Origin of the sequence: Marinomonas sp. S3726 (assembly GCF_000967665.1) — a bacterium.
In the GTDB taxonomy this organism is placed as follows: Bacteria; Pseudomonadota; Gammaproteobacteria; order Pseudomonadales; family Marinomonadaceae; genus Marinomonas.
This window is the reverse complement of sequence record NZ_JXYC01000004.1, coordinates 1-115,343: the sequence shown is the minus strand read 5'-3', so window position 1 is coordinate 115,343 and position 115,343 is coordinate 1. Positions and strand designations below refer to the sequence as shown.

Here is a 115,343-nt window from a genome sequence, read left to right as displayed (position 1 = left end):
GATTCAGCGCTTTTTGCTTTCTTCCAGATATCAACACCTTCAAGGTTACCCGCTTTAACAAAGTCTGTGGCAACAGCGCCAGGGCAAAGGGCAGTAACGCTAATGTTATGCTCTGCTACTTCTTCTGCGATGGCTTGAGAGAAGGAGGTAACATAAGATTTAGTCGCGTAATAAACAGCTTGTAAAGGGCCTGGCATAAATGACGCGGTAGAAGAGACATTAAGAATACGGCCAGATTGTCGTGCCACCATATCTCGTAAGAAATAGTGAGTTAAGCGAGTTAAACTGATCATATTTACCTGCATCATGGCTTGTTCGTCTTCTAGCTTGCGCTCATTAAAGAAGCCATGGCCACCAAAGCCTGCATTGTTAATCAAGGTACTGATTTGAATACCATGCTCTTGGGTATAAAGATAAATGCGCTCAGCACTTTCTGGTTGAGATAAGTCCTCGCTCAGTACATTGATTCGAACTTTATATTTTTCTTCTAATTCGGCTTTTACTTTTTCAAGCTTGCCTAGAGAGCGTGCGACTAATACCAGATCGCCGCCTTTTTGCGCATGGATACGAGCCAGTTCTAAACCGATACCGCCAGAAGCGCCTGTGATAAGTGCTGTGTTTTTGTTCATCTTGTGTGTCTCTTAAGTCATGAGTTGATGAAATAAGTTTAAATATTCTGATGGCGACACACACTCGCCGATAATGACAGCTTACTAGCTAATGGTGACAATCTATTAAAAAGTATGACAAGTTGTGACAAAGAGCGACAACTTTTGTAGATGTGTGACACGAGAGCGAGCTTTTACTTACATGCTCCCGTGAGTTGAAGGTGGATAATAGTAAAAGAACCTGCGATTAAGTTACCTCTTCTCAGTCTTATCAGAAAAAGTGCCAAACAAGGCGTCACGTTGAAGTAATGTAGGTACCTTTCGAGAAGGGACAACACAAGATGACACTTTTTCTGAAAGACCCGAAGGGCGTGGTCTAAAAACTCTATATTTAAGTTAAGGGACTTATCAATAGAGTCTCTATTAAGTTGCGCCCTTCGCCATAAATCTAGATGCTTTTATTCACCCGCTGAGGCGGGAAGACTTATTCGTAGGTTCCTTAACTAGGCTCTAATCTAGGTGCTTTAGCGGTACTGATAACAGCACACCAAATTCAGCGGGGAAATCGGCACTGACTCTTGCATGTACTGCCCCTTGTTTGTCATAGAAGTTGGCCTTGGTAGTCAGAGGGACTATGGCTTCGTGCCAAATACCTGGGTGAATGCAGATACCAAAGCTGCCATCACAATAAAATGCGACCCAATCCTCTGGTTGCATGTCATCTCCAGTATTAGCAAGCGCCGCAATAAAGGGTTGCTTATCTAGTGGGTAGAAAAGCTGTCCCCCATCTGGATGATGATTCGCGTGCCAAACCAGCAAGCGAGATCGATCTGGTGTTGGATTATCTAGCTTGGCTTTCTCAGGATTAGTGCTCCAACCTAGAATGTACTTGTCTTGAACTGCTTTGTTTTCACCGATCAACACATCGCCTTGCCAGCTAAATTCAAAGATACCTTCCTTGTACCCACCTTCATTACCTGTGCCTGCATCAACAGGGCGCCAGCCTGAATGTGGCCAAGTAACGATTGGCACAGGGTGTTTTTCATAGTCGGTAACAATGGTGCCATAGGCAGCGAAACTCTCTGGCGTGGCCTTGATTAACGGGATCTCAAAATGGGGTAGATCTTCAGGTACTTGTGGATTCATATAATCAAAACGGACATCATTATTCTGCGACATTAAGGGCTCCTATTTACCTTGGTTTGTATTTTGCCCGAGCGATCGGGAGTAAATGGCCAGTAGTTAATAGGGTATGTCTTGATCTTGTCATAAATCCAATTAATACTTTTACTAATTATTGATAATTGAATTGTTAAGCTGAGCATGGAAACAAACATATGACCTATTCACAACTTAAGGCGTTTCATGCCTTGGCGTTGGAGAAGCACTTTCATCGTGCTGCTGAAAAGCTGCACCTTACTCAGCCTGCGGTATCGATTCAGATTCGTAATCTAGAGCAAGATTCAGGGCGATCTTTATTCCGACGAATGGGGCATAAGGTGGAGCTGACCCAAGATGGTTTAGCCTTGTTTGAGCAAACTCGCCTTATGTTTGAAGCAGAAGACAAAGCGGCAAAGCTCTTTTCTGGTTCACAAAACAGTGTCACGCAAACAATTCACCTAGGAGCAGATGGCCCACATGTGGCACTGGATCTTATTCTTGCGGTGAAAGCCCGTTATCCTGATATCCATTTTCGCGTTTCACTCGCCAATGCTGATACCACCAAAGAGAGTTTGTTATCTCTTAAGATAGATGCGGCAGTGATGGCCAATGTGAAAGCAGATAGTCGTATCATCAGCCAAATAATTTCACAGCAAAACTTGATGGCTTTGATACCTAGCGCACACCCTTTAAGTAAGAGTAAAAGCCTGAGTTTAGAGGCACTCGCCAGCCAGAGTTTGGTGTTTCGGGAACAGGGCTCAAATACCCAAAGAATCGTTGACCGCGCCTTTGCTCAAACTCACTTACCAATACAGCCAAGTTTAGTTATGGGGAGTAGAGAAGGGGTAAGAGAAGCCGTTGCCCGTGGTCTTGGCATAGGTTTCGTATTTGATCGAGAAGTAGCGGAAGACCCACGTTATAAAGGCGTGCAAATAACAGGTTTTGAAGCCAGTAATGCTGACATGCTGTTATGTTTGAAAGACCAGCAGCAAAACCCCTTAGTCAGGGCTTTATTTAAATGTGCTGATGGCCTTTAACTTACGTCTAATATTGATGTACTAAGCGAGATTGAGTTGGGCTTTAAGACCATCAATAAAGGACTTATCATCCAAGGCTTTTCGCTGATCTAATAGTTCGACAGCATCATCACCCGCTCTGTATCTAAGTGTCTTAGTGCCATCTGTTACCGCGTTATGAATCACATCAGCAACAACCTCAGGGGCTGAACCTGGGAAAGTTGACGCTGCCCAGCCACCAAAGAGTTTTTGTACAACATCTTGGTACTCTGCCATAGACTCATCATTGGTAAAGTCAAAGGAGCGACCACCGAAGTCAGTGTTTATCATGCCGGGTTCAACGATTTTCATCTTCACACCTATGGCATCTAGCTCAAAGTGTAAGGCTTCAGAAATACCTTCTACCGCAAACTTAGTGCCGTGATAAAGTGCACCAAGCGGGAAGGTCATCTGACCGCCAATAGAGGAAATATTGACTATGGTACCGCTTTTATTTGCTCGAAAGTGCGGTAAAACACCTTTAGTGGTTTCTAACAAACCTAGCACATTGGTATCAAACTGACGACGAATCTTCTCCATTGAAAAAGCTTCTAGCGGGCCGTAGGCACCATAACCTGCGTTATTGACTAGTACATCAATTTGGCCGAATTTCTCTATGCCAGCTTCAATCGCGTGTTTAATCGAGCTTGCGTCAGTGACATCTAAACGAGTCACCAGCACATTGTCTAAAGCGGAGAGTTCAGTTTCGTTTTCGGGAGAGCGCATAGTAGCCACCACATTCCAGCCCTTTGCTTGAAAGAGCTGCGCTGTTGCTTTACCTATGCCAGTAGAAGAGCCTGTAATCAAAATTGTTTGTGCCATCGTTTTAACCCTTTATCTTAATCTGTTGATCGAGTCTGTTGTAAATAACCATGTCAAAAATGGTATACCCTCGATGGCAACTAGGCTTAATCAGATGACGCCATTCAATTGGCAAATGATGCCAAATTGTTAGTGGCTTTTCGCACTTACCTCATAACCTTTTGTTAACCCCTAGAAGGATATTCTGCCTCCCAAGCTGTATTTAAAGACTGGAGATAGGATGAAATTATTTGCATCAATACTAACGGCAAGTGCTATTACAGGCTCTATTTGGGGATTAGTTCTCTTTCAACCTGCTATGGCAGAAAGCGCAAAACAAGATGAATTAAAGCCAGATGTGAGTATTGCTCAAGCTCATACTCAGGGAGAGAAAAAACTGCCTGAAATAGAGCGACAGTACTTGAATGGGGTAACGAAAAACATCGCGCTAGAGTCCATGTCTGCACTTTGGGGGGAGTTTGAAGGTGAATGGGTTAAGCAAAACAAATTGCCTGAAAAACTCGATCGTATAGTTGTTTTATATCAGGATTTGAATAGCGACTTTACTCAGGCAAAAGTGACAATTGGTTATATCGCACCGGAACAGGCGTCATCTAAAGATTTTATTGCACTTCCCTTAATGGGCAAGGGGAATGAGGATGTTCTTGCCAGTAGAGGTCAATATAGTGTGTCAGAATTTATTGATGCTTGGGGACGAATAGATTTTAAAAAGTCAGTTGATGCATTAGTGGAAGTTCATTACTTAAGTCCACAAGGACAACCTGAATCCAGCCAGTTGTCTGTCTATTATAAATAATGAATCTACAGGAAAGATCTTATGGAATTTATGTCTCAAGCCTTCTCTGAAGCGAGTATTATTTTCACCGAATCTTGGGTGAATAATAACTTCTTAGTGATTGCGACGGCTTTGTTTGCTGTCGAACTTATACGTTACGCTTTCAAAAAGAAACTTAGTTGGAACATGGTTGGCGATAGTGCAACCAATCTAATTACCTTGTCATTTTTGTTAGTCACAATCTTCTTTATTGGGTTGGCTTATGTGGCTGCTTTTACGTATGTGTACGACAATTTCAGTCTGACGCAATTACCTATCACAGGCTGGAGTATTCTTGGCTGTTTGATATTGGCAGATCTTGCCTACTATTGGGAACATCGTTTTTTTCATAGTAATGGTCTAGCGTGGGGAACCCACTCAGTTCACCATAGCTCACCTTATTTCAATATTTCTGTGGCGTATCGATTTGGCCCGTTAGATTGGTTTTTTCCCTTCTTCTTTCATTTGCCACTGATTTTGATGGGTTTTAATCCCTTCGTTGTTTTATTGTGCGAAACCTTAGTACAGGTCTTCCAAACGCTGCTGCATACAGAAACGGTTCGAAAGTTACCAAGGCCTATAGAAGCCATATTCAATACGCCTTCACATCACAGGGTGCATCATGCAAGAAACACACAATACTTGGATAAGAACTATGCTGGCATATTGATTATTTGGGATCGAATGTTTGGTACTTTTGCCAGAGAAGAAGAGCCTGTGAAATATGGGGTCTATCCTCGAATTAATTCCATCAATCCGTTTAAAGTCTATTTTCATGGGTATACTAAGTTGATTAAGCAGCTCTGGCAGGCACCAAATTGGCATTACCGTTTCAAACTCTTGGTTAAGCCGCCAGTTTGGGCTTGGAAACAGGAACAAAGAAGGAAGTAACCACACCATGGCAATTAATGTCTTGCTTATCGAAGATGATAAAGATCTGTCTGAAGCTATCAGTGATTATATGGAACTGGATGGCATTGAGTTTGATTTTGCCTATAACGGAGCAGCCGGGCTGAATCTGGCACTAAATCAAACTTACGACATTATTCTCACAGACCTTAATATGCCAAAAATGGACGGTATCCATGTGTGCCAAACACTCAGACAAAAGGGAATCACCACCCCCATTTTGATGTTAACGGCACGCGATACGCTAGATGATAAATTGACAGGTTTTGCTGCTGGATCGGATGATTACCTAGTGAAGCCGTTTGCGATGGAAGAGCTGAAAGTGAGGCTGTTTGCTTTGGTTCGCCGAGCACAGGGTGTCGTGACTAACTTAACGGTTGGTGACTTGAGTATCGACCTAGATAAGCACCTTGTAACCCGTGCTGGGCAAGTATTAAAAATGCCGCCATTGTGTTGGAAAATCTTAGTTTGTTTAATGCAAAATAGCCCAAATGTGGTCAGCAAAAGTAAACTAGAAGACCAAGTTTGGGGGGATGATTTACCAAATGCAGACAGCTTAAAAGTACACTTGTTTAAACTTCGTCAGGCTATTGATGCCCCGTTTGAAAATAAAATGATTCAGACTATTCATGGGGTCGGAGTGGCTATTCGAGAGGTCTCAAAATGAAGCGGGTGAGTATTAAGCGAGACATCTACCTTTACTTGTTTGGCCTAGTACTGAGTTTGACCACAGTCTATGTCTTGATGATAAGCCAGAGCTATCAAGTCGGCCTGAATGAATCTGTAAAATACGGCTTTTTATATGAGTTAAAGTTAGCTGAGCAAGAGTATCTGACCAATGGTTCTCCTCCTCAAGTACAGAGTAAAACGCTGCAGGTTTACAGCGAATTTGAGCAGCTGCCTGTAGCCTTTAAGACACATTTTGATTGGCAAAATTTCAACCCTGATGTCATTTATGAAGAGTATGTAGCAGGTGAGCAAGAAGGCTCAGGTAACTATTATTACGCCGCACTTCACTATGTCACGAGTTTAGATACTTACCTTTATGTGGCGTCGCAATATGACGAAGCCATTTATTTAGAGCTGTTCAGCCAAAACCCTCCCGAGTCTATCAACCAATTGAACTCTGCATTTTTAATGGTGGGAGCACTTTTATTATTTGTGTTTGTACTGGTGCGTTTGTTAATTCATCGCCTTACTCAGCCTATTATTCTAATGTCTCAATGGGCGCAAACCTTAAACTTAGAGGACACAGAAAAGCTGGCTCATTTTCGCTATATCGAGGTACATCATCTTGCTGAGCAGCTGGTTGATAGTGTGAAATCTCAACAAGAAGCGATAGAAAGAGAAGAGTTTTTCCTCCGTGCAGCAAGCCATGAGCTGAGGACGCCAGTCTCCATCATTTCAGCAAGTGGTGACATGCTAACTAGGCTCTCTGATGTGATGCCAAGAGGAGGGCAACGTGCCGTTGCTCGGATTAATCGCTCTGTTATGACTATGCATAATCTCATTACCAGCTTGTTATGGATGAGTCGTAACAAGTTGCTAGATGTAGAGCAGAGCCATATAAATATGGAAAGTTTGGTGCAAGAAACCTTGGCTAACCATTATTACCTTGCTGACGAAACGAAGGTGACGGCAGAGATTGAGGTGCAAGGCGAACTAAATGTGGGCCCTTTACCACAGGTACTAGTTGAAATTGTAATTACTAACCTTATTCGGAATGCGCTTCAACATACAGTGCAAGGCAAGATAGATATTGTCCTATCTTGTGATGGTTTGACCATCTCCAATTCGTTAAATGATCAAGTGCAAGGAGACTCTGATGCGTCTTTTGGCATAGGCCTGATATTAATTGAACGCTTATGTCAGAGCCAAGGTTGGCATTTTATCCAACAGACGCAAAAGCATTGCTATTTTGCATCTGTGTCTTTCTTAACAAATACTCATCAAGATAACTGATAACCAAATCTTAACCCCTTACTTATTAAACTTAGGTCTAGTTAATCCATTGGAGTATTGATATGGGAACCTGGATCTTAGAGACCTTGTTGTGGGTGGTCGTGACGCTGGCAGTATGTATCGCCCTATGGGGATTCTCATTGTCCAACATTTTGCTAGCCTTGGGGATTTCCGTAGGCATGTCTCTTTTAATCGGGAATAGCTGGCGTAGCTAAAGCCCTTTGTTTGTACATTAGTTTTTCCAAGTTATTTATCAAATATGCCTTCAGGTCTGATTCTTGAAAGCATATTTGATTTTTTTTGAGCTTTTATCAGGCTCTAATTAACGCCTTTAGTGATCCCTTACCCAGTTTAGCTGGAAAGTTTTTTAGATTAGGAAACAATAAGTCGAGTTGGTTTTTCTCTACGCCAAACCAGAGTGCTAATTCAGCATAGAGCTCATCGGTTGCTAAGGTTGGAATTAACACACCGTCGCCAATATCAAGTGGGTTATCTTTACCCAGACTGAGTTTTGGATATTGGCCAAATACTTGGCCACCTCTCACTTGATTGCCCATTACTAAGGTATTGCCGCCCCAACCATGGTCCGTACCGTTTCCGTTGGATGTGAGCGTTCTGCCAAAGTCTGAACCCGTAAAAGTAACGACCTGATCCGCAATACCGAGCTCGTCTAGACTTTGTTGAAACTCCCCAAGGGCCTTACTTAGCACTTTTAGCATTTTACCTTGGTTATTCAACAGCTCGTCATGATGGTCCCAGCCAATATATCTGAGGAAAAATGTTTGCTGTTTGTGGTCTAAGGCTTTTGCACTTTTAATCGATTGCGCAACCTTGCGAAGTTGCTGTGACAGTTCAGTATTTGAGAACTGAGTTTTCAACTTGGTACCTTCTAATGCCTCTTTAAACAATTGATGCTGAGCTTGAGATTGTCGCGTCATGGAAAGATAGGACTGTCTAAATGGATCATTAGGGTAGTTTTGATTCAGGCTGGCTTCAAAGTTTTTTAATAGCAGTTTGTTAAGTTGATTTGGTACTTCATTAATGACTAAACCCACACTGCCTTCGTCTGTTATCGAGTAAGCACCAGAGTGAAAACCATTTTGCATAATATTATTTCCCGCCAAGGAAATATTCATAGGAATACGGGGAGAAGCTTGGTTTGCCTGTAAGGAATCACTGAGTAAGCCAAACCAGCCACGATTAATTCTGAGTTCAGGTCTTGCTGTTTGCCAATGTTTAAATTGGTCTGAATGAGACATGAGACCAAGAGGTAAATTAGCGCTTTGATTATAAAAAAGGGACTTATCTACTGGGGTGATCATGGGGCCGATATTGGCAACAAAGGCTAACTTATTTTGCTCAAATAAGTGCTTAACTTCAGGCATGCTGGGGTGTAATCCAAAGTGTCTTCCGTCTTGATCTTTGAATCCATTTAATGACAAAAGCTCACTTTGGTCTAAGGCTAAGTTGCTTCTTGTTTTCTTATATTCTTGATAATGGCTATTAGAACTAGGTACCAGCATATTAAAGGCATCATTACCGCCGTCTAACATGATAAACACCAATGCTTTTGACTCTGGCTTAATACTCACTAAGGGGTTTTTATTAGCCGAAGATGAAGGCGCTGAATATACAGGTGCAGCGCCCGCAATAGCGAGGTTTGCAGCAACTGTGACCTGAGCACTTGAACGGATGAATTGTCTTCTTGATAAACTCATAACTATACCTCTAGAACAGTAAACTCGGGGGAAATGGCAATAAAGAAAACAATGGTTTGGACAACCCATTCAGGATGTTCTTTATAAGCAGAGAAAGATGACAATATGTGCTGTTTAGAGGTTAACGGTACTTTCGCGGTTAACAATAAACTGAGTTCATCAACCAAGGCACTGTGTTGCGATGGGTCTTTCGCTGTTTGAATGTATTTATCAAAGTTCAGCTTTAATCGATCTTCATGGTGCTGCTGTAGGGTGTCTATATCTAGCTCTGCCACATTATTAATGCCGCGCTGGCGACTAATGTCTGTGCTGACTGCGGGTAAATAGTTAGCAAAAAGCATGTAATACAAATAATTCACATAAGCGATCGAGCTTGCCGAGTTGTGAAGCTCAAACTCTGGGGCTAATAAGTGTTGCTCTTCCAGCGGCCCAAGAGGAGTAAAATCAGGCTTATAAAAATTGAATACGGTAGGTGAAGAAAGAGGGTGCTGTTGTAATTGCTCTTCAATGTCATCACCTATTAGCCATAGCTTTTTAGATGTATTGGAGACTGAAAATGCCCTTAGAATTTGGGTTGTCCGTAAAATTGGTGACTTGAGTTTTTGCGATTGAACTAATTTCTGTTTGGTTTTAGTTGCTGATAAAAAGCGTTTTTTAGAAGCAGTATGTGTAAGTGGATAAGTTAGAATCACTGTTATTGCTTTTTTTAAATCACCATCTGTACCAAAAGCCGTTGCGACAGCCTTAACGTAGTCAGGACTTGGGTTGGACGTGACCAGCTGGTTGATGAGTTTAGTCGCAATAAAAGGGGCGGTATTAGGGTGTGCGACTAACCGCTCGCAGACAAGGCTAATTTCTCTCTCGCCTGGCTGGTTTGCATCTAGCTTAATATATTTCTTCAACAGAGATTTACTTTGTCTGTCATGATACTTTTCGTCGACCTGCATGGCTTTCGTCATATTGACGAAAGGTACTGTTTTATAACGTTTATCTATGTCATCTTCGAAGCTAACTTGATAACCATTAAAACTTTTATCCCAGAAACTGTTCTCCCATTCAAATTGATAGCTTGAGGCTTTAAGGCCAGTAAAGACACGGGCAAGCTCTTTGATATCTCTGTTGTCGTAAGTGGGAATATCCTGGCCTTTATCGTTTTGTTTACGACTACCGTCTTGATTAAGTTCGTACAAACCAAGAGTAAATAGCTGCATGATTTCTCTAGCATAATTTTCATCAGGATGAGTGTTTTGAGACTCGTCAGCTTTTCGGTTATTCATATGGCTTAGGTAAACGCCCATGCAAGGGTGACGAGAAACATGTGTCAAAAGGTCGGCATAACTGCCAAAGGCGTGTTTATAAAGTAGGTCGTAATAGCTTGCTAATCCGATAGCATCGAGTTCAAGCACAGAGTTATCTGAGATGACTAGTATCTCGCTCAGAGCTTGAGCGACCCTATGGCGTAAAAGGTCCGTTTTAGTGGTGAGATTAAGGTGCCACCATGCCATATGAAAGTACCACTTGTAGGGCAAAGCTGGGTTATTTCCATCCCCATCTATGGCTGTTTGCCCATGTTTTTTAAGTAAACGGGAGCGAAAGTGCTGCCATATCTCTGTGGTTTTCGACTGGTATGGGCCTAATTGGCTAGGTGGGGTATTTAACTCTTTATGAAGCCAGCTATCTATTCCCTGTGTCGTAACTTGCTTAATCAGATCCACATCTGCTCCAAGGCTTGCTTGCATCAAAAACCTGCTCACGTCTAAATGAGTGTCTTGCATCGAACCATCCTATTTTTGGTTATTTGATGCTTAAGTATAGGGGTGACTTAGTTATTTTTTGGTAATCAAATTTGCCCATATCAAGTGTTAGGGTAGGGTATTAGCGAGCTGAATAATCCACTCAACCCCTAATAGTAGAGTTAGGAGCTGAGAGGAACATTTTGGGGATAAAATGAATTAAATAGATTTTTCATATTTGCTTCTATAAGTGATTAACCTCCTTACATAGTTATGATGGGCTAGGGAGCCTGACACCAGGCACTTTCTCATCGGTGAAGACAATAATTCGCATTTTGCTATTGGAGCAAAAAGGGATTAAAACCCGAAATTCATTGTTCTCAATTGCCTCTGCTTTAATCACGCCAAATACTTGATCATCTGAACTGACAAAAACATGATTTGGGGTGCTTGTCTGATCATTTAAAGCGAGTTTAAAACGCGTCTCTTCAAGGGCTAAAAATTGCCCTGAAATAAGGGTTATTTTATGACTTAATGAGTCACAGTCTGGCCCGTTAAACGTGCAATCTTGTGTCTGTTTAGGCAATTGAATATCAGCAAACTCCATTTTACTGGGTAAGGAGGGTAGGCTGTAGCCCAGTGCAAATGTGGCACTTAGAACAATCGCTAGAATCAGATTTCTCACGTCATCACCAACTCGCCGCTTACCTTTTGCAAAGAGAGCACCTCTAGGTGTAATTGATTGTCAGATCGATACTTAGAGGTTGTTTTTTTGCTCGCATTATTAAGCATTTTTTAGCCCTAACATCTTCTTTCTGATTTGCATAAATACTGTGTTTTTTTGCGCTATAGTTGATAACACTTGGCATATCTCATCTTTCACTTTAGTGATCTTGGATGAAAACCTTTGATAATCGGTAATGACTTCGCATCGTCAGCTTGTAAAATTTGCCGCGAAATCTTGAATGGCCAAAGCATGAAACCTTGAAATATTGACGCTTTTTGAAAGCTGGTTTTGAGCACAATGGCGTTAATACTCGAAATTTATTGTGTTCAATTGCTTTTACTTTAATCACTCCAAATATTTGGCCATTTGAACTGATAAAGACACGACTTGCAGCCTTTGATTGATCATTTACAGCTGGTTTAAAGCTTGCTTCTTCGCTGGGTAAGGAAGGCCAGCTATAGCCCAGTGCAAATGTGGCACTGAGAACTATAGCTAGATTTAGTTTCCTCACTCCATCACCAGTTTGTCGCTGACTTTTTGTAGAGACAGCATTTCTACTTGTAATTGATTGACCGATTGATGCTGTGAGGCCACTCTTTGGGTCACACTTTGTGAGCTGTTATTTAGTCCAGACATATTCTTACTGATTTGAGTAAGTGCTGTATTCTGTTGTGTCACAGCGGATGATACTTGGTACATCTCATCATTTACTTTGGTGATGTTGGATGAGATTTTTTGATAGTCCAGGATGATTTCATCCAGTGAGCTTGTCACATTTTCCGCTGAATCTAGCATGGTCAAAACATGAGAGTTTGAAATATCAACACTCTTTGATAGTTGGTTTAACGAGCTTTGAATATGCTCAAGGCTATTATCTGTTCGATTAGCTAATAACCTTACTTCATCTGCAACCACGGCAAACCCTCGACCTTGCTCACCCGCTCTTGCTGCTTCAATAGAGGCATTTAAAGCAAGTAAGTTTGTTTGCTCAGATAAGAGAGATATGGTTTCTAACACACTAGAAATCTGCTCCGTATCTGTAGTGACGGTTTTAATGATTGTCTGAGTATCGTTGGCGACTCCGACTAAAGTTTCTAACCCAGAGCGGCATACCTCAACTTCAGCAAGGCTCTTGAGGCTAATTTCTTGGGCTTGGCCTGTGCTAAGGCTGCATTCAGTCGTGGATGATGTAATTGAATTGAAAGACGCTCCCAGCTCTTCAACCGCAGCAGCCACCATTTCAGTATTAAGCACATGTGATGACAGTTCTTTATTAATACTGTCTACGTCCTCTTTTATTGCGCCGGAAACAATATCTAAAGAGGAAATGGTCGTAGCCTGTATTTGGGATAATTCTCTTAAGTTAATCACTATCTGATTAAATCTTTGTTCGAACTCTCCTTGGTTATTTAGCTCAATATCGAGAATGAGATTTTCACCTTGAACCATGTAATCAATGGATGATTCGACATATTTTAATTTCTTTAGACTTTCACTAAGAGATAGGCTGCCATAAATTGAAATTGATGCCTGTAGTGCGGCATATAAACAGTGCTCTATCGTCATTAAAAAAGGGCTACCAGGAGGAAAGATAAACACATCCATAGGTGTTTCGAACTGTAGGTAGTAAAACAATAAATGATGAACTGCCGCTGCAATGAGACAATGAAAAACCATTTTCCAATCATGGTATATGGTTGTGCAGGCAAGCAGGATAAAGACTTCGAAGTGGAGCATAATATCGCCGTAAGCTTGGTGAATATGCAAGACGACGAAAGCGTATAAAAGATATGGGATAACAATCTTTATTGACTCACGATTGAGCAAGACAACTAAAACGATGAGTACGGTATTAATGATGAGGTCTGTGTAAGAAAAACCATAGCGCATCATATATAAAAAAGATAACGCGCTTAGGAAGCTTAAAATAATATAGGTTTTTTTGTTAAACGTGAGTTGTTTCATCAGTTTGGCTTCTCATTCCTGCTGATTTTTCTTTAAACGAATCATCTAAAAATCCCTGCATAATGATGGTTTGCAGTGTTAAACCTAATTTTGAAATGATTCTGATAATGCCATGTAGCTCTGATTGGTCTCGGCACTGCACTGTGATACAGGTGCCTGAGGCAACTTCCCTGATGACAACTTCTGGAAAAATTTGCCTCCAATTAAGAGAGAGGTATTCCGCAATATAAATATCGTAGGTACGTATGACTTCCTGATTTATGTTACTCATAGTCTCTCTCTACAATTTGTTAGAAGCGATAGCCTAGAGTGGCACCGAAACCACTGCCGCCAGCGTCAAGCTCTTGACCGTTTAGCTTCACATCAGCACTGGTGTATCTGGCGTCAATACCAAGAGTCCAGCGTTGGGCGAAGATGTAGTCAATGCCACCGCCAACCCAGTAACCGACACCTGTGTCGTCGTAGGTCGTTTTCTTTCCGGCATTGTTTACTTCACGTTCAGCAGCAACAAAGCTAACTCCGGCACCTATGTAAGGCGAGAAAGACTTGTTCAGTACTGGAGATTGAAGCCTTAAACCTAGGTTAAATTCACCTGCGGCGGTTTCTGTTTTGACTGAATTGCCCGTTTCATTTCCGTTGCCGTATATATCGGTCGCGATACCAATTGGTAAAGAAGAAGGGAAGTAAGTGAATAGGAGTCCAAGGGTATCCATGGAGTCATCTTTACCCCACTTATCTTCTAATGATTTTGAGCCGATGACGACTTTGAAGGTTGAGGCGGTGTCTGCAGCGTGAACTGTCCCTGCTGAAAGAGCAAAGAAGGAGCATGCAGCTACAAGTGTTCTGATTTTCATGAAAGTTTCCTAGTAAGATGTTGAATGAGTCAAACATCTCACTAGGTTACTTATGTGTTTTTCTGCTCACATCACCACATGATGTGATTTCATCAAAATTACTCGATAGAGTTCAGCGTATTCTCATTAAGATAACCAAGTGATTTTGCTTTATTAATCGCCGCACGACGATTATTTACGTCTAGCTTTGAATATATGTTTTTTGTATGGGTTCTTAATGTATTGAGACTAACAAATAAGCGTGAGGCGATTTGTGGTCCTGTTAACTCTGAATCAAGCCAATTTAAAACTTCTTTTTCCTTAGTGCTCAGCGGTTCCACTAAATCTTGTTTAACAATTGAAGGGATTCGAGTTTTAGGTATCAAGTGATGCCTTTCAAAGAAGTGCTTTAATACATTAACTTCATTGATCCAGACCTTGTCTTGATGCTCACTTAGCTCGGTAAGAATTGTTTTTAAAGACGCTTTGGCCTGTTCTGTATTACCTTTTAAATCGTGACTAATCGCCTCTATTAGCAATTTAATGTAGAAGCTTCTAGGCGTGCTATCTAGCGTTTCTTCGCTCGAAAAAATTGCTTCTACTTGTTCAACTGACTCTAGAGATGCAAGCAAGTAAGGTAAGTAAGCGTGGCTGTTCATGTGTAGCGCTAGGCTTGCAGATGGCTCTTTTTTTACCTTAATGTTATTGCCTTGATTTAAATAAAGAACATCTTTCCAAAATACTGGCGGTCTATGGCAAGGGGCTGGGCTTTGATGAAATAAGTTCTCTGCCTCATTAAAGAGCTGGAGCGCGTTATCAAACTTTCCATTCAAGTTTGCGACTCGTCCAGAAAGCAAAGGATATCTGTATCTTGTTTCTGGCATTGAGCCTCTTTCACCAAACTGATTTGCAATATCTAAATTAATATTCGCTTTATCAATGCTCCCTTGTTCGAACTCAATTTCAGCTAATAATAGATAGGCATCTGCACTACCTTCGATCGTGTAACCATGGCAAGTATCCGCAATAGCGATTGCTGATTCGATTGTATGCTTAGCCTGATTGAGCCAACCGAATTGGTAATAGAAATCGGCAAGTAAAAAGCGACTTGTAATGTGAGCGCTAGTATCCTTCGAACGATCCATATTGGTAACGGCGGAGTTTAAGCTTTTTCGAGCATCTTGAATTTGGCCCGCTTGCCATAAGGCGATCCCTTCAAGCGCTTTAGCCGATCCTCGCCAAACAGCTTCGTCTGGATTTAGGTTCTCAAAAGCGGTGCGGGCTCTTTCTAGCACTTCATCAATATTGTTTTGTGCTGCATGTATATAAGCTTCTCCAATATTTACTATGCCATAAGTGGTGCTCTCTGCTTCGTTTAGGTTCACTTTAGATTCAGCTAATGCTCGTCTAGTGCTATCAAGCAGGTACATACCTTTTTCGGGGTCATGAGAAAGTAAGGCTAAACCGTAATAACCGGATAACACTGGATGATCTTGTAAAAGGGAAATGCTGACATCTTTAAGCCAAGCAATGAGCTGAGAGTCATGATGGTAGACCCTTTGCGAAGGCCAATGTTTTTCAACTAGAGATACTACTTGGCGTGTGTTATCTGCTAAAAAGCCATGTTTTACCGCTTCAATGAGTCTGCCTTGCTCTGCAAACCATAGTGCTGCTCGCCAATGTACGGCTTGATTGTGCTGCTCAGATTGTTTCGCATGTACTTTGAGTACATCAGCAAATAAGTGATGGTATCGAAACCAAACTCTCTCATCATCGAGAGAGATGATAAAAATATTGTGCTGTTCAAGGTAGGCAATATGTTGAGCACTATCTTGTATGTCTAATACATAATCGCAGAGTTCAGCATTAAATTCAGATAATAAATAGGTATCAAAGAGAAATCTGCGAACCTCTTCAGGGAGCTTAGTAAGGACTTCTTCCGTTAGATAATCCAGTATGTAAGTGTGAGTTCCACGAAAGCGCGAAATAGTGGCATCAGGGTTTGACTGACCACGCAGGGCAAGTGCAGATAACTGTAAGCCTACAATCCAACCTTCAGTGTTTTTATTTGCCAGTCGTGTACATCTATCACTTAGGCTTATATTTGTCGGAAGGTTAAAAAATGCGTTTGCTTCATCATCACAGAATCGTAAATCGGCAGCACGTAGTTCTTGTAATTCACCTTGGGCGCGATATTTTGCTAAGGGTAAATTAGGGTCTATACGAGTGACGAGAAGTAAATGAAAATTATTAGGTGAGAGTTCAAGTAATTGAGAGATGATCTTATCAATTTGTTCTGATTGGATTAAGTGATAATCATCTAGAATGAGATGTAAATCTTCTGGGTAATAGGCCAGTTCATTGACAAGAGAAGTGAGTATGATACCTGCATCTTTCTCTTCTTTCCCTTGTGTCATATGCCAAGCATCTTCCGCTAAATTAGCATCTACTGATCGAATTGCTGCCACTAAATAAGCTAAAAAAATGTCAGGATTATTGTCATTGAGATCGAGAGAAAGCCAAGCATATTTTGGCTTAACTTCTTTACACCAAGAGGCAACTAAGTGTGACTTCCCAAACCCCGCTGGGGCTGAAACTATGGTTAATTTATTGTTCTTCGCTTGGTTAAGCTGCTCAATTAATGCAATGCGTTTAACAAAGTCTGCTTTAGGCGATGGACTATACAATTTGGTTTTAATAATCATGCTTAATCCCTTATTTGTTTTATGCTCTTAGCTTACTTATGAGATGTTACTGATTGGTTGTTTTTTAGTTTAGAGTGATAGCAAGTTAAATAAAAATATAGTGATGTTTCTCTCTTAACTAAATCGACTTAACAATAAGGTTAAGAATTTGATTTCCAATATTTATATGCATATGGAAATGAAAAATACATACATAAGAACCAAAGAATCAATAGTGAATCAAATAAACTCGAAAAGAGTTCACTTCGTTCAAAATAAGCACAAGCTGAGATAACAACAATGAGGCTAGTGATAAGTTTAGTTACTTTTAAACTAACATGGTTTGAAGGCAATAGGAGAGCAACCAGTAGAACCCATATAGCACCGATAATCTCATTTCCTTTCGCCGCAATATTTAGCATGACTTCAAAGGTGTGCCAGACTTGATTGTTATTGAGGGTGTTGAATGAAGGTATCTCAGTGGCTTGTTGTGTTAACCCAATCGCTATGCCGCCATTAAGTAGCAAGAAACTTGTCCAAATACTGCCTGTAGCCAGTGTGGCGATTGCAAGCGTGATCGATTTACTTTTTGAAAGAAAAAATAATGTGCCGCTCAAGATAAAAATGCTGCCGCTATAAACCAAGTAGATTAAAAAATTAAAATCAATATTTAATGCTGAACTTAATATTAAGGTGTTGATTATATTAAAGTTAAATAGGTTCTCACTTTGAAAACTGTGCAGGCTGCTTAGCATGATGATTAGACCATATGCGAAGCAAGTCGCATGAACTAGCAGAGTTAAACGAGTCAGAGTTAATGTCTTCATTGAAGTCTTTGGTTAGGGAATTATTTGAGGCGCAAAGTTATCAAGGAGGAGGCTAAATTGAATCACCATATATGGTGAATAGGTATTGAATTTTTTAGCTGTTGTAAAAGATAAATACTAGGTATGTAGGAAAAGCGCCTAGTGAATAGGCGCTTAGACGTTTATTTGTAAGAGGCTGTACCACGAATGGGGTAATTGTTTTCTGGATTACGGATAAAGCCTAAACCACCGACTAATACGCTTAATTCAGGTCGCAAAAATGGGGCGTTGGAGATATCTAGCGTTTGTATCTTACCTTCTTCATTAATTACAAAAAGGCCAGGCTCTGCGAATTTGTAGTCACACTCCAAACCTTCTCTTGGGTTGGAAATATAAAGTCCTAAGGTCTGCATTTGTTCTTCTGTCAGACCATAAGCAACTGGAAAACTCACATCAAATTCCTGCATATGTTCTTTTAAGCGTGCTTCTGTATCTGCGGAAACGGCCACAACACTGACGCCAAGATTTCCCAAAGCCGTTTTATGCTCTTCTAGCTGGTTAAGGTAGCTAGTGCACATAGGGCAATGTCTACCGCGATAAACGACTAACATCTGCCAATCAGCCCCACTATGAGGTTTGCCTAATTCAATACTTGAGCCATCTAATAATTTTGCCGTGACAGTCGGAAACGTATCTCCTGCTGCTAATTTTGGTGTGTAAGCCATATAAAACCTCAACTTTTAATCATGTTTAATCTTTTGTTAAATACGCCTTTAGGGGCGGAAGATTTTAATCTTGGTAGGATAATAAGGCGGATAAAAGCTTAGGATAACCTAGCTAAAGTGCATATTATCTATTCTAAAATGGAATAGTTTTTGTTTTTATTGGTGAAACCTATGGTGATTTGGGTATAGAAATTCACTAACATGCACTTTATCTAAAGCGAGAGGGTAAGACTTGTATGGACCAACTAAATGCGATGCGCACCTTTGTTCGTGTGATTCAGACAGGTAGTTTTTCGGCGGCAGGTAGAGAGCAAAGTGTTTCTCAAGCCAGCATAAGTAAGAAGGTCGCAGCATTAGAAAAGCAGCTAGGCGTTAAGTTACTCTCTCGTACTAGTAGAGAGCAGGCGTTAACCCAAGCAGGTGCTGAGTACTATGAGCACTGTCTTGTTATGCTGGCCGAGCTTGATGAGGTGGAAGCCAAGGTAAGGTCCAAAGTCAGCTCTCCCTCAGGTGTACTGCGTATCGCTTCGTCTGTGTCTTTAGGAAAGTTAATTCTAGCGCCTTTAATCGTAGAATTTCTTCAGGAGTATCCAGATATTGAAATCGATATGCTGCTGGAAGAGCGCCATATCGACCTTATTGTTGAGGGTGTTGATATTGCTATCCGTGCACGTAAGTTAGAAGACTCTAGTCTTATTGCATTGCCGCTTTTTGATAACCCTTTAATCCTTGTTGCTGCGCCTGAATATCTTGCTTTACAGGGTGAACCACAAGTACCAGAAGATTTAAAACAACATAACTGCATTACCTTCACTCTTAGAAAAACGTTGAATAATTGGCATTTCCACTATGCAGGAAAAGATATTGCCATACCGGTTTCTGGTTCTTTTCGAAGTAACAGTGGTGATACTAATTTAACCTTAGCGCTTGCTGGGGCTGGGATTACGCAAGTGCCAATCTGGATGGTGGAAAAACATCTCAAAACAGGGAGATTAATAAAGGTCCTGCCTAAGTATACGAGTGATAGTATTCCCCTTAATATGATTTATCCTCAAAGTCGTTATGTGCCTTTAAAAGTCAGGTGTTTTATTGATTTTGTTAAGGCGAGATTAGGTGCAAGTGTCATCGGCTAGCTTTAATCTTTAGGCTTTCCGCAAAGCCCATAATGCATAGGCAATAAGCATTACACCGACCCATTGCATGAAACTTAATGCATGATCATAAACAGCCCAATCAATCAGTATAGCGGTACCAGGATAAACGAATTGTAATACGGCAATTCGGCTGGTGGATAAGCGGCTGATACCTTGGTAAATCAAGGTGAAGGCAAGGCCACTGTGAATTACTCCGATACCGATTAACCAAGCCCAAGCAGAAACTTCAAGCGGCCAGCCTTTTAAAAACGGTACCCAAGCCGTGACTAAAGCCCCAACAGCACATTGCCACCATGTTAGGGATAAAGAAGAAATACCGGTATTGAGCTTGGCAATTAAGGTTGTCACAGCGTAGAAAAATGAACCTAAAATACATATGCCTATGCCTTTTAAAAAGGCATTTGAAAGGCCAAACCCTGCGCTACTGCCATTTAATAAACCTGTGCTTAAGGCAAGCCCTAAGAGAGCTAACGTGAGGATAAAGCAGGATCTTAGGGTGATCTTCTCCTTAAAGAAAACGGCGCCTAAAATCAGTACCCAAAACGCCTGAATATGGAATACCAAGGTCGAAATTCCTATGGGGATTAGGCGTAAGGAATAGAAATAAAGGCTCCAAATAATCACCATAAAGACACCGATGATACTGACGTATTTAATCTGCTTCTTAGAGAGTTTTAATTCATTTATCTTGCCTGAGAAATAAGCCCAAGCAAGTAGGGCGAGGCAACCAAAAAGGCAGCGGTAGAAGACAATGGCTAATGGAGATTGTCCTGTATTGGCAACAAAAATGCCTATGGTACCTAATAACAAACCGCCTGATGCCATTAGCAAGGTAGCTTGATTTGAATGGTATGCTTGATGTTCTGACATAAGGGGGCTTCTATCTACTTCTCATTCGGTATGAACTGGGTTGATAAACTATAAGTAGGTCTTTAGGATTATAAAAACGAATAATTTATCTAGTAAAAATTCGATTTTCGAATAGATGAAATGATTAGAGTGAATGATTATGGCAATGCAGGATTTACAGATTGATTGGCTAAAAGCTTTTGTGGCTGCCGTTGATGCTGGTACGTTATCCGGGGCTGCACGGCAAGTTCATAGATCCCAGTCAGCCGTTAGCATGCAGATTAAAAAGCTAGAAAATGTGATTGGTAAACCCGTATTAGAGCGTAATGCGAGAAGTTTAACGCTGACACCAACAGGAAAAGACTTAATTGGCTATGCCCGTAAAATGCTGGAAATACAATCACAGGCACTAGAGCTTACCCGAGGAGAAGGGGTAAGAGGTCGTATCCATTTGGGTGTTCCAGATGACTATGCTAATGCGTATCTTGCGCCTGTATTAAGGGCTTTTGCCATTCGCCACCCTAGCGCTGAGATTACCTTAACCTGTGAGCACACAGGTGCCTTAATACCTAAGGTTGAAGCGGGTGAGATAGACATCGCCCTTGTCACAAGAGATAAGGTGACTCGTGGAGAATTACTCTTTTTAGAAGAGGTATATTGGGTCGCTGCAGAAGAATATAAAGTATGGGAGAAAGACCCTTTGCCGTTAGCAACTCACGAAGAAAGTAGCCATATCAGAGAAACCGTACTAGCGCGTTTAGAGAGCCAAAATACGCCATATCGAATTGTGTATCAAAGCCCGAGTACCTCAGGACAAGTGGCTGTTGCCTTAAGTGGAATAGCGGTTGCTGTGCTCACCAAATGCAGTCTAACGTCTAAATTAAAAGTCTTGGGTAGCCAAAATGGATTGCCTCAATTACCGACAATGGAAGTTGAGTTAGTACGCAGTAAAAAGTCTAAATCCTCAACGGCTGTGGATGCCATGTACGAAGAGATTATCTATGCGTTAAAACGTGAGCTCTAATACGAGTGAAAGGCCCGAGAGCTGTTTGAAAACACTCTCAGACCTTTCTATTCTGCGTTTAGATTAACGGGGATCTAAATTACAGACTGTATGCTGCTGTTAACTTGAAATTACGACCTGATTCATAGTCGATCCCAAATTGAGGATCTGAGTAAGAAGCATGAGAGAAGTAACGTTCATCAAACATGTTTTCTATACCAGCAGTGACTGTTAGACCTTCAGCATTAGCGGGAATCCATTGCAAAGAAATATTGTGGACTGAGTAACCGTCTTTATCTAAGTCTTCAGCATTATCCGCATCTAAATCTAGCGTTACCATGCTAGTCCAGTTTGCTGTTAAATCCATGTGAGGTATTGCATAGCCAATGTTCAAAGAAATGCTATCACCCGCACTGTCTTCAAGGGATTCACCTAATACCGCAGCACTGGTTCGGTTACGGGCCACAAAGTCTTCATTTACATCTGTGTATTCAGAATCTGTGTGCGTATAGGTTAGACGGCTTGAAACATTACCAAGGCGGCCATTCATAGAAACCTCGACACCTTGAATCTCAATGTCTCCTTTATTTTGAATACCTGATTTTCCGGTTTCGGTATCATCGATATAATCATTGATTTGGGTTTGAAACAGGGTGACAGAGAAGCCGAAAGAATCTAACCCAGCAAATTGCTGATCTTCAAAAGAGGCGCCAACTTCATAGTTGATACCTGTTTCTGCTTTTAAGTTTTCTGTCTTAACATCTGGCGTTTGGATAAAAGAACCTGGCACTTGAGGGCCTTTAAATAATTCAGTAGCACTGGCACGCACAGTCCATTGATCTGTCATCAAATACTTAGATGCTAGGGCAAAACTGGTTTCTGTGAAGGTGTCATCCGATGAGTTGGTATCCATTTCATGGTGATCATAGCGCACACCAGGGGTCAGGAAGAAACCTTCTACTAATTCCATTTCATCTTCTAGATAAAGGGAATAAGTGGTCGTTTTCTCGTTATAGCCTGAACGGCGCTGATCGTTTTGATACGCATCGGACTCTTGATCAATGCCTTCAATACCATAACGTGCAACATGGAAGATATCGCCCGTTTCAAAGTCTGTTTCCGCGAGTACCTTAAGACCTAGATTATCTGTAATTGCCTCGTTATCGACGCCATCCATGATAGGGTTGTAGTTCATCTCATTACTATAAAAGGTAGAGTGAACCTCTGTATTGGTGAGAGATAGCTCATGGGTAAGAGAGAGGGTTTCGCGGCTATAGCTAATGGGATAAACAACGTGAGCATCGTAATCAACACCAAGGTTAGATTTTAGCCTGTAGTCACCTTCATCTTCGTAATAGTCGTAGCTTAGTACTAGGCGATTGGAGTCATTAATATCCCAACCTGTTTTAAACAAATAATTCTGTAATTTACCTTCTTGTCCTATTTGCTTAACACCACCACCGTCTTCAAAATTGTCACGGTCTATTACACTGTAGTAAGCCATGAAATCGAGTTCATCAACCTGAGAGTAAACTGTCCCTGAGTAGTTGTGATAGTCATTACTGGCGATACCACCAAATAGGCGAGCGCCGAAGTTACTGCCTTCTTTTAGTAGATCTTTTGCATCCTTAGTTTCAAATGCAATGCCACCGCCAAGGCCACCATTGATAACAGAGTTATTACCCACCTGAAGGTCGACAGCTTTAATAATATCTGGGTTTAAAAGTAGATTCCCCACATGGTGGAAAACATTGTTACTTTGGTTGACGCCATCTATAGAAATGTTGAGGTCTAGTTCACTCACACCGCGAATGGAAACAGACTGGTTGAGAGGGTGGGAGCCACCAATATCGACACCGGGTTGATCTCTAAGTAGGTCGCTCATGTGGTCGGCTTGTTTTGTTTCAATATCTTCAGTTAGCAATGAGGTAGCGCTGCTAATTTTAGTCCCCCAAACCTGAATCGTATCAAGGTTATTAACATCATCGGCGAAGGTTGAAAGAGAGAAGCTAGATAAAAGTGTGCTGATAATTATTGCTAAGGGTTTACGTTCGAAGGGTAGTGCGTGTGACATAGTTTAACCATTCAATCTCGTTGTTAAGAATGGTTATCATTAGATGTTTGTACGGTGCAAAGTTCAATTTATTCGCCATGACAGATGCGAATTATTATTATTTACATATGTAATGATGTCTCTGTTGAACCAACCCAAGTGGATGCAATATCCTTAATTAAAGATCGTACCCAGCGACACATAGGGTCATTATTATGGCGTTTATGCCAGTATAAATAAGTGTCTAGATAAGTTTGATTTTTGAGCGCATCTGGTACTTCACGAGCAATAAGGTCATGCTTTTCACACATGGCTTTTGCATAATTAGTAGGCAAGTGAAAGATAGTGTCGGTCACTTCTGCAATGGCAGCAGCAGATGAGAAACTGTTTAAGCGAATAGGAGCTGAAAGCTTCTTTTGTCCATCAAGAATACCTAGGTTTTTAAAACGTGGTTCAATGGTGAGTTGCTTGTCCCCTTGAAGGGAAATTTGACCAAAATGGCATTCCACCAAATTCTCTGGTGTTAGCTCTTGATTAGCTAGCGGGTGTTTTTTGCTCATGATGAGCCTGAACTCTTGGCTATAAAGGCGTGACATATAGATGTCTTGTTCTGAAGATGGAGGCTTAAGCGGGGATATTACAAAATGAACATCACCTGAAATCAGAGTCGAAAAGTGAGGCTTGGGAATACAATCTAAATCAATCTCCATATTAGGGGCTTCTTGACGAATACGTTCGACAACCTTGGTGCCAAAGGTTTCCATTTGAGGAGGTAAAGCGAAAAGCTTGATCGTTTTCTTGCTACTTTCGGCCTCAAAATCTTGCCCATTAATGAGGTTATCTAAATGGCCAAGCAGCTTATTCAGTTCTTGCTTAATAAACTCTGCTTTGGGTGTCAGCTCATACCCCGTTGTTGTTCTAACCAGTAATGGATCATCAAACAGCTTGCGTAGCTTATAAAGAGATCGGCTGACAGTAGGCTGACTAATATTTAGAGTAAGGGCGGTATTAGTCACATGTTTCTCTTCCAATAGCTGTTTCAGTACCAGAAGTGAATTGAGGTCAAGTTGGTTCAGGTTCATTGAATAGACAACTGCTTTAGGCTTTCTCTTTGATTATATGCATAATAACGTATATGCGTATAATAATCATTTGTATTAATGAACTATAATTCACTTAATTATAGAAAGTTTACCCATTTCGAAAAAACGACGCTTTTTAAAAAGCCTTTGTCTGTTGTGTTCAATCAAGACTCAGGTGGCTACCTAGGCTAAACCAAGTTTATCCTAGGTAAAGTGCGAGTGAGTTTATGAGACGAATGTTGAGAAGTAATCATCCCAACTTTGGTGCTTGCGACCTGCTGCTTGTTCAAACTGGCTAGGGTTATCTGATTTACCCTCTTTGATACCTTGATAAATGCCAGCAATAACATTGCCAATAAAATCACCCAATTCCGCCATTCTTTCTTGGCGAAAGTCATCAAATGAAACTGCATGATAAGCAAGCTTAGTATCAAATGCTTTATTCATGTATTCAGCAAGTTGTTGTTGAGTGAGGGACTGACCATGCAAATTGTATGTTTGCCCATTGTGCTTATCCTCCGTCAACATACGCGCATAGGCATAGCCTAACTCCGCACGGTTGGTATAGCCGCATTTGCCTTCACCAGCACAGTTATAAATACCTCCCGCCTGCTTATAGCTCTCTATGTATTCAACATCTGGTTCGATATAGATACCGTTACGACCAATGACCCATTCAAGCCCACTCTCACGTATATCTTGTTCTGTTTGTCGATTGCTCTGAATAACAGGAGAGAAAGCAGTACCTTCTTCAGCACCTTGCACACTGGTATAGACAATCTTCTTTACCCCAGCTTTCTTAGCCGCCTCAATAATATTCTTGTGCTGTTGAATGCGCTCATCCGGTGCATCCATACCAGATACCAATAGCAGCACATCGATAGATACAAGTGACTGGGCGAGCTCATCGGGTTTACTGTAATCCCCAGGGCGAACTTCTACGCCAAGATGCTTAGCTTTTTCAACTGTTCGTGCAAGGCCAACAACATGCTTACTTGAAAGCAACTCAACACAGGCTTTTACGATAGCTGCCCCTAATTGTCCGCTGGCTGCAGTAACGGCTATTTTCATGGTTTCTATTCCTGTTTAGTGATTAGAGTTCAGTGACCCTAGTGCTTAAATAATACTTAACTTGCCATTTACCGATAGGTAAATCTGAGCGAATGAGTGGTAATTATCTAACCCCTAAACGATTAGTTTGAACGGTAGTAAAGTGCAGTTAAATTCCCATCTATTTTCTGAACATTAAAGGGGATACCGTAAATGCCTTCTAATATGTCTGGTTTGATAACCTCTTCAACACGGCCGCTTTTAATGATTTCTCCCTGCTTCATAGCAAGAATATTGTCTGAATAGGCTGAGGCGAAATTGATATCATGAATGACAATGACGACAGTTTTATTATGTTTCTCAGCAAGCTTTCTAAGAATCGACATAATGTCCACTGAATGTTTTATATCCAGATTGTTTAATGGCTCATCTAAGAAGATATAGTCAGTATCTTGGGCAACTACCATAGCGATAAACGCCATTTGCCTTTGGCCTCCTGATAACTGATCAATATATCTATCTTGCAAATGAGTGATTTCAAGATGATGTAATGCCCTGTCTATCAATTCATTATCTTTAGGGGTTAAGCGTCCTTTAGAGTGAGGGAAACGGCCAAATGAAACTAGCTCTCTCACGGTAAAGCGCATATTGATATTATTAGACTGACGCAGCACCGCCAGTTTTTTGGCAAGTGCTTCACTGCTCCATTGCTCTAGTGCTTTATCGGCAATCACGACATTACCGGCATCAGATTCGGTTAATCGACTGGCCATAGAAAGGAGTGTGCTTTTCCCTGCGCCATTAGGACCAATAACACTGGTCACTTTACTTAGGGGAAAAAGGGCGGATGCATTTTTTACCACGTACTTTTCATTATATTTTTTACTTAAACCACTAATACGTATCATGAGAGGCTTACCTTAATTTAACTTCTGTTTCATCAGTAACAATAAAAAGTAACTGCCACCGAAGAAGTTGATGATGACACTGATGGTCGTTTCAAAGTTTAAGAGGTGCTCGACTATCCATTGCCCGCCAACGAGAACAATGATTGAGATAACAGATCCGGCTAGCATGAGAAAACTGTGTTGATAGCGAGTAAAAACTTGTCGAGTTAGGGCAACGACGACCAAGCCAAAAAAGAGAATAGGGCCAATAAGTGCGGTAGCAATCGATACCATTAGGGTGACAAGAAAAATCACCTGCATAGTTAGTTTGTGAGTGTTTACTCCCAAACTCGTTGCATTGTCTGCGCCTAACCAAAGGACATCGAGTTTATGGGCAAGGCGAAATAAGCAGGCGCCACAGATGAGCAATGGCATGATGCACCAGTAGACCAAGTCTTTATTTACATTATTAAAACTTGCGAACATGGAATCCTGTATGTAAGCGAACTCATTTGGATCAATGATCATGGTGAAAAAGCTTGTAACACTTTGGAAGAGACTTCCAAGCACTATGCCGATTAAGAGTAGGGTGAAAATGTTTCTTTTGTGCTTTTTAAAATAAAAGCCAAAGAGGGTCATCGCACTAACGAGCATAATGCTTGTTGCTAACAGAAAATTCATTTCACTATTGATAACAAAGACACTGCTGCCGCCAAATATCACGATTAAAAGCACTTGAATCATCACATAGAGAGAGTCAAAACCTAAAATTGAAGGTGTCAAAATACGGTTATTAGTGATGGTCTGAAACACTATGGAGGATGACGCAATCGCCATAGCGGCTAACAGAATCGCGATCAGCTTGGGGATCCGACGTGATAGAAAAAACTGATAGTTTTCTGGTGTTAGTCCTTTTCCAATAAACAGCGTGCTTAGAAGCAAGGCTACAACAGCAAGAGCCAGTAATTTTGCCGAATCACGCATTGGATTTATCCTTTAAAATCAGATGAATAAAGACTGCGCCGCCAAATATACTAATGATAATTGAGATTGGAATTTCATAAGGGAAGACGATGATTCTCCCTAATATGTCGCAGATCAGTACCAGAATGACACCGGTAAAAGCAACCCAAGGCAGGTTACGGCGCATATTGTCACCGATAAAAAGAGACACCAGATTAGGGACAATAAGGCCAAGGAAGGGCAGCATGCCCACTATCATGACGACAGATGAAGAGAGTATGGCTACTAACACTACGCCGATCAGCACTACTTTTTGATAGTTGATACCTATGTTCTTAGCAAAGCTTTCCCCTACACTGGCCGCACTAAATTTATGAGCATATAAATAGGCAAGGATAGACACAGGTAAAGCTAGGTATAGAAACTCATAATTGCCTTTTAACACAGAAGCGAAGTTTGCGACTGTCCAGGATCCTAGTGTTTGTACCAAGTCATACTTGTAGGCAATAAAGGTTGTCATTGAAGACACAAGGTTGCCGTACATAATGCCAATTAAGGGAACTAAGACGGTATTTTTGAATTTTAGATGCTGTAGGAAGCGTACAAAAATAACGGTTCCCACTAGGGAAAAGGTAAAAATGCTGGCGAGGTGAACCCAGTTAGCACTGCCTGCAAAGAGAATTAGCGCCACAATATAACCAAACATGGCCCAGTCAATCGTGCCTGTGGTGGAAGGGGCCGCAAAACGGTTTTGTACAACCTGCTGCATGATTAAGCCTGCAATGCTGAGCCCAGCGCCTGCAAGGATAATGGCTAACAATCTAGGTATACGACTGGTAAAAAGGATATCTAAGCTGTGTGGGTCACTAAGGTTAGCAAAAGAGAGCTCTGCTACACCGATAAATAATGAAGCACAAGCAAGGCTTAATAACAGGCCAATGGCGAGAATATGAGGGACTTTCATAGCATAAGAGTTGGCATAGCAATCTGGCTATGCCAACTAAGGTAACCTACTTGTTTATTGCTTTAGTAAGATCATTAATCATGGTCAATGTTGATTCATAACCACCTGGTGCTAAATACCAAGCCGCTGGATCTAAGTAGATGATTTGACCATTTTTAGCAGCAGGGGTTGCGTTAACCAAATCATTGTTAAATAAGGTTTTTGCTTTACCTGAGCTCATACCTATTGCTTGTTCGCGATCCATAATCAGCAAGACTTCTGGTTTAGCGTCAGCAATATATTCAAATGAAATTAAATCACCGTGTCGACGTGGTTTAGATGACACCTTTTGTGATTTGCTGGCTTTAAAACCTGCTTCTTGATAGATAAAAGAAAAGCGGCTGACAGGTCCAAACATGGATACATTATTGCCACTATTCATCACAGTCAGAGCCTTAACACTCTGTTGAGATACTTGAGCATTTAAATGCTCAATACGCTTTTCCACATTGTTAATTAGCTGGCTCGCTTCTTGTTCTTTATCCAGAATATCACCCAAGGTTTGCCAGTGCTGTTTGGTGCTAGCCCAGTAATCTTGCGTGTCGATATCTAACATATAAGTAGGTGCGATTTCAGTAAGGTCTTTATAGCTTTTACCTAGGCGAGCCTCAGCAATAATCAATTCAGGTTTTAATTCAAACAAGGTCTCGTAATTTACTTCCTTTAGGCCACCTGTGTTGGCGTATTTATCAGAAGCATATTGACTTAAGTAAGGCGGAATATTTTGCTTAGGAAGGCCAACAGGTGCGACACCAAGCGTATTGAGGTAATCCAGACTTGAAAATCCCAGTACAACGATTCGTTCAGGAGTATTATCTAGCGTTACTTTACCCATGTCGTGTTGGTAGGTTTTAGCAAGGACACTGGAGGAGCCAATTGCAAGCAGGAGAGAGGTTGCAGCGGTTAGCAGCTTGGTTGTTAATGTCATAGTGTTTTCCGTTGGCTCAATGGAGGCAAAAAGATTACGAATAAGAATTATTCTCGATTCGGGGGAGGTTAACACAGGCATAACCTTGCGCAATTTAATCTGGAGATAATGGTTATTTAGAATTTAAATAATGTTTTTGACAGGCTAAATAGTTTTTTGTCAGACAGGCGTTTGTTTCCTCTTAGACAATCAGATAGGTACATTTTAGCCCGGCCGGATTCGCTCTTTTTATTGGGGGCAAAAGTTAAAGTTTGGTTTTAGATTTATACAGGCCGGCTAAGCGATTATGGTCTGATTTAATCTCTTCTTCCATAAAGTCAAAGAAGGCTTTAACCCTAGCTGAGTGCTCAAGGTCGCTATGTGTCATCATCCATAAATCAGTGCCCTTGTGTTCCATTTCTATATCTACCTTTTGTAGTTTTTGAGATGAATCCCCGATGAAACAAGGCATATAGGCCAGCCCTATACCTTGCTCCGCAGCAATCATAAGTGGCTCGTAAGAGTCCGCTTTGAGAATAATTTGTTCTTTAGGAATGGCCTCAGAAATGATGCGATTTGCGCTTCTTTGGATTATGGCGGGTGTTCTGCCTAACCATTGAGCGGATTTCAATGGCTGTTTGCCTTGGAGGCTATTGAGATAGTTAGGGTCGCCATAAACACCAAAAGCAATCTTGCATAACTTGGTGGCTTTAACCGACTCGGGCAAGGTATTGGCAGGTCTAATTGCAACATCGGCATCTAGATGTGACAGATCTAATAAGCGTGAGGTGACATTAAGCTCTAACTGTATTTTAGGATATAACCTATGAAAACTCGCTAGGTGTTTGGCTAAAACCAACCTTAGCAGCGCATCTGTGGTGGTTAACCTGATGACGCCTTCCAACTTCATTTCTTGACCGAAGATTTTACGCTCTAAGGCCTTCACTGTTGTTTCTATTGAGAGGGCAGAATCAAGTAACTCTTGCCCTTCTGCTGTCAGCTTATAGCCATTTGGCAACTTATGAAAAAGCTGTAATTTGTGCCTGTGTTCGAATGCATTGATTCGGCGAAGTACTGTGCTGTGGTTAACGCCCAATGACCTTGCCGCCGCAGCGACAGAACCTTCATTGGCAACGGTCAGAACATATTGTAAATCGCCCCATCTAATGCTGTGCATTTATGCATATCCAATGTGTTTAATTGATGAATTTATATAAAAATTAGCACAGGTATAGTAATTACAACAACCACGAAAGCTCATTTGGAGACACACCATGTTTAACAAACAGACGTTTATTGCGCTATTCAGCCTGCTTGCCTTTTTTCAGATTTCATCAGCCTCAGCGGGCTCTGATACTTATAAAAAAGCAGATTCTGCTAAGACACTGGAAACGGCTCAGGCATTTTTATGGGCCGCAGGGTCAGGTGATATGAAAAAGCTAGATGCTCTCATGACAGATGATTTTGTTTGGCATAACGAAGGCGATTCAAGTATTCCTTGGATTGGTAATTGGGAAGGTAAAAACATTGTATTTGATTCCTTCCTTCCTCACTTTGGCGCAGGCTTAAAAGTAACAAGTTGGTCGACGGATTATAGTTTTGCTAATGGTGATCAAGCTGTCTTTATGGGCACCATGAGCGCGATTGCGAACGAGTCTGGTAAAGATACTGGTAAGTTTAGCTGGGCAGTACGAGTACAGGTCGAAGATGGCAAGGTGAAGAATTGGAACTGGTTCGAAGATAGTTATGCCGTGTCTAAAGCCTTCCACGGTGAAAACTAAAACCAAGTGATTCAGATATATCATTAAAAGATATATACCTGATAAAAGCCGTAAAACAAGCACGCAGAATGGGGTCATCCTTCATTCTGCGTCTTTGTTTGGTAAGTCGTTACTTTGATTATAGGAAGATAGGATGCTATTCGCGCGTTTAGCCACAATTACTTATGTTATTTGGGGGCTGTTGCACCTTTTTGCTGCTTACGAAGTTTATTCGCTAGGTAAAACCCTTGAAGAGGGTGTGATACAAGGCCGTATTCTACAAGATGCTTGGAACATACTTTTCTTTGCATGCTTCGGAACGTTTGTTGGCGTTAAGTACATTTGGAACAACCAAAGAATAGGGCACTGGCTCAATTGGGTGGTAGTTAGTGCTGGTGATATTGGCTTTATCCTCAACATGTTAGTACCTGGCTATATTTCACTTGTTCCTGGTGGGTTAGGCCCCTTGTTTTGGCTCTTGGCTGCAGGTCTATCTATGTTAGCCATGATAGATAAAAGACAAGAAAAGCAGGTTTAGGAGCAGCTCTTTTAGGCGCTTCTTATTTAGGAAAAGTGGTGTGGGAATGACAAGGTCGTAATGACAAAAGTGAAATGTTTGAAGTCCACTTATGCTAACAAGTTAGATAGGGGAGGCTTAAAACGTCTCCCTTATCTAAAAACACTAACAATCACTCAATATTCTGAATCTGCTCGCGCATTTGTTCGATCAGAACCTTAAGTTCCACCGCGCTTTGGGTGGTTTCGATGACAATAGATTTAGAAGAAAGAGTATTGGCTTCGCGGTTAAGTTCTTGCATCAAGAAGTCGAGACGACGGCCTATCGGGCCTTTTTGCTTAAGTTGACGTCGTACTTCTTTGGTGTGAGCAGCAAGGCGATCTAGTTCTTCGGCCACATCGGCTTTTTGTGCCACAATGACAATCTCTTGTTCAACGCGTGTTGGCTCAAGCTCTAGTTTAGCTTCGGCCATTTTATCTAATAGGTTTTGCTTTTGCGCGGCGATGATTTCAGGCAATTTCGCCTGAACTTCTACAACGATGGCATCGATAGCATCTAAGCGCTGGTGGATCATTTCTTCTAAGGCTTTACCTTCACGCAGACGGACTTGGATCAGATCTTTTACTCCGGCAGAGAAAAGCGCTAATACTTCTTTTTTCATGGTATCAAAGTCGTTACCTGAGTCTGCCAATATGCCTGGGTACTGTAATACGTCCAGTGCCGTTGGTTGGGCGAGATTAGGCATGTGTTGCGCCAGAGCTTGTAATGCTTGGGCTAGGCTCTGGGCATTATCCGCGTTGATGTTTAAGCCAGAAGAGGCTTTATCTATCGCTTGGAATCTCAGTTGGCACTCAACTTTACCGCGAGTAAGCTGCTTTCTTAGTTGATCCCTTAGATTGAATTCCAGCTCACGAAAGCCTTCTGGCATGCGAAAGTGCGGCTCAAGATAACGTTGATTTACCGAGCGAATTTCCCAGCTTATTGTGCCCCAGTCGAAAACGGCTTCCTGACGGGAGAAGGCGGTCATGCTTGCTGTCATAATCTCATCCATTGCAATTGTTTTAAGTCGATTCAATATTGTGCCTAAGTGTAACTCAGGCCTGATTCTAGGAACAGCTAAGAGAGGGGTTAGAATCGTGCATAAAAAGGTGTTTTATTCTGCTTATTTGATACTTTATTTGTTGGCTTAGATGAGTACATTCCATGTGAGCTTAGTTATAATTAGCCTTTTCCAAATTGAAGTGAGAGATGAGTATGCGTCCAAGTGGCCGAGCTGTAGATCAGTTACGTGATCTAAAAATTACCCGCAATTTTACTAAGCACGCGGAAGGCTCCGTATTAATTGAATGTGGCGATACTAAGGTGATTTGTACAGCGACCTTGGTGCCTGGCGTACCTCGTTTCTTAAAAGGTAAGGGTCAAGGCTGGATAACAGCAGAATACGGCATGCTACCACGTTCTACCCATAGTCGTGTTGATCGTGAAGCGGCACGTGGTAAACAGACTGGCCGTACAGTAGAAATTCAACGTCTTATTGGCCGTTCTTTGCGTGCTGCGGTTGACCTTAAAAAGCTAGGCGAACATACCATCACAATCGACTGCGATGTGATTCAAGCAGATGGTGGTACACGTACTGCCTCTATCACAGGTGGTTTTGTTGCTTTAGCTGACGCGGTTAAAAAATTAGTTGAGAAAAAGAAAATCAAGGAAAATCCGATTGTCTCTCAAATTGCAGCGATCTCTGTGGGTGTCTATAAAGGTGAACCTGTGCTTGACCTAGATTATCCAGAAGATTCAAATGCTGAAACTGATATGAATGTGATCATGAATGATAAAGGTGGTTTTATCGAAATTCAGGGCACAGCAGAAGGGGAAGCCTTCTCTGATGAGCACATGATGGGCATGCTAAAAGTTGCACGTAAAGGGATCAATGAAATCCTACAAGCGCAGCGTGACGCCTTGTTTGAAAAATAGCCTTAATTAGGCTTTATAAGACGCTCGCTTCCTTATGGTCAGCGGGCGTTTTTTGTTTTCTTTTGCTAAACAAACTGAACCCGACTTTACTTTTTTCACTCCCCTCTAATTAAGAAAAATCGCGCAATTGACGATTTTAGCGGCTTTTTTGTTACCTTTTCTGCTTTTTATCACCATTATTATTCGCTTCCTAGTGTGCTAAAACATGACCCATGACGTTTCTCTCGGCTTTTTAAGAGGCAAATTCAAAGTTTCATAAATTTGCCTTGATTACTGTGTTACAAAGAAATGGCTTAGCAAGATGAGTGTTTTTTGATCACTCAGTTATTTCTTGGTTTAGGCATAGAAGTAATCAGGAAGTCGTACTTTTGAATTAATGAAGGAGCAAAATATGAAGCTTGTTATAGTTGCAGCAGGACGTACACCCGTAGGCGCATTTGGTGGTGGATTAGCGAGCCTTTCAGCCGTTGATCTAGGCAGCCAATTACTGACAGGCTTATTAGACAAAGTACCTGCCGCTAAAGATCAGATTGATGAAGTGATACTTGGACAAGTGTTAACGGCAGGTTGTGGTCAAAATACGGCACGTCAAACCGCGCTTAAATCTGGCCTATCTGAATCTGTCTCTGCCATGACAATTAATAAGGTCTGTGGTTCTGGCTTGAAAGCAGTACAACTTGCAGCGCAGGCGATTTTGGCGGGTGATGCAGAGCTTGTAGTTGCCGGTGGCCAAGAAAGCATGAGCAACGCACCTCATGTGTTACCTAATAGTCGTAATGGTAGCAAAATGGGTAACTGGGCCATGGAAGACAGCATGGTGAAAGATGGCCTTTGGGATGCCTTTAACGATTACCACATGGGAGTGACAGCGGAGAATATTGCTAAAAAGTATGACATTTCTCGTGCTGATCAAGACGCTTTCGCAGTGGCATCACAGCAAAAAGCAGGTGCGGCAATGGAAGTGAATCGATTTGCGGAGGAAATACTGCCTATTTCTGTTCCTCAGCGTAAAAAAGATCCAATTATCGTTTCTCTTGATGAACAGCCTAAACCGAATACTAAACTGGAAAAGCTAGCCAGCTTAAGAGCGGCCTTTGATAAAGAAGGTACAGTAACGGCGGGTAATGCCTCTAGTCTTAATGATGGTGCAGCTATGGTGATTGTTGCCAGTGAAGAAAAAGCTAAAGCACTGGGTTTACCTATCCTAGCGGAAATTTCTGGTTACGCGAATACGGGTATTTCACCAGAAATCATGGGCACAGGGCCAATCACTGCGACCCGTAAATGCCTTGAGAAAGCCCAATGGCAAATTGAAGATCTGGACTTAATCGAAGCAAACGAAGCTTTTGCAGTGCAAGCCATTAGCGTTAACCGTGAGCTAGGTTGGGATACAGATAAGGTCAATGTAAATGGTGGCGCGATTGCCCTTGGTCACCCAATTGGTGCCTCAGGTTGTCGTATTTTAGTGACCTTGATTCATGAAATGCATAAGCGTGAAGTGGATAAAGGCCTAGCGACATTGTGTATTGGTGGTGGAATGGGAACAGCACTTGCTGTGACTCGTCGCTAATGCCTTACTGTTATTAAGCTAAAAAATAGTCTTTTAAGCCCTCTATATAGAGGGCTTTTTTATATCCGCTTGTTACTGCCTTTGGTTACTTTATGTGTAAATAGGGTTAGATATTCATGATATTTGTTTTCGTTATGTAAAATCAAAGTGATATTGCTTTAGTGTAATAACATGGTGTTTACTTAAAGGCATGAATTGAATGTGCTTAGGGGCATGGAAATTCATATAAACCCAAATAACTTAAACAAAAATAAAAAAAGGGAATATCGTGAAAAAGCCTATTTTACCTGCTGTCATGCTAGCGTCTGTTATTTCTATGCCAACTATGGCAGAAGTGCCATTGTCTGGGGTGTGGACCTTGCAGGACAGCAACAATACTCAGGAAACCTTGGATTCAGCCATCGAGGGCGTGGTACAAGAAATGAACTTTTTGTTCCGTGCTATTGGTCGAACGGTACTTAAACGTGAAACCCATGTTTGCCACTCTTGGATGCTAGCCACCACAGATGAAAGCTTCCTTTGGCAATGTGATGAAATTCCAGCTAATGAACTCGCTTTAACGGCTAATCAAACTGAAACCATGAGTGATGATGGTCGTTTAATTACTGGATCATATAAAGAAGGGGATAGATATGTTGCCACTATCTTGGAGTCGGAGCGTGGTAAGCGAACTAACTTGTGGCGTATGGTGAGTGAAAATGAGCTTGAATATACCACCACGCTTGAGTCCGATAAGATTCCGAAGCCGTTAACATGGAAGCTCACATACACACGTAATTAAGCTTTCTATTTAGCTTTGCCAAGGTGATTTTATTCATCGAGTATTTGCTAAAATTCATCAAAAATCAGACATAATTAATCAATATGTCGATAAAAAGCGCGAATTGTGAAGAGTTTGCGCTTTTTTTGTATCTTCCTTTTTTCCTTTGATCTGTTGTGAGAGAGTCGAATTAGGGATAAAAATATATAAACATATCTCATATTAGTTATATCACTTAGGTTTTTGTTGCTTTTGGGTTATATCATGTTGTTTACTAGGGTAGAACTTAGCGTATTAGCTTCTAGCATGACGTTAGCAATAACCTTAAAACCAACAAAAACAATAAAAGGGGAAAGATGTGAAAAAAACGATTTTACCAGCCTTGATTATCGGCTCTAGTTTATCCATGTCTGCGTCTGCAGAAATGATCGAAGGTGTTTGGCAAGTACAAGGTGCTGAAAACACACAAGCTACTTTAGATACGGCAGTAGAAGAAGTGGTACAAGAAATGAACTTCTTTATTCGTAAAATTGCCCGTTCCAAACTCAAGGAACAAGCGCAAGTCTGTAATACATGGAACTTTGCGGCTTTAAACAATAATTTTTCTTGGCAGTGTAACCAAGATGAAGTTTTTGAACTTGCAGCAAGCGCAAAAGACCAGCCTGTGACTAAACAAGATGGTTCTACTTTTACTGGCACTATTAACCGTGGCGATGACTTTATTGCAACTGTCTTGACCAGTGACAAGGGTGTTCGCACTAATATGTGGAAGATGGTGAGTGAAAATGAAATGCTGTACACAGCAACAATAGAGTCTGAAAAACTACCTCAGCCTCTGACTTGGACCTTGAGCTATAAACTAGCTCAATAAGTTCATTGTGGTAACAAGGTCCCCAGCCTAGATGCTGTGACGTTAGGCTTTTCTGAACAGCATCAAAAAAACCGTTATCGATCACTCGATAACGGTTTTTTTATGTCCTCATACTTAACCTTAAGTGGGATGACCTAAGGTTAAGCGAGTTCTCTGTTAACTTGATCTACTAACGAGACACTGCACCGTTTGGTGCTAGCGTGTTAGTGAGTACAGGTGAGTTCTCTTTGAAGTATTCAACCAATACGTCTGCATCTACATAACCTGAGTTATTGTAGTTAGCATGATCAGTCATTTTAGGGTAACCGTCACCACCTGTAGCCACATAGCTGTTGATAGCAATACGGTAAGTTTGATCATCTTTGATTGGCTCACCGGCAACCTTGATGTTAGTTGCAGTACCGTTTCTCAAAGCAAAAGATACACCGTCGAATTGAGCGAATGCACCAGAACCCGCTTGCTTGCTACCGACAGCTGTTAGGTAGTCAGTTAGTTCAGCAGCAGATAGGTCGACAGAAGACACCATGTTACCGAAAGGTTGTACTTTTAGTACGCTCTTATAAGTAACTACGCCAGCTTCCATGTTGTCACGAATACCGCCAGAGTTCATGATACCAACATCAGCACCTACTTTTTCGCGCATTGCTTTAGCTATCAAGTTACCTAAGTTAGTTTCTTGCTTACGAACAACAGAACGATCACCAACAAGTAAGTCATCAACAAAACCCACTTCTACTAGTAACTCTTCTTGACCTTTTTCTTGGTAAGGACGAAGCATAGCTAGCATTGCTGGATCTTGTGCAATCTCTTGTTCGATGAATACGCGTTTCTTAGTTCCGTCAGCTTGAACAACTTTTTTCTTCAAGTTAACTGGAATTAGACGGTAATCAGAAGAGACGATATCGCCATTTTTGATGACTAGATCTAGACGACCAACATATTTACCCCATTCTTGTGCTTGCACAATAAGAGTACCGTTTTGCTCATCTGGTTTTTCTAGTTTGTTTTGAGAGTGACCACCCACAATGACGTCGATACCAGGTACACTACGAGCCAGTGTTACATCACCAGGAGCGTTACCGCCGTAATTACCATTGCTGTAGTGACCCATGTGAGTCGTTGCCACAACTAGGTCTGCTTTTTTGTTTAGTTCAGGGATCAAATCTGTTGCAACTTCAACAGGTGTTTTAATCTCTAGACCTTCTAGGTACTCAGGGTTACCCAGTTTTACGGTATCGTCAGTGGTAAAACCAACAACAGCAACACGTAGGTCATTTACTTCAAAAATTTTATAAGCGTCAAACAGCGGATCGCCAGTTTCTACGTCAATCACGTTAGCAGATAGGAATGGGAAACCAGCCCATTTTTGCTGTTGGATCAAGACTTCACGAGAGTTATCAAACTCGTGGTTACCTAATGCCATAGCATCATATTGCAGCATGTTCATGCCTTTGAAATCAGGCTCGGCATCTTGTAGGTCAGATTCTGGAATCCCTGTGTTAATGTCACCACCAGATAATAGTAGAGAAGCACCGCCTTCCAGCGCAATCTCTTCACGTAGGTTATCGATAAGGGTTTTACGAGCAGCCATGCCGTATTCACCGTTACGGTTTTCCCAGAAACGACCATGGTGATCGTTAGTGTGAAGGATAGTAAGTTTATATTCTTGATCTGCTTCCCATGTAGGAGCCTGTTGGCCTACAGACGCACAACCTGCAATAGCAAGTGCAACACCTGAAATGGCGAAATGCGAGATATAACGCTTCATTGAGCTCATTGATTGTTCCCTTTTAGTTTTATACTTTTCTGTTATAGGGTTGTGCTTATGAAATTATCTTTAATTATTATATTTTTTAAACACAGCGCAAGACGATAAAACATTCGGATAAATATATCGATACTTAGTGAGTGAAAATTGACCATTTGTGCAGGAAAAAGAGAAAAAAGAGGAAAAAATCTATATTGAGGACAGTATATTAGTAAGTATTAATTAAAAAAACGCACTGGACGAGGCTGCCCAGCGCGTAAAAAAATGACCCATAAAAAGTGCAAAATTAGGCGTCTATACGCTCCCCAGAATCCTTATCAAATGCCACCGCTTTTGAGGTATCAAACATCAATTCGATGTCACTACCAGGCGCCGCTGGATATGCCGGATGACAACGGCAATTGATCTCACTGTCATTAATACGGGTAATGACCATGGTATCAGCACCCATAGGCTCAGTTACTTCAACATTTACTTGCGATTTAACCACAAACTCCAAGCCTTCTTTGTGGTGCTGAGGTTCAGTGATCATTTCTGGTCTTAGCCCCAACAATATTTCCTTACCTAGGTACGCATTAAGCGCTTCTTTTTTCGGGAAAGGTAAGAGTGTTGGTGTTTTAGTCGCTAGCTCAAGCATGATGCCATTATCTGTTGATACAACGGTCGCAGGGATAAAGTTCATGGCTGGAGAGCCCATGAAACCTGCCACAAACAAGTTGGCTGGATTGTCATAAATCTCTTGTGGTGAACCTAGCTGCTGTACTTCACCATCTTTCATCACGGCAATACGATCCGCGAGTGTCATGGCTTCGATTTGGTCATGGGTTACATAAACAATAGTTGTGCCCAATTTTTGGTGTAGCTTTTTAATTTCTGTACGCATTTCAACACGTAGCTTAGCGTCTAGGTTAGATAGCGGCTCATCAAACAGATATAGCTGAGGGCGACGCGCTAGGGCACGACCCATGGCAACACGTTGACGCTGACCACCCGAAAGGTGAGCTGGTTTTCGGCTTAAAAGGTGGTCGATTTGTAGCATCTCAGACACACGTTTAACTTCCACATCACGCTCTTCTTTTGGCACTTTACGCATCTCAAGACCAAAGGAAATGTTCTCTTCCACTGTCATGTTGGGATAAAGCGCATAAGACTGGAACACCATGGCAATATCACGATCTTTAGGATCGGCATAAGTGACATCTCTATCGGCTATCATGATGCGACCTTCACTTACATCATCAAGGCCTGCAATGGCATTCATTAGGGTTGATTTACCACACCCAGATGGGCCAACGAGAATTAAGAATTCACCTGCCTTAATAGAGATATCAATGCCTTTTAAGACTTCTGTTGATCCGTAGCGTTTCTTTACTTGTTCAATTATTAAATTTGCCATCTTGCTGCTCCGCAATATTATCAAGGGGACTGGAAGACACTGGGCGTATAGCGTTTATACGCCCATTCCAATCAATCACTCAGTTGTTTGTTTAGCCTTTTACTGCACCAGCAGTTAGGCCACGTACAAAGTATTTACCGGCTAAAACATAAACCAGCAGGGTCGGTAGGGCAGCTAGAATGGCTGCAGCCATATCGACGTTATATTCCTTACCACCAAAGCTGGTATTCACTAGGTTGTTCAAAGCCACAGTGACAGGCTGAGTATCAAAGCCTGAGAAAGCCACACCAAATAGGAAGTCATTCCAAATTTGGGTGAACTGCCAAATGATGGTTACCACAATAATTGGGGTTGAGATTGGCAAAATAATGCGACGGAATATGGTGAAGAAACCGGCGCCATCTAGTCTTGCCGCTTTAATCAGGTCACTTGGGATACCTTGATAAAAGTTACGGAAGAAGAGAGTGGTAAAAGCCACACCATACACAACGTGTACAAAGACTAAACCGGTTGTTGTGTTTGCTATTCCTAACCAACCTAATGTACGTGCCATAGGCAACAAGATAACTTGGAATGGAATAAAGCAACCGATCAAAAGTGCACCGAAGAAGATGTCGCTGCCTTTGAATTTCCACATGGAAATTACATAGCCGTTAAGTGCACCTATGATGGTTGAGATCAATACCGCAGGGATAACGATCTGAAACGAGTTCATGAAGTAAGGTGCGATGCCATTACAGCTACTACCGGTACAGGCGCCGCCCCAAGCTTTACCCCAAGCATCAAAATTAAGGCTACCTGGTAGTGATAACAAAGTACCTGAACGTATTTCTTCAACATCTTTTAGTGAGGTTAAGAACATCACTAAAAAAGGCATTAAGTAAACAGCCGCCATGCCTAAAAGGCAGATATAGAGTGCGACTCTTAATATGTGTTCTAAAGGCGTCTTTTGACGACGACTGGAGCTTGAGTTCATAGTGTTTGCGCTAGTCATGACGCTCTCCTCTTAGTTCTGAATAAAGATAAGGAATCAAAATAGCCAAGACACATCCCAGCATAACCATGGCAGAGGCAGAACCTAGACCAATTTGGCTACGAGTAAAGGTATGGGCATACATAAAGTTCGCTGGTAAATCAGATGAGTAACCTGGGCCACCATTGGTTAAGGCTGCGACTAAGTCGAAACTCTTAATGGCAATGTGAGACAGGATCACAACGGCACTAAAGAAAACCGGTTTTAGTGAGGGTAAAATGATGCGGCGATAAGTCGTGAAGATATTGGCGCCATCTAGGTTTGCCGCTTTAATTAAGTCACCATCAACACCACGAAGGCCCGCGAGGAAAAGAGCCATCACAAAGCCAGAGGCCTGCCAAACAGCGGCAATAACTAAGCAATAAACCACCTTGTCTGGGTTAACTAGCCAGTCGAAGGTAAAGCTTTCAAAGCCCCAATCAACCATCATTTTTTCAAGGCCGTTAGTTGGGTTTAGTAGCCATTTCCAAGCCGTACCTGTCACTATGAAAGAAATCGCCATAGGGTAGAGGTAAATCGTACGGATAGCGCCTTCGTTACGAATCTTCTGATCAAGGAAAATGGCTAACATCACCCCAAGAAACAAGCAGATCAAAATAAATAAGGCACCGAAAATCCCTAGGTTTGTTAGGGCGACTATCCATCTGTCATTTTCAAATAAACGCTCATATTGGCGTAAACCAACAAAGTCATAAGAAGGAAGCATGCGCGAGTTGGTCATAGAAAGGACAGCTGTCCATATCATATAACCATACATGCAGATAATAGTGACCACTATGGTCGGTGCCATCACTAGCTTAGGGATGAAATCCGCTAGTGAGAAGGACTTTGCTTGGGCCGCAGGTGTGGCTTTCGACTCAAGAGAGGAGGCTTTGATAGTCATAATAATGAGCTTCCGTAGAGCATCTAGTTAAAACCTTTGCAGTCGACAGTGCTTATTGGTGTTATCCATGGATGACATGAACTAGACCCACAGCAGGCTGCAAAGGTTTCGTAATTATAAACGTGAACTAAATCAGGTATTTGCGCGTCTCGTACTGGTTAAAAAGTGCGAGATAACAGCTGGGATATTATCTGTCCCAGCTGTTCAAACAGAGTCTTATAGGCTTGCTTTTACTGCACGCGCTAGTTTGTCGACTGCTTGTTCTGCTGTCATAGAATCATCATTGAAGAAGTTGGTTACTACGTCATAGATAGCGCCTTGCACCATAGATGAAGTAGACATACCGTGAGCCATACTTGGCGTTAGGTTACCTGTGGTTGAACTTGCTAGGAATGAATCCATAGAAGCGTGAGCACAAGTATCAAACTTCTCACGAGGCATGTTCAAACGTGCTGGGATAGAACCCTTGTTTAGGTTGAATGTTTCTTGGAACTCAGGCTCAAGGATTAAGCGCGCTAGGTCTTGCTGTGCTGCTTGGTTGTCTTTACCGTCAACCTTGAACATAGCTAGGCTATCAATGTTAAAGGTGAAAGAATCACTTGTACCTGGTGCTGGTAGGCAAACATAGTCGATACCGGCTTTTTTGTTTGCTGCAGTGAACTCACCTTTCGCCCAGTCACCCATGATTTGCATTGCAGCTTCACCATTGATAACCATAGAAGTAGCAACGTTCCAGTCACGACCAGAGAAACCTACATCAACATACTTTCTGACTTGCTTGAAAGTATTGAAAACATCGATCATGTCTTGGCTACGTAGCGCTTTGTCAGAGTGAGCGATGAAAGCTTTGTTGTAGAAGTTAACACCTTTCTCAAGCGCAATGGCTTCGAACAAGGTTGCGTCTTGCCAAGCTTGACCACCATGAGCAAGTGGTGTGTAACCAGCTGCTTTGATTTTTTCTGCTTCGACTAGGAATTGACCCCAAGACGTTGGCAGTTCAGCGCCAGACTTACGGAATACTTCTGGGTTAGCCCACATCCAGTTTACACGGTGAACGTTGACAGGCGCTGCTACATAGTGACCTTCGTATTTCATTACATCACTAACAACTTGAGGTAGAACCACATCCCATTCACCTTGTGCTGCAACTTCATCAAGGTTAGTTAGGAAACCTAGGCTACCCCATTCTTGGATAGTTGGTCCTTTGATTTGAGCACTGGCTGGTGGGTTGCCTGAAATGGCACGTGATTTAAGAACAGTCATTGCGGATTCGCCTGCACCACCTGCAACTGCGAAATCTTTCCAAGTGTGGCCTTCTTCAACCATCAAGCCTTTTAATACATTGATAGAAGCGGCTTCACCACCTGATGTCCACCAATGAAGTACTTCAACTTCTCCGGCATAAGAATTGGCTGCACCGACAGTTAGAGCGGCAGCAGTTAGAGCGAATGCAAACTTTTTCATGATAGTAACCCTTGTTATTTTTATTTCGGTATCTAGTACCAACTTAAGGTCTCTCATTGAGAGGGTCAAAATTGTGTATGAGTTGTATTTGAATTAGACCGAAAAGCAAATGGCTAATTTATGATTGATAACTCATAGTCATTCAATTTAGCAAAGTCTTTTAGAACAAGGGGTAAAGTAGAGCAACCTATTGTAACTTAGTCTTGCAAGATGCAACTTAGTCTTAATATCGTCTTAACGAAAAAGCTAACACACTGATTTATTTGGTTAAAAATAAAAGCAGTATGCCAGCAAAAATGAAGAAAAAATTTAATCTAGGCCGTGCTTGCCTTGATAACCACTGGTTAAAAAGGGCTTTTTCTCAACCTTATTTGTCTTTGTTGGTTTATAAATTTCTACCAATAAAGGGTAACAAGCTGTGTCATCATTTGAGTGACTGCTACCACAATCACCTCCTGGACAGGCTGATAAAGCACCTAATAAATCAATTTCAGCATAGAATTCGATAAAATCCCCCGGCCTTACTGGGCTGGCTTTCATGAAATATTGATGGGTATCTCGAGTAAAGCCAGTACACATAAAGACGTTCATAACATCATGAACATGGGGTTCGGCTTGCTCGGCACTCAGTTGCTGAGATTCAGCGAGCGCGCGAGTCAGGTTCGAATGGCAGCAATAATTGTAATCCACTTCTTTAAGCATATGGTTGGTGTAAGGATCACAACGTGTCCCTATAACATCATGCACACCAGCGCCATCATCATCCCAGCCATACCAATCTAGCGTATCCTGAGTAATAGTTGCCATAGGTCTAAGGTAAGGCATATTGCTCCAGAGTCTATCACCTGTGTTGAGGTGGCTGGCATGGAGTTGGCGAGTCTTACCGCTAAAAAAACGTTCATTTATATTGTTGGCATTCCATAAATTGAGGTCGCCTACTTGTGGCCCTTCAACACTGACAATACGAAAGAAATGTCCAGCAGGAACTTTGAAGCTCTTGCCATTTCTGGGTGGAATTAAGACTTGCGATACCTTTTCCATACCCTCTTTTGCTTGTTGGTAAAAAGCCTCATCAAAAGGAGGAAGACTCTCAACTTCGTAACACACTATGGGGTTTTTAGAGCGTCTAGCTTCTTTATCAGATGGGTGTTTCATATCCTTATCACTGATCATGTCTTTCTCCATTTGTATGAATCTTAAATGTATCCCTATTTCAGTGCTTTCTTATCTTAATTTAAACTTTTATTTCACTTGGCAAATAGTTCGCTTTCGATATCTCTAAAAGCTTTAAATTCCAAGGCATTACCCGAAGGGTCGCAGAAGAACATGGTGCCTTGTTCACCTACTTGGCCTTCGAATCTAACATAGGGCTCAATGAGAAACTCATCGATAAAGCCTCTGACTTTGTCAGCCAGTTTCTGCCATTCGTCAAACTCCAGTACAACACCAAAGTGAGGGACGGGAACACCATGTCCATCAACATGATTATGAATACTTTGTACTTTGCCATCTTTCCCTATGTTGGGGTTAAGGTGGGTAACGACTTGATGACCAAACATATTAAAGTCGATCCATTCGTTGGTACTACGGCCCTCGGAAAAGCCCATTTTAGTGCCATAAAAGTCTCTGGCTTCGTCTATGTCTCGAACAGGAATTGCTAGATGGAATGGGGTTAATTTCATAAATTTCTCCTATGCTGAATCTTGCCGGCGACCTTGCTGACCTCTCGTGTACTCGCAATACAGTGTGCTTGTAAACCAGCATGGGAGTAAACCCAGTAAAAGTGAATTTCACTCTAGAGAATTGAAAATAGGTTGTAAAAACTTTGTATTAAAGTCGTCTAATATTAATAGTACTGAATTAACTGTGATTATCAGAATAAAAAACTATCAAATTTATTTTTTAAAGTTTTATTAACTGAATAACTATTATGTTTTTCGGGTGTAATGCAGGCAAAACGTTGGCGAATTGTAATTGTTTATGTCTTAATCAATTTCATGAGAGGTGAAAAACTCGCCTGATCATAAATTATAATAACGGAGAAACAAGATGCTTAAAAAAACCTTGCTGACGACATCCATTGTATTTGGTGGCTTACTATCTACTGTGAATGCTGCGCAATGGCACATGCCAACCCCTTACGGCGATGCTAATCTTCCGACAAAACTTGCTTATCAATTCGCTGAAGAAGTTAAACAAAAAACAGAGGGTGATTTAAACATCACAGTTCACTCTGGTGCGTCCTTGGTCAAGCACACCGAAATTCCTCGTGCGGTTAAAACCGGTCAGGTACAAATGGGTGAAATCTTCATTGGAATCATGGGTAATACTCACCCTGTATTCAAACATGACAACATTCCTTTCTTAGCAACAAACTTTGATGATGCTGAAAAACTTTGGCAAGCAGCAAAACCAGAAATGGAAAAGCAGCTGAAGAAAGAAGGTATGAAGTTGCTTTATACCGTTGCTTGGCCTGCGCAGGGTTTATATACCAAGAAAGCGATTAATAGCTTAGCGGATATTGAAGGTTCAAGAATGCGTGCTTATAGCCCATCTACTTCACGTCTTGCTGATTTGATGGATACCACGCCTACGACGATTCAGGTTCCTGAAATTCCACAAGCTTTCAGCACAGGCATTATCGATGCCATGATCACCTCACCAACAACAGGTGTAAATGGCCAAGCATGGGACTACCTAAGCCATTACAACGATATCCAAGCTTGGATTCCAAAAAACATGGTGGTTGTGAACATGCGTTCTTTCAAACGTCTTGATAAAGACGTGCAGAAAATCATCATGGCAGCCGCTGCTAATGTTGAAAAGCAAGGTTGGGAACAAGTACGTATCAATGCTAAGCAAGACACAGATAGCCTAGCCGCTAACGGTATTGCCGTATCGACTCCAACAGCTAAGTTAGCAGGCGAGTTTAATAAAATTGGTGAAACTATGACGCAAGAGTGGCTTGATGAGTCTGGCCCAGAAATCAAAGCTTTGTTAGAAAACTATCAGCAGTAATTTTAGTTTTTATAGACCTCTTTACCTTACCCTCCCTGAGGTTTAGAGGTCGTTTTTGAAGGTTTTGGTTATGCGTAAATTATTAAATAATATCTATCTAGCATCGGGCTATTTATCTGGACTTAGCATCCTGATGATTACCCTTTTGATAGTGGCGCAAGTGGTAGGCCGATTATTCGGTTTTATCGTGCCGTCGGCCGAAGACTTTGCTGTCTATAGCTTAGCAGCAGCAACATTTTTTGGTTTAGCTTACACCTTTCATGAAGGTGGTCATATTCGAGTAACACTCGCCATTAAAGTTCTACCTCCTAAGATACGTCGTTTGCAAGAAGGCTTTATTTTGATTCTTGCTACCTTGCTTGCTTTCTACATGGCGTATTACATGGTGCATCTAGCTTGGGAATCTTATGACTTTGAAGAGGTTTCTTACGGATACATTCCTATTCCTCTTTGGATGCCTCAAGTACCTGTTGCTCTAGGGTCGATTATGTTTGCCCTTGCGATTGCAGATGATTTGGTGTGCATGTTGATGGGTAAAACCCCTAAGTATATGCGACATGAAGAGGAAGAACTGAGTTTGGATAATGATTTAGGAGGTGAGGTCTAATGGATACGATTACTTTATCTATCACCCTTGCCGCCGCTATGTTGTTGATGCTGGCTTGCGGTATTTGGGTGGCACTGTCTCTCATTGGTGTGGGGGTTTTGGGCTTATTGCTTTCGGGTAATGACCAAATAGGTTTGCTTTATGCAACTTCAAGCTGGGGTGCAACAACGTCTTGGTCGTTAACGGCTCTGCCTCTGTTTATTTGGATGGGTGAAATTCTGTTTCGGACCCGTCTATCGGAGGATTTATTTAAAGGATTATCCCCATTATTAAATGGGTTGCCGGGCAAGCTATTACACGTCAATGTTTTGAGTTGCGGTATTTTTGCTGCGGTTTCAGGGTCTTCTGCGGCAACAGCGGCGACCATAGGTCGTATGACATTACCTGAACTTAAAGAGCGTGGTTACAGTGAACGTATGGCGATTGGTACCTTAGCGGGTTCCGGTACCTTAGGTTTGTTGATTCCACCTTCTATCATTTTGATTGTTTATGGTGTGGCAGCGGAAGTTTCCATTGGTCGCTTATTCATTGCAGGCGCGTTACCTGGCCTTCTATTAGTAAGCATGTTCATGGGTTATACCGTGATCTGGGCCAAGCTGAACCGTAACGAACTACCTGCTCACGATGGGGCTAAGATTCCTTGGGCAGAAAAAATTATTGCTCTGCGTAAACTTTTGCCAATCGTTGCTCTCATAGTATTTGTATTAGGGTCGATTTACGGCGGTGTAACCACACCTTCTGAGGCCGCAGCCTTAGGTGTCGTGGGAGCCTTGTTCTTAGCTGTGCTATCAAAAGCGCTAAATCGTAAAAGCTTTGTCGATAGTCTGTTAGGCGCGGTAAAAAGCTCTTGTATGATAGGTTTGATCTTAGCTGGCGCGCACTTTCTTACCTTGGCGATGGGCTTTTTAGGTATTCCTAAGTCCTTGGCTTTGTGGATTTCTGCGATGACATTATCACCAACTGAGCTGTTAATTTACTTAACTGTTTTGTTTGTGATTTTAGGTTGCTTCTTAGATGGTATCTCTGTGGTTGTTTTAACAACGGCTGTGGTATTACCTATGGTACAACAAGCGGGTATTGATCTACTTTGGTTTGGTATCTATATCGTCTTGGTGGTCGAGATGTCTCAGATAACCCCGCCGGTGGGCTTTAACCTCTTTGTCATACAAGCATTAACAGGGAAAAACATATTATATGTGGCGCGTGCGTCATTACCTTTCTTCTTGTTAATTTTATTGGCTGTAGTTTTGATAACATGGTTCCCTGAAATCGTTACCTTCTTACCTACTAACATGAGCGGAAAATAAAACATGTCTGATAAACGTATTGTCTCTTCTTCACATTTAGCTTCTGAGAAAGGAGCGTCATTAAGTGAATATGAATTCGGACTGATTATTGCCAATAGTGCTTTTAATCGTTGGATGCAGCATTGTGCTAAGAGTGCGGGGGCCGTTGACCTGACACCGCTTGATATCTTAGTGGTGCATCATGTGAATCATAGGGAAAGAGCCAAGCGTTTAGCGGATATCTGCTTTGTACTGAATGTAGAAGATGCACATACGGTGAACTATTCACTGAAGAAACTACTTAAACGGGATTTAGTCCAAGGAGAAAAAATAGGCAAGGAAATGTTTTACCGTACTAGCGAAGAGGGACGCATTTTTTGTGAAACCTATCGTGATGTGCGCGAAGACTGCCTTACAGACTCGCTAAAGAATTTTAATTTTTCACCAGAAAAATTATCTGAAATGGCAGAGCACTTACGTGCTTTGTCGAGTCTTTATGATCAGGCCTCCAGAGCGGCAGCCTCTCTATAGGCTTACTAAAAAGTGTTCATTAAGACTTAACTTTGACTGTTATTTTACAGCCATAAAAAAGGCTGCCAGGCTTGCCTGTCAGCCTTTTTTATACCTCTATGTTTATAGTTGACTAAACTGTCAAACATTAAAAGGTAGGGATTAATATCTTTAAAAATTAATTTTAAAAGTAATAAAAACTTTAAAGGTTGATTTTTGAAGTGTTATTCACTATTAAAAAAATCTTGTTTGACAGCGTGTCTTTCTTGTAAGAATGTTGGCCTAAATCAACATTCGCTCATCACAATTTTAAGGTGTTTGTATGTCACTGAATGCACTATCAACCCCTGCTCAAGTTCGTGATCAAATTCGATCAGGACAATGGGGTAAAAACACATCAGGTTTAGCCTCAGGCTATGTACAGGGAAATATTGTTATTCTGCCAAAAGCGTGGGCAGATGATTTCTTAAAGTTCGCCACACTAAACCCTAAGGCTTGCCCAATTGTGGGTATGTCAGAAAACCCAGGTGATTTCTTACTACCTAACGTGGGTGAGAATGTTGATATTCGCAGTGATGTATCAAGCTATAAAATTTTTCGTGATGGGGAATTTAAGCAAGAAGTCAGTGATATCACAGAGTTTTGGCAAGATGACCTTGTGACCTTTGTGCTGGGTTGTTCTTTCTCATTTGAAGAGCCATTAATCGCAGATGGTTTAGAAGTAAGAAATATCACGGAAAATGTTAACGTGCCTATGTATCGCACTAACATTGAATGTCAGTCTGCTGGGCCTTTTTCTGGCACAACCGTAGTGAGTATGCGTCCTATGGTGCCTAAAGATGCCATTCGTGCGATTCAAATTTGTAGCCGTTTCCCTTCTGTTCATGGTGCGCCTTTACACTTTGGTCAGCCAGATATGATAGGCATTAAAGACATTAATACGCCTGATTTTGGTGATGCTGTCACGATTAAAGAAGGTGAAGTGCCTGTGTTCTGGGCTTGCGGTGTGACACCTCAAGTTGCATTAGAACAAGCTAAACCACCATTTTGCATCACCCATAGTCCGGGTTGCATGTTGGTAACTGATATTCGTAACAGCTCTTTGTCCATTCTTTAAGGAGACCATGATGAAATTAAACTGTGATCTAGGTGAAAGTTTTGGTTCTTGGAAAATGGGGCTGGACGAGCAGGTTATGCCATTTTTAGATCAAGCAAATATTGCTTGCGGTTTCCATGCTGGCGACCCAGTTTGGATGACTAAGACGCTAGCATTAGCGGTTGCGAATGGCGTTGAGGTAGGTGCACATCCTGGTTATCCAGACCTTGTTGGTTTTGGCCGTCGTAGTATGAACTGCTCCCATGATGAAATTGTGGGTTTAATGCATTATCAAATGGCTGCCTTAGACGGTATGGCTCAAAGCCAAGGTTCTGTTATGACCTATGTAAAACCTCATGGTGCTTTATATAACGACATGATGAGTAAAGACAGTGTGCGTGCGTCTATTATGCAGGCTGTCGCAAGTTTTTATAAACCTGTGCGCTTGGTGCTTCAAGCAACACCAGAAAGTGCAAAACACAGAGAAGAAGCGCAAGCAGCTGGCCTAGAAGTGAGCTTCGAAGCCTTTGCTGACCGTTGTTATGATGATGATGGTCGTTTGTTATCTCGTGCTAAAGCAGGTGCAGTACATAATCGTGAGCGCATGCTGGCGCAAGTTCAACAGCTAGTGAGCGAAGGGACTGTGACCAGTGTAAGTGGCCATACTTTAACACTGGATGCCGATACTTTATGTGTACATGGTGACAATGAGGAAGGTGTACGCGCTATCGCTGCCATCCGGGAGTTGATTGTCTAATGAATACTGTCACAACACCAAAAGTTTCAGCGCAGATGCTTCCGCATTTGCGTCTGAAAGTCGCTGGTGAGCAAGCGTTTATTTTATATTTTGCAGAACAAACGAGCACCCAAGTGGCAGCTCAAATTCAGGCTGCAACCCAAGCTTTAGTTGAACTAGTTGGCCATAGTTTGATTGATCTAGTGCCTTCTTATGCGTCTTTACTTGTCGTTTTTGATGATAACCAACTCGAGTTTTATCAAGCCCGCCAACTTGTGCTGGAACGCATTCGTCAAGCGGCTATGCACGCTGAAGAGGAAGCGTCACAAGCGAGTAATCAGATTATTCTACCTGTTTATTACGATGTGGAGTCTGGCCCAGATTTAGAAGATCTGGCGCGTGCGAAAGAGCTGACAACCGATGAAATTATTAAGCTGCATTATGAGCAAGAGTATCGAGTTTATGCCATAGGCTTTGCACCTGGTTTTGCTTATTTAGGTGAGCTTGATGAGCGCCTTGCTGCGCCAAGACTGGCAACGCCAAGAAAAGCGGTACCAAAAGGTGCAGTCGCGATTGCAGATAGACAAACAGCGGTTTATCCGTCTGTTTCTCCTGGTGGTTGGAACCTGATTGGTTTATGTCCTGTGCCTATGTTTGATGTGACGAAAACACCAAGTATGCCCATGACAACCGGAGACAGAATTAAGTTCGAGCCGATTTCAAAAGCAGATTTTATCGCCATGGGAGGTGAGCTATGAACACCTTTAAAGTGATTAACCCTGGGGTAATGTCCTTATTACAAGATGCAGGCCGTTTTGGTCAGCATAATATTGGCCTGACAGTCGGTGGTCCTATGGACCCTTTTGCTTTCACTTGGGCTAATCGTCTTTGTCAAAATGAGGTCGGTGCTACCTCAATAGAAACAACCATTGGTGGCTTACAACTAGAAGCCATGACGGATACGCAAATTGCCATCACAGGTGCTGAAACTCAGGTTAAGGTGAACAATCAAGAGCAGCCAATGTGGCAAACATTGAATATTAAAGCCGGCGATAAGATCAAGCTGGGCTTTGCTAGCCAAGGCGCGCGTATTTATTTAGCTGTTGCAGGTGGTTTTGATGTCGAAGCGCAGTTTGGTAGCACAGCAACCGTTGTGCGTGAAGGCATTGGTGGTTTAACGGGAGCAGCGTCAAGCGGTAAAGGGCTTGCAAAAGAAGACATACTAGCAAGCCATGATGTGACAACTATTAGCCCTCTGGCTATGCCGAAGTTAGCAATACCTAATTATGATGCTGAGTGCGTTTTACATACGGTTTTAGGCTATCAAGAAGCCAGCTTTAGTCGTGTGGATAAAGCGTCTTTTTTTAGTTGTGAATATACAGTGAGTGAAAGAGCTGACCGCATGGGCTATCGCATGTTAGGGCCTGCAATTCATTCAAGCACAAGCGCTATGTTGTCTGAGGGTATTTGTCATGGAGCGATTCAGGTACCTGCTGATGGCCAACCTATTGTCCTTCTAAATGACAGGCAGACGATAGGTGGCTACCCAAAAATTGGTTCAGTTATGGCGCGAGATACGGCAAAACTAGCTCAATTGACCCAAGGTAAAAAGCTACGTTTTGAACCTGTTTCGATTGAAGATGCCCACGGCATAAACCAGATTCAAAAATATAAAGAGTCACAAATTACACTAGTTAAAGTGGTCTAGCCGTGAGAAAGTCAAGCCGAGCATTTGATTTAACCACAGGTAGCCATGTCTTTGATTTAAAAGAGTTAGGAGACCGGACAATGGGGTCGATTGAAGAAACAAGTTATGCCTTAGAAGCGCTGTTAGTTGAGCGTAATTTAAGAGGTATGGCTGAGGTGAAACCTGCGCTTAAACCTGGTTATAGCTTAAGAGCGGCTTGTCTTTTAGCGGATGTAGCAACAACCCAAGGTTGCGTTTTTATTGGTACAGGCTTTCCTGTTACAGATACCTTTGAAACCGACGGTCCTGTGGGCGCGATTGCTTTATATGAAGCTTTGGAAAAATTGGGCGCTAAGCCTGTCATCGTATGTGGCCCTCCATTATCTGATGCGATTGCAAAAGAATATCGCGTTGAACCACTCAAACTGGGGACAGCACACGATAGAGTAGCAGAAGCCAAAGCGGCGTTAGCTAAGTGGCAGCCTCAACTATTATTATCAATTGAGCGCCCTGGTATGGCTGCCGATGGTGGTTACTACAATATGCGTGGTGAAGATATCAGCCCACGTACTGCTTGTTTTGATAGCTTTATGCTTGAGTGCGAATGTCCAACCATTGCGATTGGTGATGGTGGCAATGAAATTGGCATGGGGAATGTAACCTCAGCCTTAGAAAACTTAAACATAGTGCCAGCTTCTACCAAGTGTGATGAGCTTGTTATTGCTGATGTCTCCAATTGGGGCGGCTATGGTTTGATTGCGCTACTGGGGCAAATGGAAGAAAGGGATCTATTAGGTGAAATACACCCGATTAAAATTCTGCAATACCTATCTAATTTAGGCAGTGTAGACGGGGTAACTCGCTTAAATCAATTAACGGAAGATGGATTAGAAGCGAGTGCGGGTGATGAACTTATTGTTAAGTTACGCCAACTCACAGGCTTTGCCTGAAACCGCTGTAAATCGATAAAAATTAGACATTAAAGACAGAGATTATAGAGGATACAAAAATGAGCATTGTTTATCTTAATGGTCAGTTTATGCCAATTGAAGAGGCGAAAATCTCGCCATTAGATCGCGGCTTTTTGTTTGGCGACGGCATTTATGAAGTCATCCCAGCTTATGATGGTAAAACAGTGGGTCTTGAGCCTCATATGCAGCGTATGTTTGATGGCATGGCGGCAATCGGTATCAAATCTGAGTTAAGCCTAGATGATTGGAAAGAAATCATTGAAGGTGTGATGGAGAAAAATGGCGGTGGTAACCAAGGTATCTATCTACAAATCAGCCGTGGCGCTGATGTGAAACGCTACCATGCTTTCCCAGAAGGTGTGACGCCAACTATTTTTGCTATGGCTAACCCAATTAAACCTGCGGTTGAAGCCAATGCTGCTACGGCAAAAGGCTTCTCTGTTGCTACGACTCAAGATTTACGCTGGCAGCGTTGCCAAATTAAATCGACTGCTTTGTTAGGTAATGTCCTGCATTTCCAACAAGGTTATGAAGGTGGTAACGATGAGATCTTGCTTTATAACGATCAAGACAATCTAACTGAAGCGAGTTCTTCAAATGCTTTTATTGTTAAAGATGGCAAGGTAATCACACCTATTCAGGATAACCAAATCCTACCGGGTATTACTCGTAACATTATCTTATCTATCCTTGAAAAAGATGGCTCTATTCCTGTAGAAGTACGTGATATTTCAATGGAAGAAGTACGTAATGCAGATGAAATTTGGGTCACTAGCTCATCTAAAGAGCTTGCTCCTGTGACAACTATCGATGGCCAAGCCGTTGGTAATGGTAAAGTAGGCCCTGTTTGGGAAGCTGCTTTTAAATTGTACACAGCAAGCAAGTTCGAATACTAAACGCTTAACTCCCCTTAAGTGTTCTAGTGAAGAAAAAACGCAGCCTAGGCTGCGTTTTTTATTGCTTTAAACTTGCTAGATTAGGCTTAAATAGCACTGATCTAACTGGTTTTAAACTGAGTCGCTATGCTTTGCAAATCAACCGCTAACTCAGCCAAATTATTGCTTGTTTCAGCGATCGACATAGAGCTCATAGTTGACTCTTTTGCTGTTTGAGCAATCTGCATAACATCTTTACTGACAACATCTGATACCTGTTTTTGATGCTTTGAAGCCGTTTCTATGTCTTGATTCATTAAGGTAATTTTCTCAACCGCGTCAATAATACTGGAGAGGGCGGTTGTGACCTCATTTGTTTCGGTGACACTGCTTTGAGTTTTACTGTGATTCTCATGAATAAGGGCAACGGCATCTTGAGAAGCGGCTTGTAATGACTGGGTCATTTCTTGAATCTCTTCAGTCGATACCTGAGTACGGCCAGCTAAGGTCCTAACTTCATCTGCTACTACCGCAAAGCCTCTACCTTGTTCACCCGCTCGGGCGGCTTCTATTGCTGCATTTAACGCCAGTAAGTTGGTTTGTTCTGCAATATCTCGAATGACGTCTAATACCGAGCCTATACGGTTCGAATCAGTTTCTACCTTGTCTATTGTGCCTGCTGTATTTTCGACACTATTCGCTAATGTCATCATGGTATCACTGGCATTTTTAACAATACCTTTGCCTTTTTCGCACTCATGATTCACCTCATGAACAATGGCAGCTGCACTGGCAACATTGTCATGGGTTTGATAAATCATGGATTTCATTGATTGCATTTCCTCACTTAAATGCTGGATTTTAGTTTCTTGCTGTTGGCTGCTGAGATTACTTTGCAAGGCTGTGGAAGACATTTCTTCTGTAGCCGCTGATACATTGCTTGCTGCCCCTGATATTTTGATTATGATGCCTTGGAACTGCTCCATCATGGCATTAAAGGTTGTGGCTGCACTGCCTATTTCATCATTAGAATGAATATTAATCCTCATGGTTAAGTCGTTTTCTTCTTTGGCTTTGGTGATGGTGCTGGATAGCTGTTTAAGAGGCAGCAAAATGCTTCTGACTATCCAAGTCATGGCACTGAGTAATAACGCAGAAATCACAAAAGCAATAATGCGAGTGGTGAGAATTAGGTTATCTATACTGCCGACTTCTTTAGCAATATTGCTTTCTAACTGGGTGCTTAGCTGGGTGATAGCCTCTTCTGTGGCATGTACAGCCGCCCGCATGTCACCACGAATACCACTCTCTTCATTTAACCCTTTTCTTATCATCATTTGGGATGCTTGCTGAAACTTAAGGGCATAATCTTGCATGCTAGAACGTATGCTTTGCTGCGCACTTATGCTTAAAGTGCTTGCTTCAAGTATGCTGATAAAGTCTTGGTAATTCTGGGTGAAGGTATCTAGGTATTTAGGGTTCAAGCGTAATAAGAAATCTTTCTCATTACGACGCAACTGTAACAATTGAGCTAATAGTTGGGATGACTTTGTGTTGGCAAGTGATTCTTCTGCCCTGTGTACTGAATCGCGTAGATTGCCATAAAGGCCATCTTTTGGCGTTAAACCAATTTACTTCTGAGTATTCACCAAGTGATTAAATAGGGCGTGATACTGTTTAAACTCTTGAGTCAGAGTAGTGATGCCATCCGTTTTAATTGCGGCCTTTGTAACGGCTTGCTCAAGCTCAGTGAGCTTACTTTGAGTGACCTCAAACTCTTGGTTAAATTTATCTAGGTACTTTAAATTCTGACGTGACAAAAAGTCCTTTTCACTACGGCGTAACTCAAGGGTGCTAATTTTGACTTGATCTAATGTTATTTGAACTTGGTTAAAGATGCTGATTTTATTAATTTTGTAAAAATCTAAACCTAGCAAAATCAAAACAGCGAGGACGATCAGGATACAGATGAGGAGACATTTTTGCTTAATACTCATAATTCTTCCCTTCCTTGAGATGATGAATCACATAAGCTTAGTTGATATTTCTCATAGTGGCAGTGTTAAAGTACTTTGTTACAAAACTTAGCTAGGGCTTAAACGGCAAGAAGGAAGTGAAAAAACAGAGCTATTTCATTCTTATATAAAGGATATTTAATATGCTCCATACTAATAAAATAGGTTTCATGATATAAACAGCTCAGGTTTTTTTAATAGAGGGAGTTAGAATGTTGAAGTCGTTTTTATTACTGATTTTGGGCACTGTGCTTTTATCAGGATGTGATTTTAAAAGTAACTCGTCTTCAAGTGCTACTTCTACCGCAGATACCACAGCACCGACAGTTTCTTCAACAACACCTGCATCAAGTGCGACCAATATTGATGTGGATGCCGCGATTACCATTACCTTCAGTGAAGGTATGTTAGATTCAACCATTAATACCACTAACATTACTATGGTGAATAGTTCTTCTGCTGCTGTGACAGGCACAGTGACTATAGATTCTGATAGTTTAGTTGCGACTTTTACGCCGTCTGCTTCTTTATCTTATACCGAAACCTACACAGTCTCTTTGTCTACTAATATCACAGATGATTCGAATAATGCGCTAGCCTCAATCTACTCTTGGAGTTTTACAACACACTCTGGTACAGGTGCTTGGAATACGGCTACGGATCAAGTTTCCAGTAGTTCCATTGTTTATCAGCCTTATGACGTGAGTTTGGTTATGGACTCAAACGGTAACGGTATGGCTATCTGGTCTCAAGGTGATGGCACCGCCAATTCAAGTGTGTTTGCTAACTACTACACAGAAAGCACAGCCTCTTGGGGCACTGCAACTGAGATAGATTTAAACGATACGACAGATGCCACTAAGCCAGATATAGGCATTGATGGATCTGGTAATGTGATGGCAGTATGGCAGCAAAGTGATGGTACGGCTGAAAGTATCTATTACAACATCTACACAAAATCGACTTCCTCTTGGGGCACAGCCGCTTTAGTCGATAGCACTAATAACCCTGCTTCTGTTCCTAAAGTTGTGATGAATACCAGTGGTAATGCTGTGGCAGTATGGCGTCAAAGTGACGGTACTTATCAAAGCATTTACTCGAGTACCTATACAGGTACTTGGAGTGCACAGGCGACTTTAGAGGCGGCAAACTTTACCGCGTTTGAACCAAGTCTCGCTATGAATGGTGATGGTGATGCCGTTGCAACTTGGCGTCAAGGTGATGGTACTAGCTCAAATATTTATGCGGCTGTTTATGCTGCAAGCACTTGGGGCGCAGCCGCTGCGATTGATGGCGTTGCCACAGATGCATCAGATTCGGTTCCACAAGTGGCAATCAATAACACAGGTAATGCAGTTGTATTATGGCGTCAAAATGATGGTACAACTGAAAGTATGTATGCCAATAGATACACCAACTCATCAACCTCTTGGGGAACGGCTGCTTTAGTAGAAAGCAGTGCAAATATTGCTCTTGATGACTTTAGTGTGGCCATAGACTCAAACAGTAATGCCATTGCTTTGTGGCTTCAAAGTGATGGGACTGCCGTTAGTACTTATGCAAACCGTTATACAACGTCTTGGGGAACGGCTGAAACTATCGATACAGGTAATAATGCAACTACCGCCCCCCATGTTGCTATCCTGCCTTCGAATGATGCGGTTGCTGTATGGGAGCAATCAGACGGTACGGCAGAGAGTATTTACTCCAGTGTTTATAATGGTAGCTGGTCAACAGCGGCAACCATAGAATCAAGTACCTTTAGCTCGACAGATCCTTTTGTGGTAACTGACCGTACTGGCACTAAAGAAAGTGCGTTAGCAGCATGGCTTAGAACCGTAGGCAGTGTGCATTCTAATTTGTATTAATTGTTAGATATAAAAAAAGCCGATGTATCTATCAGTACATCGGCTTTTTTGTGTCTAGATTTTTTAGATGCTTATCGCGCTAGCTAGCATTATTTATACAAGCCATTCATGCCCAAAGCAAAAGGGGTGTTTTTAAGGCCGTATTTGCTTTCTAAATCTAATATGAAGCCTGTTTTGTGCCACTCTATAATGGTGCTATTCATAAAACTATGGAATCTATCTTCACCTAATCTGACGGCTAATCCCCAAGGATTATCATTAATGGTTGGGAGCGGCATTTCATAGTCCTGTGCCCATTCTGCGTCTTTAAGCTTACCAGCAATAAAAGAGTCATCGTAGACAAACGCGCTGCACTGGCCTTGTTTTAACGCTTCTAGAGATTCTTCAGAACTGCCGAAAGGTACTATCGTCGCACCAAAGGTATTTTCTGTTTCTTGATTATAAAAAGCGCCTTTGATACCGCAGACTTTCTGCCCGTTTAAATCACCCCAACTGGTATATTGGCTAGATTTGTTGGCAATGATATTGCTGCCAGAAGAGTAGTAAGCTTGGTCAGCAATATACACAAGTTCGCGACGTTCAGGCTTGTCACTCATGGTGGCAATGAGTAAATCCACCTTGCCATCAATCAAGAATTCCATACGGTTGCTGCTTTGCGCTGGCACCAGCTCAAGTGAGACACCTAATCTATCCGCTACGTCTTTAGCAAGGTCTATCTCTAATCCCACAATTTCATTTTGGTCATTAAGATAGCCATAGGGTTTATAGTCGGCTTTCACCGCAACAACTAGCGTGCCTTTGGCTTTAATATCATCCAAATCGTCCGCATTGGCGGCAGAGGAGAAGCCAAGTAGGCTGATTAGAATCGAACTTAGGGTCGTTATTGTCTTCATAGTACTTTCCTGCGGTTTGATGAATAAAAAAAGGGCAACCTAACGGTGGCTTGCTAGATTGCCCAAAAGCTTAAATTGACGAATAAAAGCTTGCTGAAATTGTGAATTCTTTACCTGTGTTTAGGCTTGCTGATTAGCAAGGTTCTCTTTGTTATAGATAGCCTTGTCTAGTTCGCCTTCACTCTTACCCACTATGGTTGATACCATCATGTCGCCACATACGTTCACACTAGTACGTGCCATATCTAGAATACGGTCGATACCAGCAACAATCGCTAGACCTTCAATAGGTAGACCAACAGTGGTTAAAACAAGAGACAACATGATCAAACCCGCACCTGGAACACCGGCTGTACCGATAGAGGCTAAGGTTGATGTCATAATGATAAGTAAGTAATCAGAGGTCGTTAGATCAATACCGAATGCTTGGGCAATGAAGAGAGCACATACACCTTGGTAAAGGGCAGTACCGTCCATATTGATAGTGGCGCCAAGCGGTAGAACAAAACTAGAAATACCTTTAGATACACCAAGCTCTTCACGGGCTGCCTTGATAGTGGCTGGTAAAGTGCCAGAGCTACTTGTTGTGGTAAAAGCAACCGCAGCTGGGTTAAGCACACCTTTTAAGTAGCGAACTGGGCTTAGGCCACCAATAGTTGTGATAATACCTGAGTACACGACAACAACATGCAAGATACAGCCAATGTAAACCAGTGCAACTAGCTTGATTAGAGGCAGTAGAATCTCAAGACCATATTTACCTGCAACCCAAGCCATAAGACCAAATACACCGTATGGCGCTAGTTTCATAACCATTTCAGTAAGCTTGTACATAGCTTCTGCAAGGCTGTCGAATACAGCAATAGCTGGTTTCGCTTTCTCACCAACGAGTGTTAGCGCAATACCTAAACCAATCGCAAAAGCGATGATCTGTAGAATGTTGCCAGACGCTAACGCATTGATTGGGTTTTTAGGAATGATATTCAGTAAGGTCTGCACTAATGGTGGTGCATCTTTACCTACCGCAGCACCTGCTTCAACCGTCATGTTAAGACCTGCACCAGGCATGAAAACAGCAGCCAGTGTTAAACCTATGGTAATGGCAACGGCTGTTGTACCTAGGTAAAGGGCAACAGATTTCATACCAATGCGGCCCATTTTGCGTGTGTCTTCTAATGACGTTACACCAACAACCAAAGAGCAGAAGATCAATGGCACAATCAGCATTTTGATTGCATTAATGAAGAGGGTCCCTATCGGTTTTAATACTTCGGCGTTAGGGCCTAAGATAGCCCCAGCGATGACGCCAAGAACCATACCGATAAGAATTTTATGCCATAAGGCTAGACCTGGCTTAGCAGGGCTTTGTGCTTGAGATATAGACATGTGATTACCTTTTTATAATTAGATTTACGCCTACTAATAGGCTTGGTCATATTTAAGTTATTGTTATATTTCGGTTTTAAGAGGCTTGTGCTTCCCTATGTTGAGGTTTAACCATGTTCTTTGGTTGTAAGCAGGTTTTAAGCTCTTTTTCATCCATGAGGTTTTCATCTAACACCAGATCTAACACACTGCGACCAGTGGCTAGAGCCTGTTTAGCAACACGGGTTGCTGTTTCATAACCCAGAGTTGGCGCTATGGCTGTGATAATGCCAATGCTGTTATTCACCAACTCTTGGCATCTTTCTTTATTGGCTGTAATCCCTTGAATACAGCGTGTTTCTAGCATGCCCATGGACTTAGTCAGTAGACGAATAGACTCAAGTACCTTGTAGGCAATTAAGGGTTCCATGGCATTGAGTTGAAGTTGGCCCGCTTCTGCAGCAAAGGTAATCGCAAGATCATTCCCCATGACTTGATAAGCCACCTGATTCATGGCTTCTGGGATCACAGGGTTAATCTTGCCCGGCATGATTGAGCTACCAGGTTGTGCTGCAGGCAGTTGGATTTCAGCTAAACCACAGCGAGGGCCCATGCTTAAAAGGCGTAAGTCGTTGGATATTTTCGATAGCTTGACGGCTAAGCGCTTCAACATACTAGAGAAAAGAACAAAGGCGCCCATGTCAGAGCTTGCTTCGATTAGATCTGTAGCAAGAATAAAATCTATGCCTGTTAGGTTTGCTAACTCTTGTACGGCTAGTGGCGCATAATCTGAGTGGGTATTAATGCCTGTGCCGATTGCTGTGCCACCCAGGTTTACTTCTTTAAGTAACTGGGACAGGTCAGCAATTCGTTGAATATCTTCGTTTAGCGTACTGGCAAAAGACTGGAACTCTTGTCCTAGAGTCATGGGTACAGCATCTTGTAGCTGAGTACGGCCCATCTTGATGATGTCGTTAAACTCTAGCGCTTTATTGCTAAAGGTATCACGCAAAGAGGTCAGGGCTTCAACCAGTTGGCTATGCAATAAAATAATGGAAAGGCGAACGGCAGTTGGATAAACATCATTGGTGGACTGGGACTTATTGATGTCATTATTTGGATGAAGGTGAGTATAGTTTCCCTTCTCCTTACCCATAAGTTCTAGGCCAATATTAGCGATAACTTCATTGGCATTCATATTGGTGGACGTACCTGCACCACCTTGAATCATGTCGACAACAAAGTCTTCATGGTGATGGCCCTGTAGGACTTTATTGGCCGCAGCCTCTATGATATGTGTTTTGTGATCGGACAATTGCCCCAGCTGATTATTGGTTTTGGCGCAGGCAAGTTTCACATAAGCTAGTGCATTAACAAGCTCAGGAAAGTGATTGATAGGTATGCCTGATAAATCAAAGTTGTGGCATGCGCGGCGGGTTTGAATACCATAATAAGCACTTTTAGGTACATCAAGTTCGCCTAATAAGTCTTTCTCTTTGCGCATGGATTGCAGTGTGTCAGTCGCTGGTGTGTGCATCTTGTTCTCATTCTTATCATAATTATTTCAAGCAACTTAAGGCTTAAAACCTGTGCTTGATTAGTGAACTAGATTGCAATTCGGGGGCCAGTTTTTATAATTTTTTAACTGATTGAAATATAAGGGAAAAATATAATTTCGAAGAGAATGAAGGGGTATAACTCAGGGAATAGGGATAAATGAATTTTGATAAAACCCTTATTTATCAGTTGGTTAGCTTGCTAACCTAGGTTATAGAATTAACCTAGGTTATAGGGGTTTAAATTAGGGTAGGAAGCCATTACTGGCTATTCGCCTTTTTAATGCGTTTACTTAAAGCTGGTTGAGAGATTCCCACAAGGCGGGACGCAATAGACTGGTTACCCTTGGCTCTTAACATGGCTTCTTCTATCAGTAGATCGCCAATTTCAGTTAGGGAGGGTAAGCTTTGTTCTGGGTTAAAGCTGATGCAAGCTTGTTCTTCTGCGCTATCAGTCCAAGCCTGAGATAAGTCTTTAGGGCTGATGAGATCTTTAAATGAATCCATAGATAACATCTTGCTACGATGTAACCCCATTGCTTTAAATGCTAGCGCTCTTAGCTCTCGTACATTGCCAGGAAAGGCATAATTAGATAATAAAACAGGCAGTTCTTTTGGAATAGCTGGCTTAGTTTTATTCAACTCGGTTGCGGCTTCTTCAAGAAAAAGGTCGAGCAGAATGGCGATGTCACCACGGCGTTGGCGCAGTGGCGGGATACTGACTTGATGGGTTTGTAAGCGATAATAAAGGTCTTTTCTAAACTCGCCTGCTTCTTGTTTTTGCGTCAAATCCTGATGAGTAGCGACCACGACTCTGGCATTAAGGCGTTTAGGGTGGTCACTGCCAAGTGGATAGTATTCACCTTCTTGCAATAAACGCAGTAATTTCACCTGAGACATCAGACTCAAATCACCTATTTCATCTAAAAATAAGGTACCACCATTGGCTTGTTCTATCATGCCTGCTCGAGCTTTTTCGGCCCCAGAAAAAGCGCCTCGGCTATGACCAAATAGAGTATCGGAGAACATATTATCATCCAGCCCAGCCACGTTAACACTGACAATGGGGCCAGACTTGTGACTCAGTTTATGAATCGCTTGGGCGATGAGCTCTTTACCCACACCGCTTTCACCATTAATCATAATTGGTTGGTTACTGGCAGCAATCGCTTCTAAATACTGGAAAATAGAACGCATGTTTTTGTCTAGGGTGAGAATGCTTTCGAACACTTCTGGGTGCTCTAAGGTGTCATTCAAAAATCGAGACCTTAATTTGTCATTCTCAGAACGCATTTCGATACTGCGAATGGTGCGTTTAATACCTTCGATTAAGTGTACTTCGTCTGTGGTTTTGACAAAGTAATCCAAGGCCCCCAAACGTATGCATTGCATGGCAATCTCGATTTGATTAAGACCACTGATAATAATGACCTTTACATGAGGGTGCGTTTCTAGAATTTGCTCAAGCAGCGACATGCCCGTCACATTGGGCATGTTGAGGTCTAGCAGTACAAGTTCAATCGGGTGTTGCTCTAACATCTGTAGCACATTACGACTGTCATTGGTTTGGAACAGGTGATTAATACCGCCACGACGTTTGAGTGTCATGGTTAAACTGCGTAAGAATGAATCTTCATCGTCGACTAATAAAATGCCAAAGTCTGGGTAAAGGTTGTTACTCATGCATGTGCCTTTTGGTTAGCTTTTAGATTAAATATAGGGAGAGTCAGGGTGACAGTGGTGCCCTTTTTCAAAACGGATTGAAAGCTGAGCTGCCCGCCATGCTCACTGACAATATTGGACGAAATAGACAGGCCTAACCCTGTTCCGCCTTGGTCCCTTTTAGTGGTGAAGAAAGGGTCTTCTAATCGTTTGAGGTTTTCAATGGCGATACCACAACCCTCATCTTTAATTTCTAATACCAGCAAACCTTTGCTTCTATCCATATAGGTTCTGATGTCGATGCTTTTCTCTCTTGAGGTGAGCGATTGCGCAGCATTAAGGATGAGATTGATGATGACCTGCTCAATGCGTTGTGCACTGCCTAAAAAAGTCGGTAACTTATCTTCAAATTTAATGCTGACATTGTCACTGTAATTTCTGACGGTTTGCTCTATCAATCGATAGGAGGTAGAAACCAACTGATTAATATCCACATGCTCTGTCAGTTCAATATTTTCTTGGCGACCAAAATCCCTAAGATCATCAACGATACGGCTAATACGCTGACTGCCTGCCATCATGTCATTAAGCATCTTAGGTAATTCATCTCGCATGAGGGAGTATTCAATGCCAGCCAGATAAAACTCACCTTCTTTTTGATAATGATCCTCAAGAATTTCTTCGAGATCTCGGTGTACTTCTTGAATGGCGGGAATGTTAAGTAGCATCAGGCTACAAGGGTTATTAATTTCGTGAGCAACCCCTGAAACTAGTACCCCTAAGGAAGCCATCTTGTCCGCCTGAATTAATTGTTGTTGTTGTAATTCAAGCCTTTGGGTTCGTTTGAGCACTTCTTTGGAAAGCATACGGTTCCAAATGAGTGATCCCCCTAAAAAGAGCAAAAGAAGAGAAGAGACGATAAGGGTAAATTGGCCAATAAGCTTCCAATCTGGCCCTTGATTACTTAAAGGCCCTAACCATTTGTCATAGATCTCTTGTTGGCGTCCGGTATTTTTTAAGATAGCCATACCTTCACTAAATTTAGCGATTAGGTTTTCATTTTTTTGCAGGGCGGCGTAACCATACCTTTGTGTGCCATAGGGTTGAGTAATGGATCTTAGATTAGAAAGTGCGAGTTCTTTCCCTAAATACAGGCCAGGTAAGTTGGCTACTAAGGCATAATCATTTGCCCCCGACGCGACTAAGCGCAGGGCATCTGCATGGGTTTTAACCAGTATTAGCTCGGCGTTTACCTTATTTTCAACCAGATAATCGTGCATGATGCCTTGATCTTGTACGACTAACCCTTGGCCTTCAAAGTGATTCAAATTGCTAATTAGAGGCAAGCCCTTTCGAGTGAAAATAGACTGATTAATCAGGGCATGGGAAGGGGAAAAGGATAAGGTCTTGGCGCGAGAGTCTGAATAGACCATACCCTGTAAAATATCTATTTCTTGGTTATCTAATTGCTGGCGGACACTGCTCCAGCTATCAAAAACAAACTCTACCTTCATGCCCATGACTTCAGCAATCGCTAAGGTCAGCTCCGTATTATAACCGTCAGGCTCTCCTTGGCTGTTAAGGAATTCATAGGGCGGGTAATTAACATCACCACCGATACGAATCACTTGATCTTGGGCGAAAAGGGATAGGGAAAATAGCAAACTAGCCACTAACAAGAGGCCATTTAATAGGACTTTATTGGTGAAAATTGCCTCTTTAAGCTTTAAAAAGGCTCGCTGTAAAGTCTTTAGACTAAGGCCTGTTTTAATTTGGTTATGGGTGTGTTTATTTCGGGAGTCAGGCATCTTATTTCAACAAGTGTTAGCAATTTTGCACGAATGGATAAATTCATCTTAAATGAAATTCATCCTTTGAATCTATTACTTATTTCGTCAGACACAGAGAATGTTTAAATTCTAAAAAGAAGGTATTTAATGACTAAAACGTGCAATCACGCTATTTTTTAGTTTGCTCTGGAAAGGTTTCTCTCAGTTTCTTTTTAACTTCGCTTGCAGCACCTTTAGGGCTATCTCCTTGCCATGACCAAGACTCAGTATGAAACTGATATTCCTTGTAGTTCTGGCTTTTAGCTTCACCTTTAACAAAATGGCTGAGACAGAGTACTGTGACAAGCGGTTTGTCTTGATGCCAAAAAAAAGCGGCATTTGAATTGAATAAGCGCCACTCATGACATAATTCGAACTCTAGTTTCAATAGGGATAAATGATTTGAAAAGACTGACATTTCAGTTTGTGAATGATCAAGAGAGATTTCTGATTTTGATTCATCTAATATTGATTTTTCCTGCTCGGTCGAAGAGGAGGCTATATCTTCTTGGTGCGTACTAGGGTGTTCCGGGTGAACAACATCAGTGACGACAGAGTGGATTTGCATCTTCTTTCCTTGAGGCTGGGTTGGCTCGTTAGAGCAGCTATCTCTAGCTTGCCTCTCTTGCTCTTCTTGGTGCTCTTTTCTTTTTACTAAAATAAAAATGATGATAAATATGCTTATCGCAAATAATAACCACATGATGCGAACCCAACTTAAGTGTATTGCTTAAGTATAGACGGGCTTGGGGAGAAGTAAGCTGGGGTCACACATAGCTTATAACCCGTTTTAGTGTAGCGGCAGAATGAGCTTAGCTTCTAGGCCGCCTTCGGGACGGTTAATCAGATGAACTTCGCCCCCATGGGCACGTGCAATATTGCGGGCAATACTTAAGCCAAGGCCCATGCCACTGGGGTGATTAGCATGTTTAATTGTGAGTCGCGTATAAGGTTGAAAGACCTTTTCCATTTTTTCAGTTGGAATCCCTGGCCCTTCATCTAGTATGCGAATTGTTACCAGCTCATCATCATTATCTAACTCAACTTTCACCCTTTCACCATAATACAAACCATTATCTATCAGGTTAGTTAAACAGCGTTTTATAGCGAGAGGTTTACCGATATAAGGCTGATCAAGTTCACCACTTAATTGCATGTTTCTTTGGGCTAATTGAGCGCTATTTTGCAAATCCTTGAGCATTTTTAAGATGTTTATTTCGACACGATTCTCATGGATATCTGTCTCTTTCACACTTTGCAGAGCACCTTTTACCAGCATATCCAGATCTTCTAAGTCACGTACCATGGCTTCTCGGGTGTCTTCTTCGTCCACCATTTCGGCCCTAAGCCTTAATCGAGTAATGGGGGTTTTTAAATCATGGGAAATAGACGCGAAGAGGCGCTCTCTGTCATCAAGGTAACGTTGAATACGAGTTTGCATTGCATTAAAAGCATGTGCCGTATTACGTATCTCTTCACTGCCCACTTCTTCGACGGGTTGATAATCTCCCTGACCGAAGGACTCCGCAGCCCTCGCTAATTTGGCTAAAGGCTTAGTCACGCGACGAATAATCAAGAAGCTTAATAGCAGCACTGTCATGATAGAAATGGCGAGAGAAAATAATCTGTCATTAGAGATAGGGGATGAGCCATCCAGAAAATAAGGGTCAGGCATTAAGGTAGCTAAATAGAGCCAATCTTTTTCGTTGATCGGGATCTGTATCACCAAAATAGGGGGCGTTAAAGGTTTCACTAATAAACTGTGATGACCCCATCTTTCAGGTAAATCTGACAGGCGAGTGTGGTTATTAATGACATGCAAATCATCAGGGCTAGAAAAGGCTATTTTAGGGTTAGTAATGCCCAGCTGTTTTGCCAAAGTGTTGCGAAACTCTTCAATCACCACATTTTGTAGAGGCGATTCTTCAAGTTCATTAATGAGTATCTCTTCATTATTGACCGTAACAAAGAAACGAGTTCCCCCCATCTCCTGCAATTGGTCTATGACGATATGGCGATAGTTCTGGGGCAAAGAGGAAAAGTAACTAATAGTGGAAGCAACACGAAAGGCCATGGGTTGGGCCACTTCTCTGACGTTTTGCTCCGCATCAGCAGCAAGCTGCTTAAGCCAAATTGTAGAACTCACCAATTGAGCAATCGTTACCCCTAAGGCGAGAATTATGAGAATTTGTCCGGTTAAGGAACTGGGTAAGCGGCGAAACTTGCTAATGGCATGCTTCACCTTGTGCTTAAGGGATGAATTAGATGGCGACTGAGTTGGCATCTTGGCAGTCCACATCGACAGTCAGTATATAGCCTTCACCGCGTATGGTTTTGATGAGCTGAGGGTGTCTTGCATCTTCATGCAAGCGCTGGCGCAAGCGGCTGATATGCACATCAATAAATCTATCTAGAGGGGCACTATCTCGACCGCGTGTATTCTCAGCAATAAAGTCACGGCTAAGCACTGTGCCAGGATGGTTTAAAAACAGCATAAGCAGGTTGTAATCAGCGCCTGATAACGCTGCTACAGAACCATCTTCATGGCTTAGTTCTCTAGACAGAGTGTCTAAACAGAAGTCAGCAAAACGGAAATGCTTTTGAATGCAGGGGGTAGATTTTGCACCATTGTTCTCGTTTGGAATATCCGCCTGGTTATCAAGGTTGCTTGCTGATATCTGCTCGATACGGCGAAATATCGCCTTCATTCTGGCCAAGAGTTCTCTTGGGTTGAATGGCTTGGCGAGGTAATCGTCTGCCCCAATTTCTAATCCTATAATTCGATCCATTTCATCTGAGTTCGCCGTGAGCATAATCACAGGCACAAGAGACTTCATTCGTAGGGAGCGGCAAACTGAAAAGCCATCTTCTCCAGGAAGCATAATATCGAGGATGATGAGGTCAGCAGCTGAATCCTGTTCAAAATCTGCTAAAAAAGATTCACCTGAATCGGCAGTGCGAACATTAAATTGATGCTTTTCTAAATATGTTTTCAGTAGATTGCGAATTTCTGCATCGTCATCGACGACAAATACCGTTTTAGATCGAGTCATACATCTCTTCTATTTATATTGATGATCGTCTGCTGATATAGGAATAGCGGCATCTTTTGAGTTTAACAAGAATTGAATGGATAACCAATTTGTCTCTAATTAAATAAATTAAGTTGATTTAATTGGGCTTAACTTTCATACTCAAGCCATAAGGTTAAATTCGTACAGATTTTAATCAGAACTTCTAGTTATCCCATGTGAGAGAGCCCATGCAAAACACAAAACTCATCGCCTTTGGTGAAGCCTTAATCGATTTCTTATCAAGTAAAACAGCTAATGAAGGCCAGGAGGAATCCTTTGTAAAGTATCCAGGTGGTGCGCCTGCTAATGTGGCGGTTGCTGCTGCTAAGCTAGGCGTGAATAGCCATTTTGTGGGGCAAGTGGGGGACGATAGCTTTGGGCACTTCTTGGCAGATTGCTTAGCAGGTTATGGCGTACAAATTGAGAATATGCGTTTTAGTAAAGAGGCGAAGACTGCGCTAGCTTTTGTCAGTCTGGATAATGAGGGCGAACGTACCTTTGAGTTCTATCGACAAGCCTCAGCAGATATTCTATATCGCGCTGAATATTTTAACGCTGATTGGTTTAAGGGGAATCAGGGCATTTTCCATACCTGCTCTAATACCTTAACAGACGAGAATATTACTCAGGCTACTTTAGCTGGCATGACAATGGCTGAAGATGCTGGCTGGTTAATCTCTTGTGATGTGAACTTGCGCAGTAACCTGTGGCCAGACCATAAGCCTAATATGCAAAGAGTCATTGACTGGATGATGCAGGCTCATGTTATTAAGGCGAGCTTAGAAGAGCTGGCTGAATTAACTCAAGATCCAATGGATCTGATTAAGCAAACCTTAAAAAATAAGACTCAAATTTTTGTGTTAACTGATGGGGCCAAAAGCGTGCGTTACTTTACTCGCTCGCATACGGGTGAAGTTGCAACACCTAAAGTCGAGGTGAAGGATACAACCGCAGCGGGTGATGCATTTGTCGGTGGTTTATTAGCGCAACTTATTCGTCTTGCTCCTAGTGTTCAAGCTTGTGCAGAATTAGCTGAACAAGACTGGCAAAGTATTATTCAATATGCCGTTGCTTCAGGTGCCTGTGCGGTAACAGAGTTTGGTGCTTATCCAGCATTACCGAACCAAGAACAAGTAAATGCTATCTTGATAAATTAAGTACTTCTTAAAACGATTAAGAATAAAAAATGATCAGTTTTAAACAAAAAGTAGTTAAAAACCTCAAGAAAAGAAAAAAGTTAAATCTTAAGAAAGCTGCTTAAATTTTAAGCAGCTTTAATCTGAACCTGATTACACCTCTCCAAAAAAATACAAAGTCTCAAAATTAGAGTTTGTAAGATATTGATCTGTAATATCTTTATTTTCTATTTTTAAAATGAATAAATTCCTCACTTTCTTACTAATCTTTTTCTATCTTTACTTAACTTTAAATTAAGACAAATTTAAGTGCTAAGTTAACTTGAAAGCCCAAACCTCATTGTTAATAATTTACGGATCTTCTTAATCCTTATAGAAGATTAAAAAAGCAAAATTTGTTTAAGCATAATAAAAATAAAGGTCAGTTAGTTTTATCTAATAGGCCATGAAGGAGTGACAATGAAGAAGTCTCTGTTATCCGCCACAATTGCCCTAGCAATAGGTGCTGTATCTGCTCAAACCTCTGCACAATCTCTTATTTTTAAACCTAATGAAGATTCCCGTTTTAACTGGGCCTCTTACGAAGCGCTTAAATCCACAGACCTATCTGGTGAAACTGTGACAGTTTTTGGCCCTTGGTTAGGTGATGAAAAAGCCTCATTCGAAAGTGTTATCGCATACTTTGAAGAAGCAACCGGAGCAAAAGTAAACTATGCTGGCTCTGACTCTTTTGAGCAGCAAATTGTTATTGATACACAGGCGGGTAGTGCGCCAAACATTTCTATTTTCCCTCAGCCTGGGTTAGCCGCTGACCTTGCTTCTAAAAACCTTTTAACACCGCTTGATAACAAGACGGGTGACTGGGTCAAAGAAAACTATGCTGCTGGACAATCTTGGGTTGATCTTGCGACCTTTAAAAACAAGCAAAACGAAGAAAACCTATACGGTGTTTTCTACCGTGCTGACTTGAAGTCTCTTGTTTGGTACTCACCAGAAAACTTCGCGGATGCTGATTATGAGATCCCTGAAACCATGGAAGAGTTAAAAGAATTAACTCAAGAGATTGTTGCCGACGGCGGCACACCTTGGTGTATCGGTCTGGGTTCAGGTGCAGCGACTGGCTGGCCAGCAACTGACTGGGTAGAAGATCTATTATTACGTACTCAATCACCAAGTGTTTATGACCAGTGGGTGAGTAATGAAATTAAGTTTAATGACCCTCGTGTGGTTGAAGCAATTGAAGACTTTGGTTGGTTTATCCGTAACGATGACAATGTTGATGGCGGTAGCCGAGCAGTCGCTGCGACTGACTTCCGTGATAGCCCTAAAGGTCTGTTTGCATCACCACCAAAATGTTACATGCACAGACAAGCGTCTTTCATTCCTGCTTTCTTCCCAGAAGATACGGTTTTGGGTCTAGATGCTGACTTCTTCTACTTCCCTTCTTATGAATCTAAAGGTCTAGGTAACCCAGTATTGGGTGGCGGTACTATGCTGAGTATCACTAAAGATTCTAAAGGTGCTCGTGCTTTCATGGACTTTATCCGCACACCGATTGCTCATGAAATCTGGATGGCTCAGAAGAGCTTCTTGACTGCCCATAAAGGCGTCAATATTGATTTGTATTCTTCTGAATCAGCGAAAAAACAAGGTGAGATCTTACGTTACTCAACTACTTTCCGTTTTGATGGCTCTGACCTGATGCCAGGTAAAATTGGTGCGGGCTCTTTCTGGACTGGCATGGTCGATTATGCCGGCGGTAAAGATGCAAAAACCGTAGCAACAGAGATCCAAAATAACTGGGATACTTTGAAGTAACCCTAGCAATACCCTTAGTTCATAAACAGACTCCTAGTACCCCTATGCTCTAGGGGTCTGTTATCGTCTCACCTTTGAATGACTGGTTTTACGACTGGTTGTTTCTTCGGAATGGAGGTCCCATGGGACAACTCATTTCTGCTTTGTTTGTCATGTCTATCGGTGTTTTAGGCTGTGCTGTTTATTTTTATGGCTCAAACCTATTACTCGATCTTTGCTTTCCAACAAAGAATCGCCCTCATTTAGTGATAGCTAGAAACCTACGCATTACCAACACCATTCGACCATGGTTGTTTATTGGACCTGCGTTATTAGCACTTGGCTTTTATCTAATTTTCCCTGTATTTGACTCTTTACGTTTGTCTTTCTTAGATAGAACCGGTGAAAACTTTATTGGTTTTGATAACTATCGCTGGCTTTTTTCGAGCGCCGAATTCTTTGAATCATTTAAAAACAACATGCTATGGCTGATTGTTGTGCCAACAGCCGCAACCTTTTTAGGTTTAGTGATAGCAACCATGACGGACCGTATTTGGTGGGGCAATATTGCTAAGAGTTTGATCTTTATGCCGATGGCCATTTCCTTTATTGGTGCTTCGGTTATTTGGAAATTTATTTATGATTTTCGCAGTGGAGACGATGCGCAAATCGGTTTATTAAATGCCATAGTGGTTTTCTTTGGTGGCGAGCCTCAAGCTTGGATCACCATGCCTTTTTGGAACAACTTCTTCCTGATGGCCATCCTGATTTGGATTCAGACAGGTTTTGCCATGGTCATTCTATCAGCTGCACTACGTGGCATTTCAGAAGAGACCATTGAAGCTGCCGTGTTAGATGGTGCCAACGGTGTGCAGATTTTCTTCCGCATTATGGTGCCACAAATCTGGGGCACAATCGCAGTAGTGTGGACCACGATTACCATCTTGGTACTTAAGGTCTTTGATATCGTACTCGCCATGACAAATGGTCAATGGAATACCCAAGTATTGGCTAACCAGATGTTTGATTGGATGTTTAGGGGCGGCGGTGACTCAGGCCGTGGCGCTGTTATCGCTATTATCATCATGGTCCTTGTAATTCCTATCATGGTTTGGAATATCCGCCGTGCCAATGCTGAAATGGAGGGCCGTTAATATGGTTTCATCTGCAAATACTCGTTCCCCATTAACTTTTGTTGTGCACCTGACGGTTCTTTTCCTTGTGGTGATGTGGACTATCCCTACAGCAGGTTTGTTTATTTCTTCGATCCGAGATAAGGATCAGCTATCTGTTTCTGGCTGGTGGACTGCATTATCTGCTTCAGAGCAGCGTTTAGTAACACGGATTGAGATACCTAAAGATCAAACCATGGAAAATAGTGTTTATGTGATCCGTGGTAATGTTTTCACCCAAGCTGGCGACAGCAGTGTTCAACAGTTTGGTTATAGTTCACTTAAGCCACAAGCCTTTGAAGCTGGCACGAAAGCACAAATGAAAAGAGGTAAAACTCTTATAGTGCAAGTCAATGGTGACTATGTGATTACCTCACCTAAAGCCTTTAAAGGACGAGGTCAGCGTGTTTTCTACACAGCCGAAGTGCCGCCACGTTTTACCTTAGATAACTATCGTGAAGTACTGACATCAGAAGGTTTGGGTAAGTCCTTTATTAACTCTCTTACGGTAACCATCCCTGCAACCATCATCCCCATATTGATGGCCGCATTTGCAGCTTATGCCTTAGCTTGGATGAAGTTTCCTGGACGCGCCTTAATGGTTGCTGCTGTGGTGGGACTCTTAGTTGTACCTTTGCAAATGTCTCTGATTCCCTTATTGCGTTCTTATAATGTGATTGGTGAATTTTTAGGTACAGGGTCGAAAACCTATGTGGGAATTTGGTTAGCGCACACGGCTTTTGGTTTGCCTTTAGCTATCTATCTATTGCGTAACTATATTGCTGGATTACCCCGAGAAATTATTGAATCGGCACGTGTTGATGGTGCTTCTGAATTCGATATCTTCAGAAAAATTATTTTGCCTTTGTCGTTTCCTGCATTGGCATCCTTCTCCATTTTCCAATTCTTATGGGTATGGAATGACTTGTTAATCGCGATGGTTTTCCTTGGTAACAATGAAGAACAACTGGTGTTAACTGGCCGTCTGCGTGAATTATTAGGGTCACGAGGAGGTAATTGGGAAATCCTAACTGCATCCGCCTTTATCACTATTATAGTGCCATTGTGCGTGTTTATTGGTTTGCAGCGATTCCTTGTAAGAGGTTTGTTATCGGGTTCAGTGAAATAGATTTTGACCAAATTAATCGGTCCACTGAAAGACAAATTACGACTAACAATTTTTAGAATTTAAGACGCTAGCCGACTAAGGCTAGGCGGATAAAGAGGCAACAAATGGCAGATTTAAAACTAACGAATGTGAAAAAAATCTACGATAACAACGTAGAAGTCATGCGCGATATTAATCTAGACATCAAACAAGGTGAGTTCATCGTGTTTGTTGGGCCATCAGGCTGCGGTAAGTCCACCTTGCTACGTATGATCTCAGGTCTAGAGAGTATATCAGGCGGTACTTTGGAGATTGATGGGGATGTCGTAAATGACATTCCACCTGCCTTACGCGGTATCGCCATGGTATTCCAAAGTTACGCTTTGTACCCGCATATGACAGTGTACGACAACATGGCGTTTAGCTTACAAATTGCCAAGGTAAACAAAGAAGAGATAGATAAGCAGGTACGTAAAGCCGCTGATATGTTGCAGCTTACTAGCTATTTAGATCGTTTACCTAAAGCGCTTTCTGGTGGACAACGCCAACGTGTGGCGATTGGCCGTGCCATTGTTCGCCAGCCTAAAGTCTTCTTGTTTGATGAACCGCTTTCTAACCTAGATGCTGCCCTTCGCGTGGCGACTCGTATGGAAATCGCTAATCTAAAAGAAAGCATGCCTGAATCTACCATGATTTACGTAACTCATGATCAGGTTGAAGCGATGACCTTAGCTGACCGTATTGTGCTTTTATCTGCGGGTAACATAGAACAAGTTGGTGCACCGCTAGATCTTTATGAAAACCCTGCCAATGTTTTTGTGGCGAAATTTATAGGCTCTCCAGCCATGAATATCATGCCTGCCACTATTACTAATTCAGAAAATGACGCTGAGCTTACTTTGAATACAGGTCATCTTGTGCAAATGCCGATTCGTTTGAATTCAAGTGAGAAAGGGCTTTCAGCACAATTTGGTGTGCGTCCTGAAGATTTAACAGTTTGTCAATCTGAGGCTGATACTGTTGTGGTTGAAGGGGATGTGTCCTTTGTGGAATCCCTAGGTGAGGCCACACTTTTATATGTGAAAACCCAAGAAGGTGCGGAACTTGTGGTCGCTAAGTTGGCAGGCACATTGCAGTACAAACGAGGCGATAAGGTTTCCTTAACAGCTAAACCCGAAAAAATGCATTTGTTTAATGCGGCAGGCGATAACTATCGTCGGCTGTAAAACAAACTTAACTAATAACGACTGATTTACTTATTGGAGCGTCTAATGACAACCAACTTAAACTGGTGGAAGGGCGGTATCATCTACCAAATATATCCACGTAGTTTTATGGACTCAAATGGTGATGGTGTGGGCGATATCGCTGGCATCACAACTAAACTGGATTATGTAGCCTCTCTAGGCGTGGATGCAATTTGGTTGTCACCTGTGTTCACCTCGCCAATGAAGGACTTTGGCTATGATGTGTCAAACTATCGTGATATTGACCCTTTGTTTGGCTCGTTAGACGACTTCGAAAAAATGATAGCTCGTGCCCATGAATTAAACCTAAAGGTAATGGTGGATCAGGTGTTGAGCCATTCTGCTGAGTCTCACCCTTGGTTTGAAGAAAGTCGCCAGGACAAAACCAATGATAAAGCTGATTGGTATGTTTGGGCTGATCCTAAGCCAGACGGCTCACCACCAAATAACTGGTTATCTATCTTTGGTGGCAGTGCTTGGCAATGGGACAGCCGCCGTTTGCAGTACTATTTGCATAACTTCTTAACCAGTCAGCCGGATATTAACTTCCATTGTGCTGCTGCGCGCCAAGCTCAGCTAGATAATATGCGCTTTTGGCTAGAACTAGGTGTAGATGGTTTCCGTCTAGATACTGTGAACTTCTACTACCATAGTGAAGGCTTAGAAGATAACCCACCAGTGCCGGAAGGTGAGCCAAAAACCATGGGCGCACCACATGATAACCCTTACACATATCAACGACATGTGTATGATATCAGCCGTCCAGAAAACCTCGGCTTCTTGCAAGATCTACGTAGCCTGATGGATGAGTTCCCAGGTAGCACTACGGTAGGTGAGCTAGGGGATGATTTTCCGCTAGAGCGCATGGCAGAATACACTTCTGGTGGTGATAAGTTACATATGGCTTATACCTTTGATTTGCTAAATACGCCACATTCACCGACTTACATCCGTGATGTCCTGACGAATATGCAGGACATAGTGGGTGATGGTTGGCCTTGTTGGGCGCTTTCTAACCATGATGTTGTGCGTTCGGCGACACGTTGGGGTGAAGGTGAAGATGCGATTGCTTATCCTTTGGTCGCGCTTGCTTTGATTACCTCTTTACGTGGTAGTGTCTGCCTTTATCAAGGTGAAGAGCTGGGTTTACCAGAAGCGGATGTGCCTTTTGAGCGTATTCAAGATCCTTACGGTATTCCACTTTGGCCTGTGTTTAAAGGCCGTGATGGCTGTCGTACACCTATGGTATGGAATAAAGAAGAACAAGGCGGTTTCTCTACGACTGAGCCTTGGTTGCCTGTTGATGACAGACACCTTGCTTTGTCTGTGGCAGAGCAAGAAACGAACCCTGCTTCCTTGTTACATAAGGTTCGCCAACTTATTAAATGGCGTCAGGTTCAGCCTGAGTTATTAAATGGTGAATTGACACAAGTTGAAGTAAACAACCAAGACTTGATTGCTTACGTACGTGAGTATGAAGGCCAAAAAGTTCTGGTTGTAATTAACATGACAAAAGACGCGCAAACTGCAGACTTGTCTATGCCTGTGACTGATGTATTAGAAGGTCATGGATTTACAGCAAGTTTGGATGAGCAAGTACTAAGTTTACCTGCTTACCAAGCATTTTATGCGCGTATTGATTAATAAGCCTGATAAGGATTATTAAAACAGCTTTTAGTCTGTTAGTAGGAAGCCAGTGACATGTCACTGGCTTCTCGTCTTCCACTAATAATAAGAAGATATTATGAAAGCTAACTTACCTAGACGATTAACCCTTAAAGATGTTGCTGCTAGATTAAAGGTCTCTACCGCGACAATTTCAAATGCCTTTAACCGCCCTGATCAACTTTCGGCTGAACTTAGAACCAGCATTTTGAAAGAGTGTGAAGACATAGGTTATTTTGGCCCTAACGCGGCAGCACGCAGTTTACGTACGGGTCGTACGGGTATTGTTGGCATAGTTTTGTCCGACAAACTGAGTTATAGCATGTCAGACCCTGTTGCCAGCCAATTTTTACGTGGTATGGCAGAAGTGCTCGACGCCCATGATTACAATATGTTGCTCCTCTCATCCCATGATGCCGAGCAAGATGTTCAAACCCGTATGCAATCTTCCATGGTGGATGGTTTTATTGTGTATGGTCATAAACCCCAGCAATTTGCTAATGCCCCTTGGTCACTTCCTAATAAACATACGATAGCGGTAGACAGTTTTATCCCTGGCTGTGCTTCGGTAAACGTTGAAAACTATGAAGGGGCAAAAGAGATCACCCTACACGCCCTTAAGCGTCAACCTAAAGGGGTGGCTGTTCTTGGTCTAGCGCTATTAGATACTAACCGAGTGTGTCGTATTCGTGATGATGAATTACTCGATGCAGCGGCTTCGATTTCGATTCGTCGCTTGCATGGTTACATGGATGCCTTAAAAGAGTGTGATTATGAAATCAGCTCTGAAAATATTTGGAATATTCCAGAGAGCAGTCACAAGCTAGCTCATCAAGCGGCACGTGAAGCACTGGGTATGATAGATAGACCCGAACTTATTATCTGTATGAGTGACATTATTGCGATTGCCACAGTCCAAGTTGCTCAGCAAATGGGCTTGAAAGTGCCAGAAGATGTGAATGTTGTTGGCTTTGATGGCATCCCTGAAAGTGCCAGTATTCACCCAACTATCACCACAGTGCATCAACAAAATGAAGAAAAAGGCCGAGTCGCAGCAGAGCTCTTTTTAGGCTTAAGAGAAGCGAAAGACGAAGTACTGCAAACCGAACTTGTAGTACGAGAAAGCTGCCCATAAAAAAGCACGCCTAAGTGATGACTTAGGCGTGCTTCGTTTTATTAACCTTGGCTTTTTAAATCAGCCAAGGTTATGTTGATATCTTAGAAGAAACCAAGTGGGTTAGTGTCATAACTCACGAGTAGGTTTTTTGTCTGTTGGTAATGCTCAAGGGCGAGTTTATGGGTTTCACGGCCAATGCCTGATTTCTTATAGCCACCAAATGCCGCATGTGCTGGGTAAGCATGGTAGCAGTTAGTCCAAATACGGCCTGCTTGAATACCTCTGCCCATTCTATAAGCGCGATTCATGTCACGAGTCCAGACACCAGCCCCCAAACCAAACTCAGTATCATTGGCAATACGTAGAGCTTCAGCTTCGTCTTTAAAGGTGGTAACACCCACAACAGGTCCAAAAATTTCTTCTTGGAAAATGCGCATATCATTGCTCCCTTTCATTAAGGTTGGTTGCACATAATAACCATTAGAGAAGTTACCGGATAAGCGTTCTGCATTACCACCAATGAGGAATTCCGCCCCTTCTTCGCGGCCAATATCCATATAGCCCATAATCTTCTCAAACTGTTCTTGAGAGGCTTGAGCACCCACTTGTGTTTCAGTGTCTAACGGGTTACCACGTACGATAGATTGGGTACGTTTTACGACCATCTCGATAAACTCTGGGTAGATGCTTTCTTGGATCAAGGCTCTAGAAGGACAAGTACAGACTTCACCTTGGTTGAAGAAGGCAAGTACTAGGCCTTCAACCGCTTTACTGACAAACTCATCTTCATGCTGCATCACATCTTCAAAATAGATGTTTGGTGACTTACCACCTAGTTCAACTGTAGAAGGGATAAGGTTCTCAGCGGCACAACGTAGTATTTCTTGGCCAACAGGTGTTGAGCCAGTAAAGGCAATTTTTGCGATACGTGTGCTGGTGGATAGGGCACGACCCGCCTCAGCGCCATAACCATTAATCACGTTAATCACACCTGCTGGAACGAGATCAGAAATCAATTCCATCAAAACTAGAATAGTCGCAGGTGTTTGCTCAGCAGGTTTAAGTACGACACAGTTACCAGCTGCTAATGCTGGAGCAAGCTTCCAGGCCGCCATTAGAATAGGGAAGTTCCATGGGATGATTTGGCCAACGACACCTAGCGGTTCGTGTACATGGTAAGCCACTGTATTGCCATCAAGCTCAGCCATTGAACCTTCTTGAGAACGTAAGCAACCTGCGAAATAACGAAAGTGATCTGCAGCTAATGGAATATCTGCCGCAAGGGTTTCTCGTACCGCTTTACCATTATCCCAAGTTTCAGCGACAGCGAGTTTTTCTAGGTTTGCTTCGATGCGATCTGCAATTTTAAGTAGCAGGTTAGAACGCTCTGTCACAGATTGAGAACCAAAAGCGTCTTTTGCTCTATGGGCTGCATCAAGTGCTAGCTCTACATCTTCTGCACTTGAACGTGGAATCTGGCAAAAGGCCTCGCCCGTCACTGGGCTGACATTGTCAAAGTATTGGCCTTTGACAGGAGCAACCCATTCGCCGCCAATGAAGTTGGCATATTTTTCTTTAAATTGAATAGGGGATTCTGGGTGACCAGGTGGTTGATAAATCATCTTCTAACTCCGTCTTTTTATTTTTGTTTAAGTGTGTATCTGCTACTTATGGCTAGTCGTAATCTTTCTCATCTCTGTCAAAATGATTGACGATGTTTTTGACTTGCTTTAAAACATCTTATGCTTGTTTTTCAAAAACCATTGCTCTGACAGTCCTAACCTTTGTTGTCTCAGTCCAAACTGAATACTTGAGTAAAAACCAAGGAAGGCTTGTAAGCTTAAAAATAATAAAAAGATGGCGAGGCGAATTGATGGCAGATTTAGCAGCACGATCTGTTTTAAAAGAGGCGAATAGCAATATCAGTAGGGCCAGATCTAATCCATTAAAAATGGTCGAGAATCGTATTGGCTTTGCTGGGCTAGAGTCTGAATTGAGTATTTATGATACCTACGAAAGTGCGAATAGAGTCGGACTAGATTCGGACGGTATTACCCTATGCGGCATGTTAACGGGGAAGAAGGTGGTGCATTGTGATGATGTGGCGTTCGACTTTTTGCCGCAACAATCCTTTGTCATGTCGCCTAATCAACATATTGATATCGATTTTCCCTTGGCGAAGGAGCAAGACCCAACGACTTGCTTAACGATCAATTTAAGCCAAGCTCGGATTCAGCAAATCTGTGATCAGCTTAACCTGAAGAATAAACCTATAGCCGAGATTGGTGAGTGGCGCTATCGTGACTCGGATAATCTGCATATGGATTTATCTCAACCGACTCAGTCCTTGCTAGAAAGGCTAGTTGCGCTTTATTCAGAAAACAGTGATGAGCGAGACCTCATGATAGAGCTTGGGATCTCCGAATTGACTGTGCGTATGTTACAGCAACAAGCCCGTAACTTTTTACTTAAACAATTAGATTACGATCCCGAATTGACTGGCTTACATCGGGCCTTGCAACATATAGAAGATTACTTGGACTTGCCTTTAGATATGGAACAATTGCAAAAACTTGCGTGCATGAGCCGCTCTAAGTTTTTCCAGCGTTTTAAACAACAGCTAGGTTGTACTCCTGGCGAGTATCAAATTCAAAGGCGTATTGAAGTAGCAGCAACCAAATTGAAACAAGGGATGAGCGTGACGCAAGCCAGTATTGAAAGCGGTTTTCTTAATGTGTCTCATTTTAGCCGCCGTTTTTATTTAAGGTATGGTAAATCACCGACTGAATTTAAGCGTCTTGATAATTTAGACCAGAACTAGCGGCTTAATCCGGCTGATATCCTGTTTCTGAATCAGGTCATCTAGCTCTTCGGCTAATACCTGTGTCATTCTCATGACTTTTTGCCAGTAAGGGATGCGCTCTTCATCAGTCAGGTTTTTAAAATCATTACGATCTGGAATTTTTTGAAAAGGAAAAGATTCGATAAATTCAGCAGAAGGGCAAAGGATCACTGTCTTATCATAATGACTTGCCTTTGGTGTTCTGCTTAGGGACTTATCAAACCAACCCGCTTTGGGCTTAGCATCATAGTGAGGGTAGAGGATAAGCCCTTGATTATGAAAGTTTAAGTCAAAGTGGTAATCGATCAAGCCGCCATCTCGATACATGCCTTTAGGTGCCCCTGCTATATTGGCAATACCTTTCATGACAAGGGGAATTGAACCAGAAGCCAATAGGGCATCTTTAATATTTTCTTGAGTGAGTGTGACCTGTTGGGTGGGAATTTTAAACGGGTCACTGACTTGCAGCTTGCTATGGGTAGGCTGGAAAATAAAACGTTGGGACTGACTTGCAAGGTGCTGACGACCCAAGCGGTTTTTTACATAGCTTGAAAACATACCTGCTAGCTGTAAGCCTGTCTGTTCACTTGCGCCTAAACCTTGGCATTTTGCCACCACAAAATGAGCCTGATAGAGGGTGTTGTTGATAATTTCTTCTGCCCCTTTTTCGGCAAAAAGCTCATCAATAAGGTCCCGTGTTTGTTGAGTGATTTGCTTAGCATCGGCCCCTTTTGCGTAACAGGTCTGAGAATAGATTCGGGCTAAATTTTCTAAGGCGTCTACTGGGTCTTTACGGGCAAAGCATGAGGCGCGAAATGCACCGGCACTAGAACCAATAAAATGTAAGGGCGTTTCTCTTTTATGGAAAAATTTGGCGATTAAATAGCTATCCAAAGCATAATGAGAAAACCATTTAGGGCCGCCGCTGGCACCTAAAAAGTGGCTAAATAGATGGCTCTGAAAACCTTCTTGCTGCAGCTGTGTTAATGCCTCTGGGCCAGCATGAATTTCTAATTTAGGCATTTCTCTATCCTTATCAATAACCTTTGATTATATCTTTAACATAGGTAAGCCTATGGTGGCGAGTCCTAAGAGTAAAAATAAAGCGCAAGCGAGACGGCGAGACTTATCTAAATTAATACGTTGCATTAGATAATTACCTGCATAAATCATAGGCAGATTAGCTAGCAGCATGCCCAGAGTCGAGCCAATCACAACTTGTAACGTTTGTGGAAAGTTTGCGCCTAGAATGACTGTTGCGACCTGAGTCTTGTCGCCGATTTCAGCCAATGAAAACAGGATAAAGCTGGTAATGAAGGCTCCGTATTTAAAAAGCTTATTTTCATCGTCATCCTCTTTGTCTGGAATCAGTAACCAAAAGCCGACCGCAATGAAGCTCAAGCCAACTAACCATGTTTGCCCATTGGCAGGTAATAAAGAGCTTAACCAGAGGCCAAAATACGCACTGATACCATGGTTGATTAAGGTGGCTAATAGAATCGCCATTATGATGGCATTTTTGGAGGCAAAACGCGTTGCAAGAAAGAGGGTCAGTAATTGAGTTTTATCGCCGATTTCAGCCAGAGTGACTGAGCTTAGAGATGCGATTAAGGCTTGCATATAAAGGTTCCTAATGTGGGCTAACTGACAATAAGACAAAACCCTGTCGCCCACATTGGAACAGGAATTTGTCTTAAGTCTCATTAATCCCAGTAGGACTTCTTTACCACGAACTTGAGGTTCGATTATGTTGATAAAGAACCTTGTCAGCTTTAATGTGCCACTGGCAAGGAAATTACTCCCTTAAGAGGGTCGAGATTCTAACACTATTTATGGACTAGTTTCGAGCCTAAAATGCATAATTTATTCTGGCACTTGGTCCATGGGTGATGCGCTTTAAACTTGAGAGTGATAACTCGTTATTGGTCGAATCAAATAGATCGAAGGGCCTTGCACTGAGCAGAATGTCACTTTGAACTTGGTAGCCAATATTCACTGCCAGTGAGTAGTTCTCATTTTTAAAACCATAAAAATAACCCAGTTCGTAGTTTCCTTGGGCGCCATACAATAACCAGCTTTCACCATTCACTCCTTTGTTGCTTAAGGCATTGGCATTACTGGCTGTGGCTTGCGATAAACCTAAAACAGCAGAGGTAGAGAAGTACCAGTCCTTTCTCTCACCTTGTTCATCCGAATGAATATAGTGATAAATAGGATCATTATAGATACCAACGCCAAAGGTCGTGATTTTAAGGGCATCGTCTTGCAGGGTTTGATTGCTGTATTTAAATAGGTGCGGCACTTCACTGGTTCGATAGCCTGTTCCTAGCATCACACTTGAGTCTTTAAAGCGCTTTTTCAATATAAGCAGTTGCTTGTAGGTATTAAAAAAAGTGCCATCAGCGTTATCGGCATTCCCACTTGTGGTGCCGGCAATGACTCCTTGATCAATCTGGAAAAAGTGCTCTTGCCAGACATAACTGATGGAAAATTCGCGTACTTCCTCTTCTTTATCTAGGCTAATATCCACTAAAACCGCAGGTTTGATCGGGCCTGAATAACCGTATTGAAAGGTTTGATACTGACTGTGATCTAACGCGTACTTTTGCTCGTCTGATTGCTTAAGCCAGCTATTCTCTTTAAGGCCAAACGAAAAGTATTGTTGAGCGTGGCTAACGGAAGCTAAGCCTAGGCTAAGTATTAGAAAAAACTTTGTCATATCCTTCCTTAGGTTCCCTAGCTGATGTTATAAAAACATTTCTAATAACTCGTTTAAAAAGAGTTTGCCTTTTTCTGTGGTGCAAATACGCTTTTGTTGCCAATCCAGTGCTTCTAATAAGCCTTTATCAACGGCTTCTTGTAGCTGCTTTAACAAGCTTTCAGGTGGTTGGTGTTGGCAAAACTGCTGATACTCTGCCAGATCGAAAGCTTCAAACAACCTTAACCTATTCATCATAAACTCAAACGGCATATCGTCTTTTTCGACGCTCTCTTTGATGCAAAGTGCTGCTGGTAAGTTTCCCAGATAATGGTTTGGATGGCGGGTTTTACGAGTACGGAAAATTTGACCATCGGCTAAGGTGATTTTACCGTGAGCACCAGCCCCTATGCCAAGGTAATCTCCGAAACGCCAGTAGTTTAAATTGTGTTTGGCTTGTTTGTTTACTTGCGAGTTGGCTGATACTTCATATTGCGCATAGCCTTGTTTAGTTAACAGGGCTTGCCCCATATCTTGAATATGCCAAAGGGTGTTATCTTCAGGAAGTTCAGGTGGACGACGGTAAAACTCAGTGTTCGGTTCAATTGTTAGTTGATACCAAGACAGGTGTTCTGGGGCTAATTTGATGGCAATTTCTAGATCTTCCATGGCCTGTTCGAGGGATTGATCAGGTAAGCCATGCATCAAATCAATATTGATATTATCAAAGCCAGCTTGGCGAGACTTATCCACAGCAGCTATCGCTTCTTCCCGATTGTGGATTCTTCCTAGGGTTTTCAACAGGTTTGGCTGAAAACTTTGAATGCCAATGGAGAGTCTATTGATGCCAGCTTTACGAAAATGAGTGAACTTCTCTTGCTCAAACGTACCAGGATTCGCTTCCATGGTAATTTCAGCATCAGGCACAAAATCTAATCTTTGTTTTAAGCCTGACATCAATTGATAGTAGAAGTCAGCGCTCATTAAACTTGGCGTGCCGCCACCAATAAACATACTTTGAATTTGACGACCTTGCACATAGGCAAGATCGACTTCTAGGTCTGCAAATAACTGCTTGAGGTAGGCCGCTTCTGGTAGCTTGCCTTCCTCTTCAAAGCGGTCTGCCTGATGTGAATTGAAATCACAATAAGGGCATTTTCGAACACACCAAGGTAGGTGTACATAAAGGCTTAATGGCGGTAATAAATCTGGCATTGAAACTAGGCTTGGGCCTGCTCAAATGCAGCAAGTAGTTGCTGTAGAGCTATGGCTCTGTGACTAATACGATTCTTCTCATCTTTGGTGAGCATAGCAGCGCTACAGTCTCGATTAGGCACATAAAAAACAGGATCATAACCAAAACCGTGTTTACCTTGAACTTCGGTCAAGATTGAACCTTCCCATACACCGTGGAAAACCAAAGGTGTTGGATCATCTTTATGTTTCATGTAGGCAAGAACACAATGAAAGCGTGCGGTACGCTCTTCTTCTGGCACACCTTCAAGCTTTTCTAGCAAAAGCGCATTATTGGCTTCGCTATTACCGTGTTCGCCAGCAAAACGTGCTGAGTAGATGCCTGGGGCACCATTTAAGTAATCTACTTCAATACCTGAGTCATCAGCAATTGCAGGTAACCCTGTTTGAGCACAGGCATTACGGGCCTTTAAGATGGCATTTTCGATAAAGCTTAAGCCATTCTCTTCGGCTTCCTCTACATTGAATTCACCTTGAGGTTTAACCTCAAATCCCAAGTTAGACAGCATGTCATTGAATTCATTGATTTTGCCCGTATTGTTACTGGCTAATACAAGGGTCTTACTCATGCAAATGATCCTTTGTTATCGGTCAACATAGAGGTGTTTTTTAAATTTAACAGTCATGGGTGCGCTGTTAGCGTCGAGTTTTGCATCGACTTGAAAGCGCAGAATCTCATCGTCTGTTTTTGTGAAGGCGGCAATATAATAAATCGCGTTGCCTTCGTCTATGGTTACAAAGTCTAGTTTTACGATTTGGCCAATTAAGTTAGTCACTTTACCTGTCACTATGGCAGGTAAGGTTTGTGGAAGTTCTGATTTACTTGGCTTGATAACCGCAACATTTAGCAGGCCACGGCCCTTACTTCTAATAAAACCGTATTGTTGCGCAATTTTAGGGGTAAGAAAGGTGGATTCAAAGGTGTTGAAATGTACTTCTAACTCGCCAAAGCTTTGTTTCTGCTCGGCATACGTCAGGCTACTAAAAATAAAGCAAAAGAAAATAATGATGTGTTTCATGGAACCTTCCTAACGGCTAACGTGAAAAATCGCGGTTTCACTGAATAAGTTTGGCATAGCTTTAATCCACCACCTGTCTCTCAATTGCCCATCAACTGCCGCTGATCGTAAAATCTTGATGCCTTTTTCTTGGCAAAGGGTTTCAAAATCCTTGAAAGTACAAAAGTGAATGTTGGGCGTATCATACCAATTATAAGGTAAGAACTCGGAAACGGGCATGTGACCTTTTAATCCAAGATGGATACGGTTACGCCAATGACCAAAGTTAGGAAAGGTGATTATGCACTCTTTACCTACCCTTAGCATTTCGTCCAAGAGTAAGTCAGGACGACGAAACTGCTGTAACGCATGCGTCATGACAACGAGGTCAAAACTCTCGTTATCAAAGTTATCCAACCCTTTATCAAGATCATGCTCTAGTACCGGCACACCATTTTCAATACATTGGTTAATGTGCGCGGCATCAATTTCAAGGCCGTAACCCTGTACCTCTTTATTGCCAATAATATGGCTTAATAACTCACCTTCGCCACAACCTAAGTCAAGAACACGGCTTTTGGGTTGAACCCACTCATTGATAATGTCTAAATCAGCGCGCATTAGTTTGCTCCCTTATTAGTACTAGCAAGCAGCTTGTTGTGGGTTCGGTTTAAAAAGCCTGTTAACGCCGCCATGTATCTAGGCAGAGGGAAAAGGAAAGCATCGTGCCCTTGGCTAGCTTCAACTCTGGCGTAACTGACGTGCTTACCGGCTTTCACTAGGGCATCGACTATTTCTTCGCTGCGCTCAGGTGAAAAGCGCCAGTCAGTAGAGAAGGACACTAATAAGAAATCACATTTAGCAACGGAAAGTACTTTTGATAAGTCGCCGTCAGCTTTGGCTGCTGGGTCAAAATAATCCAGTGCTTTGGTCATCAGCATATAAGTGTTGGCATCAAAGCGTTTTGTGAAAGCTTCGCCTTGATAACGCAAATAACTTTCTACTTCAAAATCAATATCATAGTTGTACTGATACTCATCATGACGCATGGTGCGACCGAACTTTTCACCTAATGAATCTGTTGATAAATAGGTAATATGACCAAGCATGCGAGCTAACCCTAAGCCATTTCTTGGTAAGGTTTGCTTGGCATGATAATCACCCTGATGGAATTCTGGGTCACGGCTAATGGATTGTCGTGCGACCTCATTAAAAGCAATATTTTGCGTCGAGAGCTTAGGTGCTGAAGCAATAATGACAGCCGACTTTAAGCGCTCAGGGTAACGTATGCTCCATTGTAGAACTTGCATGCCGCCTAGACTGCCACCCACAATAGCAGCAAAGGTATCTATGCCTAGCTTATCGGCAAGACGTGCTTGGCTTTCTACCCAGTCTTCTACTGTGACAATAGGGAAGTCTGCCCCCCAGACTTGGTTGGTCTCAGGGTTAACGGTTGTGGGTCCAGTACTGCCACCGCAACCACCAAGATTATTCAAGCAGATAACATAAAAGCGTGAAGTGTCGATTGGTTTGCCTGGTCCTATCGCGTTGTCCCACCAACCTGGTTTTTTATCATCCATTGCATGGTAGCCCGCCGCATGATGGTCACCACTGAGTGCGTGGCAAATCAAGATAGCATTTGAGCGTTCGGCATTAAGTGAGCCGTATGTCTCATAGATTAGGTCATATTGGGCTAACTCAGTGCCGCAACTTAGGCTTAAAGCCTGATCGAAGTGCGCAACTTGAGGAACCACAATACCAACGGAATCGGCTGGGATATTGTCCGGCATACGAATAGATTTCCTGGTTTGAATGGGTGACTCGAAAAGCGAAATTAGCCAGTGTTTTAAGACCTTTAAGTTGTCTAATATTTGGCTATAGTGGACACAGTCTATCCTGTGTGCATAAGGCCTTCAAGTGATCTAGTCCATTAAGCGTTTCATAAGATAGATAAGAAGTGAATAAGCCTTGATAAAGGAGCAAAACATACTGTTTTGCTCCTTATTAGTGCTTGTTTTCTAGGTTCTTTGGTTATTGATAAACACGCTTGATACTTGGCATAAAACGGACAAGTATCGCATCGATTATAATCAAGCTAACTAGACAAATAGCGGCTAGGGGGAAGAATAAAGATAAGAAAAGCATGAGTATGCTGGCATTTTTCCAACGTCCTAGATTTTGTGGTAAAGGTGGAGCGCTTAAACCACGGCTCTGGCTTGGACGGCGTAACCACCAGATATAGAGTCCGCTGACACTTAGTAATATGATCATGGCGCAAGCCACAGTATTTAGAATGAGGTTCCAAAGGCTGTAGTTAGCTTGGTGAAGCGCAATGCCTACCGCCATCGATTTAGCCACCAAGTTGTAATCAACATAGCCAATATCTGCTAATACCTTGCCGGTATATTGGTCCAAATGCAGGGTTCTATCTTGAGTCGCGTCTTGAATGTCACCACTCATGGTATTTGCTGAAATGGTATAAACCCCAGTATCGTTACTTGGCAAGCTAACAGTAAAGTGAGTGAATCCAACTTTGAGAGCGAAAGCTGATACGGAATCAAGGTCAATGCCCACACCTTGTTCTATGCCCTTTGAACCTGAGTTAGTCCCAGATTCTGGTAAAGGGCTAAGCTCTAGATTCCATGGCATAGTTTCAATCACACCTGTATTTAAGCTTTTATGGTTAGCGTGAATATCGTCTGGGTCTGTGACTGGATTAGAGTTGAAATTGGATGCTCTTTTGTCCGTTGGAAAGCTGCTCCAAGCCTGTACAAACTGCCCTCCCCAGATACCACTCCAAGCTAAACCAGAGAGAGAAAAAAAGACCAAAAAGACAAGTGATGCTAGGCCTGTGATGGAATGCAGGTCACGCCAAAACATCCTTTTACCATTTTGTTTTCTGATCTTCAGGGCTTGGATAAAACGATTGCTAGTCTGTTTTTTAGCGGGACTTCTTGGCCACCATAAATAACTTCCTGTGATTGCCAATAGAATGGTAAAACTCGCCGCTAGCTCCATTAATCTGTCACCAATATCGCCAATCAGTAGGCTACCGTGTATGTCATTACTTAATGCATAGAGGCCATTATCTAGGTTGACGTCACCCAGTATTTGGCCTGTATAAGGGTTGGTAAAGACTTTGAGGTTAATGCCTTCAGACGTTTTAACGATAAATTGATTGCTCTGGTTAGGTGTTTTGCCCTGAATAAACTTTCTAATAGTGCCTGAATAGGCAAGATCTAGGGTTTCTTTTTGAGATTCAAACGTCATTTTTGAATCTCCAACCTCGACAAAATACTTGTCTTGATAAAGCTGCGGTTCTAAAACTGGTTGATACAGCATGATGAGGCCAGTGACAGATAGGATAATTAAAAAAGGCACAACAAATAGCCCTGCATAGAAATGCCAACGCCAAACGGAGTGATAAAACTGTCGTGAGGTGGGTTTAGATTTTTGTTTGGATTCTTGATTGGAAAGTGGAATAGACATGAGAAACCTTCATTTTTAAGCCAATGGGGAATTGGCAAACTAAATAAATAAAAAAGGTGCGCGCACACGCACTAAAGCACTGCTTAAAGTTAAGCAGTGCTCAGCTAGTACTCTTACAAGTAGCAATCAGGTGTTCAGGCTGATTGCAGAAGGTAAAACTCGGTACGGCTTGGTGGTGCTCTGGGATGGGCAAGCGAATAAGGTCTCTTTAATGAGACTTGGCTTGCATAATGAACAAGGGGTGTTGAAGTTAAATTAGAAGGTGATAAAAACTCAGGAAAGCTTAGGTCAATGACATCCTGAACACAGGGGCATTGAGTGGTTTGATGCTGCTTTGAATCACTTGTGGATGATTCTATTTTAACGAGCTCAATCCCTGCTGTGGTACACAGAGAAACCCAATAACCACTGACTTGGCCTTGGGCATTTATTGCAGGCAGAGCAAAAAAACAGCACCAGCAAAGTAATTGCAGTACTAAGAGTTTTTTAGACGCTGTGTAAGTCGAGCTTAACGTGCGCATCCTGCTCCGCTTTGCCTAGGGTTAAAATGAAGAATCATAGTTTAATCTGATTCAGTTTTATCTGATAGGGGTCAAACTGTGATTAATCTTTATAGACTTGAAATAAACGATAGGTGAGTTGCCCTGCTGTCTTTTCTTTTAGTAAATCCCAAGATTGAGTAATACTAGGTAAAGGTGTCTCTTTTTCCATTTCTAAATATACGAGAGCGCCTTCTGCTAACCAACCTTGTTCTAATAATGGCAAGATGTTTTCAACCCAGCCTTTACGAAAAGGTGGATCAATAAAGACTAAATCAAAAGGGGCTTTATCAGCTAAGTTTGGTTGAGTTTCTATCGGCAGCTTCAATAGACTTAACGCATCTTGATTAAGGGTTAACGCGTCCTTACAGCCAAGTGTTGCTAAGTTTTGCTGCATTTGTTGGGTAACGACACGAGAGGCATCGACAAATACACAGCTCTTCGCTGAACGTGAAAGCGCTTCTAATCCTAAAGCACCCGAGCCACAAAATAAATCCGCACATTTAGCGCCAGGTACATAAGCGTTAATCCAATTGAAGAGGGTTTCTCTCACTCTATCCGGTGTTGGCCTAAGCCCTTCTAGCTCTGGGATAGGTAACATGCGTGAACGCCATTGGCCGCTGATAATTCTAAGCTTTGCTCTTTGCTGTTTAGACTTATTAGTCGCGTGATCAAGTTTTTTAGGGGCGCGTGAGCGGGCGTTCATGGCTAATCTTCCAACTGGTAGGGCTTTTAAGGTTGGCTATTTTAAAGGCTCAACCCTGATTAAGAAAGCCCTAATAACTACTGTCTTTGCTGAAGCTCTTGTAGACTCGATGTCATGATCAAGCGGCGAATATTGGCATTAAACTCTTTAAAACTGAGGTCTTTAACGGCGTCACCATAGGTTTCATTCCACTGCCCGACAGTTAGTCCCTCTTGCTCTTCTAAGGCTAGGGTTTCTTGACTTGCCATACGCGCCCACCAACTTGGAGACTGGGTATAATTAGCTAGCCTCTCTTGATAGCGGGTTAATGATTGTTCGAAAGCATCTTGGCTAAAGCTTGTGATTGACTCATCTAATACGCTTCGCGAAAAATACTCATCTTGTTGATATTTAGCTTCTGGTTTAGAGGCATCCAAAAGTGGGCTTTGTTCATGTTGAATGCTCCACCAGGCCCATTTTTGCTGAGGTGAAGATTCAAAATGTAGTTGCACATAGCTGGGCGCACTGGCTTGTTTAAGCTGAGACAGATAATAAGGTAGCCACAATTGCAAGCTGATCCATTCTTTAGCGTTGTTAACTTGGTTGAAGGCAAAAGCACCATGGCTTTGCAATAACTGCGGACCAACTTGGGTCTGTAGTCCTATTCTTGGCGCAATATTCATTGGCGCAGGTGTTTCTGAGTAGGCTGCGTTCTTTGTTAGTTGAGCGAGGTAAGTCTGCATCTCCTGCACACCATTGATATTACCTGCCAAAGAAATTTTATCTATCTGCCCAAGTAGCGTTTGATAATGTTGCTGAATGTCTTGCAGAGTTAAGCTGTATTCGTCTAATACTCCATCTAAAGGCAAATTATTTGCTTGAGGGAAGAGCTTTTGCTCTAACTGAGCCTTATTAGAGAGATAATAGGGGATATGACCTTGTTGCCAGTGATGAAAGGTACGATTTTTGAAGTCAGGATTGTTGAACCAAGGTATGAGTATTTCCATACTGGCAGATAAAAAGTTTGGTTCACTATTAAGTGTAATGGCGAGTTCACTTTCCTCATTACTAACATGGTAGGTGAGCTGCGTTGTTACATCTGATAAGCGCTGGTTGATAGAACTAGTGCTTAAAGGGAGAGTATCTAGCATTAATAATGAAAAAACAGCATCGGTTAAGCCAAGTTTACTGTCGTCTTTGCGCCCATGATTAAAGCGAATACGTAGTTCGAGTTTATTCGTACCTTGCCAGGTGTTTTGATAAACCCAAGTAATAGGAATCTGCTTATCTGTTTGCCAATACTCTATGTGTGCTTCAGGGTATTTGGAAGGCGGTGCAGTAAGATTAAGAACCAGAACCATAAGACTAATGAAGATCATTAATCCTGCTAAGACGGGTTTACTAAATAATGGCTTGTCGGATTTTTTCATAAGGCTAATGGTTAATTACCGAATACTTAATGATTTACTTAAAAAGGGAGATATTCCCCGAAAGAATTCAATTAGACACTAAATTTCATTCCAATGGGCCTGTTTGCTAACAGGAATAATGTTAAAATTGATTGTTTTCTGTGCCTTTTTACCACAGGTCATCAAATTATTTTATTCAATTCGCTGAAACATCGTGACTAAATTCGATTTTTAGCCCAGTAAGAGATCCACTGAATGGAATTTGTTAATAGCATTATTGCGTTTTTTACACCTTATTTTGGGGAATATGCCCAATATGCACCTATCGTTATTGGTGCTTTGCTCGCTATCTTGGCGTATGCAATTAAACCTCGTGTCATTAAAAAAATGGGTGCAGAGGCAAGCGAGCCAGATAAAAAAGATACAGAAAAATTAGATACGCTTGATTCAAAACAAGATTCGACGGTTTCTCAGGTAAAAGAACAAACGACAGAAAGCGTTGAACAAACGTCTCAAGTAGAAGCCCAAGCAGAAACCTTAGATGTCGAAGCTCAAGAGCCTAAAGCAGCTGAGACGACAACAACTCGTGAATTGGAACCAGCACCCGTTGCAGAACCTCAAGTAGAGGAAGCTGACTCAGGCCTTACTTGGGCGCAAAGAGTTAAAGCCGGCTTAAGCCGTACTCGTAACGGTCTTGGTAATGGGCTTGCGAATCTGATTGTGGGTAGCAAGCAAATTGATGATGACTTGCTAGAAGAGTTAGAAACTCAGTTATTGATGGCAGATGTGGGTGTTGAAGCCACGCAAAGTCTAATCGCAACTTTAACTGAAAAAATGAATCGTAAAGAGTTAAAAGATGCTGATGCTTTAATGGCATCTTTAAAACATGAGTTAAGAGAAATGTTAGCTGGCTCTGCTGAACCACTTGAGGTAACTGAGCCAGAGGTGGAAGGTAAAAAAGCACCTTATGTTATCTTGATGGTGGGTGTAAATGGTGTGGGTAAAACCACAACCATAGGTAAATTGACGAAGAAGTTCCAAGCACAAGGCAAAAAAGTCATGTTGGCGGCTGGCGATACCTTTAGGGCGGCTGCGGTTGAGCAATTACAGGTATGGGGTGAACGTAACCAGGTTCCTGTGGTCGCACAACAGACAGGTTCTGATTCAGCTTCTGTTATTTTTGACGCCATTGATTCAGCAACAGCAAAAGGTTTTGATGTTGTCATAGCTGATACTGCGGGTCGTCTACAAAATAAAAGTAACCTAATGAACGAACTGTCAAAAGTGGTTCGTGTGATGAAGAAGCTTGATCAAAATGCACCGCATGAAGTGATGTTAGTACTGGACGCAGGTACAGGGCAAAATGCCATTAGCCAAGCCAAGCTCTTTAGTGAAGCAGTAGGTGTATCTGGTATTACGTTAACTAAGTTAGATGGTACTGCCAAAGGCGGTATTATTTTTGCGATAGCGAAAGAATTTGAAATCCCAATCCGATTTATCGGTGTGGGTGAGCAAGTTGACGACTTAAGAGACTTTGATGCCGAAGTTTTTGTAGATGCCTTGTTCGAACAGGACTAGCAGCTACCGTTTTAGTAGATGATTAATTTAAGCTGTTAGCGTTTAAGCTTGCAGAGATAGACCAATAGGATTGGCTTGTGGAAATCGAATTTCAAAGAGTTGGAAAGAAGTATGACAGTGGTCAGGAAGCCCTGAGCCAAGTTAGCTTTCATTTACAGCAGGGTGAAATGGCATTTTTAACAGGCCATTCTGGTGCCGGTAAAAGTACCTTACTGAAACTGATGATGATGATTGAGCGTCAAAGCTCAGGCAATATTTTGGTTGATGGCGGGGACTTAAGAAACCTGTCAAAAAAAATGGTGCCTGAACATAGACGCCGAGTAGGGGTGGTGTTTCAAAACCACCAACTGCTGTTTGACCGCAGCGTTTTTCATAATGTTGCCTTACCTCTTCAAGTTTCTGGTGCAGATCATGCTCAAATTGGTAAGCGTGTGCGTGCGGCATTAGATAAGGTGGGTTTACTTGGTAAAGAAAAGTACAACCCTATGGCCTTGTCTGGTGGTGAGCAACAGCGCATTGGTATCGCAAGAGCCGTGGTTAATAAACCGCAACTACTTTTAGCAGATGAGCCTACTGGTAACCTTGATCCAAAGCTTTCTGCAGAAATCATGAATCTGTTCCAAGAGTTTAATCATGTTGGTGTCACTGTGCTGGTGGCCAGTCACGATTTAGCCTTAGTTGCACGCATGAGACACAGAGTTTTGACGTTGAATCAGGGTCGCATGGTCAATGACGGAGGCTTTAGTTAATGAGCGCTCGTCCTAATACCAACAAAGCACCTCAAAGAGGGGCGACACGCCAAGCGAATCAGCCCGTTAATACTCAAAAGCCAAATCAAAAAGCGAAACGACAGCCTTTCAATCTAAGTCAGCATTTACGTCAGCATCAGGCTGTCTTGATGGAAAGTGTGGTTCGTTTATTGAATTACCCTATGGCGAGCTTTATGACCCTAATGGTCATAGCGATTGCTTTGTCTCTACCTGGTGGTCTTTATGTAATGCTGAAAAACGTTCAGTCAGTTACTGACCAATGGGAGCAGCAGTCAGTCATCAGCCTTTATCTTTTTTCTGAGTTAGAAGATACCCAAGCACTGGCGTTATCTCATCAGATTTCTGCTCGAGACGATGTGCGTTCTGTGTCTTACGTCTCGAAAGAAGAAGGCTTAAGGTACTTTGAGCAAGTCAGTGGTTACGAACAAATTCTATCTTCACTCCCTGAGAATCCTCTACCGATTGTTTTACAAGTGATTCCAATGGAGACAGTGCAGCTGGATACCTTAGATATTTTAGAATCTTTAAGGATTGAATTAGAAGAACAAGAGCAAGTTGAATATGCTGAATTGGATGCCCAATGGCTACAACGTCTTGCTAGCTTTCTAAGTTTTGGCGAAAGGTTTGTCTACGCGCTTTCTAGTCTTTTGGTAATCGCAGTACTACTGATAGTAGGTAATACAATTCGCATGGCAGTGGAAAGTCGCCGCGATGAAGTCTTGGTAATGAAACTTGTTGGCGCAACAGATGCTTATATACGCAGGCCTTTTTTATACATGGGATTCTGGTTTGGGGTGCTAGGTGGTTTATGTGCCTGCATCTGTATATTAGCGGTCAGTTTTTGGGTCAGTGGACCTGCTATGCAATTAATAGACTTGTACCATAGTGATTTTCAACTAACCTCATTTAGTGCCAGTGAAGTGGTCGTTTGTTTAACAATAAGTGCCATTATCGGCACACTTGGGGCCTGGATAGCGGTTAATAAGCACATTAGCGATATAGAATTGCAATAAAAGCTTGCAAGCTCGCGTATTTTTTAGTGTTATTGAATCGAATTTTTAAAGTTGCTATTTGTATACACTTTCTTTTCACATTTTTTTGGCAACTTTGTTGATAGTATCTAGTCATAGAGATAACGAAATTAATTTTAGAGGTAAAGATAGAGATGGGTAAAGCTCTGCAACCAGTTGACATGATGACACCGGGTCAAAACCTCGAGTCATACATTCAGGGAGTAAGCACGATTCCAATTTTGTCAGCAGAAGATGAAAATAAGCTGGCAGAACGTCTTTATTATGATGGTGACTTAGAAGCTGCGAGACAGCTTGTCATGTCCCATTTACGCTTTGTGGTTCATATTGCCAAAAGCTATTCAGGTTATGGATTGAACCAAGGAGACCTTATTCAAGAAGGTAACGTTGGTTTGATGAAAGCCGTAAAACGTTTTAACCCAGAAGTGGGTGTTCGCCTAGTCTCCTTTGCTGTGCACTGGATTAAAGCGGAGATTCATGAGTTCATTCTGAAAAACTGGCGTATCGTTAAAGTTGCGACAACAAAAGCGCAACGTAAAATGTTTTTTAACCTTCGCAGTGCTAAGAAAACGCTGTCTTGGTTTAGTAATGATGAAGTTGAATCTGTTGCAGGTGAGCTAGGTGTTAGCCCAGATGTAGTGCGTCAGATGGAAGGCCGTATGAGCTCATCTGATACTACTTTTGATGCCTCTTCTGATGATGACGATGATAGCGCATATCAAGCACCAGCAAACTACCTTGAAGACCATAGATATGATCCAGCGTCTTTGATGGAAAATGGTAACTGGGAAGAAGATTCTAATCGCCGTTTACAAGAAGCTATGGCTGAACTAGATGGTCGTAGCCGTAATATCTTAGTACAACGTTGGTTGTCTGATACTAAGTCAACATTGCATGACTTGGCTGATGAATATGGCGTGTCGGCAGAGCGTATCCGACAATTGGAAAAGAATGCCATGGCGAAAATTAGACAGTCTATGGGTGAAGGTCAGTTTGCATAAAGCAAGCTGATTTAATTCGAAAAAAAAGCCTCGTATGAGGCTTTTTTTATGTCTGTAGAATGTGTTTGATTGCTTCTAAATTATTGGCGGCTTTGTAATTTGTGCCCTGGAATGAATTGCCAAGTCCGAATAATTTCTAACTTATCCACTTCGGCAGCAAGCTCGCTTGGGAAGCTAGTAAAAGGCTCTGCTAAGCGTACGATGCGCATGGCAGCGTCATCTAGAATAAGAATACCTGAGCTTTGCAGTATTTCGATGTTTTCAACATAGCCGTTAGGTTGAATCATGACGGCTAAACGCAGTTGCCCATAAAGCTTGTCTCTTTTAGCTTCAGAAGGGTAGTGAATGTTACCAATCCTTTCGATACGTCGACGCCAATCATCTAAATATTGAGCATCAATAGCTGCTTTGGCCGATACGCTTGTCAGTCTGCGAATACGAGGTCGCTTAGCATAAGCTTGTCTTTGCTTATCTAATAACGCCTCAAGTGTTGCGATATCTGTTGTTAGGTGACTTGGAATCTGGGTTTCACCTAAAAACTGTTCTGCTAAAGTCTTGGCTTCATTACTTGCTTCATCAATAACTTTAAATACGGCGTCAGAGTTCTTTGTACTGATTGTTCTGTTATCAACTTTAGGTTGGCTAGAGGCTAATTGGGGTTGTACTGGCGGAGTGATTTCATAAATGTCATCGGCAATAAAGCGAGCATCTTCTGTGGTTGTGAGCTTTTGTTTGCGCAGCTCGGTACCACTGCCTAGTTGATTAGCTTGCGCAATAAAGTCAGCTTCTTCGGATTTTTCGGTTTTATGCTGAACTAGTGTTATTTCTAAGGTTTTCGCTTTGGGAGTAGGAAGTTCGAAATCAAAGCCGACAAACATCACCAAGAGTACATGTACGCTAATAGCGAAAAATAGTGCAATTGAGAATCTGTCGGCAATATTCATTCAAAACAATCTAGTTTAATTTCTTTTCAATGGCATTCATGAGATCCATGGCAATGTTTAAACCATAAGTATCGTTGAGTTCACGAATGCAGGTAGGGCTAGTGACGTTTATCTCTGTTAAATAGTCACCAATAACATCGAGTCCTACAAACATAAGTCCTTTTTCCTTCAGGGTTGGAATCACCTGCTGGCAAATCCATAAATCTCGCTCTGATAGTTCGCGTCCTTCACCACGGCCGCCGGCAGCTAGGTTGCCGCGGGTTTCGCCATCAGCTGGAATGCGTGCCAAAGCATAAGGAACTGGCTCTCCATCCACTATCAAGATACGCTTATCACCTTGTTTGATTTCAGGGATAAACTTTTGCGCCATGATTTGTTCTGTGCCCATCTTGGTCAAAGTTTCGATAATTACGCTAACATTGGGATCATCTTGGCGTAAGCGGAAGATAGAGCTACCACCCATGCCGTCTAATGGTTTAAAAATAACATCCCCATGCTCTTTATGGAATTCTTTTAACAAATCAGCACGACGAGTGACTAGTACAGCAGGACAGCATTGCGGAAACTGAGTAGCGAATAACTTTTCGTTACAATCCCTCAGGCTTGCAGGGTTATTTACAACCATAGCCCCATCACGCTCGGCTTGTTCTAAAATCATGGTGCTGTACACAAATTCGCTATCAAACGGCGGATCTTTACGCATCAAGATAACATCAAGGTCGCCTAGCGCAATTTTCTCACTTTCGCCTAAAGCATAGAAATTATCTGGATCTTTGAACACTTCTAAAGGCTTGGCAACAGCGCATGCCTTACCAGAGTCTAGGTAAAGGTCTTCTTGTTCCATATAAGTAAGCTGCCAGCCTTTTTCAGCGGCTGCCCATAACATGGCTAATGAACTGTCTTTTTTGAAATTAATGTTAGCAATGGGATCCATTACTATGCCTAGCTTAATGGTCATGAGCGACATCCTAGCGTAAAGGGTTAATAAACCGCTGACATTGATTCTATGAAAGAGGCTGACTAAACGAATAAATAAGTTTTGATGCTATAGAAATATAAGGGCGCAGAGAAGAATTAATAGGGCAAATAAAAAGAAAATTTAATTGCGTCTATCGACACTGTAGATGTTCCATTTGTTGATATCGACTGTGCTATGAGCAAAGACTTCAGCAACTACTCGTCGGTTCTGGCGCTTTCCTTGTTCTGTCTCGTTACTCGCGATCGGGCGTGACTCACCATATCCCACTGCTTTTACGCGGGACTTATCTATTTTGAAAGTATTAATCAGTATGGCAGCGATAGCTTCAGATCGATTCTTTGAAAGGGTTTGATTGAGTGTGTCATTGCCCACATTATCGGTATGGCCTTCAATGACAACACTACTACCTGGATTATCTTTCATAAAATCAGCAAGTTTTTTGACTTCGCCATAATATCTGGGTCTGACTTCATAGCGGTTAGAAACAAACAATATGTTAAGTTCAACAGATAGGAGTTTAGAGTTACTTTTGTGACAGCCATAATGATCAACGGCGGCTTCTCTAGGGGTGCCAGCACATTTATCACGAATGTTAATGACACCATCCTTGTCATCATCCTTTAGATGGTGCTGAGCCCTTTTATTACCATAAAGTGATTCAGCTAGAGAGAACCCAGAAAAAGAGCAAAGGCATACCAATAAGAGCGCAAAGATATGCCAGCGCATCTTTTACCATCCGCCTTCTAAGGTATCTGGATCAACATTAAAGATATCTTCTGATACTTCAGTATCATTTGGCTGAGAGCCATCTAGTGTTCCATTTTCTGTCACTGGAATAGGTAATTCAGACTCAGCAGCTTCAAGTTCTTCAATGGCGCTTGGCCCAGTAGGGATATAAGAGTCATCTTCAAACTCATCATCAAAACCGAGTAAGGTAGGGCGATATATTCTGAAGGCGCGCATTAGTTCTCCTTTCGCATTAAATAAGCGAAATTCTGAAAAAAGCTCATCATAGTCAGCGTTGACATAATCTTGGCGCGATTGAAATAACTCATTTTCACTGTCTAATACGTCTAACAAAGTACGTCTGCCAAGACGGAACTGCTTTTCATAAGCAATTTGCGACTCTTTTGTCGCGATAACGTGGGTTCTGATGTGCTCTTTCTGCTCTCTTGTTGCTATATAAGCAGCCCAAGCAAGTCGGACTGTTAGCTCTGTTCCACGTAAAGTATTACGTCTAATTTCTGTCGCTTGTAGATTCTGATAAACCGCGACGTTTTCTTCTTCTTTACTGGCCCCACCATTGTATAAATTATAGTCCAACCGAATCATGGCTAATAAATCTTCGGACGGGCCTTCTGAACCATCTAGGTTATTGTCCCAGGTGCGTTCAAGTACAAATTCAACCTTTGGATATTTATAGGACTTAGAAGCTTCTCGAAAACTTTCGGTCGCTTTAACATCCCAATTTGCACCCTCAATGGCTGGGTTTTTTGTCATTGCTTGATCTATCGCATCTTCCAGAGAGATTGGGAGTAAGTCTCTGTCTGGTACAGGATAAATCATCTCCTCAGGGGGCAATTCACCAACGACAAAGTTATATTGGCTGTTTGCGTCCTGTAAGTTGTTAACGGCCGCTAAACGGTTTGCATGAGCTTTTGCTAGTCGTGCTGTGATTTGGCTCAAGTCCGATTGACGTCCTACACCCGCGTCACTTTTTAATTTAATCTGACTATAAATTCTGTCGTGTGTATCTAAGTTGATCTCAGCAAGCTGAACAAGTTCCCTTTGGCGCAAAACATTTGCGTAAGCTTCAGCCACTTCTAGCGCAGTATTTTCAACTGCAATGAGCGCTTCCCAGCGGCCTGCTTCTGTTTCTGCTGTGTTTCGTTCAACTTCTAATTCAGTTTCATAACCATCAAATAAAGGTTGAGTGAAGGTGAGAGCGGTTTCTCTTCGGTTTAAGGAGGTGTCGGTATCGTATGTTATCTCACGGCCCAGGCCGACTTTTAAATCTAAGCTAGGGTAGTATTTATCATGGGCTAGTTCCGTTTTGGCCCCACGCTCACGATAGCTTGCAATCGTTCTATGAACTTCTGGGTTATTTTCAATTGCAATATAGGTCGCTTCTTCTAATGTGATGGCAAAAGCTGAATTGGCAAACAAAAAGCTTGTTGCCAGTAACATAGAAGGTTTGCGTAATAATCTAACCATAGCCGCGTCCAAGTTGATTTATTCTATTTAACAATAATAAGAGTTTATAGTTTTAGAATATGTAGTTGTTCTGTTAGGTATGTTTATTGATTATGAGTGCTTAAGTATATGAAATAATAGGCGAGTATATTATTTAATATCGCCCCAAATTAAATTAATGCAGGTTAAAATTACAATGGGTGCCGTTTCGGTTCTTAATACTCTAGGGCCAAGTGCGACAGGCTGAAAGCCTTGTTTTATAGAGGTTTCAACTTCGTCTTCTGTGAGCCCGCCTTCAGGGCCGATTAATACTGAAATACTTTTGCTTGTAGGCTCAGGCATATCTTTCATCGGCTTGGCACTATGGTGATGCATGGTGATTTTTAACATATCCTTACAATCGACGACCCAGTCGAGAAGGTTTACAGGCTCTTTGATAAGGGGAACATGCCCTCGACCGCTTTGTTCTGCGGCACTTATTGCAATTTGTTGCCAATGTTGGCGCTTCTTATCAAGACGTTCAGAATTCAGTTTTACTTCACAGCGCTCACTAAATAATGGCTGGATTGCATAGACGCCGGCTTCCACTGCTTTTTGAATGGCATAATCCATGCGTTCACCACGAGAAAGCGTTTGACCCAGAGTTACTTTAATCGGTGACTCATTATCTAGTGTTTCAAAACTAAGCGCTTCAACTTGAGCTGAGCGCTTTTCTACATTAATAAGCTTTGCCTGATACTGTCCGCCTTCACCATTAAATAAGATAAGGGAATAGTCATTTTTGAGTCTTAGTACCTTGCATACATGTTGAAATGAAGCCTGAGGTAAATCAAAAATGCTGTTTTCTTTTAACGGCAGGTCAACATAAATTCGAGGTATACGCATAAGGGTCTCTAAGTCTGTTTCTATAGTTGTAAGCTAACTAGCTTAAAAGTGGGCATAGTGACATAAAAAAGCCCCCTGTTAAAAGGGGGCTTGGCATTACAAAGTTGAAACTAACCGTTTAACGATAAGCTTAACTTTTTATCTGCTTATAGACCTGCTGCTTGGCGTAATGCTGCGGCTTTGTCTGTTTTTTCCCATGTGAAGTCATCGCCTTCACGACCAAAGTGGCCATAAGCCGCAGTTGGTAGGTAAATAGGGCGTTTCAGATCAAGCATTTTTACTAGGCCAGCTGGACGTAATTCGAAATGTTCGCGAACAAGTTGGCTGATTACTGCATCACTGACTTTACCTGTGCCAAAGGTGTTGATACTGATAGATGTTGGCTCTGCAACACCAATAGCATAAGACACTTGGATTTCACATTTATCAGCAAGACCCGCAGCAACAATATTTTTCGCTACATAACGACCTGCGTAAGCTGCTGAACGGTCAACTTTTGATGGGTCCTTACCAGAGAAAGCACCACCACCATGACGAGCCATGCCGCCATAAGTATCAACGATAATTTTACGACCTGTTAAACCACAGTCACCTACTGGCCCACCGATAATGAATTGACCGGTTGGGTTGATGAAGTATTTAGTGTCACTTGATAACCATTCTTCTGGTAATACAGGTTTAATGATTTCTTCAAGAGCCGCTTCACGTAGGTCTGACTGAGTGACTTTTGCGTCGTGCTGAGTAGAAAGAACAACTGCATCAATCGCGCAAGGCTTGCCTTGTTCATCATAACGGAAAGTAACTTGGCTTTTTGCGTCTGGGCGTAGGAAGTCTAAAGTACCATTTTTACGTACTTCAGCTTGGCGCTGAACGAGGCGGTGAGCATACGTAATAGGGGCAGGCATAAGCACATCAGTTTCGTTGGTTGCAAAACCAAACATTAGACCTTGATCTCCAGCACCTTGTTCGTGGCCTTCTGCTTCATCGACACCAACAGCGATATCGGCAGACTGTTTACCGATTGCATTCATGACGGCACAAGATTCCCAGTCAAACCCCATTTCAGAGGAGTTATAACCTATGTCACGAACGACATTACGTGTGATCTCTTCAATATCAACCCAGGCATTAGTGCGAACTTCACCAGCAACGAGAACCATACCTGTTTTAACAAGGGTTTCGCAGGCAACACGGGCTTCTGGGTCTTCAGTTAGGATGGCATCAAGGATGGCATCGGATACCTGGTCTGCCACTTTGTCTGGGTGACCTTCTGAAACTGATTCTGATGTAAATAAAGAATATTCGGACATTTAAGTGCTCCTCTTTAGCTTAGTAATGGCTAAATGGGCACAAAAAAGCCCATTCAGCATTTTTAGTAGAGTGCTAAACAGGCGACTGCTTCATCTGTTTAGCTGAATTTATATAGCGTCCGCAAGCCGAGACAAATCGACGCTTAGTAATTGGCACAGATAATGTACTAATTTAGAGCAAAAATCAAGCGCCTGCAGAGTATTTCAGAAAGTGAAATACATGATAATTTTGTAGCAGATTAATCTTTTTTTTGCATTTTATGCGGTAAATATGGGCGTTTCCCCCTGAATGAGATTGCAAGCCGAGTCGAATGAGGTGAAAATGGGCGACCGTATTTTTAATGTAACCATTTACTGTTATCTGGAGCTGAATTAGATGCCTTCTCGTAAAGACCTCGCAAATGCTATCCGTGCTTTGAGTATGGATGCCGTGCAAAAGGCCAATTCTGGTCACCCTGGCGCCCCTATGGGTATGGCGGATATCGCTGAAGTACTTTGGAATGATTTTCTAAAGCATAACCCAAGCAACCCACAATGGGCTGACCGTGACCGTTTTATTTTATCCAATGGCCATGGATCTATGTTGATCTATTCACTGCTGCATTTGTCTGGTTATGCCTTGCCAATCGAAGAACTACAACAGTTCCGTCAATTGCATTCTAAAACACCAGGTCACCCTGAATATGGTTACACAGAAGGCGTTGAAACAACGACAGGTCCTTTAGGCGCAGGTATCAGTAATGCTGTTGGTATGGCAATTGCTGAACGTACATTGGCTGCTCAGTTTAACCGTGAAGGTCATGATCTAGTTGATCACTTTACTTACTGCTTCCTAGGTGATGGCTGCCTAATGGAAGGTATCTCTCATGAAGCTTGTTCTCTAGCCGGTACTTTGGGTCTAGGTAAACTGGTTGCTTTCTGGGATGACAATGGTATTTCAATTGATGGTCACGTAGAAGGTTGGTTCACAGATAACACACCTAAGCGTTTTGAATCTTATGGTTGGCACGTTATTGCTGATGTTGATGGTCATGATTCAGTAGCAATCAAAGCCGCTATCGAAGAAGCTAAATCTGTAACAGATAAGCCATCTATGATTTGCTGTAAAACAGTGATCGGATTTGGCTCGCCTAACAAATCTGGTAGCCATGACTGTCACGGTGCACCATTGGGTGATGCTGAAATCGCAGCGGCACGTGAGTTCCTAAACTGGGAACACGCACCATTCGAAATTCCAGCTGATGTTTATCAAGGTTGGGATGCTAAAGAAGGTGGCGCAGCGGCTGAATCTACATGGAATGATAAATTTGCTGCTTACCAAGCGGCTCACCCTGAATTAGCAGCTGAATACGAGCGTCGTGTTATCAAGGGTGAATTGCCTGCAGATTTCGAAGCAAAAGCGAATGCATATATTCAAGAGTGCCAAGAAAAAGCAGAAAATATTGCGAGTCGTAAAGCGTCTCAAAATGCGATCGGTGCCTTCGGCGCAGCGCTACCAGAACTACTAGGTGGTTCTGCTGACCTTGCCGGCTCTAACTTGACTCTATGGTCTGGTTCTAAAGGTATTCAAGATGATGCTGCTGGTAACTACATCTACTACGGTGTACGTGAATTTGGCATGAGCGGCATCATGAACGGTGTCTCTCTACACGGCGGTTTCATTAATTACGGTGCTACTTTCATGATGTTCATGGAATACGCACGTAATGCTGTACGTATGTCTGCTTTGATGGGTATTCAGAACGTTTTTGTTTACACTCATGACTCTATCGGTCAAGGTGAAGACGGCCCAACTCACCAGCCAGTTGAGCAACTAGCTAACCTACGTATGACACCAAACATGTCTGTATGGCGTCCATGTGATGCTGCTGAAACAGCAGTTGCTTGGAAAGCATCTATCGAACGTCGTGATGGTCCAACGTCATTAGTATTTTCTCGTCAAGGCCTGAAAGCACAAGCGCGTACAGCTGCTCAACTAGCTGATGTTGCTAAAGGTGCGTATGTACTATCTGACTGTGAAGGCACTGCAGATCTTATTTTGATCGCGACAGGTTCTGAAGTTCAATTAGCTTTAGACTCTGCTGCTGCGCTAACAGAACAAGGTAAGAAAGTACGCGTTGTTTCTATGCCTTCAACAACTACTTTTGATGCTCAAGATGCTGCTTATAAAGAGTCTGTATTGCCTCGCGCTATTACTAAGCGTGTTGCGATCGAAGCGTCTCATGTTGACTTCTGGTTCAAGTATGTTGGTTTTGATGGTGCGACTGTTGGTATGACTACTTTCGGTGAATCAGCACCTGGTGGCGTACTACTTAAACACTTTGGGTTTAGTGTTGAAAATGTTGTGGCGACGGCTGAAAAAGTCTTGTCTGCTTAAACAGCTCAAAAGGGGCTTCGGCCCCTTTTTTGTACAACCAATATAAAAGTTAACGAGAATATGCTTAGAGTTGCAATCAATGGTTATGGACGTATAGGGCGCTCAGTACTGAGGGCACTATATGAAGGTGGGTATCGAGATCAAATACAAGTTGTCGCTATTAATGAGCTGTCTGACTTGGAAACGATCAGCTATCTAACTCGCTACGATACTACCCATGGTCGTTTTCCAGAGACGGTAACGACTGAACAAGGAAGCTTGATTGTAGCAGATGATAATATTCAGGTTTTAGCCCATGAAAACCCTAACGATATTGACTGGCAAGCTTTAAATATTGATTTGCTGTTGGAGTGTTCAGGTAGCTTTTCTACAGTAGATAAGGCTCAAGCTTTTATTGATGCGGGTGTACCTAGACTCTTGTTATCACAACCTGCTGACGCTGATGCCCAATCAACAATTGTTTATGGCTTTAACCATAAGCATATCGAACCTGAGCAGAAGATTATCTCCGCAGCTTCATGTACAACAAATTGTCTCATCCCTGTATTAGATGCCTTGAGTTCTTTAGTTGGTGTGGAGCATGGCACCACACAGACTATTCACTCAGCAATGAATGACCAGCCCGTTATTGATGCTTATCATACTAAAGACTTGCGCTTAACTCGTGCGGCGTTAAGCTCCATCATTCCAGTCGATACAGGATTAGCGAAAGGAATTAGTCGTATGCTGCCGGAATTAGGTGGCAAGATTGCCTGTAATGCAGTGCGCGTACCGACTCTCAATGTTTCTGTGATTGATATGGTAGTGAGAACGCATAAACCTGTCACAGTTGAACGCGTTAACGAGTATTTTAAATTACTTTCGCAAACCAAATATGCTGGCATATTAGGTTATTCGGAAGAAGCGCATGCATCGGTTGATTTTAACCACGATGCAAGATCCGTCATCATTGACGCAACTCAAACCAAGGTCGTTGATGGTCGATTAGTGAAGCTATTATGTTGGTTTGATAACGAGTGGGCATATGCCAACCGTATGTTAGATGTCGCCAGTTATTGGGCGCAGAAATTGCAAGAAAAGTAAGGCAGAAAGTCGCCTTGCTTATTGATCGTTATTTATCATGATAACGATAACGTAAAGATAACCTACTTTTTACTAGGAGCAACAATGACAGTCATAAAAATGTTAGATCTTGATTTAAACGGAAAAAAAGTTCTAATACGTGAAGATTTAAATGTGCCAGTAAAAGATGGTGTTGTAACCAGTGATGCACGTATTCGTGCTGCGTTACCTACTATTAAGCATGCTTTAGATGCTGGTGCTAAAGTGATTGTTATGTCTCATCTAGGTAGACCAACAGAGGGTGAGTACGAAGAAGCTTATTCTATGCAACCTGTTGCGAACCACTTATCTAAGTTACTAGGACAAGATGTTCCTCTGCAAAAAGACTGGTTAGACGGTGTTGAAGTGGAAGCAGGGCAAATTGTTTTGGTTGAAAACGTTCGCTTTAATTCAGGTGAAAAGAAAGACAATGATGCTTTAGCGCAAAAAATGGCAGCATTATGTGATGTCTTTGTGATGGATGCATTTGGTACTGCTCACAGAGCACAAGCTTCTACTCATGGCGTTGCTAAATATGCAGCTGTTGCGTGTGCTGGCCCATTATTAGCGGCTGAACTGGATGCACTAGAAAAAGCTTTGGCTCAACCTCAGCGTCCTATGGCTGCTATTGTAGGGGGTTCTAAGGTATCAACTAAACTGACTGTGCTTGAATCTTTATCTGATAAAGTTGATCAGCTTATTGTTGGTGGTGGTATTGCGAATACTTTCCTAGCGGCAGCAGGTTTCCCAGTGGGTAAATCTTTATATGAAAAAGATTTAATCCCACAAGCGAAAGCACTGATGGCAAAAACATCCATTCCGATCCCTGAAGATGTTGTAGTTGCAAAAGAGTTTTCTGCAAGTGCAGAAGCAACAATTAAAAATGTTGCGGATGTTGCCGAAGATGACATGATTTTGGATATTGGTCCAAAAACTGCAGCAACATTGGCAGGACTTTTAGGCGATGCTCAAACCATTATTTGGAATGGTCCTGTAGGTGTATTTGAAATTGACCAGTTTGGAGAAGGCACTAAAACCTTGTCCATGGCAATTGCGAATAGCACAGGTTTCTCTATCGCTGGCGGTGGTGATACTTTGGCTGCCGTTGATAAGTATGAAATTCAAGACCAGGTTTCATATATTTCTACTGGTGGTGGCGCTTTCTTAGAGTTTGTTGAAGGTAAGGTCTTACCGGCAGTTGCTATGCTTGAGTCTCGCGCTTAAGCTTGCTCTAATTACAGAAATTATGCTGCTATCTCATTGAACTGATGATAGCAGCAAGAGTTACAATTATAAGGCGAAAGCCAACTTTATGTGGCAACGTATCATATAAAGCTAGAAACACTAGAGAGTCATAAAATTAAACTTAGCTCATTATTAATGTCTTACGGACGTATTGTCAGAGGAAACTTTTATGCCACTAATTAGTATGCGCCAGTTGTTGGACCATGCAGCAGAACACAGCTATGGTCTACCCGCGTTTAACGTGAACAACATGGAACAAGTTAAAGCAATCATGGAAGCCGCAGATGAAGTAAATTCACCTGTTATCATGCAAGCATCTGCTGGTGCTCGTAAATATGCTGGCTCTCACTTCTTACGTCACCTTATTGCTGCTGCAATTGAAGATTACCCACACATTCCTGTTGTTATGCACCAGGATCACGGTACTTCTCCTGCAATCTGTCAGCGCTCAATTCAGCTTGGTTTTTCATCTGTTATGATGGACGGCTCTCTATTAGCTAACGGTAAAACACCTTCTAGCTACGAGTACAATGTTGATGTAACACGTCGTACAGTTGAATTTGCTCATGCATGTGGTGTTTCTGTAGAAGGTGAACTAGGTTGCCTAGGTTCACTAGAAACAGGTCAAGCTGGTGAAGAAGATGGTGTAGGTGCTGAAGGTACTCTATCTCATTCTCAAATGCTGACAGACCCTGCTGAAGCGGTTGAATTTGTTAATGCAACAGGTATTGACGCTTTGGCTGTGGCAATCGGTACTAGCCATGGTGCTTATAAGTTCACACGTCCGCCTACAGGTGACATTCTTGATATCGAACGTATCAGTAAAATTGTTGAGCTATTACCAAATACGCATATCGTATTGCACGGTTCGTCTTCTGTGCCACAAGACTGGTTAGAAATCATCAATGAATACGGTGGTGATATTCCAGAAACCTATGGAGTGCCAGTTGAAGAAATTGTTAAAGCAATTCGCTACGGTGTACGTAAAGTCAATATTGATACTGATTTACGTCTAGCGGCAACAGGTGCGATTCGTCGTAGTCTTGCTGAGCACAAGGGTAACTTTGACCCGCGTAAATATTTAACTGAAAGTATTAAAGCGATGAAGACGGTTTGTATTGATCGTTATGAAGCTTTTGGTTGTGCTGGCCAAGCATCTCGTATTCGTACTATCGATCTTGAAGAAATGGCTGTTCGTTATGAGCGCGGTGAATACGCGAGTGCTCGTAAGTTCTAAATCTTGATGTATGGCGTAAGTATTCGCTAAGTAAGAACTTTTTTGAGTGTTTTTTCATTTAATTTGCAAAAAACAGTTGACGAAGAATCTGACTTGCATATAATGCTCGCCATTCCTTGCGGGAGTGGTGGAATTGGTAGACACGCTGGTTTTAGGTACCAGTGCTTTACGGCGTGAGAGTTCGAGTCTCTCCTTCCGCACCAAGAATTCGAAAAAACCGATACTTAAAAAGTATCGGTTTTTTTTCGTCTGTAGAAAATAGGTTTGATTAGGGGGGGCTGGTTTTAGATACCAGTGCTTTACGGCGTGGCTTTTTATGGAAGATAAGTCGAGCCACTCCTTCCGCACCAAGTCATTACCTTTTAAAGAGCAAAGAAACCGATACATTTTCAATGTCGGTTTTTCTTTAAAAGAGAGGGGAGGAGGTGACTGAATTATTAGGTTTTGAGTAGTTTGGAAAATAATTAAACTATTTTTCACAAAAGGCTTGACTGAAATTCAAACTAACCTATAATCTCGCCCACTCTTTGCGGGAGTGGTGGAATTGGTAGACACGCTGGTTTTAGGTACCAGTGCTTTACGGCGTGAGAGTTCGAGTCTCTCCTTCCGCACCAAGAATTCAAAAAAACCGATACTTTTTAAGTATCGGTTTTTTTTTCGTCTGTAGAAAATGAATTGAGTAGATTTGGTGTCGTTGCTTTTAGATGTAAGTGGTTTTAGGTATCAGTACTTTACGGCGTGGCTTTTTATGTATGACAAGTCGAGCCACTCCTTCCGCACCAAGTCATTACCTTTTAAAGAGCAAAGAAACCGATACATTTTCAATGTCATGTTTTCGTCTGTAGAAAATGAATTGAGTAGACTTGGAGTCGTTGCTTTTAGATGTAAGTGGTTTTAGGTATCAGCACTTTACGGCGTGGCTTTTTATGTATGACAAGTCGAGCCACTCCTTCCGCACCAAGTCATTACCTTTTAAAGAGCAAAGAAACCGATACATTTTCAATGTCATTTTTTCGTCTGTAGAAAATGAATTGAGTAGATTTGGTGTCGCTGCTTTTAGGTGTAAGTAGTTTTAGCTATCAGCAGTTTACGGCGTGGCTTTTTATGGAAGATAAGTCGAGCTACTCCTTCCGCACTAGGCTATTACCTTTTAAAGAGCAAAAAACGATACTTTTTAAGTGTCGATTTTCTTGTCTAAAAGAAGAGGCTACTTTCTTATTTTAGAATCCTTTCTAATACCGATCTTTTCGCTTTATTCCGGTCTAATTTTGTTGGCTTTTAGTTAGTATGAGATTGATTATCCCTAGGTGTTAGCTTGCCCTGCTTACCAAGAGGGTATTCACTTGTTATTATGGTTCGCTCTAATGGAATTTATATTTAATCTAGGGTGCTCCAACAGGCAGGAGCTTTGATCTTGTGAGGATAAGATTATCTTTATATTGCGCTTATTAGTTGTCTTTTGTTTGTTTGCTCAGGCGGTTAAGGCTTTTCCTCAAAGTACCGATTCAGCTGTGTTGACGAATCAGGCTTTTTTTACTCAGTTTCCCTACCAGTGGCCTTTGATGGAACAGCTATCGCTTAAGGTAAAAGCGAGTCCAACCCCAAACTCTGTTGTTCAAGAAAGAAGTATTCGAGTTATGTGGGTTATTTCTAATGCTTTCCAGGCAAGAAAGGCCTTTCCTGCTATCGAATTATTCAAACAAAGAATGAAGGCTCTGAAGCTAGATTATCAATTGATGGTGATTCAGCATGATGAGGGTACAAGTTACCAAGAGTACATTCAACGCTTTAAGCAAGGCTTGGCATTTCAGCCTGATTATCTGATTTCCTCATTAACCTCATCAGTAAACCGTAAACTCATCGAGCAAGTACTGATAAAAGGGCAGACGAAAGTCATCGTATTTGATGCAGCAACACCTGTGATTTCTTGGCTAAATTCCCCTCCTTTAATGTATGTTGGCTTAGACGATAGGGCGATTGCGCGTCGATTTGCACAATACATCGATTCTATTTATCCCTTAGAAACTAAGATATCCGCTATTATGTTACCAGCAGGTTATGTTAACCAAACTCGCTGTGATGCTTTTATTGACGCCATGCATTCACGTGGTCGTAAGCTTTCTAAAATTTTCTACTCTGATGCAACCGAGTTAGATGCTTATCAGTATGTGGTCAAAACCTTTTCTAAGAGTGACAAAACTGAGTTTATTTTTAGCTGTTCATCAGCGATTGCTGCTGGTGTTATGAAGGCGGTTAAGGATGACGGTCTTAAACTTTCGACAAATAGTTGGCGCTATACTCCCCAAGAGCAAAAAGCGCTTGATAAAGGGACCTTGGTTGTCACCTTAGAGAAAGATGTAAAAGAGTTTAGTTTCGTGATAGCAGAAACGATTCAATCGGATTTAACTGGGCATGATTTGCCTAAACTTTATATTCCTTCATCCGCATTAATTTCTGCGGTATCGCCACTGACTCGTTAAAGGGATTATTAAATTATGGCAATGGATAAGGTTGCAGTAAGTCTAAGAAAGCGACATAGGATGCAAATTGCTCTTGTACTTATGTCTGTTTATATTTTAGTGGCTATTGTGCTTTTGTTTGTTACCAAGGATCAAATTGAGCGTGATAATCAAGCAGATCTTGCGGTTCGACATTTTACGGTTTCACAGGCTTTACATGGTTTTTTGTTAAGTGCTGAGTATGAGTTAAGCAGTACAGTACAAGTCTTGCTAAATACAAAGAAACAAATGGACCTAGATTTGGGGCGTTTATTTGATCGCCATGATGAGTTCTTGTTCGGCAGTTTAGACTTCTTTTATGTAGAGTGGGCTGAGCAAGGAAGCATATTAGACCCAAGAACCCATTTGTTTACTCAAGACTCAATAGATAGGCTTATTGCTAAGTCTAAATTGGGTCGCTGGACTTTGCAGCAAACCCAAGATGGTGCAAGCATTCTGATTAACAAGAAAAAAATTGTGAACCTAGATGGTGACTGGAAAGGTTATCTATATGGTTTTATATCGCTTAACAATAATGTCACCTTAGCAAATCGATTACTAAAGAGTGCTGAAATAGATGAGATAAAACTCTTATCTCCTGAACAAGATATCCTGTTGTCTGAGCGTCATTTATCTTTACCAGAAAACTTAGCATTAAACTTTTATCGCGCCGATTTACAGATAGTAAAAGAAGGTTTAGCTTTCGATCTACAAATAGCCAAACAGGTGGCTAGTTCCAGCACTGTCTGGCAAAGATACCTATACTGGATGGTTTTCTTTAGCATAGGTTTGTTCCTCTTGTACTTTGTGCTTGTGCAGTTATCTCAGCGTTTATTTAATCATGCGCTGCATATGTTTGAGTTGGGGCTTGATTCTGATGATGAGTCAGAGTTTATCGAGCTAAGGCACTTACAGCGTAAAATGAATGATAAAAGTGCTCAGGTGAGTAATCAGTTAAGCCGATTCAATTTATTAATGGATGCTTCAAATGCAGCCATTATTTTTTGTGATGATGTGGCCTTGGTGCAAAACATTAATCATAAAGCCAGTACCTTATTCTCCGAAAGTAACCGTGGGCGAACTGTATTTGATTTCATGCCTGTTGCTTGTCATCAGGCATTACAAAAAGCCTTAAAGGGTGAAGTCGGAATAGAGTTTGAGCTGACGATTCCAAATGTAAATAGTATTTATCAGTGGCAGCTCATTCCTTATATGACAGATAGCCATTACCGAGGTGTGGCATTAATTGGACATGATGTTACTCATATTCAACAGCTAGAATGGCAATTGAATGAGTTAAAAGTGGAAAGCTATGGGCCATCAAGTTCGGTTGAAATAGATCTCATATTAAATGAGATTAATCATCAAATCGTTTTCTTTGATACCGAGTCTTTTGTTGAAGCTAGAAATTGGCAAAAGGCGATAGTCACCTGTTTAAGTGAGCTTCTTAATGAGCCCTCTAGCATGGATCAAATTACATTAGGTGACTTGTTGCAACAGCGCCTTTTACTGACGCCTTGTGACTTGGGTCGGTTTGGCTATCTTAAAATTGAATGTGATCTAGCGTCTGCTTTGGTGCAAAGTCGCTGGAGTACGGATTTAGGTTTATTAATTAATGCCTTAGTTTTGTCTGTACATGCTAGTGAGTTAATTGAAGAAAAGCGGCTTTCAATTTGTGTAACAGAAAATCAATTACGTTTTGAAGTGGTTGGTATTAGTGATACTCGACCTATTTTTGCTTGGTTAAATAAAACTATTTGTGGACGTTTAGGGATAGAAGCAAAACGGGTTAAGACGAATCAGATCTCCATTGTATATCCTTTAGGAGAAACACCTCTCGGCCGTATTAACTTGCCTGATAATATTAAAGTTGCTTGGTTGGCAAATGATTATGCTATGGCCAATCAGGTTGAAGCTGTGCTGAAAAAACTAAACTGCTCTGTGCATGCATTTTCTTCCGCTGAAAGCTTTTTTACAGAAGTGGGTAGTACGGACGAGATAGATATCCTATTAATCGCTTATGACGAATTACAGCCTGAGTGGCGAGAACTGCCTGCTATTTTGCAAACTCGATTGGCACGCCAAAGAATTCCTGTCGCTTGGGTAGGTAATCAAGATAAGCATGAGATAGATGGCTACCCTAATTTCTCTGCTTGTGCACATGAGTACAGTCTCGCAAGATTTATTGAACCAATTTTAAGTTTGGATAGTATCGCCTTACAGGACTGTTTGGCAGATGATGATGCTTGGTTAGTTGTGGGTGGTTCAAGTATCAGTCGTGCGATATTGTATGAAGAGCTTACCCAGCTTAAAATATCCCCTTATTTGGTACCTTCATTAGAAGGTCATTTATCACTATTTAGCCATCAAAAAGTTAAAACCGTACTCTTGTTAGATGATGTGGATAATGAGCATATTATTTGGCTAAGAAAAGAGCACGCTAATCTGATGATAGTGTCTTTGAGTTCAGCTCCCAGTTCTGGGGTTAATCAATATCAAATGAAAAAACCTTATCGTAAAGAGCAAGTGAAATCCCTAGTTGAATTTGTTCATAATAAAATCGCCCTGTTTGAGGAGTAATATATGAGTTTGGTCGCTATTATTGGCGCAATGGAAGAAGAAGTCGCCCTAATAAAAGGCTGGATGACAAACCTTGAGACCCAGTCAATTGCGGGTTGTGAGTTTTATCAAGGGCAGCTAGACGGGAAAGACGTGGTATTGCTGCAATCTGGTATTGGTAAAGTAAACGCAGCCGTTTCGACTACCTTGCTTTTATCAAAATTTGCGCCGTCTAAAGTGATTAATATTGGCTCTGCTGGTGGTTATGCTCAAAGCTTAGACGTAGGCGATGTGGTTATTTCTGATCAAGTTTGTCATCACGATGTTGATGTTACTGTGTTTGGTTACAGCATGGGTCAAGTGCCAGGCATGCCTGCAACTTATGCTGCGGACGACGCTTTAATTACAGAGGCGAAAGCGGCTGTAGCAAGACTTGATCTAGTTAAGGCTGAAGTGGGCCTTATCGGAACAGGCGACAGCTTTATGCAAGACCCAGTAAGAGTTGAGAAGGTAAGAGCGGATTTTCCTGCTTTACTTGCTGTGGAAATGGAAGCGGCTGCAGTTGCGCAAGTATGTGTTAAGTTTGAAACGCCTTTTGTGGTTGTTCGTGCTTTATCTGATATTGCGGGTAAAGAGTCGTCACAAAGCTTTGAAGAGTTTCTAGTTGTTGCTGCTAAAAACTCGTCTGCCATGGTACGTGAAATGCTAAGTGCACTTAATTAACCTTCCTTAATCTTTTCATAACGGGTTCTCTTAACTAGATTCGCATTGTCTTTAGGGAACTCGTATAATCCCGCGCCTAATCACATCATCTGACGAGTTGGAACACGCATGAGACCGGATCAAATTCAAATCGATCAATATCAGCCACAATTGGCCGAAAAAATCAGTCACCTTGACGAACTTATGGCGACCTTGGATTTGCCGGCTGCTGAAATTTTTGAAAGTGAAGCAAGTCATTATCGTATGCGTGCAGAGTTCCGTATCTGGCATGACGGTGATGATATGTATTACGCCATGTTTGATTCGAAAGATCCGAGAACACCCATTCGCGTTGATCAGTTTCCCGTTGCGTCATTAATGATAAATGAATTGATGCCTGCTTTGTTAGAGGCTGTTAAGACAGTTCCCATATTGCGTCATAAACTGTTTCAGGTTGATTTCTTAACCACTCAGACGGGTGAGGCACTTATTAGTATGCTTTATCACAAACCAATTGATGACGAGTGGTTTGCTGCTGCGCAAACCTTGAATGAGGCCTTCCCTCATTGTCATTTTATTGGCCGTAGTCGTAAGAAAAAAATGATATTAACCCGTGACTTTGTTATGGAGACCTTGACCGTAAATGGCAAGAAGTATCATTACCAGCAGGTTGAAAATAGCTTCACACAACCGAATGCTGGCATTAACGAATCTATGTTGAGCTGGGCGCTGGATGTAACGCAAAATGAATCTGGCGATCTGTTAGAGATGTATTGTGGTAATGGTAACTTCTCGATTCCATTGGCGCGTCGCTTTGATCGTGTTGTCGCAACCGAAATTTCTAAAGTGTCAGTTAATTCAGCTCAGTTGAATATTGCAATTAATGGTATGTCGAATGTACAAGTCGTGAAGATGGCGAGTGAAGATGTGTCCGCTGCATTAAATGGCCAAACTGAATTGCCAAAACAGCTGGTTCAAGCAGGAATGGAAAGTTTAGAGCCAAGTGTGGTTTTGGTTGACCCTCCAAGAGCCGGGTTAGATTCAGATACGGTTGAATTGATTCGTAAGGTCGATAAGATCCTTTATATTTCTTGTAACCCTGAAACACTTAAAGCAAATTTAGAAGCGCTAGCAGATACCCATGACGTTAAGCGATACGCTGTATTCGATCAATTTCCTTATACTCATCATATTGAAACAGGTGTGTATTTGATGCGTCGATCTTAGGGACAAGGTGATTGACTAGTCCTGATATAGGTT

The 115,343-nt window shown here is 42.0% G+C and carries 104 protein-coding genes and 2 tRNA genes (1 of these 106 running past the window's edge); 47 read left to right on the top strand and 59 right to left on the bottom strand.

All coding sequences use genetic code 11. From position 1 onward, the window contains the following. Together TW85_RS01705 and TW85_RS01700 are read right to left on the bottom strand one after the other, a co-directional pair. Positions 1–629: the 5' portion of an SDR family oxidoreductase gene (locus tag TW85_RS01705; RefSeq protein ID WP_046015355.1), read on the bottom strand. Its footprint begins 154 nt before the window's first position; the window shows 629 of its 783 coding nt (coding positions 1–629); the start codon lies at positions 627–629; its stop codon lies off the left edge, out of view. Between the two features lie 489 nt (positions 630–1,118). Then, complete coding sequence (locus tag TW85_RS01700; protein WP_046015354.1) at positions 1,119–1,787, bottom strand: ureidoglycolate lyase; 669 nt, start codon at positions 1,785–1,787, stop codon at positions 1,119–1,121. Positions 1,788–1,945: 158 nt separating this feature from the next. On the opposite strand from TW85_RS01700, the gene TW85_RS01695 reads away from it, so the two are divergent. Beyond that, a complete protein-coding gene (locus TW85_RS01695) occupies positions 1,946–2,806 on the top strand; it encodes a LysR substrate-binding domain-containing protein (protein ID WP_046015353.1) in 861 nt (286 codons plus the stop codon). A 21-nt stretch (positions 2,807–2,827) separates the two neighbouring features. Here TW85_RS01695 and TW85_RS01690 read toward each other — a convergent pair whose 3' ends face one another. Further along, the gene (locus TW85_RS01690) at positions 2,828–3,646 is read right to left on the bottom strand and encodes an SDR family oxidoreductase (protein WP_046015352.1); all 819 of its coding nucleotides are present in this window, start codon (positions 3,644–3,646) and stop codon (positions 2,828–2,830) included. Between the two features lie 220 nt (positions 3,647–3,866). Between TW85_RS01690 and TW85_RS01685 the strand changes: the two genes are divergently transcribed. From TW85_RS01685 to TW85_RS26330, 5 genes are all read left to right on the top strand, one after another. Then, a complete protein-coding gene (locus tag TW85_RS01685; RefSeq protein ID WP_046015351.1) occupies positions 3,867–4,442 on the top strand; it encodes a hypothetical protein in 576 nt (191 codons plus the stop codon). Positions 4,443–4,463: 21 nt separating this feature from the next. Next, positions 4,464–5,351: a sterol desaturase family protein gene (locus TW85_RS01680; protein WP_046015350.1), complete on the top strand. Its 888-nt coding sequence runs from the start codon at positions 4,464–4,466 to the stop codon at positions 5,349–5,351. 7 nt (positions 5,352–5,358) lie between these two features. Next, positions 5,359–6,036, top strand: a complete 678-nt coding sequence (locus TW85_RS01675; protein WP_046015349.1) for a response regulator transcription factor — start codon at positions 5,359–5,361, stop codon at positions 6,034–6,036. Beyond that, positions 6,033–7,331 (top strand): HAMP domain-containing sensor histidine kinase, encoded by a 1,299-nt coding sequence (locus TW85_RS01670; protein WP_046015348.1) that lies wholly within the window; start codon positions 6,033–6,035, stop codon positions 7,329–7,331. The genes TW85_RS01675 and TW85_RS01670 overlap by 4 nt, the downstream gene beginning before the upstream one ends. Before the next feature lie 62 nt (positions 7,332–7,393). Then, on the top strand, positions 7,394–7,546 hold the full coding sequence (locus tag TW85_RS26330; protein WP_202904821.1) for a hypothetical protein: 153 nt from the start codon (positions 7,394–7,396) through the stop codon (positions 7,544–7,546). Between the two features lie 96 nt (positions 7,547–7,642). On the opposite strand, the gene TW85_RS01665 is transcribed toward TW85_RS26330, so the two are convergent. From TW85_RS01665 to TW85_RS01620, 10 genes are all read right to left on the bottom strand, one after another. Further along, positions 7,643–9,049, bottom strand: a complete 1,407-nt coding sequence (locus TW85_RS01665) for a DUF1501 domain-containing protein (RefSeq protein WP_046015347.1) — start codon at positions 9,047–9,049, stop codon at positions 7,643–7,645. Positions 9,050–9,051: 2 nt separating this feature from the next. Beyond that, the gene (locus TW85_RS01660) at positions 9,052–10,824 is read right to left on the bottom strand and encodes a DUF1800 family protein (RefSeq protein ID WP_046015346.1); all 1,773 of its coding nucleotides are present in this window, start codon (positions 10,822–10,824) and stop codon (positions 9,052–9,054) included. A gap of 229 nt (positions 10,825–11,053) precedes the next feature. Further along, positions 11,054–11,467 carry a hypothetical protein gene (locus TW85_RS01655; RefSeq protein ID WP_046015345.1) on the bottom strand — a complete coding sequence of 138 codons (414 nt, stop codon included), beginning with the start codon at positions 11,465–11,467 and terminating at the stop codon, positions 11,054–11,056. Positions 11,468–11,666: 199 nt separating this feature from the next. Further along, positions 11,667–12,020 carry a hypothetical protein gene (locus TW85_RS01650; RefSeq protein ID WP_046015344.1) on the bottom strand — a complete coding sequence of 118 codons (354 nt, stop codon included), beginning with the start codon at positions 12,018–12,020 and terminating at the stop codon, positions 11,667–11,669. Beyond that, on the bottom strand, positions 12,017–13,474 hold the full coding sequence (locus tag TW85_RS01645; RefSeq protein WP_046015343.1) for a methyl-accepting chemotaxis protein: 1,458 nt from the start codon (positions 13,472–13,474) through the stop codon (positions 12,017–12,019). The genes TW85_RS01650 and TW85_RS01645 overlap by 4 nt, the downstream gene beginning before the upstream one ends. Next, on the bottom strand, positions 13,455–13,745 hold the full coding sequence (locus tag TW85_RS01640) for a hypothetical protein (RefSeq protein WP_046015342.1): 291 nt from the start codon (positions 13,743–13,745) through the stop codon (positions 13,455–13,457). Before TW85_RS01640 ends, TW85_RS01645 begins: the two co-directional genes overlap by 20 nt. A gap of 19 nt (positions 13,746–13,764) precedes the next feature. Beyond that, positions 13,765–14,328, bottom strand: coding sequence for an OmpW family outer membrane protein (locus tag TW85_RS01635; protein WP_046015341.1), 564 nt, complete (start codon positions 14,326–14,328; stop codon positions 13,765–13,767). A 98-nt stretch (positions 14,329–14,426) separates the two neighbouring features. Beyond that, positions 14,427–17,012: a LuxR C-terminal-related transcriptional regulator gene (locus TW85_RS01630; protein WP_046015340.1), complete on the bottom strand. Its 2,586-nt coding sequence runs from the start codon at positions 17,010–17,012 to the stop codon at positions 14,427–14,429. Between the two features lie 140 nt (positions 17,013–17,152). Beyond that, the gene (locus TW85_RS01625) at positions 17,153–17,818 is read right to left on the bottom strand and encodes a hypothetical protein (RefSeq protein ID WP_046015339.1); all 666 of its coding nucleotides are present in this window, start codon (positions 17,816–17,818) and stop codon (positions 17,153–17,155) included. 161 nt (positions 17,819–17,979) lie between these two features. Continuing rightward, entirely contained in the window at positions 17,980–18,522 is a 543-nt protein-coding gene (locus tag TW85_RS01620) for a peroxiredoxin-like family protein (RefSeq protein ID WP_046015338.1), read from the bottom strand. A 236-nt stretch (positions 18,523–18,758) separates the two neighbouring features. Between TW85_RS01620 and TW85_RS01615 the strand changes: the two genes are divergently transcribed. After that, positions 18,759–19,655 carry a LysR family transcriptional regulator gene (locus TW85_RS01615; RefSeq protein WP_046015337.1) on the top strand — a complete coding sequence of 299 codons (897 nt, stop codon included), beginning with the start codon at positions 18,759–18,761 and terminating at the stop codon, positions 19,653–19,655. 9 nt (positions 19,656–19,664) lie between these two features. On the opposite strand, the gene TW85_RS01610 is transcribed toward TW85_RS01615, so the two are convergent. Next, positions 19,665–20,546, bottom strand: a complete 882-nt coding sequence (locus TW85_RS01610; protein WP_046015336.1) for a DMT family transporter — start codon at positions 20,544–20,546, stop codon at positions 19,665–19,667. A 139-nt stretch (positions 20,547–20,685) separates the two neighbouring features. On the opposite strand from TW85_RS01610, the gene TW85_RS01605 reads away from it, so the two are divergent. Further along, entirely contained in the window at positions 20,686–21,549 is an 864-nt protein-coding gene (locus TW85_RS01605; protein WP_046015335.1) for a LysR family transcriptional regulator, read from the top strand. Positions 21,550–21,628: 79 nt separating this feature from the next. Here the strand turns inward: TW85_RS01605 and TW85_RS01600 are convergent, their stop codons facing one another. The 8 genes from TW85_RS01600 to TW85_RS01565 form a co-directional block, all read right to left on the bottom strand. Beyond that, on the bottom strand, positions 21,629–23,602 hold the full coding sequence (locus TW85_RS01600; RefSeq protein WP_052701779.1) for a TonB-dependent receptor: 1,974 nt from the start codon (positions 23,600–23,602) through the stop codon (positions 21,629–21,631). 101 nt (positions 23,603–23,703) lie between these two features. Next, positions 23,704–24,663 (bottom strand): LysR family transcriptional regulator, encoded by a 960-nt coding sequence (locus tag TW85_RS01595; RefSeq protein ID WP_046015334.1) that lies wholly within the window; start codon positions 24,661–24,663, stop codon positions 23,704–23,706. Positions 24,664–24,888: 225 nt separating this feature from the next. Beyond that, positions 24,889–25,734, bottom strand: coding sequence for an SDR family oxidoreductase (locus TW85_RS01590; protein ID WP_046015333.1), 846 nt, complete (start codon positions 25,732–25,734; stop codon positions 24,889–24,891). Positions 25,735–25,856: 122 nt separating this feature from the next. After that, entirely contained in the window at positions 25,857–26,621 is a 765-nt protein-coding gene (locus tag TW85_RS01585; RefSeq protein ID WP_046015332.1) for an ATP-binding cassette domain-containing protein, read from the bottom strand. Between the two features lie 12 nt (positions 26,622–26,633). Continuing rightward, positions 26,634–27,584 (bottom strand): iron chelate uptake ABC transporter family permease subunit, encoded by a 951-nt coding sequence (locus TW85_RS01580; RefSeq protein WP_046015331.1) that lies wholly within the window; start codon positions 27,582–27,584, stop codon positions 26,634–26,636. Continuing rightward, positions 27,577–28,527, bottom strand: a complete 951-nt coding sequence (locus TW85_RS01575; protein WP_046015330.1) for an iron chelate uptake ABC transporter family permease subunit — start codon at positions 28,525–28,527, stop codon at positions 27,577–27,579. Before TW85_RS01575 ends, TW85_RS01580 begins: the two co-directional genes overlap by 8 nt. A 46-nt stretch (positions 28,528–28,573) precedes the next feature. Next, positions 28,574–29,494: an ABC transporter substrate-binding protein gene (locus TW85_RS01570; RefSeq protein WP_046015329.1), complete on the bottom strand. Its 921-nt coding sequence runs from the start codon at positions 29,492–29,494 to the stop codon at positions 28,574–28,576. 244 nt (positions 29,495–29,738) lie between these two features. Next, entirely contained in the window at positions 29,739–30,650 is a 912-nt protein-coding gene (locus TW85_RS01565; RefSeq protein ID WP_046015328.1) for a LysR family transcriptional regulator, read from the bottom strand. Positions 30,651–30,747: 97 nt separating this feature from the next. Between TW85_RS01565 and TW85_RS01560 the strand changes: the two genes are divergently transcribed. Both TW85_RS01560 and TW85_RS01555 read left to right on the top strand, forming a co-directional pair. After that, the gene (locus tag TW85_RS01560; protein WP_084616073.1) at positions 30,748–31,254 is read left to right on the top strand and encodes a nuclear transport factor 2 family protein; all 507 of its coding nucleotides are present in this window, start codon (positions 30,748–30,750) and stop codon (positions 31,252–31,254) included. 133 nt (positions 31,255–31,387) lie between these two features. Next, a complete protein-coding gene (locus TW85_RS01555) occupies positions 31,388–31,771 on the top strand; it encodes a hypothetical protein (RefSeq protein ID WP_046015327.1) in 384 nt (127 codons plus the stop codon). Positions 31,772–31,922: 151 nt separating this feature from the next. Here the strand turns inward: TW85_RS01555 and TW85_RS01550 are convergent, their stop codons facing one another. Further along, the gene (locus TW85_RS01550) at positions 31,923–32,789 is read right to left on the bottom strand and encodes a YicC/YloC family endoribonuclease (protein WP_046015326.1); all 867 of its coding nucleotides are present in this window, start codon (positions 32,787–32,789) and stop codon (positions 31,923–31,925) included. Positions 32,790–33,004: 215 nt separating this feature from the next. Between TW85_RS01550 and rph the strand changes: the two genes are divergently transcribed. The 4 genes from rph to TW85_RS01530 all read left to right on the top strand — a co-directional run bounded on the left by rph (position 33,005) and on the right by TW85_RS01530 (position 36,925). Further along, the gene (rph, locus tag TW85_RS01545) at positions 33,005–33,724 is read left to right on the top strand and encodes a ribonuclease PH (RefSeq protein ID WP_046015867.1); all 720 of its coding nucleotides are present in this window, start codon (positions 33,005–33,007) and stop codon (positions 33,722–33,724) included. Positions 33,725–34,115: 391 nt separating this feature from the next. Next, entirely contained in the window at positions 34,116–35,294 is a 1,179-nt protein-coding gene (locus TW85_RS01540; protein ID WP_046015325.1) for an acetyl-CoA C-acetyltransferase, read from the top strand. A gap of 268 nt (positions 35,295–35,562) precedes the next feature. Continuing rightward, positions 35,563–36,075 (top strand): hypothetical protein, encoded by a 513-nt coding sequence (locus TW85_RS01535; protein WP_046015324.1) that lies wholly within the window; start codon positions 35,563–35,565, stop codon positions 36,073–36,075. 337 nt (positions 36,076–36,412) lie between these two features. After that, positions 36,413–36,925: a hypothetical protein gene (locus TW85_RS01530; RefSeq protein WP_046015323.1), complete on the top strand. Its 513-nt coding sequence runs from the start codon at positions 36,413–36,415 to the stop codon at positions 36,923–36,925. 169 nt (positions 36,926–37,094) lie between these two features. Here TW85_RS01530 and ushA read toward each other — a convergent pair whose 3' ends face one another. The 7 genes from ushA to TW85_RS01495 all read right to left on the bottom strand — a co-directional run bounded on the left by ushA (position 37,095) and on the right by TW85_RS01495 (position 45,151). Beyond that, positions 37,095–38,702, bottom strand: coding sequence for a bifunctional UDP-sugar hydrolase/5'-nucleotidase UshA (gene ushA / locus TW85_RS01525; protein ID WP_046015322.1), 1,608 nt, complete (start codon positions 38,700–38,702; stop codon positions 37,095–37,097). A 277-nt stretch (positions 38,703–38,979) separates the two neighbouring features. Beyond that, complete coding sequence (locus TW85_RS01520) at positions 38,980–40,089, bottom strand: ABC transporter ATP-binding protein (protein ID WP_046015321.1); 1,110 nt, start codon at positions 40,087–40,089, stop codon at positions 38,980–38,982. 91 nt (positions 40,090–40,180) lie between these two features. Then, on the bottom strand, positions 40,181–41,065 hold the full coding sequence (locus TW85_RS01515; RefSeq protein ID WP_046015866.1) for a carbohydrate ABC transporter permease: 885 nt from the start codon (positions 41,063–41,065) through the stop codon (positions 40,181–40,183). Positions 41,066–41,075: 10 nt separating this feature from the next. Continuing rightward, positions 41,076–42,005 (bottom strand): sugar ABC transporter permease, encoded by a 930-nt coding sequence (locus TW85_RS01510; protein WP_046015320.1) that lies wholly within the window; start codon positions 42,003–42,005, stop codon positions 41,076–41,078. 216 nt (positions 42,006–42,221) lie between these two features. Continuing rightward, positions 42,222–43,469, bottom strand: coding sequence for an ABC transporter substrate-binding protein (locus TW85_RS01505; protein ID WP_046015319.1), 1,248 nt, complete (start codon positions 43,467–43,469; stop codon positions 42,222–42,224). 309 nt (positions 43,470–43,778) lie between these two features. Then, complete coding sequence (locus TW85_RS01500) at positions 43,779–44,642, bottom strand: DUF1989 domain-containing protein (RefSeq protein WP_157196872.1); 864 nt, start codon at positions 44,640–44,642, stop codon at positions 43,779–43,781. Between the two features lie 74 nt (positions 44,643–44,716). Then, positions 44,717–45,151, bottom strand: coding sequence for a VOC family protein (locus tag TW85_RS01495; RefSeq protein ID WP_046015318.1), 435 nt, complete (start codon positions 45,149–45,151; stop codon positions 44,717–44,719). Positions 45,152–45,518: 367 nt separating this feature from the next. Between TW85_RS01495 and TW85_RS01490 the strand changes: the two genes are divergently transcribed. From TW85_RS01490 to TW85_RS01445, 10 genes are all read left to right on the top strand, one after another. Continuing rightward, the gene (locus TW85_RS01490) at positions 45,519–46,487 is read left to right on the top strand and encodes a TRAP transporter substrate-binding protein (RefSeq protein ID WP_046015317.1); all 969 of its coding nucleotides are present in this window, start codon (positions 45,519–45,521) and stop codon (positions 46,485–46,487) included. A 70-nt stretch (positions 46,488–46,557) separates the two neighbouring features. Beyond that, entirely contained in the window at positions 46,558–47,094 is a 537-nt protein-coding gene (locus TW85_RS01485; RefSeq protein WP_046015316.1) for a TRAP transporter small permease, read from the top strand. Continuing rightward, entirely contained in the window at positions 47,094–48,401 is a 1,308-nt protein-coding gene (locus tag TW85_RS01480) for a TRAP transporter large permease subunit (protein WP_046015315.1), read from the top strand. Before TW85_RS01485 ends, TW85_RS01480 begins: the two co-directional genes overlap by 1 nt. A 3-nt stretch (positions 48,402–48,404) precedes the next feature. Then, positions 48,405–48,911 (top strand): winged helix DNA-binding protein, encoded by a 507-nt coding sequence (locus TW85_RS01475; RefSeq protein ID WP_046015314.1) that lies wholly within the window; start codon positions 48,405–48,407, stop codon positions 48,909–48,911. 301 nt (positions 48,912–49,212) lie between these two features. Continuing rightward, positions 49,213–50,007, top strand: coding sequence for a putative hydro-lyase (locus TW85_RS01470; RefSeq protein WP_046015313.1), 795 nt, complete (start codon positions 49,213–49,215; stop codon positions 50,005–50,007). Between the two features lie 7 nt (positions 50,008–50,014). Continuing rightward, positions 50,015–50,743: a 5-oxoprolinase subunit PxpA gene (locus tag TW85_RS01465; RefSeq protein ID WP_084616072.1), complete on the top strand. Its 729-nt coding sequence runs from the start codon at positions 50,015–50,017 to the stop codon at positions 50,741–50,743. Continuing rightward, positions 50,743–51,480 carry a 5-oxoprolinase subunit PxpB gene (gene pxpB, locus TW85_RS01460; protein WP_084616071.1) on the top strand — a complete coding sequence of 246 codons (738 nt, stop codon included), beginning with the start codon at positions 50,743–50,745 and terminating at the stop codon, positions 51,478–51,480. The genes TW85_RS01465 and pxpB overlap by 1 nt, the downstream gene beginning before the upstream one ends. Further along, entirely contained in the window at positions 51,477–52,430 is a 954-nt protein-coding gene (locus tag TW85_RS01455) for a biotin-dependent carboxyltransferase family protein (RefSeq protein WP_046015311.1), read from the top strand. The genes pxpB and TW85_RS01455 overlap by 4 nt, the downstream gene beginning before the upstream one ends. Before the next feature lie 2 nt (positions 52,431–52,432). Further along, positions 52,433–53,359, top strand: a complete 927-nt coding sequence (locus tag TW85_RS01450; protein WP_084616070.1) for a glutamate cyclase domain-containing protein — start codon at positions 52,433–52,435, stop codon at positions 53,357–53,359. Between the two features lie 59 nt (positions 53,360–53,418). Then, entirely contained in the window at positions 53,419–54,276 is an 858-nt protein-coding gene (locus TW85_RS01445) for a D-amino acid aminotransferase (protein WP_046015309.1), read from the top strand. Between the two features lie 101 nt (positions 54,277–54,377). On the opposite strand, the gene TW85_RS01440 is transcribed toward TW85_RS01445, so the two are convergent. Further along, a complete protein-coding gene (locus TW85_RS01440) occupies positions 54,378–55,781 on the bottom strand; it encodes a methyl-accepting chemotaxis protein (RefSeq protein ID WP_046015308.1) in 1,404 nt (467 codons plus the stop codon). Positions 55,782–55,886: 105 nt separating this feature from the next. Next, on the bottom strand, positions 55,887–56,252 hold the full coding sequence (locus tag TW85_RS01435) for a hypothetical protein (RefSeq protein ID WP_046015307.1): 366 nt from the start codon (positions 56,250–56,252) through the stop codon (positions 55,887–55,889). Between the two features lie 230 nt (positions 56,253–56,482). Here TW85_RS01435 and TW85_RS01430 point away from each other — a divergent pair, with 230 nt between their 5' ends. After that, positions 56,483–58,138 carry an Ig-like domain-containing protein gene (locus TW85_RS01430; RefSeq protein WP_046015306.1) on the top strand — a complete coding sequence of 552 codons (1,656 nt, stop codon included), beginning with the start codon at positions 56,483–56,485 and terminating at the stop codon, positions 58,136–58,138. 89 nt (positions 58,139–58,227) lie between these two features. On the opposite strand, the gene TW85_RS01425 is transcribed toward TW85_RS01430, so the two are convergent. The 8 genes from TW85_RS01425 to TW85_RS01390 all read right to left on the bottom strand — a co-directional run bounded on the left by TW85_RS01425 (position 58,228) and on the right by TW85_RS01390 (position 68,496). Next, entirely contained in the window at positions 58,228–59,031 is an 804-nt protein-coding gene (locus TW85_RS01425) for a transporter substrate-binding domain-containing protein (RefSeq protein WP_046015305.1), read from the bottom strand. A 120-nt stretch (positions 59,032–59,151) separates the two neighbouring features. Continuing rightward, positions 59,152–60,417, bottom strand: coding sequence for a dicarboxylate/amino acid:cation symporter (locus TW85_RS01420; RefSeq protein WP_046015304.1), 1,266 nt, complete (start codon positions 60,415–60,417; stop codon positions 59,152–59,154). A gap of 76 nt (positions 60,418–60,493) precedes the next feature. Next, positions 60,494–61,933 (bottom strand): aspartate ammonia-lyase, encoded by a 1,440-nt coding sequence (locus TW85_RS01415; protein WP_046015303.1) that lies wholly within the window; start codon positions 61,931–61,933, stop codon positions 60,494–60,496. 280 nt (positions 61,934–62,213) lie between these two features. Further along, a complete protein-coding gene (locus TW85_RS01410; protein ID WP_046015302.1) occupies positions 62,214–63,635 on the bottom strand; it encodes a sigma-54 dependent transcriptional regulator in 1,422 nt (473 codons plus the stop codon). Next, entirely contained in the window at positions 63,632–65,422 is a 1,791-nt protein-coding gene (locus tag TW85_RS01405; RefSeq protein ID WP_238326152.1) for a transporter substrate-binding domain-containing protein, read from the bottom strand. The genes TW85_RS01410 and TW85_RS01405 overlap by 4 nt, the downstream gene beginning before the upstream one ends. Before the next feature lie 151 nt (positions 65,423–65,573). Next, positions 65,574–66,146 carry a hypothetical protein gene (locus tag TW85_RS01400; protein ID WP_046015301.1) on the bottom strand — a complete coding sequence of 191 codons (573 nt, stop codon included), beginning with the start codon at positions 66,144–66,146 and terminating at the stop codon, positions 65,574–65,576. 87 nt (positions 66,147–66,233) lie between these two features. Next, entirely contained in the window at positions 66,234–67,727 is a 1,494-nt protein-coding gene (locus tag TW85_RS01395; RefSeq protein WP_052701777.1) for an ATP-binding protein, read from the bottom strand. After that, the gene (locus TW85_RS01390) at positions 67,705–68,496 is read right to left on the bottom strand and encodes a response regulator transcription factor (protein ID WP_046015300.1); all 792 of its coding nucleotides are present in this window, start codon (positions 68,494–68,496) and stop codon (positions 67,705–67,707) included. The genes TW85_RS01395 and TW85_RS01390 overlap by 23 nt, the downstream gene beginning before the upstream one ends. A gap of 209 nt (positions 68,497–68,705) precedes the next feature. Here TW85_RS01390 and TW85_RS01385 point away from each other — a divergent pair, with 209 nt between their 5' ends. The 7 genes from TW85_RS01385 (at position 68,706) to TW85_RS01355 (ending at position 77,777) form a co-directional block, all read left to right on the top strand. Next, entirely contained in the window at positions 68,706–69,674 is a 969-nt protein-coding gene (locus TW85_RS01385; RefSeq protein ID WP_046015299.1) for a carbohydrate kinase, read from the top strand. A 438-nt stretch (positions 69,675–70,112) separates the two neighbouring features. Beyond that, positions 70,113–71,471, top strand: a complete 1,359-nt coding sequence (locus tag TW85_RS01380) for an ABC transporter substrate-binding protein (protein ID WP_046015298.1) — start codon at positions 70,113–70,115, stop codon at positions 71,469–71,471. Positions 71,472–71,593: 122 nt separating this feature from the next. After that, a complete protein-coding gene (locus TW85_RS01375) occupies positions 71,594–72,604 on the top strand; it encodes a sugar ABC transporter permease (RefSeq protein ID WP_046015297.1) in 1,011 nt (336 codons plus the stop codon). Between the two features lies 1 nt (position 72,605). Further along, entirely contained in the window at positions 72,606–73,751 is a 1,146-nt protein-coding gene (locus TW85_RS01370) for a carbohydrate ABC transporter permease (RefSeq protein WP_046015296.1), read from the top strand. A gap of 104 nt (positions 73,752–73,855) precedes the next feature. Next, positions 73,856–74,956 (top strand): sn-glycerol-3-phosphate ABC transporter ATP-binding protein UgpC, encoded by a 1,101-nt coding sequence (gene ugpC, locus TW85_RS01365; RefSeq protein ID WP_046015295.1) that lies wholly within the window; start codon positions 73,856–73,858, stop codon positions 74,954–74,956. 45 nt (positions 74,957–75,001) lie between these two features. Beyond that, positions 75,002–76,621 carry an alpha-glucosidase family protein gene (locus tag TW85_RS01360; RefSeq protein ID WP_046015294.1) on the top strand — a complete coding sequence of 540 codons (1,620 nt, stop codon included), beginning with the start codon at positions 75,002–75,004 and terminating at the stop codon, positions 76,619–76,621. Between the two features lie 100 nt (positions 76,622–76,721). Then, positions 76,722–77,777, top strand: a complete 1,056-nt coding sequence (locus TW85_RS01355; RefSeq protein WP_046015293.1) for a LacI family DNA-binding transcriptional regulator — start codon at positions 76,722–76,724, stop codon at positions 77,775–77,777. An 83-nt stretch (positions 77,778–77,860) separates the two neighbouring features. Here TW85_RS01355 and TW85_RS01350 read toward each other — a convergent pair whose 3' ends face one another. Next, on the bottom strand, positions 77,861–79,381 hold the full coding sequence (locus TW85_RS01350; protein WP_046015292.1) for an aldehyde dehydrogenase family protein: 1,521 nt from the start codon (positions 79,379–79,381) through the stop codon (positions 77,861–77,863). A 251-nt stretch (positions 79,382–79,632) separates the two neighbouring features. On the opposite strand from TW85_RS01350, the gene TW85_RS01345 reads away from it, so the two are divergent. Beyond that, on the top strand, positions 79,633–80,580 hold the full coding sequence (locus TW85_RS01345) for a helix-turn-helix domain-containing protein (protein ID WP_046015861.1): 948 nt from the start codon (positions 79,633–79,635) through the stop codon (positions 80,578–80,580). Here TW85_RS01345 and TW85_RS01340 read toward each other — a convergent pair. The 12 genes from TW85_RS01340 to TW85_RS01285 form a co-directional block, all read right to left on the bottom strand. Then, a complete protein-coding gene (locus TW85_RS01340) occupies positions 80,566–81,624 on the bottom strand; it encodes a patatin-like phospholipase family protein (RefSeq protein ID WP_046015291.1) in 1,059 nt (352 codons plus the stop codon). The two genes, TW85_RS01345 and TW85_RS01340, sit on opposite strands and share 15 nt — an antisense overlap. Before the next feature lie 27 nt (positions 81,625–81,651). Further along, complete coding sequence (locus tag TW85_RS01335) at positions 81,652–82,221, bottom strand: TMEM165/GDT1 family protein (protein WP_046015290.1); 570 nt, start codon at positions 82,219–82,221, stop codon at positions 81,652–81,654. A 229-nt stretch (positions 82,222–82,450) separates the two neighbouring features. Then, entirely contained in the window at positions 82,451–83,320 is an 870-nt protein-coding gene (locus TW85_RS01330; protein WP_046015289.1) for a hypothetical protein, read from the bottom strand. 27 nt (positions 83,321–83,347) lie between these two features. Continuing rightward, complete coding sequence (hemW, locus tag TW85_RS01325) at positions 83,348–84,514, bottom strand: radical SAM family heme chaperone HemW (RefSeq protein ID WP_046015288.1); 1,167 nt, start codon at positions 84,512–84,514, stop codon at positions 83,348–83,350. Between the two features lie 5 nt (positions 84,515–84,519). Then, the gene (rdgB, locus tag TW85_RS01320) at positions 84,520–85,122 is read right to left on the bottom strand and encodes an RdgB/HAM1 family non-canonical purine NTP pyrophosphatase (RefSeq protein WP_046015287.1); all 603 of its coding nucleotides are present in this window, start codon (positions 85,120–85,122) and stop codon (positions 84,520–84,522) included. A gap of 15 nt (positions 85,123–85,137) precedes the next feature. Beyond that, complete coding sequence (locus TW85_RS01315) at positions 85,138–85,572, bottom strand: DUF4426 domain-containing protein (protein ID WP_046015286.1); 435 nt, start codon at positions 85,570–85,572, stop codon at positions 85,138–85,140. Between the two features lie 9 nt (positions 85,573–85,581). Next, a complete protein-coding gene (gene metW, locus TW85_RS01310) occupies positions 85,582–86,172 on the bottom strand; it encodes a methionine biosynthesis protein MetW (RefSeq protein WP_046015285.1) in 591 nt (196 codons plus the stop codon). Continuing rightward, positions 86,172–87,341 (bottom strand): homoserine O-acetyltransferase, encoded by a 1,170-nt coding sequence (locus TW85_RS01305; RefSeq protein WP_046015284.1) that lies wholly within the window; start codon positions 87,339–87,341, stop codon positions 86,172–86,174. The genes metW and TW85_RS01305 overlap by 1 nt, the downstream gene beginning before the upstream one ends. A 241-nt stretch (positions 87,342–87,582) precedes the next feature. After that, positions 87,583–89,040, bottom strand: coding sequence for a PepSY domain-containing protein (locus TW85_RS01300; RefSeq protein WP_046015283.1), 1,458 nt, complete (start codon positions 89,038–89,040; stop codon positions 87,583–87,585). 134 nt (positions 89,041–89,174) lie between these two features. Then, on the bottom strand, positions 89,175–89,561 hold the full coding sequence (locus TW85_RS01295; RefSeq protein ID WP_046015282.1) for a hypothetical protein: 387 nt from the start codon (positions 89,559–89,561) through the stop codon (positions 89,175–89,177). Between the two features lie 82 nt (positions 89,562–89,643). Next, the gene (gene rsmD, locus TW85_RS01290) at positions 89,644–90,285 is read right to left on the bottom strand and encodes a 16S rRNA (guanine(966)-N(2))-methyltransferase RsmD (protein ID WP_046015281.1); all 642 of its coding nucleotides are present in this window, start codon (positions 90,283–90,285) and stop codon (positions 89,644–89,646) included. 77 nt (positions 90,286–90,362) lie between these two features. Then, entirely contained in the window at positions 90,363–91,643 is a 1,281-nt protein-coding gene (locus TW85_RS01285; RefSeq protein ID WP_046015280.1) for a hypothetical protein, read from the bottom strand. Positions 91,644–91,928: 285 nt separating this feature from the next. Here TW85_RS01285 and ftsY point away from each other — a divergent pair, with 285 nt between their 5' ends. The 4 genes from ftsY (at position 91,929) to rpoH (ending at position 96,053) form a co-directional block, all read left to right on the top strand. Next, the gene (ftsY, locus tag TW85_RS01280; protein WP_046015279.1) at positions 91,929–93,251 is read left to right on the top strand and encodes a signal recognition particle-docking protein FtsY; all 1,323 of its coding nucleotides are present in this window, start codon (positions 91,929–91,931) and stop codon (positions 93,249–93,251) included. Between the two features lie 77 nt (positions 93,252–93,328). Continuing rightward, positions 93,329–94,000 (top strand): cell division ATP-binding protein FtsE, encoded by a 672-nt coding sequence (gene ftsE, locus TW85_RS01275; RefSeq protein ID WP_046015278.1) that lies wholly within the window; start codon positions 93,329–93,331, stop codon positions 93,998–94,000. Then, the gene (gene ftsX / locus TW85_RS01270) at positions 94,000–95,034 is read left to right on the top strand and encodes a permease-like cell division protein FtsX (protein ID WP_046015277.1); all 1,035 of its coding nucleotides are present in this window, start codon (positions 94,000–94,002) and stop codon (positions 95,032–95,034) included. Before ftsE ends, ftsX begins: the two co-directional genes overlap by 1 nt. Positions 95,035–95,186: 152 nt before the next feature. After that, a complete protein-coding gene (gene rpoH / locus TW85_RS01265; protein WP_046015276.1) occupies positions 95,187–96,053 on the top strand; it encodes an RNA polymerase sigma factor RpoH in 867 nt (288 codons plus the stop codon). Positions 96,054–96,133: 80 nt separating this feature from the next. Here rpoH and TW85_RS01260 read toward each other — a convergent pair whose 3' ends face one another. The 6 genes from TW85_RS01260 to metK all read right to left on the bottom strand — a co-directional run bounded on the left by TW85_RS01260 (position 96,134) and on the right by metK (position 102,364). After that, the gene (locus TW85_RS01260; protein ID WP_046015275.1) at positions 96,134–96,997 is read right to left on the bottom strand and encodes an energy transducer TonB; all 864 of its coding nucleotides are present in this window, start codon (positions 96,995–96,997) and stop codon (positions 96,134–96,136) included. Positions 96,998–97,007: 10 nt separating this feature from the next. Then, a complete protein-coding gene (gene gshB, locus TW85_RS01255; RefSeq protein ID WP_046015274.1) occupies positions 97,008–97,955 on the bottom strand; it encodes a glutathione synthase in 948 nt (315 codons plus the stop codon). Positions 97,956–98,096: 141 nt separating this feature from the next. Next, on the bottom strand, positions 98,097–98,702 hold the full coding sequence (locus TW85_RS01250; RefSeq protein ID WP_046015273.1) for an OmpA family protein: 606 nt from the start codon (positions 98,700–98,702) through the stop codon (positions 98,097–98,099). A 3-nt stretch (positions 98,703–98,705) separates the two neighbouring features. Continuing rightward, positions 98,706–100,190, bottom strand: coding sequence for a TolC family outer membrane protein (locus TW85_RS01245; protein WP_046015272.1), 1,485 nt, complete (start codon positions 100,188–100,190; stop codon positions 98,706–98,708). Positions 100,191–100,319: 129 nt separating this feature from the next. Further along, positions 100,320–101,054: a 16S rRNA (uracil(1498)-N(3))-methyltransferase gene (locus TW85_RS01240; protein ID WP_046015271.1), complete on the bottom strand. Its 735-nt coding sequence runs from the start codon at positions 101,052–101,054 to the stop codon at positions 100,320–100,322. A gap of 146 nt (positions 101,055–101,200) precedes the next feature. Beyond that, positions 101,201–102,364 (bottom strand): methionine adenosyltransferase, encoded by a 1,164-nt coding sequence (gene metK / locus TW85_RS01235; protein WP_046015270.1) that lies wholly within the window; start codon positions 102,362–102,364, stop codon positions 101,201–101,203. Positions 102,365–102,740: 376 nt separating this feature from the next. Between metK and tkt the strand changes: the two genes are divergently transcribed. From tkt to trmA, 10 genes are all read left to right on the top strand, one after another. Further along, positions 102,741–104,741, top strand: a complete 2,001-nt coding sequence (tkt, locus tag TW85_RS01230) for a transketolase (RefSeq protein WP_046015269.1) — start codon at positions 102,741–102,743, stop codon at positions 104,739–104,741. Positions 104,742–104,801: 60 nt separating this feature from the next. Then, positions 104,802–105,824, top strand: a complete 1,023-nt coding sequence (locus TW85_RS01225; RefSeq protein WP_046015268.1) for a glyceraldehyde 3-phosphate dehydrogenase NAD-binding domain-containing protein — start codon at positions 104,802–104,804, stop codon at positions 105,822–105,824. Between the two features lie 84 nt (positions 105,825–105,908). Further along, positions 105,909–107,066, top strand: coding sequence for a phosphoglycerate kinase (locus TW85_RS01220; RefSeq protein ID WP_046015267.1), 1,158 nt, complete (start codon positions 105,909–105,911; stop codon positions 107,064–107,066). A 190-nt stretch (positions 107,067–107,256) separates the two neighbouring features. Further along, the gene (gene fba / locus TW85_RS01215; protein ID WP_046015266.1) at positions 107,257–108,324 is read left to right on the top strand and encodes a class II fructose-bisphosphate aldolase; all 1,068 of its coding nucleotides are present in this window, start codon (positions 107,257–107,259) and stop codon (positions 108,322–108,324) included. 118 nt (positions 108,325–108,442) lie between these two features. Beyond that, positions 108,443–108,527 (top strand) — tRNA-Leu (locus TW85_RS01210). A gap of 326 nt (positions 108,528–108,853) precedes the next feature. Continuing rightward, a tRNA-Leu gene (locus TW85_RS01205) sits at positions 108,854–108,938 on the top strand. 825 nt (positions 108,939–109,763) lie between these two features. Next, positions 109,764–110,804, top strand: a complete 1,041-nt coding sequence (locus TW85_RS01200) for a substrate-binding domain-containing protein (RefSeq protein ID WP_046015265.1) — start codon at positions 109,764–109,766, stop codon at positions 110,802–110,804. 15 nt (positions 110,805–110,819) lie between these two features. Further along, positions 110,820–113,402, top strand: a complete 2,583-nt coding sequence (locus TW85_RS01195; RefSeq protein ID WP_157196871.1) for a hypothetical protein — start codon at positions 110,820–110,822, stop codon at positions 113,400–113,402. 3 nt (positions 113,403–113,405) lie between these two features. Next, positions 113,406–114,104 (top strand): 5'-methylthioadenosine/S-adenosylhomocysteine nucleosidase, encoded by a 699-nt coding sequence (gene mtnN / locus TW85_RS01190; protein WP_046015263.1) that lies wholly within the window; start codon positions 113,406–113,408, stop codon positions 114,102–114,104. Positions 114,105–114,212: 108 nt separating this feature from the next. Beyond that, positions 114,213–115,310, top strand: coding sequence for a tRNA (uridine(54)-C5)-methyltransferase TrmA (gene trmA / locus TW85_RS01185; RefSeq protein WP_046015262.1), 1,098 nt, complete (start codon positions 114,213–114,215; stop codon positions 115,308–115,310). Positions 115,311–115,343 lie beyond the last annotated feature (33 nt).

Bases quoted from the DNA above. Each gene is read 5' to 3' on its own strand.
- TW85_RS01700 (WP_046015354.1), bottom strand. From the start codon at position 1,787: ATGTCGCAGAATAATGATGTCCGTTTTGATTATATGAATCCACAAGTA.
- TW85_RS01695 (WP_046015353.1), top strand. From the start codon at position 1,946: ATGACCTATTCACAACTTAAGGCGTTTCATGCCTTGGCGTTGGAGAAG.
- TW85_RS01690 (WP_046015352.1), bottom strand. From the start codon at position 3,646: ATGGCACAAACAATTTTGATTACAGGCTCTTCTACTGGCATAGGTAAA.
- TW85_RS01685 (WP_046015351.1), top strand. From the start codon at position 3,867: ATGAAATTATTTGCATCAATACTAACGGCAAGTGCTATTACAGGCTCT.
- TW85_RS01680 (WP_046015350.1), top strand. From the start codon at position 4,464: ATGGAATTTATGTCTCAAGCCTTCTCTGAAGCGAGTATTATTTTCACC.
- TW85_RS01675 (WP_046015349.1), top strand. From the start codon at position 5,359: ATGGCAATTAATGTCTTGCTTATCGAAGATGATAAAGATCTGTCTGAA.
- TW85_RS01670 (WP_046015348.1), top strand. From the start codon at position 6,033: ATGAAGCGGGTGAGTATTAAGCGAGACATCTACCTTTACTTGTTTGGC.
- TW85_RS26330 (WP_202904821.1), top strand. From the start codon at position 7,394: ATGGGAACCTGGATCTTAGAGACCTTGTTGTGGGTGGTCGTGACGCTG.
- TW85_RS01665 (WP_046015347.1), bottom strand. From the start codon at position 9,049: ATGAGTTTATCAAGAAGACAATTCATCCGTTCAAGTGCTCAGGTCACA.
- TW85_RS01660 (WP_046015346.1), bottom strand. From the start codon at position 10,824: ATGCAAGACACTCATTTAGACGTGAGCAGGTTTTTGATGCAAGCAAGC.
- TW85_RS01645 (WP_046015343.1), bottom strand. From the start codon at position 13,474: ATGAAACAACTCACGTTTAACAAAAAAACCTATATTATTTTAAGCTTC.
- TW85_RS01640 (WP_046015342.1), bottom strand. From the start codon at position 13,745: ATGAGTAACATAAATCAGGAAGTCATACGTACCTACGATATTTATATT.
- TW85_RS01635 (WP_046015341.1), bottom strand. From the start codon at position 14,328: ATGAAAATCAGAACACTTGTAGCTGCATGCTCCTTCTTTGCTCTTTCA.
- TW85_RS01630 (WP_046015340.1), bottom strand. From the start codon at position 17,012: ATGATTATTAAAACCAAATTGTATAGTCCATCGCCTAAAGCAGACTTT.
- TW85_RS01625 (WP_046015339.1), bottom strand. From the start codon at position 17,818: ATGAAGACATTAACTCTGACTCGTTTAACTCTGCTAGTTCATGCGACT.
- TW85_RS01620 (WP_046015338.1), bottom strand. From the start codon at position 18,522: ATGGCTTACACACCAAAATTAGCAGCAGGAGATACGTTTCCGACTGTC.
- TW85_RS01615 (WP_046015337.1), top strand. From the start codon at position 18,759: ATGGACCAACTAAATGCGATGCGCACCTTTGTTCGTGTGATTCAGACA.
- TW85_RS01610 (WP_046015336.1), bottom strand. From the start codon at position 20,546: ATGTCAGAACATCAAGCATACCATTCAAATCAAGCTACCTTGCTAATG.
- TW85_RS01605 (WP_046015335.1), top strand. From the start codon at position 20,686: ATGGCAATGCAGGATTTACAGATTGATTGGCTAAAAGCTTTTGTGGCT.
- TW85_RS01600 (WP_052701779.1), bottom strand. From the start codon at position 23,602: ATGTCACACGCACTACCCTTCGAACGTAAACCCTTAGCAATAATTATC.
- TW85_RS01595 (WP_046015334.1), bottom strand. From the start codon at position 24,663: ATGAACCTGAACCAACTTGACCTCAATTCACTTCTGGTACTGAAACAG.
- TW85_RS01590 (WP_046015333.1), bottom strand. From the start codon at position 25,734: ATGAAAATAGCCGTTACTGCAGCCAGCGGACAATTAGGGGCAGCTATC.
- TW85_RS01585 (WP_046015332.1), bottom strand. From the start codon at position 26,621: ATGATACGTATTAGTGGTTTAAGTAAAAAATATAATGAAAAGTACGTG.
- TW85_RS01580 (WP_046015331.1), bottom strand. From the start codon at position 27,584: ATGCGTGATTCGGCAAAATTACTGGCTCTTGCTGTTGTAGCCTTGCTT.
- TW85_RS01575 (WP_046015330.1), bottom strand. From the start codon at position 28,527: ATGAAAGTCCCTCATATTCTCGCCATTGGCCTGTTATTAAGCCTTGCT.
- TW85_RS01570 (WP_046015329.1), bottom strand. From the start codon at position 29,494: ATGACATTAACAACCAAGCTGCTAACCGCTGCAACCTCTCTCCTGCTT.
- TW85_RS01565 (WP_046015328.1), bottom strand. From the start codon at position 30,650: ATGCACAGCATTAGATGGGGCGATTTACAATATGTTCTGACCGTTGCC.
- TW85_RS01560 (WP_084616073.1), top strand. From the start codon at position 30,748: ATGTTTAACAAACAGACGTTTATTGCGCTATTCAGCCTGCTTGCCTTT.
- TW85_RS01555 (WP_046015327.1), top strand. From the start codon at position 31,388: ATGCTATTCGCGCGTTTAGCCACAATTACTTATGTTATTTGGGGGCTG.
- TW85_RS01550 (WP_046015326.1), bottom strand. From the start codon at position 32,789: ATGACAGCAAGCATGACCGCCTTCTCCCGTCAGGAAGCCGTTTTCGAC.
- rph (WP_046015867.1), top strand. From the start codon at position 33,005: ATGCGTCCAAGTGGCCGAGCTGTAGATCAGTTACGTGATCTAAAAATT.
- TW85_RS01540 (WP_046015325.1), top strand. From the start codon at position 34,116: ATGAAGCTTGTTATAGTTGCAGCAGGACGTACACCCGTAGGCGCATTT.
- ushA (WP_046015322.1), bottom strand. From the start codon at position 38,702: ATGAGCTCAATGAAGCGTTATATCTCGCATTTCGCCATTTCAGGTGTT.
- TW85_RS01520 (WP_046015321.1), bottom strand. From the start codon at position 40,089: ATGGCAAATTTAATAATTGAACAAGTAAAGAAACGCTACGGATCAACA.
- TW85_RS01515 (WP_046015866.1), bottom strand. From the start codon at position 41,065: ATGAACTCAAGCTCCAGTCGTCGTCAAAAGACGCCTTTAGAACACATA.
- TW85_RS01510 (WP_046015320.1), bottom strand. From the start codon at position 42,005: ATGACTATCAAAGCCTCCTCTCTTGAGTCGAAAGCCACACCTGCGGCC.
- TW85_RS01505 (WP_046015319.1), bottom strand. From the start codon at position 43,469: ATGAAAAAGTTTGCATTCGCTCTAACTGCTGCCGCTCTAACTGTCGGT.
- TW85_RS01500 (WP_157196872.1), bottom strand. From the start codon at position 44,642: ATGATCAGTGATAAGGATATGAAACACCCATCTGATAAAGAAGCTAGA.
- TW85_RS01495 (WP_046015318.1), bottom strand. From the start codon at position 45,151: ATGAAATTAACCCCATTCCATCTAGCAATTCCTGTTCGAGACATAGAC.
- TW85_RS01490 (WP_046015317.1), top strand. From the start codon at position 45,519: ATGCTTAAAAAAACCTTGCTGACGACATCCATTGTATTTGGTGGCTTA.
- TW85_RS01485 (WP_046015316.1), top strand. From the start codon at position 46,558: ATGCGTAAATTATTAAATAATATCTATCTAGCATCGGGCTATTTATCT.
- TW85_RS01480 (WP_046015315.1), top strand. From the start codon at position 47,094: ATGGATACGATTACTTTATCTATCACCCTTGCCGCCGCTATGTTGTTG.
- TW85_RS01475 (WP_046015314.1), top strand. From the start codon at position 48,405: ATGTCTGATAAACGTATTGTCTCTTCTTCACATTTAGCTTCTGAGAAA.
- TW85_RS01470 (WP_046015313.1), top strand. From the start codon at position 49,213: ATGTCACTGAATGCACTATCAACCCCTGCTCAAGTTCGTGATCAAATT.
- TW85_RS01465 (WP_084616072.1), top strand. From the start codon at position 50,015: ATGATGAAATTAAACTGTGATCTAGGTGAAAGTTTTGGTTCTTGGAAA.
- pxpB (WP_084616071.1), top strand. From the start codon at position 50,743: ATGAATACTGTCACAACACCAAAAGTTTCAGCGCAGATGCTTCCGCAT.
- TW85_RS01455 (WP_046015311.1), top strand. From the start codon at position 51,477: ATGAACACCTTTAAAGTGATTAACCCTGGGGTAATGTCCTTATTACAA.
- TW85_RS01445 (WP_046015309.1), top strand. From the start codon at position 53,419: ATGAGCATTGTTTATCTTAATGGTCAGTTTATGCCAATTGAAGAGGCG.
- TW85_RS01435 (WP_046015307.1), bottom strand. From the start codon at position 56,252: ATGAGTATTAAGCAAAAATGTCTCCTCATCTGTATCCTGATCGTCCTC.
- TW85_RS01430 (WP_046015306.1), top strand. From the start codon at position 56,483: ATGTTGAAGTCGTTTTTATTACTGATTTTGGGCACTGTGCTTTTATCA.
- TW85_RS01425 (WP_046015305.1), bottom strand. From the start codon at position 59,031: ATGAAGACAATAACGACCCTAAGTTCGATTCTAATCAGCCTACTTGGC.
- TW85_RS01420 (WP_046015304.1), bottom strand. From the start codon at position 60,417: ATGTCTATATCTCAAGCACAAAGCCCTGCTAAGCCAGGTCTAGCCTTA.
- TW85_RS01415 (WP_046015303.1), bottom strand. From the start codon at position 61,933: ATGCACACACCAGCGACTGACACACTGCAATCCATGCGCAAAGAGAAA.
- TW85_RS01410 (WP_046015302.1), bottom strand. From the start codon at position 63,635: ATGAGTAACAACCTTTACCCAGACTTTGGCATTTTATTAGTCGACGAT.
- TW85_RS01405 (WP_238326152.1), bottom strand. From the start codon at position 65,422: ATGCCTGACTCCCGAAATAAACACACCCATAACCAAATTAAAACAGGC.
- TW85_RS01400 (WP_046015301.1), bottom strand. From the start codon at position 66,146: ATGTGGTTATTATTTGCGATAAGCATATTTATCATCATTTTTATTTTA.
- TW85_RS01395 (WP_052701777.1), bottom strand. From the start codon at position 67,727: ATGCCAACTCAGTCGCCATCTAATTCATCCCTTAAGCACAAGGTGAAG.
- TW85_RS01390 (WP_046015300.1), bottom strand. From the start codon at position 68,496: ATGACTCGATCTAAAACGGTATTTGTCGTCGATGACGATGCAGAAATT.
- TW85_RS01385 (WP_046015299.1), top strand. From the start codon at position 68,706: ATGCAAAACACAAAACTCATCGCCTTTGGTGAAGCCTTAATCGATTTC.
- TW85_RS01380 (WP_046015298.1), top strand. From the start codon at position 70,113: ATGAAGAAGTCTCTGTTATCCGCCACAATTGCCCTAGCAATAGGTGCT.
- TW85_RS01375 (WP_046015297.1), top strand. From the start codon at position 71,594: ATGGGACAACTCATTTCTGCTTTGTTTGTCATGTCTATCGGTGTTTTA.
- TW85_RS01370 (WP_046015296.1), top strand. From the start codon at position 72,606: ATGGTTTCATCTGCAAATACTCGTTCCCCATTAACTTTTGTTGTGCAC.
- ugpC (WP_046015295.1), top strand. From the start codon at position 73,856: ATGGCAGATTTAAAACTAACGAATGTGAAAAAAATCTACGATAACAAC.
- TW85_RS01360 (WP_046015294.1), top strand. From the start codon at position 75,002: ATGACAACCAACTTAAACTGGTGGAAGGGCGGTATCATCTACCAAATA.
- TW85_RS01355 (WP_046015293.1), top strand. From the start codon at position 76,722: ATGAAAGCTAACTTACCTAGACGATTAACCCTTAAAGATGTTGCTGCT.
- TW85_RS01350 (WP_046015292.1), bottom strand. From the start codon at position 79,381: ATGATTTATCAACCACCTGGTCACCCAGAATCCCCTATTCAATTTAAA.
- TW85_RS01345 (WP_046015861.1), top strand. From the start codon at position 79,633: ATGGCAGATTTAGCAGCACGATCTGTTTTAAAAGAGGCGAATAGCAAT.
- TW85_RS01340 (WP_046015291.1), bottom strand. From the start codon at position 81,624: ATGCCTAAATTAGAAATTCATGCTGGCCCAGAGGCATTAACACAGCTG.
- TW85_RS01335 (WP_046015290.1), bottom strand. From the start codon at position 82,221: ATGCAAGCCTTAATCGCATCTCTAAGCTCAGTCACTCTGGCTGAAATC.
- TW85_RS01330 (WP_046015289.1), bottom strand. From the start codon at position 83,320: ATGACAAAGTTTTTTCTAATACTTAGCCTAGGCTTAGCTTCCGTTAGC.
- hemW (WP_046015288.1), bottom strand. From the start codon at position 84,514: ATGCCAGATTTATTACCGCCATTAAGCCTTTATGTACACCTACCTTGG.
- rdgB (WP_046015287.1), bottom strand. From the start codon at position 85,122: ATGAGTAAGACCCTTGTATTAGCCAGTAACAATACGGGCAAAATCAAT.
- TW85_RS01315 (WP_046015286.1), bottom strand. From the start codon at position 85,572: ATGAAACACATCATTATTTTCTTTTGCTTTATTTTTAGTAGCCTGACG.
- metW (WP_046015285.1), bottom strand. From the start codon at position 86,172: ATGCGCGCTGATTTAGACATTATCAATGAGTGGGTTCAACCCAAAAGC.
- TW85_RS01305 (WP_046015284.1), bottom strand. From the start codon at position 87,341: ATGCCGGACAATATCCCAGCCGATTCCGTTGGTATTGTGGTTCCTCAA.
- TW85_RS01300 (WP_046015283.1), bottom strand. From the start codon at position 89,040: ATGTCTATTCCACTTTCCAATCAAGAATCCAAACAAAAATCTAAACCC.
- TW85_RS01295 (WP_046015282.1), bottom strand. From the start codon at position 89,561: ATGCGCACGTTAAGCTCGACTTACACAGCGTCTAAAAAACTCTTAGTA.
- rsmD (WP_046015281.1), bottom strand. From the start codon at position 90,285: ATGAACGCCCGCTCACGCGCCCCTAAAAAACTTGATCACGCGACTAAT.
- TW85_RS01285 (WP_046015280.1), bottom strand. From the start codon at position 91,643: ATGATCTTCATTAGTCTTATGGTTCTGGTTCTTAATCTTACTGCACCG.
- ftsY (WP_046015279.1), top strand. From the start codon at position 91,929: ATGGAATTTGTTAATAGCATTATTGCGTTTTTTACACCTTATTTTGGG.
- ftsX (WP_046015277.1), top strand. From the start codon at position 94,000: ATGAGCGCTCGTCCTAATACCAACAAAGCACCTCAAAGAGGGGCGACA.
- rpoH (WP_046015276.1), top strand. From the start codon at position 95,187: ATGGGTAAAGCTCTGCAACCAGTTGACATGATGACACCGGGTCAAAAC.
- TW85_RS01260 (WP_046015275.1), bottom strand. From the start codon at position 96,997: ATGAATATTGCCGACAGATTCTCAATTGCACTATTTTTCGCTATTAGC.
- gshB (WP_046015274.1), bottom strand. From the start codon at position 97,955: ATGACCATTAAGCTAGGCATAGTAATGGATCCCATTGCTAACATTAAT.
- TW85_RS01250 (WP_046015273.1), bottom strand. From the start codon at position 98,702: ATGCGCTGGCATATCTTTGCGCTCTTATTGGTATGCCTTTGCTCTTTT.
- TW85_RS01245 (WP_046015272.1), bottom strand. From the start codon at position 100,190: ATGGTTAGATTATTACGCAAACCTTCTATGTTACTGGCAACAAGCTTT.
- TW85_RS01240 (WP_046015271.1), bottom strand. From the start codon at position 101,054: ATGCGTATACCTCGAATTTATGTTGACCTGCCGTTAAAAGAAAACAGC.
- metK (WP_046015270.1), bottom strand. From the start codon at position 102,364: ATGTCCGAATATTCTTTATTTACATCAGAATCAGTTTCAGAAGGTCAC.
- tkt (WP_046015269.1), top strand. From the start codon at position 102,741: ATGCCTTCTCGTAAAGACCTCGCAAATGCTATCCGTGCTTTGAGTATG.
- TW85_RS01225 (WP_046015268.1), top strand. From the start codon at position 104,802: ATGCTTAGAGTTGCAATCAATGGTTATGGACGTATAGGGCGCTCAGTA.
- TW85_RS01220 (WP_046015267.1), top strand. From the start codon at position 105,909: ATGACAGTCATAAAAATGTTAGATCTTGATTTAAACGGAAAAAAAGTT.
- fba (WP_046015266.1), top strand. From the start codon at position 107,257: ATGCCACTAATTAGTATGCGCCAGTTGTTGGACCATGCAGCAGAACAC.
- TW85_RS01195 (WP_157196871.1), top strand. From the start codon at position 110,820: ATGGCAATGGATAAGGTTGCAGTAAGTCTAAGAAAGCGACATAGGATG.
- mtnN (WP_046015263.1), top strand. From the start codon at position 113,406: ATGAGTTTGGTCGCTATTATTGGCGCAATGGAAGAAGAAGTCGCCCTA.
- trmA (WP_046015262.1), top strand. From the start codon at position 114,213: ATGAGACCGGATCAAATTCAAATCGATCAATATCAGCCACAATTGGCC.